Below are 109,160 nucleotides of genomic sequence, written 5' to 3'. Positions count from 1 at the left end.
GTGTTGTCCTTCTCGAACAACACCAGCATTGCAGGCGGCAATGTTTTCGTGCTTGGACCAACTTTCGACAATACAGCCAACCGCCTTGTCAGTTTTGCTGGGTCGCAAGGCAAATCAAACATGGTCATCGTTCACAGCAACGATGCTGCGGGCCAGTTGGGTCAAACCGCCATTGCCAACGCGCTTGCCGGCAGCCGCGTGAACAATGCAGGATCGGTGGGGTATGACCGTTCGCAGCAGGGCGTCATCAACTCGGTTCCCTCAGTCAAAGCAACAGTAGATGCGTCTGGCGCGGATTCGCTGTTCTTAACGGCAACCACAGCCGGCGCGCTGCCGCTTTTCACTCAGCTACTGCCTGAGGCGGGCGTTTCCACAACAAGCACGCAGTTTATCGGACTGACACGCTGGGACATCCCGCCGCAAACACTGGACCTGCCAGGCGTACAAGGTGGCTGGTTTGCGCTCCCGGACCCATCGAAGGCGCAGGCATACCGACAACGGTATAACAATACCTATGGCGAGGCCCCGCACCCGATCAGTGGATTGGCCTATGACGGCATCGCCGCAATCGCCGCACTTGTCAGCCAGGGTAAATCCAACGCTCTGACCGCTTCGGCGCTGACGCAAAACGCCGGTTTCCAGGGGGTTGGCGGTATCTTCCGCCTGCGGCCGAACGGTACGAATGAACGCGGTCTGGCTGTCGCCACGATCCAAAATAAACAGGTAGTAGTGATTGACCCTGCCCCACAAAGCTTCACAGGCGCCGGTTTCTGAGCAAACGGGTTTGAAGCTCACCCCCAGGGGTGAGCTGATCTGCCCGGCGGATGAAATTTTCGACAGCGCCGCCGTCATGGCACAGCTGTCGGAGGCCTTTGACAAGACCTCGGACAACGCAGCGCGGCGCAATGAGACCGTTCGCATCTTGCGTGATGCCCAGAAAGGCGGGCGCCAGGCCATTGCCGATGCCTTTGCCGAACGCCCGTTTGATGCACGGCCGCTGACCCATTCCTACACCTATCTGACCGATGGGCTGGTCTGTACCGCCATGAAGGTATCCAGCGAGGATCTGCACCCTCTGGCCACCCCGACACAGGGGGAAAGGATCGCTGTGCTGGCGGTGGGCGGGTATGGGCGCGGGGAAATGGCACCGTCCTCTGATGTCGACCTGCTGTTCCTGACGCCCTACAAAATCACCGCCTGGGCCGAGAGCGTGATTGAATCCATGCTGTATATCCTGTGGGATTTGCGGCTGAAGGTTGGCCATGCGTCCCGCACGATCAAGGATTGCCTGCGGCTTGGGGCCGAGGATTTCACCATCCGAACCTCGATGCTGGAACAGCGCTATCTGGCGGGGGACAGCAAACTGGCCGCCGAGCTGGACAACCGCCTGAAGGCTGACCTGTTCAAAGGCAGCGAGCGAGAGTTCATCGAAGCCAAATTGCAGGAACGCGATGAGCGTCACCAAAAACAGGGTGAGCGCTATATGGTCGAGCCCAATGTCAAAGAAGGCAAAGGCGGGCTGCGCGATCTGCAATCGCTCTACTGGATCGCGAAATACATCTATGGCGTTCAGGATGTGGCTGAACTGGTGCCTCTGGGCCTGTTTACGCCCGAAGAGTTTAAAACATTCGTAAAGGCCGAGGATTTCCTGTGGGCCGTCCGTTCGCATCTGCATCTGATCACCAGACGCCCGACCGAACAACTGACCTTTGACCTGCAAGTCGAGGTGGCCGACCGGATGGGTTATGAAGACCGGGCCGGGCGCCGCGCGGTCGAAGTGTTCATGCAGCGCTATTTCCGCGAGGCCACTTATGTCGGGGAATTGACGCGTATTTTCCTGACCAAGCTGGAAGCCTCGCATATGAAAGGTGAGGCCCTGCTTGAACGCATCTTCCGTCGCCGACCGCGGGTCAAGGCGGGCTATAGGGTGGTGCATGGTCGTCTGGACGTGGCCGATCCCGAGAAATTCCTTGCCGACAAAGTGAACCTGCTGCGTCTGTTCGAAGAAGGTTTGCGCACCGGCATGCTGATCCACCCAGACGCGATGCGGTTGGTGACCGCGAACCTGGACCTGATCGACGAAGATATGCGCGAAAACCGCGAGGCGCGGCGCATCTTCCTTGATCTGATGCTGAAACACGGCAACCCCGAACGCGCGCTGCGGCGGATGAACGAACTGGGGGTGCTGTCCGCCTTTCTGCCCGAGTTCGAGCCCATCGTGGCGATGATGCAGTTCAACATGTATCACAGCTATACGGTGGACGAGCACACCATCCAATGTATCGTCAACCTCGCCCAGATCGAACGCGGAGAACTAATTGAACCGCTGCCGCTGGTGTCGTCCATTCTGAAAGGCGGTGTGAACCGCAAGGTGCTGTATGTTGCGTTGTTGTTGCATGACATCGCCAAGGGACGACCCGAAGATCACTCGATCCTCGGCGCGCAAATCGCCCGTAAGGTTGCGCCCCGGCTTGGGCTGAACAAGGCGGACTCGGAAACCGTGGAATGGCTGGTGCGGTATCACTTGTTGATGTCGGACATGGCGCAAAAGCGCGACATCTCAGACCCGCGCACTGTGCGCGATTTTGCCAAAGCGGTGAAAACGGTCAAACGGCTGGACCTGCTGACGGTTCTGACAGTCTGCGATATTCGCGGGGTCGGGCCGAACACGTGGAACAACTGGAAAGCCACCCTTTTGCGCGCCCTGCACGCCGAAACCAAGCGCGCGCTTGAAACCGGGATGGAGGACCTCAACCGCGCCAATCGTGGGACCGAGGCCAAAAAAGCCCTGCGTGCCGCGTTGTCGAATTGGTCCAAGGCGGACCTAAAGGTCGAAACCGGGCGGCACTATGCGCCGTACTGGCAGGGCCTGAACCTGCACACCCAAGTCGAGTTTGCCGAGATGCTGCGGGCGCTGGAACACAGCGGTGATCCGGGTGAGGTAGAAATCCGCATGCAACCGGACGAAGACCGGGACGCCACACGGGCCTGTTTCGCAATGGGCGATCACCCCGGTATCTTTGCGCGAATTGCGGGTGCTCTGGCGCTGGTCGGGGCCAACGTGGTGGATGCGCGCAGCTACACCACCAAAGACGGTTATGTAACCGATGCCTTCTGGATTCAGGACACCGAAGGCCACCCGTTCGAGGCCAGCCGCCTGCCACGCCTGGCCCAGATGATCCGAAAGACGCTCAAGGGTGAGGTTGTTGCCCGCGATGCGCTGAAATCGCGCGACAAGATCAAGAAACGCGAACGCGCCTTCAACGTGCCGACCCATATCACCTTTGATAATGATGGGTCCGAGATTTACACTATCATCGAGGTCGATACCCGCGACCGTCCGGGTCTGCTCTATGACCTGACCCGAACGTTGGCCGCGGCCAATGTCTATATCGCCAACGCAGTGATCGCGACCTATGGCGAACAGGTGGTCGACACCTTTTACGTCAAGGATATGTTTGGTCTAAAATACCATGCGGAAGGCAAACAGCGCACGCTTGAAACCAAACTGCGCAAAGCCATCACCGAAGGCGCCGAGCGCGCGGCCTCATGAAGCAGATCCGGTTGTTTTCAGGCCTGTTCACGGTCGGGTTCTGGACGCTGGCCAGCCGGATTCTGGGCTTTTTGCGGGAAATACTGCTGACGGCTTATATCGGTCCAGGTCCGGTGATGGATGCTTTTGTCGCGGCCTTCCGTCTGCCAAACATGTTCCGCCGTTTCTTTGCCGAAGGCGCGTTCAACGCGGCCTTTGTGCCGATGTTTTCCAAGCGGCTGGAAGGAGAGGAAAACGCCCAAGGCTTTGCGCAGGACGCCTTCAATCTGTTGGCCGTGGCGGTGCTGGCGCTGGTCGGGCTGGCAATGGTGTTCATGCCCGCGCTGGTCTGGATCACGGCCGAAGGGTTTCACGGTGATGAACGGTTCGATCTGGCCGTAGCCTATGGATATGTGGTGTTCCCTTATATCCTGTTCATGTCGCTGGCGGCGCTGTTCTCGGGTGTTTTGAACGCCACGGGTCGCTTTGCCGCCGCCGCCGCCGCACCCGTATTGCTGAACATCTTTGCCTGCACGGCCCTGATCGCCGGGGCAGCCGCTGGAGGCGAGGTGATCCGTTGGCTGATCGCCGTCATTCCCGTGGCCGGGGTCGCACAGCTGGCGCTAGTCTGGGTGGCGACCGAGCGTGCAGGCATTCGCATCCGGCCCGGTCTGCCGAAGCTCAGCCCCGAGATGCGCCGCATGGTGCGCATCGCCGTTCCGGCGGCACTGGCAATGGGCGTCACTCAGATCAATCTGGTGGTGGGGCAATTGGTAGCCTCGAAAACCGAAAAGGCGATCAGTTGGCTGTTCGCGGCTGACCGGTTGTATCAACTGCCGCTGGGCGTGGTGGGTATCGCCGTCGGCATCGTGCTACTGCCCGATCTGTCCCGCCGCCTGCGCGCCGGGGACAAGGACGGCGCCCGCAACGCGTTTTCCCGCGCAGGTGAGTTCACGCTGTTGCTGACCATACCGTCGACCGTGGCGTTTGTGATACTGCCAAACCCGATGGTCTCGGTCCTGTTCGAACGTGGCCAATTCAGCGCCGAGGACACCGCCGCCACAGCGCTGGCAGTGGCAATTTACGGATTCGGCCTGCCTGCCTTTATGCTGCAAAAGCTGTTGCAACCGCTGTATTTCGCACGTGAGGATACGCGGTCCCCGTTCCGCTATGCCGTGGTTGCAATGGTCGTGAATGCCGGGCTGGCCTTTGGTCTCTATCCGCTGGTGGGTTGGATCGCACCGGCCATTGCGGCGTCGGCTGCCGGGTGGGCTATGGTCGGTCTGCTGATCCTCGGCGCGCGACGCATGGGTGAAGAGGCGCGGTTCGACGACCGCTTCAAACACCGGGCATGGCGCATCGTGGCCGCGTCGCTGGGGATGGGTGTCGTTCTATACGCCGCCATTCACCTGTTCGGCTGGGCGTTCGAGCTGTCCGGCTGGCGTTATCTGGCGCTGATCATCCTGATCAAGATTGCCGCGGCCACCTATTTCTTCCTAGGCCACCTGTTTGGCGCCTTCGAGGTGTCAGAGTTCCGCAAAGCCTTGCGTCGGTCGTGATCAGTCGCGGCGAATGCGCCGCACGATCCGCGCCCAGCCACCCGGGGCAAGCAGGAACGAAAGGCCAAAGCCTGTGGCAAACCCGCCCAAATCAGCCACCCAGTCGGACGTACCGCCGAACAGCAGGCCGAACACCAGTTGAATCCCCATCAGGGCCGCGATCAAACCAAAGGCGCGGTGCTGGTTTTCGCCAACCAATGACAGTTTGCGCCACAGCAACCACGTGAATGCGCCGATCAGGCCATAGACAGGCGGGAACCCTCCGACCAGCGGGTATTGGGGGTCCAGCAGCAGTGCATAGGCCAGTGCCCCGCCCACGCCAGACAGCACGAAGATCACCAACATCTGAAACCCGCCAAAGACCTCGGCCACCATCTTGCCCATGGCCAACAGGAAGACGCAGACAAAAACGGCCTGCGTGAAAGAGCCCGACACGAAGGGGTAGGTCACGAAACGCATGACATGTTCGAACGGCCAGCGCCCGTTCTCGACCATCCAATCAAAGATATCAGGCGAAAACGAATAGCTCTGCAGCGCATCCAGCCGCCATCCCACCGCCGACGGACCGCCGATCAGCCCGCGTGTTCCCAGGGTAAAGGCCAGTTCCACCCCCATAATGAACAGCACCAAGGCCACCACAACGGGCGGCAAAGGGTTCACGGCGGGTGTATAATTCTCACTGCTCATTGGGCTGGCCTTTCGCGGCGGTTGACGTCCCTTGGCCTCATGGGTAAGCGACGGGGGCTGATTTTTCCAGACGGGAGTTCCCTTCGATGACCGAGACCCAGTTCACACCGCGCGTGTTTTCCGGCATCCAGCCGTCGGGAAACCTGCATCTTGGCAACTATCTGGGTGCGCTCAAGCGGTTTGTGGATATGCAGCAGCCGGACATGGAGACCATCTATTGCATGGTCGATCTGCACGCGATCACCGTCTGGCAGGACCCCAAGGAACTGGCCCATTCGACGCGCGAACTGTGCGCTGGTTTCATCGCTGCCGGTCTCGACCCGGATAAATCGATACTGTTCAACCAAAGCCAGGTGCCTGAGCATGCGCAATTGGCGTGGATCTTCAACTGCGTCGCCCGCATGGGCTGGATGCAGCGGATGACTCAATGGAAAGACAAGGCCGGAAAAAACCAGCAAAACGCCTCGTTGGGTCTGTTCGCCTATCCATCGCTGATGGCCGCCGACATCCTGACCTATCACGCAACACATGTGCCGGTTGGCGACGACCAGAAACAGCATCTTGAGCTGACGCGCGATATCGCGATCAAGTTTAACCATGATTACGGCGTCGATTTCTTTCCGATCACCGAACCTGTGATCGAAGGGGCCGCGACCCGTGTCATGAGCCTGCGCGACGGGTCCAAAAAGATGTCCAAGTCCGACCCCTCGGACATGAGCCGCATCAACATGACGGACGACGCCGACACGATCGCCAAGAAGATTCGCAAAGCCAAGACCGACCCGGATGCGCTGCCATCCGAGATCGATGGTCTGGAAGACCGCCCCGAGGCGCGCAATCTGGTGAACATCTATGCCGCGCTCAGCGATCAGACGGTCGATCAGGTGCTGGCCGATGTTGGCGGTAAACAGTTCGGTGAATTCAAACCGATGCTAGCAGAACTGGCGGTGGAAAAACTGGCACCGATTTCGTCCGAAATGGCCCGCCTGATGGGCGAAGAAGCCGAGATTGACCGGATTCTGGGCAAAGGCGCGGAAAAGGCCCGCGCGATTGCCGCGCCGATCCTGCAGCAGACTTACGAAATTGTGGGCATGGTCAGCTCAAAACAAGGCTGATTGCGCTGGACGTTACCGCAGCGCCTTCCTAGGTTTGCGCAAAGCGTGGGAGGGCGTCATGGCAGTCGGCAAGAACATCCGCACCTATTTCGAAAGTCAATGGCATGACGGGGATGCCCCGATCATGCGCGCGGCCGATCACGGTGCTTGGCTGGGATCGTCAGTCTTCGACGGTGCGCGCTATTTCGACGGCATGGCCCCGGATCTTGAGGCACATTGTGCCCGCGTGAATCGCTCAGCCGAGGCACTGATGCTGACCCCGTTCGTCTCAACCCAACAGATGGTCGAGATCATCCGAGAGGGGTTGGCTTCTTACGGACCGGACTCAGCCGTCTATATTCGCCCGATGTATTGGGGCATCGACGGCGACGCGACCGCGATTGTCCCACAGAAAAACAGCACTGGTTTTGCCATCTGCCTAGAAGAGATCCCGATGGCGCCCGAGACCGCCTCGGTCACGCTGGGTACCACAAAATTCCGCCGTCCGGTTCTGGAATCGTCGGTGGTGAATGCCAAGGCCGGGTGCCTGTACCCCAACAATGCGCGCATGCTGCAGGAGGTTCGCGGCAAGGGGTTCTCGAATGCGCTGGTCGCGGACGCACTGGGCCACGTGGCCGAGACCGCAACCGCCAACATCTTCATGGTCCGTGACGGAGAGGTGTTTACCCCAACCCCCAACGGCACCTTCCTGGCTGGCATCACCCGCGCGCGTCACATTGAAAACCTGCGCGCCGACGGGACGGTCGTTCACGAAGCTATCCTTGGCTTTGACGATTTCCACAAGGCGGATGAGGTCTTTATGACCGGCAACATGAACAAGATCACCCCGGTGACCGCGCTGGAGGACACGCAGTATCAAATCGGCCCCATAGCCCGCCGTGCGCGCGAGCTGTATTGGGACTGGGCACTAAGCACCCGCTAACCAGCCGCTTATTGCCAGCACGCAAATGGTCGGGCATGATCGCCTGAAATATACGAGGACACTTCATGCGCAAATTCTTGGTCGTTCTGGATGACAGTCGCGAATGCCTGAACGCGATGCGTTTTGCCGCTATGCGCGCAGCCCACACCGGCGGTGGCGTTACAATCCTATCGGTCATTCCGCCGGATGAGTTCAACCATTGGATCGGCGTGGCCGAGGTAATGCGCGAGGAAGCACGCGAGCGTATTCACGCCCATTACGAGGTGTTCGCCAAGTGGATGCGCGACAAGCAAAACATCGACCCCGAACTGGCCATCCGCGAAGGTGAGCCGGTCGCCGAGATCATCGAACATGTGCAATCAGACCCCGAGATCGGGGTGCTGGTGCTAGGCGCAGGCGTTGAAAAGAAAGGCCCCGGGCCGCTGGTGACGCAACTGACCAAGAATTCGGGCAACCTGCCAATTCCGATCACCATCGTTCCTGGTGATCTGAGCAAGGAAAAGCTGGAAGAAATCACCTAAAAGGGCACCCATGCAGCGCAGCATCCAGTTCTGGTTCGAATTCGCATCCACATACTCTTACCTAAGTGCGATGCGAATCGAGGATCTGGCTGCGCAGAACGGGGTGTCAGTTGAATGGCATCCCTTTTTGCTTGGTCCGATTTTCGCCGCGCAGGGCTGGGACAATTCCCCGTTCAATATCTATCCCGCCAAAGGGCGCTATATGTGGCGCGATATGGAGAGGTTGTCGGCCCGTCGGGGGTTGCGATTTGCCCGGCCTGACCCCTTTCCCCAAAATGGTCTGAAGGCTGCGCGGCTAGTGATGACGATTGAAACCCACCCTCAACGGGCTGCCTTTGTTCGGGCCGTCTATGCCGCCGAATTCGTTGATGGCCTCAATATCTCGGACGACAAGGTGCTGATCGACTGCCTGTCCCAAGCCAGCCTGCCCCCAGAAACGCTGGCCGGTTGTCAAGACCCGGATATCAAGGCGGCCTTGATCCAACAGACTCAGACCGCGCAGGCCAAGGGGATTTTCGGGGCGCCAAGCTTTCTAGTGGGGGATGAACTGTTCTGGGGCGATGATCGGCTGGATGCGGCGATGCAACTGGCGGCAGAAATTTAGAATGGTTCCAAATCTTGACTTCCCCGGCCCGGACCCGCATATCAAGTACAACTGAAACGGAGCCGTGACATGTTCATCCAGACCGAATCCACGCCGAACCCTGCAACGCTGAAATTCCTGCCCGGTCAGCCGGTGCTGGAAGCGGGCACTGCAGACTTTCCTTCGGCGGAAGCCGGGGAAAAATCGCCCTTGGCGAAACGGATTTTTGCAGTGTCTGGTGTCACCGGCGTGTTCTTTGGCAATGATTTCGTCACCGTGACCAAATCGGATGACGTTCAGTGGGATCACATCAAACCGGCCATTCTGGGCGCTGTGATGGAGCATTTTCAGTCCGGTCAGCCGGTATTGGGTGAAGATGCTGTCGATGGGTCAGGTCACGCAGAACATTTCGGCGAGGATGCCGAAGTGGTCAATCAGATCAAGGACCTGCTGGATACGCGCGTGCGCCCGGCGGTGGCCCAGGATGGGGGTGACATCACGTTCCACGGATTCGACCGGGGCGTTGTTTACCTGCACATGCAAGGCGCTTGCGCGGGCTGCCCGTCCTCGACCCTGACGCTGAAAATGGGAATTGAGAACCTGCTGCGCCACTACATCCCGGAAGTGACCGAGGTTCGCCCCGTTGCCGTCTGACCCGATCATTTTGGCATTTGACACATCGGCCGCGCATTGCGCGGCCGCTTTGCTACATGGCGACACGATTGTCGCTTCGCGCGTTGAGCCCATGTCACGCGGGCAGGCAGAACGGTTGATGCCGCTGTTAGAAGAGATTCTGGCCGAGGCGGATTGCACGTGGCGCGATCTGACCGCCATTGGAGTCGGGATCGGGCCGGGGAATTTTACCGGCATCCGTATCTCGGTTTCGGCTGCGCGGGGATTGGCGTTGGGACTTGGTATCCCGGCTGTTGGAGTTACCGGTTTTGATGCCTTGGCCGAAATCGGGGATGGGATTCCCGCGATCCGCGCACCCCGCGAGCAAGTCTATGTCGCGCTGCCCGGTCAGGACCCCGCACTGATGGCGCAGGAACAGGCAGAATCACTTGGAAACCTGATTCTGAATGATGACGCCGATGTGCTGGTCAACGCCCTTGCCCGGCTGACAGCGCAAAGATGGTCCACCACGACCCAGCCCCCTGCCCCGTTATATGTGCGCCCGGCTGATGCGGCCCCGTCAAAGGACTCACCACCGGTTCTGCTGGACGGATGACCCCGCAAGAATTGGCTCATACCCATACGGCAGCCTTCACGCAGTCGCGCCCTTGGACGGAATCAGAATTTTCTGATCTTCTGACCAATCGGTTCACGCATGTCATTGGTAACGCTTACTGTTTTGCCCTGTTTCAAGTCACTGCAGGTGAAGCTGAACTGCTGACAATCGCCACCCACCCCAATCGTCAGCGCCAAGGTCTTGCCCTGCGCCTTATGCAGGACTGGCACGCAAAAGCCAAAGCGTTGGGCGCAACCCGTGCCTTTCTGGACGTTGCGGCAGACAATCACCCGGCTATCGCGTTGTACCAGCGCTGTGGATACACAACCTGCGGCCTGCGCAAGGGTTACTATCTGCGCGAAAAAGCTGAGAAAATCGACGCCGTTGTCATGGTCAGCGCCCTGACCTGACCGGCGCCTCCTAATTTTTTCGACCATTTGGTCAAGAATCAGTTGACCGCACCGGTTGCAAACGCCCTTAATTCCCGCCATCACAACAGTTATGCTCGCTCACAGTGAGTAATCGGGGCTATCTTGACCCCGACCAACAATAACAAACGGGAGTATGAAATGACCCTGATGAAATCCTTGATGGGCGCTGCCGCCGCCGTCGCGTTGACCGCGGGTGCGGCCCTGGCTGAACCAGCCCTGATCTTCGACCTGGGTGGCAAGTTTGACAAATCGTTCAACGAAGCAGCCCATAATGGGGCATCACGTTGGGCGGAACAGACCGGTAAGACTTATCGCGAAATCGAACTGCAGTCTGAAGCCCAGCGTGAACAAGCCCTGCGTCGTTTTGCCGAAGCTGGCCTGAACCCAATCATCACCATGGGTTTCGCAATGGCTGATCCGCTGGCGGCTGTCGCGGGCGACTATCCCGACACCAAATTCGTTGCAGTTGATGTGAATTGGCTAGATGCTCCAAACGTGCGTCAGATCGGCTTTGCCGAGCATGAGGGTTCCTATCTGGTTGGAATGATGGCTGCGATGGCATCTAAGACCGGAACAGTTGGCTTCATCGGTGGCATGGATATTCCGCTGATCCGTCACTTTGGCTGCGGTTACGCGCAAGGCGCCAAAGCCGTGAACCCCGACATCAATATCGTTGCCAACATGACTGGTACCACCCCATCGGCATGGAACGACCCGGTCAAGGGCTCCGAACTGACCAAGGCACAGATCAGCCAGGGTGCTGACGTCATCTATGCTGCTGCGGGCGGCACCGGTGTGGGCGTTCTGCAGACCGCCGCCGATGAAGGCATCCTTTCGATCGGTGTGGACAGCAACCAGAACCACCTGCATCCGGGCAAGGTTCTGACCTCGATGCTGAAGCGCGTGGACGTGGCCGTTTATGACGCCATGAAGGCTGGCGAGGATCTGCAAACCGGCGTTTTCGCCATGGGTCTGGCCGAAGAGGGTGTGGGCGTCGCCATGGATGAATACAACGCTGAACTAGTTACGGAAGAGATGAGCTCGGCCGTTGCAGATGCACGCAGTGACATCATCAACGGAAACGTCACCGTCGTCAGCTATTACGAGAACGACAGCTGCCCGGCACTGCAGTTCTGATATCGCGTGGGGCGGGGGTTGATCCTCCGCCTCATTCCCACTTGGCCGCAGCGTTCGCGGCCTTTTCGGCAATTGAGGACACGACATGACAGTCCCCGCCATTGAGCTCAAAGGGATTTCCAAAGCCTTTGGGCCGGTTCAGGCCAACAAAGACATTTCCATCAGCGTCGTCCCCGGCACGATCCACGGGATCATCGGTGAAAACGGTGCGGGCAAATCCACGCTGATGAGTATTCTCTACGGTTTCTACAAAGCCGACAAAGGTGAGATTTGGATCAACGGGACCAAGACCGACATCCCCGACAGTCAGGCGGCGATTGCGGCGGGCATCGGGATGGTGTTCCAGCATTTCAAGCTGGTTGAGAATTTCACGGTTCTGGAAAACATCGTTCTGGGCGCCGAAGATGGCGGGCTGCTGGCTCCGTCTTTGTCCAAGGCTCGCAAGGAACTGAAAGAGCTGGAAGAAGAATACGAGCTGTTCGTTGACCCAGACAAGCGCATTGACGAAATCGGCGTGGGGATGCAGCAACGGGTCGAAATCCTCAAAGCCTTGTATCGCAAAGCAGAGATTTTGATTTTGGACGAACCGACCGGCGTTCTGACCCCGGCCGAGGCCGATCAGCTGTTCCGCATTCTCGACCGTCTGCGGGCCGAAGGGAAGACGATCATTGTGATCACCCACAAGCTGCGCGAGATCATGGAAAACACCGATACAGTCTCGGTGATGCGGCGCGGGCAGATGACGGCGACAGTCAAAACCGCCGAGACCAGCCCCGAGGAGCTGGCCGAGCTGATGGTAGGCCGCAAGGTTCTGCTGCAGGTCGACAAGGTTCCTGCAAAACCCGGCAAACCCATTCTTGAGGTCGAAAACCTGCGCGTCTTCGATTCAGCGGGTGTTGAGCGGGTCAAGGGTATCGACTTGACGGTCCGCGCGGGTGAGATCGTCGGCATCGCCGGTGTTGCGGGTAATGGCCAGTCGGAACTGCTTGAGGTTTTGGGCGGGATGCGGCCTGGAAAAGGGTCTATCAAGCTGAATGGTGAACCGCTGGCGCTTAGTGGGCATGGGTCTGACGGTCAGGCGCGGCGTGCGCAGCACATCGCTCACGTCCCCGAGGATCGTCAGCGCGAGGGCCTGATCATGGATTTCCACGCGTGGGAAAACGTGGCGTTCGGCTATCACCGCGACCCTGCCTATAAACGCGGTCTGTTCATGGACAATGCCGCCCTGCGCGCGGATACCGAGCGCAAGATTCAAAAGTTCGATGTGCGCCCGCCCAATGGCTGGCTGACCGCCAAAAGCTTTTCAGGCGGCAACCAGCAGAAAATCGTCGTCGCGCGCGAGATCGAGCGGAACCCCGACCTGTTGCTGGTCGGCCAGCCGACACGCGGTGTGGATATCGGCGCGATCGAATTCATTCACAAACAAATCGTCGCCCTGCGCGATCAGGGGAAGGCAATCCTGCTGGTCTCGGTCGAGCTGGAGGAGATCTTCTCGCTGTCCGATCGGATAGCGGTGATGTTCGACGGACATATTATGGGCGAACGCCTGCCCCATGAGACAGATGAAAAAGAACTGGGCCTGCTGATGGCCGGTGTTGCGGAAGAGGCCGCGTGAAGCATGGATAAAATGCCCAAATGGGCCGATGTCGTTCTGATCCCACTGATCAGTCTGATATTGGCCGCGATCCTTTCGGCGCTGGTTATTCTGGCCATTGGTGAAAACCCGGTTGAAGCGGTGAATCTGATGGTTACCGGCGCGCTGGGGTCGACTTATGGCTGGGGCTATACGCTCTATTACGCGACCAATTTCATGTTCACCGGGCTGGCGGTAGCTGTGGCGTTCCACGCGCGGCTGTTCAACATCGGCGGCGAAGGCCAAGCCATGCTGGGCGGGCTTGGCGTTGCCATAGTGTGTCTGTACATCGACTGGCCGCATTGGAGCATTGCCCTGCTGGCCGCCTGTGCGGCGTCGATGCTGTTTGGGGCGGCATGGGCCGCGATACCGGCCTATCTGCAAGCCAAGCGCGGCAGTCATATCGTCATCACCACGATCATGTTCAACTTTATCGCGGCGGCCTTCCTGAACTATATGCTGGTCAATGTGATGCGCCCGCAGGGCTCGCAAGATCCTGCAACTGCACGCTTCCCCGAGGCCGTGCATCTGCCGACCTTCCAGTCGATGTTCTCGACCGCTGAAAACGCGGTGTTCAAAGGTGCGCCGGCCAATATCTCGTTCTTTGTCGCGATCCTGGCCTGTTTCGTGGTCTGGGCGCTGATCTGGCGGACGCGGCTGGGGTATGAGATTCGCGCCTATGGTCATTCCGAAACCGGCGCTGTTTATGCCGGTATCTCGCCCGTACGCATCACTATCGTCGCCATGCTTATCTCGGGTGCGTTGGCCGGGTTGATGGCGACCAACAACGTGATGGGAGAGGCTGAACGGCTGGTACTCAACTCGACCGAAGGTGCGGGTTTCATCGGGATTGCCGTGGCGCTGATGGGCCGATCGCACCCGTTCGGCGTGTTTGTGGCGGCCCTTTTATTCGGGTTCCTGTACCAGGGCGGTGCCGAATTGGCGCTGTGGACCTCGATCCCGCGTGAGCTGATCGTGGTTATTCAAGCGCTGGTGATCCTGTTTACCGGGGCACTGGACAACATGGTGCGCATGCCGCTTGAGAAACTGTTCCTCGGTCTGCGGAAGGGGGCCGAGTGATGGAGATTTTCGTAACACTCATTCAGGTTTTTGATTCAACGATCCGCCTGGCAACACCGCTTTTACTGGCGTGTCTGGCCGGGTTGTATTCGGAACGCGCGGGTATTTTCGACATCGGGCTGGAAGGCAAGATGTTGATGGCGGCGTTTTTCTCGGCGGCGATTGCGGCAGTGACCGGGTCTGTCTGGTTGGGCCTGCTGGCGGGAATCGGATCCTCGCTGATTTTGTCCGGCTTGCACGGGCTCGCTTCGATAACCTTCAGGGGCAATCAGCTGATCTCGGGCGTTGCCATCAACTTTCTGGCCTCGGGCCTGACCGTTCTGATTGCGCAGAGCTGGTTCAAACAGGGCGGGCGCACGCCTTCTCTCTTTGGCGGTGGACGGTTCGAATCTGCAGAGTTTCCTTATGCAATCGGCCCCGAAGATGCTGAACTGTCGGGGAAACCGGTTTCTGAACTGATGTCTGACACCAATTCGTTTCACATGGTGTATTCCGAACTACTCTCGGGTCATTCGATATTGGTCTATGTGGCGTTTCTGATGGTGCCATTGACATGGTGGATTCTGTATCGCACCCGGTTCGGCTTGCGCCTGCGCGCGGTGGGTGAAAATCCGGCTGCGGTGGATACCGCCGGTGTCTCGGTTGTCGGCCTGAGATTTGCGGCCGTTGCCATCTGCGGCGTGCTGTGTGGGATCGCCGGGGCCTATCTGGCCACTGCCCTGCAGGCCGGGTTCGTCAAAGAAATGACCGCCGGTCGCGGGTTCATCGCTTTGGCCGCGCTGATCTTTGCGAAATGGCGGCCTTGGCATGCGATGTGGGCTTGCCTGCTGTTCGGTCTGTTACAGGCGATTGCGCTGCGTTTCCAGAACATCGACCTGGGCGGCGTGGTTATCCCGGTCCAGGCCATGGACGCCCTGCCATATATCCTGACGGTGGTTATTCTGGCCGGGTTCGTAGGCAAAGCCGTCCCGCCACGCGCCGGTGGCGAACCCTATGTGAAAGAGCGCTGATAAGTCCAGTTTAAGACTCATTTCAGTCCTGTTCGCTGCAGAGCGGCATGCAGAGTTGATTTTGCATGCCGCAACCGCTCTAAGGGGGTATGTGTTTGTTTCCTGTGATAGCCAAGATCGGATTCGTTCCTGTCACGGTGGCAAACGCTCAAAAACGTCTCGGTTCCGGGGTCCGTTTTTCAATTCAGCCAGATCGGCTTGTCGGTCACGCAGCCCGCGCGATCGGCAGGTTGGTATTCGCCATACGGCCGCATTGCGCGCGCAGTATTAAAGCCTCATCCCTGTGGTATGAGACGGGCCGGATCACTTTGTGTGACGCGTCTGACCTCATCCGGTAAATACACATGCAGATCTACCTTCCAATCGCCGAAGTCTCCGTCAACGCCTTTTTGCTGCTGGGGCTGGGTGGGATGGTTGGCATCCTGTCGGGCATGTTCGGTGTAGGCGGCGGGTTTTTGATGACGCCGCTGCTGTTCTTCATCGGCATCCCCCCCGCTGTCGCCGTCGCAACCGAAGCCAATCAGATCGTCGCCTCGTCCTTTTCCGGTGTATTAGCGCATTTTCGACGAAAGACCGTAGATCTGAAAATGGGCACGGTCTTATTGATCGGGGGCTTAATGGGTGCGGCCCTTGGGGTGGTGGTGTTCAACTATCTCAAAAGCCTGGGCCAGGTCGATCTGCTTGTCACGCTATGCTACGTCGTCTTCCTTGGCGTCGTTGGTGGCCTGATGTTCATTGAAAGCTTGCGGGCACTGCGCAAGGCCAAAAAGGGCGGCGGCGCACCAGCAAAACGGCGCCAGCGTGGCTGGGTTCATGCGATGCCGTTCAAAATGCGCTTTCGCACTTCGGGCCTGTATATCTCGGTCATTCCCCCAATTCTGGTCGGGCTTTGCGTCGGTGTACTGGCGGCCATCATGGGCGTCGGCGGCGGCTTTATTATGGTGCCTGCAATGATCTATCTACTGGGCATGCCCACCAAGGTGGTGGTTGGAACATCCTTGTTTCAGATCATCTTCGTGACCGGCTTTACCACCATGTTGCACGCAACCACGAACTATACGGTTGATGTTGTTCTGGCCGTTCTGCTGCTGGTCGGCGGTGTCGTGGGCGCGCAGATTGGCACGGTGATTGGCGCGAAGATGCCCGCCGAGCAGTTGCGCGTTTTGCTGGCAGCCCTGGTTCTGGTGGTCTGCGGCAAGCTGGCACTGGACTTATTGATCGAACCATCCGAGCTGTATTCCATTGGCAGCGAAGGAGGGCACTGATCATGCTGAAACGCTTGATTGCCCTGCTGGTTTTCTGCTGCTCGCCAGCTCTTGCGCAAGAAGAGCAGGTGGTGCTGGGTCTCAGCCAGGACCGGGTCGCCATTACCGCGACATTCGATGGTTCTGAAATCCTGATCTTCGGTGCCGTCAAACGAGAAGCACCGATCCCCGCCGGCCCACCGCTTGAGGTGATCGTGACTGTGGCCGGGCCGTCCAGCCCAGTGACAGTCCGGCGCAAGGAACGCAAACTGGGCATCTGGGTCAACACTGACAGCGTTCTGGTCGACCTTGCGCCAAGTTTCTACGCCGTCGCCACAAGCGGGCCGCTGGATAATATCCTTTTGGACACCGAGGACCTGAGATACCGGATTTCAATCGAACGCGCCATCCGATCGGTCGGGGCGGCCATGCATATCCGAGGCGCGCAGGATTTTGCAGATGCCGTGGTGCGCATTCGCGAGGATGAGGGGCTGTATTCCATTCGCGAAAACACAGTGGCCGTGGATGAGCAAACCCTGTTCCGCACCTCAATTGCAATGCCTGCCGACCTGACCGAAGGCGACTATGCTGCGCGCATCTTCCTGACCCGCGGCAAAGAGGTGATCTCGGAATTTGAGACAACCATCGACGTGCGCAAAGTGGGGCTGGAGCGGTTTTTGTACAACATGTCCCGACAGCAACCTGTGTGGTACGGGCTGATGTCACTGGTCATTGCGATTGCAGCGGGCTGGGGGGCGTCGACTGCGTTCCGATTGCTGCGTGAAAACTAACCTCTAACCGCGCCCGATATAGGGCATCGTTGTTGCCATCACGGTCATGAACTGCACATTCGCCTCGGGCGGCAGGGTCGCCATATGCAGCACCGAGCGTGCTGCATCTTCAACCGCCATGGTCGGGTCGGGCGTCTGACCGGCCTCAACCGCGGCATCCACCAGTCCCTGTACCATCTGCGTGCGCGCGTTGCCGATGTCGATCTGACCGCAAGCAATTCCGAGGTCCCGCCCGTCCAGCGACAGACTGCGGGTCAGACCGGTGATGGCATGTTTCGTGGTCGTGTAATGCACCGAGTTCGGGCGCGGCACATATGCGGCAATCGAGCCGTTGTTGATGATGCGCCCGCCCTGCGGCGACTGGTGGCGCATGATCCGAAAAGCCTCGCGCGCGCATAGGAACATGCCGTTCAGATTGACGTTGACGGTTTGATACCAATCCTCCAGCGCGATCTCGTCGATGGTTCCGCCGGGCGCAAAGATGCCCGCATTGTTGAACAACGCGTCCAACCGGCCAGCCTTTTCCTGAAACGCGCCAAAGGCCGCATGGACCGCATCCGCGTCCGTTACATCCGCAACCAATGGGATCGCGTTTGTGCGATCCTTGGCCATCTCTTGCAACGTATCGGCACTGCGCGCCAACAGGCCCACTGTCCAGCCTTCGTTCAAGAACAATTCCGCCGTGGCCCGCCCAATGCCCGAGCTTGCGCCGGTTACTATGATGGATGTCATGTATCTTCAGCCTCCAATGTCAAGGACGCCGCCGGAACCGCGCGCAGATCATCCACACGCAGCGGATGGGTGGGCTTGGCCAGACGGTTGCGCACAACCCAGATCAACCGCTCTTGCGCGCGGGTGATGGCGACATAGGCCAGCCGCTTCCAAAGCGGCTGCCCGGCCTCGGTTCGGCCCATGCGGGCGGCGGCGTAAATGTCCGGTGCAAAGACCTGTACCGTGTCCCATTGCGAGCCCTGCGCCTTGTGAATGGTTACCGCCGCGCCATGCAGAAAGGTGGCACCCATGCGGGCGGCGAAGGGGATAAAGGGTTCTTCTTCATCTGGTTTTTCGATCTTGACGATCGAGGCCGCACTGACCTGTGGGTCCTCGGCGCCCATCACGTGCAGGCGTGAAAAGCCCGGCTTGCGCCCCGGTCCCAAATAGATGACTTGCGCGCCTTTGATCAGCCCGCGCGCCTCAAGGTCCAAACGTTTCTTGCGGTGTTTCAACGGCAGTTCGATGCCATCACAGATCAGTGGTTCACCTTCCAGCAGCTCGGTCTCCGGCGCGCCGTGAACTTGCCGAAACGCCTGAATCAACCGAATGCGTGTGGCGTTGCGCCAGACCAGAACCGGGCTGCGGGCCATCAGATCAACCTCGACCCGCTGACCCCAGACCACGCGGTCATCCTGACAAGCGGTTTGTTCTATAAGACGTTCGAAATCCTCGAACCCCATCTTGGGGTCCGCCAGCGCGTGGGCCAGATCCAGGATAGGATTGTCCGCCTCTTGCCGGTGGACCCGGTGCAGGATCTGTTTGCGCGGCTCAGGCAAAGCGTCAAACACCATGCTGCCCGATTGATTGACGGGGGCCAGCTGCGCAGGGTCACCAAATAACAACAAGGTCGGAAAAATCTCTTGCAGGTCCTCGAATTGCCGGTCGTCCAGCATCGAGGCCTCATCGACGAACCCGATATCCAAAGGCTCGTCCCGACGTTTCCAGCCGGTGATGAAATCGGACCCGCGCAATCCGGCGGCGGCCAAGGCACCAGGGATCGATTTATTGTTCGCATAAAACGCCGCTGCCCGGTCCAACGCCTCGTCCGTCAGACCTTCAATCTCGGGGCGTTCGTCATTGCCCGCCAGCCATTCGGCGATGCGTTCATATTCCGGGTCATAAACCGGGGTATAAAGAATGCGGTGAATGGTCGTTGCAGGGACCCCGCGCAGGCGCAACACGCTGGCGGCCTTGTTGGTGGGGGCCAGGATCGCAAGGCTACGCTTTTCCTTGGCTTTGCGGCTTTCGAAATCACCAGACACAATCTGAACACCGGTTTCGGCCAAGGCTTTGTACAGCTCGGCCAGCAACAAGGTCTTGCCTGAGCCAGCTTTGCCGATCACCGCCATCACACCGGATTTGCCGTTGCCCGGCAATTTCAGCAGGGCATCATCATCCAGATCAACACCGGCTGATCGCAGCATTTCAGAGATGCTGTCATAGGCGGCGGCTTGGTCGTCAGAGAAGGTCACGGGGGGCAAAGACATGGCGCGACCCTACAGGGCCGCGCCAGCTATCACCAGAGAGGGATTGGGCTTTTCGCCTGATCAGGCCGACAGAGAAAAGCGATGCTGCCGTCCGATCCCGAATGCCGTCTTGAACCACAGCCGCGACAGCTCTCGCGGGATCCCCGCGCGTTCGGCCACGCGGTTGCAATCATCGGCAGAATAGGGCCACAGCCCGACCGAAATCTGATCACGCCCATGCCCTTCGGTCCCCAGAACCACCGGGGACGATCCAATCAGGCGGTAAATCCGAATCATGCGTGCATCAAAGACTCCGGCGATATGGGTCAGGCCGAACCCTTCCATCATCTCACCGCCGCTTAGCATGATGGCGCCCGCGGTGTGCGAGCTGGCCGTGCGCGACAGGCAGAACCTTGTGACCTCCCAAATCAGCGGGCTGCAGACTGGTTTGCCACCGGTCAGATGGCCGAACACCTCGTTCACCATGACCGGGCCGGTGGTCGGCAACACGCGCATTGAGCCTCCATGACTGCCGTCTTCTTCTTCCCAGATGACATAAAGCGGGTTCAGATCGTCATACCGATCCCGCTCTTCCCCTTTTTTGTTAACGTGTACGTCCCAACCCAACCGGGTTTTGAACTGATCCGCGCGATCCCGGAACATCCCTTCGGCCAGATCCGGAAACTTGTGCAGCTCATCCGCATACAAATAGCGCAACATGACTTTTTTCCCCTTGTCGTCCTGTGCAGGAACGAAGGGGGTACAAAGTCATAGTTAATTTCCCGTTCTGAGGGCGCGCGCCTCTTAAACCACTATTAATCCTCGGCTGAGCGCTGTGGCGATGGCGTGAGTGGTGTTCTGCGCCCCAAGCTTCGCCCGGGCGCCTTCGATATAGACCCGTAGCGTATGTTCAGAGATAGACAGCGAATGGGCCACCTGGGCCCGGCTGTACCCCAGTGCCAGCAAGGTCATCGCGTCGACTTCGCGTGGCGACAGACTGCGGGCAGAGTCGGGCTGTCGGTCAACTTCGAATTCCAGCGCTTTGCGGTTGAAATAATGCGCGATCAGGATCAGCTCACGACCATGACGCTCGATGAAACGCTGCCAGGTTTCATCATCACAGGTATGGTTGACCGTAAACAAGGCGAATTGCCCGTTCGGTCCCCGGATCGGGATGGAATAGCCTTGATTGCCGACACCGTGGCTTTGTGCGTCTTGCAGAAATGCCTTGGCCACTTTGCTGGACCAATCCAGCGTTTTCCAATCGACCGGGTGGAACCGCTGAAAGCACCCCAGGATTACCGGATCAATGCGGTGATAACTCTTTTCCAGATACCGCTCTGCCCAGGCATCGGGATAGGTCGTATAGCCGTACTGATCCCCGGCACCATCGACCCAGTGGTATATGAGGTGCTCGACTTTCAGCCGGTCACGCAATCGGATTGCGACGCCACTTAATTCATCAAGCGTGCTGGTGTTTTCCAAGTCCTCCAGGACTTGGCTCATATCGAGTATTTTTCCCATCCGCCGGCGTCCGTACCTCAGCCTTCATGGACGCGATCTCGGCTGCGGCGATCAGCTTGGTGTCGTCCAGCTGTTCGGCCAGCGCGATCATACCATTCTCAACGGCGAAGGCGTTGAGGTCCGACAACACGTCCAGTATCCACTCATTCTGCGCCATCAGGGTCTCTCCGAAACGGTTAACGAAGGGTTAACACAACCATAACATGTGCAGTATTTTTTTGCCTATTCGCTGCTTTCTACTCCCCCAAAACAGTGGGGTTAATACCTATAACCCCTTAAAATAAATAGACTTACCCTTGAAAAAGTGACGCCCGCGAACCGTTAACACGATTCGCGGGCTCCATTACCTGATTTTGGTGCGGCTCAACCGCGGGCGTCCAAAACCTCTTCCAGTGTCCGCATTCCGGTCTGCGGAGCTTGAACCAAGACCGACATGTTGCCCGGTTTATGCTCGTTGCGCATCATCTTCATGTGTGCATCGGGTAGTTCATTCCACGAGAACACCTCGGACATGCATGGGTCCAGGCGACGCTCGACCATCAGCTGGTTCGCAGCAGCTGCTTGTTTCAGATGCGCAAAGTGCGAACCCTGCAGACGCTTCTGGTGCATCCACATATAGCGCACGTCGAAGGTCAGGTTATAGCCGGTGGTGCCGGCGCAGATCACAACCATGCCGCCCTTTTTCACCACGAAGGTCGACACCGGGAAGGTGCTTTCGCCGGGGTGTTCAAACACCATGTCGACATTGTTGCCCTTGCCGGTAATGTCCCAGATGGCCTTTCCGAACTTGCGTGCTTCTTTGAACCAATCGGCATATTCCGGTGTGTTTACTGTGGGCAATTGGCCCCAGCAGTTAAAGTCTTTGCGGTTCAGAACACCCTTAGCACCCAGACCCATTACAAAGTCACGTTTGCTTTCGTCCGAGATCACGCCGATTGCGTTTGCACCCGCAGTGTTGATCAACTGGATTGCATATGAGCCCAGACCACCCGACGCACCCCAAACCAGAACGTTCTGGCCCGGCTTCAGATCGTGTGGTTCGTGACCGAACAGCATCCGGTATGCGGTGGCCAGCGTCAGCGTGTAGCAGGCGCTTTCTTCCCAGGTCAGGTGCTTGGGGCGCGGCATCAGCTGCTGTGCCTGAACATTAGTGAACTGAGCGAACGACCCGTCCGGCGTCTCATAACCCCAGATCCGCTGGCTGTCCGAATACATCGGATCGCCGCCGTTACAGGCTTCGTCGTCACCGTCATCCTGGTTGCAGTGGATTACGACTTCGTCGCCCACTTTCCAGCGCTTGACCTTGTCGCCTACGGCCCAAACGATGCCCGACGCATCCGATCCAGCAATGTGGAACGGCTGTCCGTGACCATCAAACGGGCTGATCGGTTTACCCAACGAAGCCCAGACGCCGTTGTAGTTGACGCCAGCGGCCATCACCAGAACCAGCACCTCGTGGCTGTCCAGCTTGGGGACATCGACCACTTCGAGCTGCATGGCCGTGTCCGGCTCGCCATGGCGTTCCTTGCGGATCGCCCATGCATACATTTGTTTCGGGACAAACCCCATCGGAGGGATTTCACCCATCTCATAGAGGTCTTTTTCCGGTGCCTCGTACGACGCGATGCCGCTATCGGTGTCCAGAGCCATGTTGGCCTCCTTTTCTAAAATCCTTGCCGCAACGCAGAATCGGCGGCTTTACCCGATGAGTATTTTCCATCGAGCAATATTGCAACCCATTTTGAGTTCATTTTGTAATTTTATGACCCAGCGGGTGCAGAAATTTCTTTCGCAGGCGCAGAAATCACCTGTTCCGCATCCAGCGGCGCCGAGGCTGCATAATAGTTCAACAGGTCAACTCTTTGACCCGACGACGATAATTTCCCGCCCTCGCGTTTCAGAATGCGGCGATCCACCAATTGCTGAATACTAGCCTCGATTGCACTGTGCTCCAATGGTGTAGAACTTCCGTTGCGTCGCAGCAGTTGGTCTATCAGCGCCACCGCGTCTGTTTCGGCAATTTCGCCCTTTTCACGCACCAACCAACACGTAGCAGGCCCCGGAACCAGCGGAATCGCTTTACCAATGCCCACCATCAAGTCCCGCGCCAGATCGGTCATCAGGTTGGTATTGTGGTCCGCCCGGAACGACTGCAGCGAAACAGGCTGGCCGTACCGCACCGAAGCCACGCCGAAGCGCTGATAACGACCTACCAACCGTCGGCCGACCTGTTTGATAATCCACCAGGCGATGACCCCGATCCTGGCCCGAAACCTGCGTTCATTTCCCAGCGCCGCTTTGGTCAGGATTGTATCCTCTAGCACGCGGTCATAATTCAGCGCGACGGGTACAAAAACAACGTCCCTACCGTCGGGGGTGGTGGCATCAATGATGTATTTGAGCAGCCCCAGCTTTGGCCGACCCAGTGCGCCGGTCAAGCTAAGACCGCCCTCGGGGAACATAGCTTGTGTCACGCCCGCTTCGGTCGCGTGCCGCACATAGCAAGCCAGCACCTGCCGATAAAGCTCACTGCCCGATTTGCGGCGGATAAAGTAGGCACCCATTGCCCGGATCAAACGGCTAAGCGGCCAAACGCGCGCCCATTCCCCAACCGCATAAGACAGCGCAGATTGTTGCGCCGCCAGATAGGTCACCAACACATAGTCCATATTGCTGCGATGGTTCATGACGAAAACAACCGTCGCCTCTGGGTCAATGTTGCGCAGGGCTTTTTCGTCCATATAGCTAAGACGCACGTTATAAAACGCGTTGCTCAGCATACGAGTCAGGCGGATGGCGATGCTGAAATAGGCTACCGCTGAAAAGGACGGAACGATTTCGCGCGCATAACGACGGGCCGTTTCAAAGGCCACGGCCTCGGGAACACGTTCCTCGCGTGCAAAGTTCTGAACCGCCTGCCCGACCTGCGGGTCATAAATCAGCCGCTGAATCATGTCATGTCGATGCGCCAGCTTGAACGGCTGGATGGGTCGCTGCAGGCGTTTGTTCAGGCGTTTGACTGCCCGCTCAAGCCGGCGGCGAAAAAACCAGCGCACCGAAGGAAACAGAAAATGCGAGGCCAGAGTGACCGCGGCAAACACCACGATCAGCAAAAACAGCCAAAGCGGAAGTTCCACGGTCTGAGTCATGCACGCACCCTGCCACCAAACCAGGCCACCTACAATCTGAAGAACCTGAAATGCCGCGACGCAGCGAATTGACATATCCCGAAAATTGCGCTTTAGAGGCCAGTGACGTAATTTTCTTGCCCACCCGCAACACGAGGCCCAGCTATGACGCAGACGCAGAAAGATCGCCCTTGGCTCATCCGAACCTATGCCGGTCATTCCACCGCCAAGGCCTCAAACGCGCTGTATCGCGGGAATTTGGCGAAGGGACAGACCGGTCTTTCCGTGGCTTTCGACCTGCCGACGCAGACCGGTTACGACAGCGATCACACATTGGCGCGCGGCGAGGTCGGCAAGGTTGGCGTTCCGATCAGCCATCTGGGCGACATGCGGGTATTGTTCGATCAGATTCCGTTGGAACAGATGAACACCTCGATGACGATCAACGCCACCGCCCCTTGGTTGCTGGCGCTTTATATCGCTGTGGCCGAGGAACAAGGCGCGGACGTGTCCAAGCTGCAAGGCACCGTGCAGAACGACCTGATCAAGGAATACCTGAGCCGCGGCACCTATGTTTGCCCGCCAAAACCGTCGCTGAAGATGATCGCGGACGTGGCCGAGTATTGCTATACCAACGTGCCGAAATGGAACCCGATGAATGTGTGTTCCTATCACTTGCAAGAAGCCGGCGCGACACCCGAACAAGAGCTGGCCTATGCACTGGCCACGGCCATCGCCGTATTGGATGAGCTGCGCCCCCGCGTCCCAGCCGAGGATTTCCCGGCGCTTTGCGGTCGCATTTCGTTCTTTGTGAACGCGGGCATCCGCTTTGTCACCGAAATGTGCAAGATGCGGGCTTTCGTGGATCTTTGGGACGAAATTCTGCAACAACGCTATGGCGTCGAGGATTCAAAATACCGTCGGTTCCGCTATGGTGTTCAGGTCAACTCGCTGGGCCTGACCGAGCAGCAGCCCGAAAACAACGTCTATCGCATCCTGATCGAAATGCTTGCCGTGACCTTGTCGAAAAAGGCCCGCGCCCGTGCTGTGCAATTGCCCGCATGGAATGAAGCGTTGGGTTTGCCACGTCCGTGGGATCAGCAATGGTCGATGCGGATGCAGCAAATCCTGGCCTATGAAACCGACTTGCTGGAATATGGTGACCTGTTTGACGGCAACCCCGTCGTGGACGCTAAGGTTGAAGAGCTGAAAGCAGGCGCGCGGGCTGAATTGGGCAACCTCGAATCGATGGGCGGCGCGGTGGCGTCGATCGAATACATGAAATCCCGTCTGGTCGATTCCAACGCCGAACGCCTGAACCGGATCGAACGCAACGAAACCGTCGTGGTCGGGGTGAACAAATGGACACAGGGCGAACCCTCACCACTGGAGACCGAAGATGGCGGTATCATGGTTGTCGACCCTGCCGTTGAGCAAGAGCAGATCAACCGCCTGAATGAATGGCGCGCAGATCGTGACGACGCAGCCGTCAAGGCGGCTTTGGCCGCACTACGTGAGGCGGCGCGATCCGGCACCAACGTGATGGAACCGTCAATCGCCGCCGCCAAGGCAGGTGTCACCACCGGAGAGTGGGCTGAAGAAATGCGCAAGGTCTACGGCACCTACCGCGGCCCAACCGGCGTCTCAGGTTCGGTATCGAACAAGACCGAAGGGCTGGAGGATCTGCGCGCTGCTGTTGATGCGGTCAGTGACAAACTGGGGCGCCGCCTGAAATTCCTGGTGGGTAAGCCGGGATTGGACGGCCATTCAAACGGAGCCGAGCAAATCGCCTTCCGCGCCCGCGATTGCGGCATCGACATCAGCTATGAAGGCATTCGCCTGACGCCCGAGGAAATCGTCACGGCTGCCATTGAAGACAAGGCCCATGTCATCGGTCTGTCGATTCTGTCCGGCAGCCACATCCCATTGGTGCAAGACGTCATGACCCGCCTGCGCGAAGCCGGGCTGAACGATGTCCCTGTCGTGGTTGGAGGGATCATTCCCGATGATGATGCAGCGAAACTCAAGGCAATGGGCGTTGCCAAAATCTATACGCCCAAGAACTTTGAGTTGAATGTAATCATGGGCGATATCGTAACTCTGGTCGATCCGCAAAATATCGCGGCTGAATAGTTCAACCCTTTTTGGGAAATCTCTGTTTCTATTCCCCTTCACGAGGGGATAGATAAATTTCGGATTTGGAATTACGGTGGGCTATTGCGTCCACGTATGACGAAGTGCGGAACGGAGAAAAAAATGGCGATCAGCCTAGATAAAATGTCTCGAAAAGAACTGCTTGAATTGCGCGACAAGGTGGAAATCGCGCTTAAAAATGCGGAAAAGCGTGATCGCAAAGAGGCTTTGAAAGCGGCCGAAAAGGCCGCCGCTGAGTTCGGATTTTCACTTTCAGACCTGTCTGGCAATGGCTCAAAATTACCTAAGAGTTCAAAGGCCAACGCAAAGTACAAAAATCCCTCCAACCCCGAACAAACCTGGTCGGGCCGAGGCCGCAAACCGCAATGGGTTCATGACGCGTTAAAAGCCGGGGCAGATATTTCGGATTTGGAAATCTGACAGGAATTGAGTGAAAAATGACAATTCATATTGGCGCAGAAAAAGGTGAAATTGCTGAAACCGTTTTAATGCCCGGTGATCCCTATCGGGCGAAATGGGCGGCAGAGTCCTTTTTGCAGAATGCCAGGCTGGTCAATAATGTGCGGGGCATGCTGGGTTTCACCGGAACCTGGAAAGGACACCCGGTTTCAATTCAGGGCAGCGGCATGGGGATGCCGTCCTTGTCGATTTACGCCAATGAACTGATCCGCAATTTTGGTGCCAAAACCCTGATCCGCATCGGATCGTGCGGCGGGATGCAGGACAGCGTCAATATCCGCGATGTGATATTGGCGATGACCTCGACCACGCTCAGCACGCCATCACGCGGCATTCTGAAAGAACTTAACTTTGCCCCCTGCGCCGACTGGGGTTTGCTACAGGCGGCGGCTCAGGCGGCGGCTGCGAAAGGGACACCCACGCATATCGGCGGGATTTATTCGTCGGACGTGTTTTATGACGAACGACCTGATTTGAACGAACAGATGGTGCGACACGGCATTCTGGGGGTCGAGATGGAGGCCGCCGAATTGTATATCCTCGCCGCGCGTCACAATTGCCGCGCGCTGGCGGTTCTGACCGTGTCCGATCACCTGCTGACGGGTGAGGCACTGCCGTCGTCCGAACGCGAAAGCAGCTTTGGGGATATGGTGGAAATCGCGCTGCAAGCAGCATTTCCCGACGCGGCATAGCCACAGACAGGGCGAAAGATCGCCCTGCTGTCCTATTTCCCTTTCAGGCAACTGGTCGGTGTATCCGCGCCTTCGTGCTGTGCCCCGCAATAGGCACAAACCCAAACGCCTTCCTTGCGGTGTTGCCGCCATCGGCAATCACGCGTCAACGACGACGTACGTGATCGCCAGATAAAATAGGCGAACACTCCGGCCGCCAGTACTAACAACAGAATGGGCATGCTTATGCATTGCCCAATCCAAGGATAAATTCAAGCGTTAGGCGGCGTTTGCGTATTCGAACAATTCAGGCTCGTGAACCTCAGCCACCGGCGCAGGTTCCGGCGTGTAATAAGCCCAAGCTTGTTCCAACAGTTCCAGAGCTTCAGCAGCGTTCGTTTTTGAGTTTTGGTCGTGCATCGGAGCGATCCCGTTTCGGTTCCATCACTCCTCCCCTGTTGAAAGGTTAAGCAGTCCAACAACTGACTTCATCACATCTTTTTGCAATCTCGGCATGACAAAACTGCATAAAAGGCTGGCACTTGCATCTGCCAGCCTTTCTCGTTTTTCGCCAATTACGCGATCATACAAGCATTCGCTTTAGCGGCTTGTTCTTCGCTGACGCCGTTGCCGGAAACGAACACCTCAGTCTGCTTACCATCCTGAAGGGTGTATTGAGTGGTAAATGCCCCCCCAATTCCGGCCTGTTTTGCACAGTCTACCTGTTTGAATGCTAAGTCCGCCCGGTCGCTGCCCGATCCACCACACGCTGAAAGAATGGTGATGGCAGAAATTGACAAGGCTTTTAGTAGTCTTTGGGTCATTGATGTACTCCGATATTACAATGCCCGCATAACACGAAAAAACCCGGAGTGTTTCCACCCCGGGTTTTGTCTTCTTTTGTGGCTGTGATCAAACGGACCGATCGACCATCATCTTCTTGATCTCGGCAATTGCCTTGGCCGGGTTCAGCCCCTTGGGACAGGTCTTGGCACAGTTCATGATCGTATGGCAGCGATACAGCTTGAAGGGATCTTCCAGCTCGTCCAGACGCTCACCCGTGGCTTCATCGCGGCTGTCGATGATCCAACGATAGGCATGCAGCAACGCGGCGGGCCCAAGGTAGCGATCGCCGTTCCACCAGTAACTCGGGCACGAGGTCGAGCAGCTGGCGCACATCACACATTCATACAAACCATCCAGCTTTTTGCGGTCTTCGATCGACTGCTTCCACTCTTTCGCGGGGCGGTTGGTCTTGGTTTCCAACCACGGCATGATCGAAGCGTGCTGGGCATAGAAATGCGTCAGATCGGGGATCAGGTCCTTAACCACCGGCATATGCGGCAGCGGATAGATTTTCACGTCGCCCTTGATCTCATCCATACCGTAGATACAGGCCAGCGTGTTGATCCCGTCGATATTCATTGCGCAGGAACCGCAGATGCCTTCACGGCACGAGCGGCGGAAGGTCAGGGTCGGATCGATCTCGTTCTTGATCTTGATCAGCGCATCCAGAATCATCGGCCCACAGTTGTCCATATCGACGAAATAGGTGTCGAGCTGGGGGTTTTTGCCGTCATCCGGGTTCCAGCGATAAATCTGGAACTTACGCACATTGGTCGCGCCTTCGGGTTTGGGCCAAGTTTTGCCCGTCGTGATGCGCGAATTCTTTGGGAGGGTCAGTTGTACCATAAGTTCCTCTCCTTAGAACGTCCGCGCCTTCGGCGCGATTTTCTTGAGGCTGATGCCACCTTCTTCTTCAGTGGTCAGCGGATCGGCTATGACCGGGCGATAGCTGAGCTCAACCTTGTTGCCCTCAACCCGCGAAACAGTATGGACACGCCAGTTTTCGTCGTCACGCTCGGTGAAGTCTTCATGCGCATGGGCACCGCGGGATTCCTTGCGTGCCTCGGCACCAACGATGGTAGCCAGCGCGCTTGGCATCAGGTTGGTCAGTTCCAGAGATTCCATCAGATCACTGTTCCACACCAGCGAACGGTCGGAGACCTTCAGGTCGTCCATCTTGGCCGCGATCACCGTCATCTTTTCGACGCCTTCGGCCATGGTTTTGGCGGTCCTGAATACGGCTGCGTCTTCCTGCATGGTCCGCTGCATTTCAAGCCGCAGATCAGCGGTAGGGATTGCGCCGCTGGCATTCCGCACAGCATCAAACCGGTCAAACGCCTTATCAACCGACGCTTGGTTCAGAACCGGGTTCGACGCTTTGGCATCGACAACTTCACCGGCCCGGATCGCGGCCGCCCGGCCAAACACCACAAGGTCAATCAGCGAGTTCGAGCCCAAACGGTTCGCGCCATGGACCGAGGCACAACCCGCTTCACCCACGGCCATCAGGCCCGGTACAACAGCCGTTGGGTTATCGGCTGTGGGGTTCAGAACCTCGCCCCAATAGTTAGTCGGAATGCCACCCATGTTATAGTGCACGGTCGGTAGAACCGGGATCGGTTCCTTGGTCACGTCCACACCTGCAAACACACGCGCCGATTCCGAGATGCCCGGCAGGCGTTCCGCCAGCGCTTCGGCCGGTAGGTGGCTGAGATTCAGGTGGATGTGATCGCCGTTGTCACCATGGCCACGGCCTTCGCGGATCTCCATGGTCATCGAACGCGAAACATAGTCGCGCGGCGCGAGGTCCTTGTATTGGGGCGCGTAACGCTCCATGAACCGTTCACCTTCCGAATTGGTCAGGTAGCCACCCTCGCCCCGTGCGCCTTCGGTGATCAGGCAGCCCGAACCGTAGATGCCGGTCGGGTGGAACTGCACGAATTCCATATCCTGCAGCGCCAGGCCCGCCCGGGCCACCATACCGCCGCCGTCACCAGTACAGGTATGGGCCGACGTGGCGCTGAAATAGGCACGGCCGTAGCCGCCGGTCGCCAGTACCACCATCTTGGCGTTGAAGACGTGCATCGTTCCGTCGTCAAGCTTCCAGCAGACGACACCCTGACACTGCCCGTCCTCGGACATGATCAGATCGATGGCAAAGTATTCAATGTAGAACTCGGCGTTGTTCTTCAGCGACTGACCATACAGCGTGTGCAGGATCGCATGGCCTGTCCGGTCGGCTGCGGCACAGGTGCGCTGCACGGCAGGACCTTCGCCGAATTCGGTTGTGTGGCCACCGAAGGGACGCTGATAAATCTTGCCTTCTTCGGTCCGGCTGAAGGGCACGCCGTAGTGCTCCAGCTCATACACCGCTTTGGGTGCTTCACGGGCCAGATATTCCATCGCGTCGGTGTCACCCAACCAGTCCGAACCCTTGACGGTATCGTACATGTGCCACTGCCAGTGGTCCGGTCCCATGTTAGACAGAGATGCCGCGATGCCGCCCTGCGCCGCAACCGTGTGCGAGCGTGTCGGGAACACTTTGGTGACGCATGCAGTGCGTAGGCCCTGTTCGGCCATGCCCAGCGTCGCCCGCAGACCTGCACCACCTGCGCCTACGACAACGACGTCGTATTCGTGGGTTTCATATTCATATGCTGCTGTCATTGTTCTTGTTCCTTACCGCGCATCACAGGGCGAGCTTGACCAGAGCGAACAGCCCGGCCGCGATCAGCGTGTAGCCCAGGGCCCACATTGCAACGAGCGAGACTTTCTCGAGAACACCATGGACATAATCTTCGATGGTTTCCTGCGCCTCATACATCAGCTGTTGCATGCCCACGACCAAAGTCAGAGCGGTCACAATTGCCGGGAATGGGCGGCTGAAATAGGCGACGACTTCTTCGTATGTGCCGCCGATACCGGCCCCGAAGGTGAAGATGAAGATCGGAACCAGCACGGTCAGGATCATCGCCCGGACCATGGTGCGCCAATGTGTTTGTGTGCCGGATTTCCCTGCGCCCAGACCCTGCGCGCGTTTACGGTCAGTCAGATATCGCATGTGCCGCCCCCTTAAACCGCAATCACAGTGATAATGGTCAGGATGGTCGCACCGACGAACATGCCTAGACCCAGTTTCTCAGAGACCTCAACATCAAGGCAGTAGCCGAAATCCCAAAAGACGTGACGCAGACGACCCAGCGTGTGATACCAAAGCGCCCAGGTGGCCAAGGTCAGGAGGATGTCGCCGAACCAGCTGCGCAGAAAACCGTCGATGGCCAGAAACGCGCTTTCCGATGTCGAAGCGGCCAACAGCCACCAGACGATCAGGATTGCAACGGCAAAGGCGCCCAATCCCGAGAGGCGAACCATGATCGACGACAACGAAGTCATCTGGGGGCGATAGATCATAATGTGTGGCGAGAGCGGGCGGTTGCCCCGATTGACATCGGCCATGTCGGCTCCTCTTTCGTTGGCTACCGGTCGTTTTACTGTTTTTTGCCCTTCTGTCACGTGCTGCATGCGCAAAAATGGGTAAAAAGGGTTCAAAATAGCAGATTTCATCAGTTTGTGATCACGCAAAATAATACTGTGATCACGAAAACCCTTCCAAGCCTTGAATGTTAGCGTTTTCAGGGAACAAGCATTGTGATCACGAATCTGCTACTGCTGCTCCAAAGCCGCTGATTGCTGTGTAACTTCGCGCAACAGCTTCTTTCGAATCCGCTCGGGGTAATCGGCAAACCCCGCTGCCGACACCACAAATGCGCCCTCGCCGACAATGACATTTTCAAAGAAATAGGCGGTCAGGTCCGGTTCGCTTTCCTCGATCGCAATTGCGTTTACCGTCACCCCGCGTGTGCGCAACGCCCTGTGCGTCTCGGTTGGTTCAACACCCTCGTTCGACACCCCATCGCCCGAAATGTCTATCAGATGCCGTTTGCAATCCGCCACCGCATCGAAGCTGGACATGGTCATCTCAAGCGCCTCACCGATTGCGGTTGAAAAGTTGCGCCAAACCCTGGGGTCGTCGGCAACTTGATCGGCAAACCGTTCAAGCGTGTCAAAGCTATCGATCCGGGTCCACGGGATCGTCACCTTTTGACGCGAGGACCCGGTCCACTGCACCAGCATCAACTGTGCCTGCCCCCGCACCAGCGCCTCGGACACCAAGGGGTCGCGCAACCCGGCGGCCAGCCCATCCATCTGTATCCGGTATTCCGTCGTATCGACCGAACCGGATACGTCCACTGCCAAAGCCAACGCCAGATCGCACGCGACAGCGGGCGGCGTCAGAAACAGGAAGGCAGCAAGTGATCGAAGTAAGACCATGATCGCAGCCTAGCATGATTGACACAGGCTGCGATCAAATGAATGTGGGGCGTGCTCAGATTGGCATCAGCGCCCAATAATCAAGGTCCAACAGGACGTTCGGCTGATACCGGCCATCTTCGTTTTTCAGCGCAAACGGCTCTCCACCCTTTGTCGCGACCAGCCGCAGACGGATGGCACCCACGCCCGGCACACCAGTTTCGGCCTTGTCCAGAACCTCGGACCAAGCCTTGATTGTGTCGCCTGCGAAGCAGGGGTTGGCATGGGCGCCGCCGTTCAGGCCGACAATCATCTGCGCATTGGCCAGACCGTTGAACGACAATGTCCGCGCCATCGAAATTACGTGGCCACCATAAATCAAACGACCATCGGGCCGGAAGGTCAGGTCGAAATGCACTTTGGCTGTGTTCTGCCACAGCCGGGTGGCAAGCATATGCTCGGCCTCCTCCACCGTCACGCCGTCGACATGATCAATGGTTTCGCCAATCTCGTAATCACCCCAACGATGCGCCTCGCCCGATTGGGCAAAATCGTAATTCGAGAAATCCAACCCCGTAGGCACCACCAGGTCTTTGGGCTCAAGCACTTTTTTCAGGTCCGGTACAACCGCCTCGGGCGCGGGGGCGTCAAGGTTCGATTTGCGCACCATCACCCAACGGACATATTCGATGACAACCTCATCTCGTTGATTCAGGCCACGCGTGCGTACCCAGACCACGCCAGTCTTGCCGTTCGAATTCTGCTTGACCCCGATTACCTCGGATTCAGAGCGCAGCGTATCGCCCGGATAGACCGGCAACAGCCAGCGTCCCTCAGCATAGCCCAGATTGGCAACCGCGTTCAGCGAGATGTCTGGCACGGTCTTGCCAAACACCACGTGGAAAGCAGCCAGATCGTCAATCGGGCTTTGCTGCAAGCCGCAATTCCGAGCAAATTCATCCGACGAATAAAGCGCGTGCCGCGCCGGGTAGAGCGCATGATACAGCGCCCGCTCTCCGTCAGTTACAGTACGCGGCACGGCGTGATGCAGCACCTGACCAACAGAGTAGTCCTCGAAAAAGCGGCCCGGATTTGTCTTTGCCATTATTGCTGTCCCAGTTTCATATCGGAGGAATAGTCGGCCTCGACCTCTTTGGTCACAGCCTGCGCACACCGCATCATGCGGCTGTTTTCGTCATAGGCGTAAGACGGGTCGCCATACAGCTCCCACCCTTTTGCCAAGGCGTCTGACACTTTGTGGCAGAAGGCGGATGTGTCTTCCTCGGTCAGCAGGCGATAGAGTTTTGCCATGATGTCATTTCCTTAAGATGGGAACGGAGACGGACCAACCAGCCCGTGAATATAGCCGATCACACCCAACAACACGATCGAGGCGACAAAGAACATCGCGTCCTTGCCATAGGTACCGGGTTCACCGGGTGTCCAATCGGGCTCGGACTTGTTGATCACAATGACCTCGACAACAGCCCAGGCCAACAGCCCGCCGAACAGAATGATCGAGGCCAAATCGCCGTTAACCAGCAAATGCGCAAAAGCCCACAGCTTGAACCCGCCCAGCATTGGGTGGCGAAGCTTGTTCAACAGGCGACCCTTTGTGCCTGCGGGACTCATCATATAGATCGCGATCAACACCAACAGATTGTTTATGTGGATCATGAAGGATGGTGGTGCCCAGACGAAAACGGTATCGGTCATGCGATAGCCGAAGATCATCAGCAGGATTGCCACGACCAGCGCCAGCGCAACCGCGCCTTTGCCCGCGCTGCCCATCGCCGCGCGCTGCGCCGGCATGACGCGTTGGAACAGATGAGCGGCCCACCACAGTGCCACCCCAAGGATCAGAAGAACAAAGCCCATTGCTGGCTTACCCCGCTTGCAAAGCTAAAATCGCCTCTGCTTTTGCCAGAATTTCGCGGGCTGTTACAATATGCAGGTTTTCAACGATCTTCCCATCCACGACGGCAACGCCCTGCCCCTGTGCCTCGGTCTCTTCAAACGCTGCAATCTGACGGCGGGCCAAGTCAATCTCGGCCTCTGACGGCGCATAGGCCGCGTTGGTGATGTTGACCTGCGCCGGGTGGATCAGCGTCTTGCCGTCAAAACCCATGTCACGGCCTTGTTCGCATTCTGCGGCCAGACCAACCTCATCCTTGAATGCGTTATAGACACCATCCACGATGATCAGCCCATGGGCCTTGGCGGCCAACACGCACAGGCCCAGCGACGTCATCAACGGCAGACGGTCCGGACGGAACCGGGTTTGCAGATCTTTGGCCAGATCGTTGGTGCCCATGACAAAGCCTGCCATCAACGGATGCGCTGCAATCTCGGCCGCGTTCAACATCCCTTGCGGAGTTTCCATCATCGCCCAGATCGGCATGTCGCCGGTGATCGCGGCCAGCGCGTCCACGTCAGCGGCCGAACCCACCTTGGGCAACAACACGGCATCCGCGTCCATCTCGCGTACGGCTTCGGCGTCGGCACGGCCCCATTCGGTATCCAGCCCGTTGATGCGCACGATCCTGACCCGCTCGCCATACCCGCCAGCAGCCAGCGCCGCCTTGAGCGTTTCGCGCGCATTGGCCTTTTCGTCGGCGGCAACGGCGTCTTCAAGATCAAAGATGATCGCATCCACTGGCAGGGTGCGGGCCTTATCCAGCGCCCGATCGCGCGAGCCGGGGATATAGAGAACGGAACGATAGGGGCGCTGACGGGGGTCCATTGGCCTCTCCCTTTGAAAGAATGTTGCGCGGAATGGGGCATTTTTTGTCGGAAAGTTCAAGAGCAAAATCGCCGCGCTGCAGCATTTACGACGCAACGTGCGGAGCTTTAACCGGATTTCTGCCCGCCGGACGCACTCTGATTGCTATGGAATCGAAAGGGGTGCCTGATGAAAACGACGCTGTTCAAGATGACGATGGGCCTTGGGATCATGGTTCTGGCCGCACAACAAGTACAGGCCCGCACCTGTGCCCCGCGCGAGGACATAGTGAGGCGCCTGACCGAGACCTACGGCGAAACACGCCGCAGTATCGGCGTCGCGCGGCAAGGGACCGTGATGGAGATTTACGCTTCGGATCAAACCGGCAGCTGGACGATCACGGTGACATTGCCGGACGGGATAACTTGCCTGGTCGCCTCGGGCCAGGCCTATGATGATATAGCCGAGGCGCTGCCGCCCAACGTCTAGGTCAACGCGTCCCAGATCAGCTTGCTGCCGGTCAATGTCAGCAGCACATAGGCAATGCCAAAAAACAGGCGCTCGGACAGCATGAAATGCGCCCGGACGCCCAGCCAAGCACCCAGAATAGCAAAGGGCGTCAGCAGCAGGTCAACCCATGCGGTGTGCCAGGTGAACAGACCCAGATAGGCATAAGGCACAAACTTCGCGATATTGATGACCCAGAAAACCAGCACGGTCGACGCCTGAAACTGAGTCTTCGTCAAGCGCTGCGACAGCAGGTAGACCGCGGCCGGGGGCCCTCCGGCGTGGCTGACGAAACTGGTGAACCCGGCGATCAGACCCGCGAACAGCCCGGCAGGCGGTGGCAGGCGGTTGGCAAAACCGCGCACCCAGCCTTTGGTCTGCGAAAAATGCCAAATCACAAATCCGACAGAAATTCCGCCGATAAGCAATCGCAGCAGGTCATCGTTTGTGGCGCGGTACAACCACGCCCCCAGCGCAACCCCCGGCACAGCGCCCAGTATTAACAGCCGTGCATCCGGCCAGCTCCACCGTTTCCAGTATGGGCCAAGGGTGGCCACATCAATCACCATCAGGATCGGCAACATCAGCGCAAGCGCCTGCCCGGGTTCAAGTATCAGGGCCAGAATCGACGAGGACGCAAACGCCACCCCCGACCCGAACCCGCCCTTCGAGATTCCGGCAAAGACCACCGCAGGGATCGCCACGGCAAAAAACATCAAGTTCAATTCGAACATGTGGCGTCCTGCAAATTGGCCTGTCTAAAAGGCCGTTTAGCGCAATCACACGGCCGGGTGCAAATGGTATGCGGTTGCATGCCGCGCCCAAGGGTACTTGCGCGAAACCCATTTAACGACTAGCAAAACCGCGATTTCAAAACCGACCGGAGATAATCCAAATGGCCAGACCCAAGATCGCGCTGATCGGCGCAGGTCAGATCGGCGGCACGCTCGCCCACCTCGCAGCAATGAAAGAACTGGGTGACGTCGTCCTGTTCGACATCGCCGAAGGCACCCCCGAAGGCAAGGCGCTGGACATCGCTGAATCCGGCCCGTCCGAAGGCTTTGACGCCAAGCTGAAAGGCACTCAGTCCTACGAAGATATCGCTGGCGCCGACGTCTGCATCGTGACCGCTGGCGTCCCTCGCAAGCCGGGCATGAGCCGCGACGACCTGTTGGGCATCAACCTGAAGGTCATGAAATCTGTCGGCGAAGGCATTGCGGCCAACGCACCCGACGCGTTCGTCATCTGCATCACCAACCCGCTGGACGCGATGGTCTGGGCGCTGCGTGAATTCTCGGGCCTGTCGCACAACAAGGTCTGCGGTATGGCAGGTGTTCTGGATTCGGGCCGCTTTGCTCATTTCCTGGCCGAAGAGTTCAACGTCTCGATGAAAGACGTCACCGCGTTTGTTCTGGGCGGCCATGGCGACACTATGGTGCCGTCGGTCCGTTACTCGACCGTCGCCGGTATCCCACTGCCCGATCTGGTCGAGATGGGCTGGACCACGCAAGAGAAGCTGGACGCGATCGTGCAGCGCACCCGTGACGGCGGCGCCGAAATTGTTGGCCTGCTGAAAACCGGTTCGGCCTTCTACGCACCGGCCACGTCGGCAATCGAAATGGCCGAAGCCTATCTGAAAGACCAAAAGCGCGTCCTGCCCTGCGCAGCCTATTGCGAAGGTGAGCTGGGCGTCAGCGGCCTGTACGTGGGCGTACCCACCGTGATCGGCGCGGGCGGTATTGAAAGGATCGTCGACATCAACTTGAACGAAGAAGAGCAGGCTGGTTTCGACAATTCGGTCAACGCGGTGAAGGGCCTGATCGAGGCGTGCAAAGGCATCGACAGCTCGCTGGCCTGATCCCTTCTGTGAGAATTCTGAAAGCCGGTCCTTTTCAGGTCCGGCTTTTCTATTGCCCGTTTGCCCAAGTCCGAATGGAGCTACCGAAAATGTTGGCGCAAACGTTTTAAATTATGTTTTTGAATGTGTTTTTGGCAGGTTTGGTTTCAGATTCGAATCAAGTAACTGCCCGAGAATGAATTGTGATCACACCCCAAAAAACTGTGATCACAAATAACAAAAATCTACGCTAAAAAGCTCTTCGCCGTCAAAAAAGCCTTTATATTTGCGCTCTACAGCCCTCTATAACGGTGTAATCGTAGTCAGACGGGACAGTGTTGATGAACATTCACGAATATCAGGCCAAAGCTCTTCTTCGCAGCTATGGCGCTCCGGTCTCCGAGGGACGCGCGGTTCTGCGCGCCGAGGAAGCCAAAACCGCAGCCGGTGAACTGGACGGCCCGCTTTGGGTTGTCAAAGCGCAAATCCACGCAGGTGGACGCGGCAAAGGTAGCTTCAAAGAGGCCGATGCCGGTGAAAAAGGCGGTGTGCGTCTGACCAAATCGGTGGAAGAAGCCGCCGAAGAAGCCAAGAAGATGCTAGGCCGCACGCTGGTTACGCATCAGACCGGCCCGGCGGGCAAACAGGTTAACCGCATTTATATCGAAGCCGGTTCCGGCATCGAGCGTGAACTGTACCTGGCCCTGCTGGTGGATCGCCAGACCAGCCGCATTTCCTTCGTCTGTTCGACCGAAGGCGGCATGGACATCGAAGAAGTGGCCGCAGCCACGCCCGAGAAAATCCTGTCCTTCTCGGTTGACCCTGCAACCGGCTATCAGCCCTATCACGGCCGTCGCATCGCCTTCTCGCTGGGTCTGGAAGGCGCTCAGGTCAAGCAATGCGTCAAGCTGATGGGTCAGCTCTATAACGCTTTCGTCGAGAAGGACATGGAGATGCTGGAGATCAACCCGCTGATCGTGTCCGACAGCGGCGACCTCAAGGTGCTGGACGCCAAGGTCGGATTTGACGGCAACGCGGTCTACCGCCACCCCGACATCGCCGAACTGCGCGACACGACCGAGGAAGACCCCAAGGAACTCGAAGCCTCGAAATACGACCTGAACTACATCGCGTTGGACGGTGAGATTGGCTGCATGGTCAACGGCGCCGGTTTGGCGATGGCGACGATGGACATCATCAAGCTGTATGGCGCTGAGCCTGCCAACTTCCTCGACGTGGGTGGCGGTGCGACCAAAGAGAAAGTGACCGAGGCGTTCAAGATCATCACCTCGGACCCGCAGGTCAAAGGCATTCTGGTCAACATCTTCGGCGGCATCATGCGCTGCGACGTCATTGCCGAGGGCGTTGTCGCCGCGGTGAAAGAGGTCGGCCTGCAGGTTCCGCTGGTCGTGCGTCTGGAAGGCACGAATGTCGAGAAAGGCAAAGAGATCATCAACACCTCGGGCCTGGACGTGATCGCGGCGGACAACCTGAAAGACGGTGCCGAGAAGATCGTGAAGGCGGTTAAGGGGTAATCGCCACAGCTCATCGAACCTTAAACCAAACGGAGAACCGCTATGCGCAGTGGTTTGAGAGACACTTTTGAAACGCTGAGCTGGTCCGGACGCCGCAACGGACCGCGCTCGGGGCATGGGTCGACCCTTGCGGCGACCCGACCGCTGCGTGATGCGCTTCCGCGTATTTTTGACGAGTACAATGTCAAAACGTTTCTTGACGCGCCATGTGGTGATTGGACTTGGATGCAACATGTGGACCTGACCGGCATTCAATATGTCGGCGGGGACATTTCGCTGGAGGTTCTGGAAGAGGTCAAACAGCAGCATGCTGCTCCGGGACGCGAGTTCATGCACCTCGACATCACATCAGACACTCTGCCAAAGGCGGATATGATGATGTGCCGCGACTGTCTTTTTCATCTAAAATGGTGGTTGCGGTGGGCCTTTTTTGAAAACTTCGTCGCCAGCGGAATCCCGTATTTGCTGACGACGCGGCATTACATCCCCCAAAACCCCAGACTGCCAAGAAACGGAGGTTTCAAACGGTTCAACCCGTGCGTTGCACCCTTTAACTTTTCAGAACCGATCGAGACCGTCAGTGAAACGGGCGAAATCAACCTGGACCCCGAGTTTATGCTGACGCGAGAAGGTCAGAAACAACGGTCTTTGGGGATTTGGTCCCGAGACCAGGTCATCGACGCCGTGGCACGACGCGGTTCTGATCCCGACCAAAACGAGACTCGCAGCGCTGGTGATCAAAACATCTAGCGCGCTAACATTAATCACTATGGAGGCCACGAAATGGCAGTCCTCATCGATGAAAATACCAAAGTGATCTGTCAGGGCTTTACCGGCTCGCAGGGCACATTTCACAGCGAACAGGCCATCGCCTATGGCACCAAGATGGTCGGCGGCGTGACCCCTGGAAAAGGTGGGATGACCCATCTCGACCTGCCCGTGTTCAACTCGGTCCACGAAGCCAAGCACGTGACCGAAGCCAACGCCTCGGTGATTTACGTTCCGCCTCCATTTGCGGCTGACTCGATCCTCGAAGCGATTGATGCCGAGATGGAGGTGATCGTCTGCATTACCGAAGGCATCCCGGTTCTGGACATGATGAAGGTGAAACGCGCGCTGGAAGGCTCAAGCTCGCGCCTGATCGGTCCGAACTGTCCTGGCGTGATTACGCCGGATGCCTGCAAGATCGGCATCATGCCCGGTCACATCCACAAGCGCGGTTCGGTCGGCGTTGTGTCCCGTTCGGGCACCCTGACCTATGAGGCCGTCAAGCAGACCACCGATGTGGGTCTGGGCCAGTCCACCTGCGTGGGCATCGGCGGCGACCCGATCAAAGGCACCGAGCATATCGACGTGCTGGAATGGTTCCTGGCCGATGACGAAACCGAGTCGATCATTATGATCGGTGAGATCGGTGGCTCAGCCGAGGAAGAAGCCGCGCAGTTCCTGGCGGATGAGGCCAAGAAGGGCCGCAAAAAGCCAACCGCAGGTTTCATCGCAGGCCGTACGGCCCCTCCGGGCCGCCGCATGGGCCACGCGGGCGCAATCGTCGCCGGCGGCAAAGGTGGAGCTGAGGACAAGATCGAAGCCATGCGCTCGGCCGGTATCGTCGTGGCCGAAAGCCCGGCGCAACTGGGTGAGGCGGTGCTGGAAGCGATTGGGTAAACTGTGAACTGGGGTACAAGAACCCTTATTGGCCTTGTGGCTGCCGTCTCGGCAGCCACAACTGCCCCAGCTGTCGCCGACAGCTCAAAATTCGCTTCGGAAACCGTGGCGGCTTGTCAATCCGCCATTGATCTGGTGACGGTAACGGATAACCTGATCAAGATTGGTTGGACTCACGCTGTTCCAGCAGAACTTGATGACCGCGCAATAAAGTCTTTTGCCGCATCGTTGCTTTCAGAACAGTTTGGTTATGGGGACGTTGCTGATCCGCGCATAGTAAGAACATGGGAACTTGCGTTAAAAAATGCCGCCGGTACACGCAATCTAGTAACTTTCGAAGGCACAGAACAAAAAGACCGTTGGTTTGTAAAATTGCAAACTGGGAGTGTTTTACGCATCAGCACTGATGAGTATAACACCTACAGTCAATTACGTTGCCTGATTGCACTCAAGGATGAAGACTCGCCAGTGACATTTGAGCGTTTGCTTGGGGGTTCAGGACGCGACCCTGCGACTTTGCCTCCGGTGTACCGTCTCAGATCTCAATCTTATGAAAGCAATGGCCTAAAACGGGTTCTGAACAGTGCAGTACTGAACACCGAGCGCATTTCAACCGTTTCGGACATTGGGATAGATGTGTCCTCCATTTTCTCAACCTATGTCACGAAACAGGCAGAGAACTCAAAATGACCTTCTCCGACGCCATCCGCACCTGTTTCTCGAAATTCTTCACCTTCTCGGGTCGTGCCTCGCGGTCTGAATATTGGTTCTTTTTCCTGTTCATCGTGATCTGGAGTATCATCGCCGGGATCATTGATGCACAGTTCTTCACTCAGGTTGCTGTGACTGAAACTGAAACATCCAAATCTGTCACCGCCACGTCTTCGGCACCCGTGCAAAGCATCGTTAGCCTGATCGTTTTCTTCCCGCATCTGGCGGTCGCTTGGCGGCGGATGCATGATACAGGGCGCAACGGGCTATACGCATTGCTGCCGATCCTGCTGATCCTCGGGGCCTTTGCGGTTCTGATCTTTGGTATCGGTCTTGCGTCGCATTTTCAGCACGGCGGCAGTCTGGACATCCTGTTCACCCGCGCCACGCTGCTGATCGTAGTTCCGACGTTGATCGTTCTGTTTGTGTCTCCTCTTCTGGTGTTGTGGTGGCTAACCCGCCCAAGTCAGCCAGGTGTCAATAAATACGGCCCCAATCCAATTGAGGTGCCCCAGTGAACGGACTTGGTATGCAAAAAAGGTCGCGGCCATCTTCTTCCGGAAAGGACCGTTGAAATGGTTCTTGTGTGCCACAAGCATAAATTCATCTACCTCAAGACTACAAAGACGGCTGGCACGTCGACGGAAAAGGTCCTTCAGCCGCTTTGCGAAAAGCCGGGTCTGGGGGAACTGGAAAACGGCAAGGTCAGGATCTCAAAATACGGGATCGTCGGGGCACGGGGGCCTGGGCGGCTTGAACCGCATCCGGATTGGCAGTTCTGGCGCAAGCACAAATACCCATGGCGCAACCACATGCCGGCCTGGGAAGTCAAAGAGAACCTTGGGGCCGAAACATTCGACGAATACACCAAAATCGCAAATGTCCGCGATCCTTTTGACCGAGCGGTGTCTCAGTTTCATTTCATGAAATACCAGCAGAACCTGCCCTCGGAAGATCCGAAAACGGAATTTGAGCAGTTCAAATCGTTCATCTTGTCGGGAACCTGGTCCATCGATTGGAAGATTGTCTCGATCGACAACATTTTGATCGTGGATCGCTTTATTCGAAAGGAACATCTGGTTGCCGACCTGAACGGTATTTTCGCTGATTTTGGCCTGCCGGAAAACAGTTTTAACCTGGGGCATGACAAATCGATGAAGGAACGACGAAAAGGAATACCTGTGCCAGAGTATTATGACACCGAAACGATCGATACTGTCCGACGAAACATGGCCTGGGTGTTTGACAAGCTGGGCTACCCCGACAGCCCGCAGCACTGAGACCAAAACCGAAACCGCCAGCCCATTCGAGGTTCGCACATGACCGAACATACGCCCAATTCCGCATTTCACGCCTCTAGCTTTATGCAGGGGCACAATGCCGAGTATCTGGAACAGCTTTATGCCCAGTACACCAAGAATCCCGGCGCGGTGGATGCCGCCTGGGCCGAGTTCTTCAAGGCCATGGGTGACGCTACGCCGGACGTGCAGCGTGAGGCCGAGGGGCCATCCTGGGCGCGCACCGACTGGCCGCCGATGCCAGCCGATGACCTAACCGGCGCGCTAACCGGCGAATGGGCCGAGATCGACGCCAAGGCAGCGGGCCAAAAGATCAAGGAAAAGGCTGCGGACAAGGGCGTTGCCGTCAGCGACGATCAGATCAAGCGCGCGGTGCTGGACAGCCTGCGGGCGCTGATGCTGATCCGGGCCTACCGTATCCGGGGCCATCTGGCCGCCAATCTGGACCCGCTGGGCATGCGCACGGCCAGTACACACCCCGAGCTGGACCCCAAAACCTATGGCTTCACCGAGGCCGACATGGACCGTCCGATCTTTATCGACAACGTGCTTGGCCTGCAGATGGCAAGCATGCGCCAGATCGTTGAGATCGTGAAACGCACCTATTGCGGCACCTTCGCGCTGCAATACATGCATATCTCTGATCCCGAACAGGCCGCGTGGCTGAAGGAACGGATCGAAGGCTATGGCAAGGAAATCGCCTTCACCAAGGAGGGCCGCAAGGCGATCCTGAACAAGATGGTCGAGGCCGAAGGTTTTGAGAAATTCCTGCACGTCAAATACATGGGCACCAAGCGCTTTGGTCTGGACGGCGGCGAGGCCCTGATCCCGGCGATGGAGCAGATCATCAAACGCGGTGGCGCCCTGGGCGTTCGGGACATCGTGATCGGCATGCCGCACCGGGGCCGCCTGAACATTCTGGCCAACGTGATGCGCAAGCCCTATCGCGCGATCTTCAACGAATTCCAGGGGGGCAGCTTCAAGCCCGAAGACGTGGATGGTTCGGGCGACGTGAAATATCACCTCGGCGCCTCCAGCGACCGTGAGTTTGATGGCAACTCGGTCCACCTGTCACTGACCGCGAACCCATCGCACCTTGAGGCGGTGAACCCGGTGGTGCTGGGCAAGGTCCGCGCCAAGCAAGACCAGTTGAAAGACGATGACCGCACGACAGTGATGGGCATCCTGCTGCATGGCGACGCGGCATTTGCCGGTCAGGGTGTTGTGGCCGAAGGCTTTGGCTTGTCGGGTCTGCGCGGGCACAAGACCGGCGGCACCATGCACATCGTGGTCAATAACCAAATCGGTTTCACCACAGCTCCGCACTTCTCACGCTCCAGCCCATATCCCACGGATATCGCGCTGATGGTCGAAGCACCAATCTTCCACGTGAACGGTGACGACCCCGAGGCCGTCGTACACGCCGCCAAGGTCGCAACCGAGTTCCGCCAGAAGTTCCACAAAGACGTCGTGATCGACATCTTCTGCTATCGCCGGTTTGGTCACAATGAGGGCGACGAGCCCATGTTCACCAATCCGATCATGTATAAGAAGATCAAAACCCATAAGACCACACTGTCGCTGTACACCGAGCGTTTGGTCAAGGACGGCCTGATCCCCGAGGGTGAGATCGAGGATATGAAAGCCGCCTTTCAGGCCCATCTGAACGATGAGTTCGACGCGGGCAAAGACTACAAACCCAACAAGGCTGACTGGCTGGACGGGCGCTGGTCACATCTGGACAAGAACAAAGAGGAGTATGTGCGCGGCGAAACCGCGATCACGCCAGACACTCTGGTCGAGATCGGCAAGGCCCTGACGCATGCACCCGCCGACGTTGCCCTGCACAAGACCGTCGGGCGGTTGCTGGATCACAAGAAGAACATGTTCGACAGCGGCAAGGGCTTTGACTGGGCCACGGGCGAGGCGCTGGCCTTTGGCTCGTTGCTGACCGAAGGGTTCCCGGTGCGCCTGTCCGGTCAGGACGCAACACGCGGCACCTTTAGTCAACGTCACTCGGGCTTTGTGCATCAGGAAAGCGAAGAGCGGTACTACCCGCTGAACAACATCCGTGCAGGCCAGTCGAAATACGAAGTGATCGACTCGATGCTCAGCGAATACGCTGTACTGGGTTTCGAATACGGGTTTTCATTGGCCGAACCGAACGCACTTACCCTGTGGGAAGCGCAGTTCGGAGACTTTGCCAACGGTGCGCAGATCATGTTCGATCAGTTCATCAGCTCGGGCGAAAGCAAATGGCTGCGCATGTCCGGTCTGGTCTGCCTGCTGCCGCACGGGTTTGAAGGGCAAGGGCCCGAACACTCATCCGCACGGCTTGAGCGGTTCCTGCAGATGTGCGGCCAGGATAACTGGATCGTGGCGAATTGTACGACGCCTGCGAACTACTTCCACATCCTGCGCCGTCAGCTGCACCGCACCTTCCGCAAACCGCTGATCCTGGTGACGCCTAAATCGCTGCTGCGCCACAAGCTGGCGGTCAGCACTGCCGACGAATTCACCACAGGCTCAAGCTTCCACCGGGTGCTGTGGGATGATGCACAACACGGCAATTCGGACACCAAGCTGGTCAAGGATGACAAGATCAAGCGGGTCGTGATGTGTTCGGGCAAGGTCTACTATGACCTGCTGGAAGAACGCGACGCCCGCGGGATCGACGACGTCTATCTGATGCGGATCGAGCAGTTCTACCCCTTCCCCGCCCACTCGCTGATCAATGAGCTTGAGCGTTTCAAAGGGGCCGAGATGGTCTGGTGTCAAGAAGAACCCAAGAACCAGGGCGCCTGGACCTTTATCGAACCCAATATCGAATGGGTGCTGACCCGCATCGGCGCCAAACACACAAGGCCGATTTATGTCGGCCGCGCAACCTCGGCTTCGCCCGCGACGGGTCTGGCCAGCCAACACAAAGCTCAACAAGAGGCGCTTGTGAACGAAGCGCTGAGCCTCGAAGGAAAGTAAACGATGACCATTGAAGTTCGTGTACCTACGCTAGGCGAATCCGTCACCGAAGCTACGGTTGCCACCTGGTTCAAGAAACCTGGTGACGCTGTGGCCGTGGATGAGATGCTCTGTGAGCTTGAAACCGACAAGGTAACGGTCGAGGTTCCAGCCCCCGCTGCCGGTGTGATGGGCGAAATCGTCGCTGCCGAAGGTGAAACCGTAGGCGTTGACGCATTGCTGGCCACCATCACCGCAGGCGAAGGTGCTGCTCCGGCACCCGCCGCTGCCCCGGCCCCTGCTGCCGCGCCTGCAGCGGCCGCTGGTGGCGGCAGCGTCGATGTGATGGTGCCCACTTTGGGTGAATCCGTTACCGAGGCTACCGTTTCGACCTGGTTCAAACAGGTTGGCGATGCCGTGGCGCAAGACGAAATGTTGTGCGAATTGGAAACCGATAAGGTCTCGGTTGAGGTTCCGGCACCGGCTGCTGGTGTTCTGGCGGAAATCGTAGCGCCCGAAGGCACCACCGTGGACGCCTCGGCCAAGCTGGCCGTGATTTCGGGTTCGGGTGCTGGAGCCGCCCCGGCCGCAGCCCCAGCCGCCGCAGCAGCGCCTGCAGCAGCCACCGCTGGTAAAGACGTGGCCAATGCACCCTCGGCTGAGAAAGCGATGGCCGAGGCTGGTTTGTCCGCCGATCAGGTTACAGGTACTGGCCGCGATGGCCGCATCATGAAAGAGGACGTGGCCCGCGCCGCATCGGCCCCCGCAGCCGCTGCTGCGGCCCCAGCGCCTGCGCCTGCACCTGCACCGCGCGCACCGGTCGCAGCAGGTGATGCCGCGCGCGAGGAACGGGTCAAGATGACCCGCCTGCGCCAGACCATCGCCAAGCGTCTGAAAGACAGTCAGAACACCGCCGCCATGCTGACCACTTATAACGAGGTGGACATGACCGAGGTGATGGCCCTGCGTAACCAGTACAAAGACCAGTTCGAAAAGAAGCACGGCGTGCGTCTGGGCTTTATGTCTTTCTTCACCAAGGCCTGCTGCCACGCGCTGAAAGAAGTGCCTGAAGTGAATGCGGAAATCGACGGCACCGACATCGTCTACAAGAACTTTGTCCATATGGGCGTTGCCGCCGGAACGCCGACCGGTCTTGTGGTTCCGGTTATCCGCGACGCGGATTCGATGTCCTTTGCCCAGATCGAAAAAGCCATCGCCGAAAAAGGCAAGCGCGCCCGTGATGGCAAGCTGTCAATGGAGGAGATGCAGGGCGGCACCTTCACCATCTCGAATGGCGGTGTCTATGGCTCGCTAATGTCCTCGCCGATCTTGAACCCCCCGCAATCGGGGATCCTGGGCATGCACAAGATTCAGGACCGTCCGATGGCAATCAACGGTCAGGTCGTGATCCGTCCGATGATGTATCTGGCCCTGTCCTATGACCACCGGATCGTTGACGGCAAAGGCGCCGTGACCTTCCTTGTCCGTGTAAAAGAGGCGCTGGAAGATCCGCGCCGCCTGCTGATGGATCTGTAATTATGGCAACGCATGTATTGTGGCAGGCCGATGTGGCCGATTTCGATGCCTGGCTGAAAGTGTTTCGTGAGGATACGCCAATGCGCAAGGCTGCGGGTATCCGCGACCTGCACGTCTGGCGTGACCCGGATCAGGCCGACCATGCCATCGCCATGTTCGAAGTCACGGATCTGGAAAAGGCGCGGGCATTTTTCGGCTCGGAGGAGCTGGCGATGCACCACGAGCGGGGCGGCATCGCCCATATCACGATCAAGCTGCTGGAACCGGTTTGAAGTAAGCACAGCATGATCCAACCACTTTGGATCATGCGGCCACCGGCCAATCCGGTCGACTTAGGAGAGTAAAATGGCAAATTATGATGTCATCGTAATCGGCGCTGGCCCCGGCGGCTATGTCTGCGCCATCCGTTGCGCCCAGCTGGGCCTGAAAACCGCCGTTGTCGAAGGGCGTGAAACGCTGGGAGGCACCTGTCTGAACGTGGGTTGTATCCCGTCAAAGGCGCTGCTGCACGCTTCACATCAATTGCATGAGGCCGAGCATAACTTTGCCAAAATGGGCCTCAAGGGCAAAAGCCCCTCAGTCGACTGGAAACAGATGCAGGCCTACAAGGAAGAAACCATTGAGGGCAACACCAAAGGCATCGAGTTCCTGTTCAAAAAGAACAAGATCGACTGGCTGAAAGGTTGGGGCTCGATCCCTGCTGCTGGTCAGGTCAAGGTGGGGGATGAGGTTCACTCGGCCAAGAACATTATCATCGCCTCGGGGTCTGAACCGTCCTCGCTGCCTGGTGTAGACGTTGACGAAAAGGTTGTCGTGACCTCGACTGGTGCGCTGTCACTTGGCAAGATTCCCAAGAAGATGGTCGTGATTGGTGCCGGTGTGATCGGGTTGGAACTTGGCTCGGTTTATCAGCGATTGGGGGCCGAAGTGACGGTGATTGAGTTCCTCAAGGAAATCACACCGGGCATGGACCCCGAGGTTCAGAAGACTTTCCAGCGCATTCTCAAGAAACAGGGCTTGAAGTTTGTGATGGGCGCAGCGGTGCAAAAGACCGAAGCGACCAAAACCAAGGCCAAGGTCACCTATAAACTTCTGAAAGACGACAGCGAGCATGTGATCGACGCGGATACCGTGTTGGTCGCCACCGGGCGCAAGCCGTTCTCTGACGGGTTGGGACTGGAGGCTCTGGGGGTCGAAATGACACCGCGCGGTCAGATCAAAGTTGGCAGCGACTGGCAGACAAACGTACCGGGAGTCTACGCCATCGGCGACGTGACCGAAGGCCCGATGCTGGCCCACAAGGCCGAGGATGAGGGCATGGCCGCTGCTGAACAGGTCGCGGGTAAACATGGACATGTAAATTACGGTGTTATCCCCGGCGTGATCTACACATGGCCCGAGGTCGCCAATGTTGGTGAAACAGAAGCAACGCTCAAGGAACAAGGTCGTTCATACAAGGTCGGCAAATTCATGTTCATGGGCAACGGTCGCGCCAAGGCGAACTTTGCCGCCGATGGCTTTGTCAAAATTCTGGCCGACAAGGACACGGACCGCATTCTGGGCGCGCACATCATCGGCCCGGCAGCGGGCGATCTGATCCACGAGGTCTGCGTGGCTATGGAATTTGGCGCCTCAGCCGAAGACCTGGCCCTGACCTGCCACGCCCACCCGACCTATTCGGAAGCTGTGCGCGAGGCTGCGCTGGCTTGTGGTGACGGTCCGATCCACTCGTAGGACAGCACTGACTCAACCGGAGTTAGCGAGGCTCTGCCTCGCGCTCCGAGATATTTTGGCAAGATGAAAAGGCGGATTCCTCGTTCATCTGGCCATTAAATACCTCGGGGGAGTTGCGGCTTACCGCAGCGGGGGCAGAGCCCCCATTTACCACATCGTTTTTGCAGCGCGTGCGCCCCATTCTGAATCGTAGCGTTCACCGCCCTCCTCACCCTGACTTGCCTCGGCCAAAATCTCACCAATACTGGGCAACTCAGCGGAATTGTCACCCGAGGTCCAAATTTCAGCACGCATCAAGGCACGGGCGCATTGCGTGTAGATCTCGGTGATTTCGATAACGATGACCGTGGCTGGCTGTTTGCCGTGTTTCTCAAACCGGGTGCGCAGGTCTGCATCCGCGGTCAGTCGGGCCGTTCCATTTACACGCACCACGTTGTTGGAGCCCGATACCATAAACATCAAGGCCACACGCGGATCACGCACAATATTGCGCAGGGAATCCAATCGATTATTGCCGCGCCAGTCCGGAAGGGCCAGCGTATTTGGATTAAGCTCTAACACCGCCGGGCCATCATCTCCGCGGGGGCTGCCATCCACACCTTCGGGACCCACGGTACTGAGGATACAAAGCCGCGAGGTCATGATCCATTTGCGATAAAGTGGCGTCAGGCTGTGTACCACTTTTCGAAAAGAGGCCGCGCCGGGCGGTCTGTTGTAGATCTCTTCAAGCGATTCGATGTCCTTAATGAACTCCATCCGGATCAAACCCCACTTCTTTCATCAATGCATTGGATCGCGTCTCAATCACGTCTTCCAATCGACCAAGAAACGAATTGCGCGCAACCCCCGGCTCGATCGGATCAAGAAAGTCCACAATCGCCAAACCCGGTTTGCGCAGAACACCTGTGCGCGGCCAGAATACTCCGGCATTTGTCGCCACCGGGACACAGGGAAATCCCAACCCCTCATACAGAACCGCTGTGCCCACTTTGTAAGGTTTCTGCACCCCTGGCGCAACGCGTGTGCCCTGCGGGTAGATCACCAATTGACCGGGCTCAGTGAATTCTTTGGCGACGTCTTTGACCATCTTGGCAACGGCAGCGCCTTTTTTACCGCGATCGACTGGGATACAGCCGAGACGCCGCGCATACATGCCGATGACTGGGGTCCACAGCAGCTCTTTCTTCATTATGAATTTGCCGTGGGGGATGGCGTCGAAAATTATGATGATGTCGAGAAAGGACTGGTGCTTGGCGCCAATCACCACCTCGTCCACCGGCACTGTGCCGCGTACTTCGGATCGAATGCCAACCATCCAGCGCGCCAGCCACAGGGTTGTGCGGGCATAGGTCTTACACGCCCGCAACGCACCACGCTTGTTGAACAGGGCAAAGGGGGCAAACACGATGCCCAGGATCAGCATCCAGACATAGATCACGATCATGAAGATCAAAGAGCGCACCCATTGAAACGCTGTGGCCATCACGAAAGCTCCTTCAATTTGCGGCTGGCGGCGGTCCACGTGGCCAGGAAGGCAACAGTTGCGCCCAATACAGGGATCAGTGCAGGCAGCAACCAGCCTGCCCCCTGAAAGCCCAGACCGGTCAAAAACCCGCCCTCGTCCGAGGCTTCGGGCAGCAAAAGCACCCCAGTCATACCCAGCAATACCCCGACAACCGCGCCAAAGAATGCCCGGTAGGTAAAGCGCCGGACAAAGGCGCGGGCGATAAAGCGATCCCGGGCACCAACCAGACGCAGCACCTCGATGATCTGCGCGTTGGCCGCAAGCGAGGCATTAGCCGCAAGCGTAATCATGGCTGCGGTCGCGCCACCGATCAGCAGGATCGAGACCCAACCGAGCCGGCGCAGTGACATGGCCGCATCGACCAGAGGTTCGCGCCAGCGGGTGTGGTCGTCCAGCACAGCGCCCGGCACCTCGGCCCCCAACCGCAACCGCAGTCCGGTTGCATCCAGACCCGGATCGCCTTCGATGATCTCGATCAGTTGCGGAACGGGCAATGTGTCCAGCGGCAGGTCAGAACCAAACCATGGCGACAACAGCGCGGCCTGCTCCTCGGTCGTCAGCGCCCGGGCCGACGCGACGCCGGGGGTTTGGGCCAGCACGGTCAACGCAGCCTCGGTCTGGGCGGCCAGCTGGTCGGCGGGGGCATTGATCCGTAAGGTGGCCGCCCCGGCCAGTTCGGTTGCCCAACGGTCGGCCAATCGCCCGGACGCCAGCGACAGGGCCAGCGCAAACACGGTCAGAAAAGCCATCGCGCCCGATACGAACAAGGTCAGATGCGCGGTGTAACCGGTGGGGGGCACCACCCGATCGGCGCGCGCATCCCGTTTCAGCAAGTTTCGGATCATCCCCTTGCTCATAGGTCTGCCCCTGCAAGTTGGACCTGCCGTTGCGAAATACGCAGCACGCGTGCCTGCACCTGGCTTTTGGCAGCTCGGATCAAGCTCAGATCATGGGTGGCGATCAGCACGGTTTTGCCCATCTTGTTCAGCTCGATCAATAGGCGCAGCAAGCGTTGCGACATCTCCCAGTCCACATTGCCAGTGGGCTCATCTGCCAGAACAACATCGGGCGACAGGATCACCGCCCGGGCCAGCGCGGCGCGCTGACGTTCACCACCCGACAGTTCGGGCGGAAGCGCGCCCAGCCGGGTGCCAAGACCCACCCAGTTCAGCAATTCAGTCAGATCATCCCGCAACGCAGATTCCGAACGCCCCGACACCATCAGCGGCAGCGAGACATTTTCGACTACCGTCATATGATCCAGAAACCGACAATCCTGGTGCACAACGCCAACCCGGCGGCGCAGCAGGGCCATCTGATCGCGATCCAGCTGGGCCACGTCCTGTTCAAACGCGCTCAACCGTCCGGACGTGGGCAGCAATGCGCCGTAGCACAGTTTAAGCAAAGTGGTCTTGCCCGCGCCCGAAGGGCCGGTCAGAAAGTGGAACGAACCCGGCTGCAGTCGCAGGGACACGTTGCTCAGCAATTCACCTCCACCATAGGTGTAGCTGACATTTTCCAGCTCGATCACAGGGGCCCCCGTTCTAATTGCTGCTCTTCTTGCCCGAGCGTGGTTGTGGTTTCAATGCCTGCACCGGGGCGAATTGGTGACATTTATGCTGCCAAACCGAAAACACCCTTTGCGGTCAGGTCTTAACGGAATAACATCCCTAAAAAAACTATTATCAGGTCGAGGTCCCGACCAGGAGGCAGCATGCGTCTTACGTGTCCGAATTGCGGTGCCCAATATGAGGTGCCAGACGAAGTCATCCCGGAAGAGGGCCGCGACGTTCAGTGTTCAAATTGCGAGAACACCTGGTTCCAGGCCAAATACCCGGACCAACCCGCGCCCGCAGCGGTCACGCCCATTTCAGAAGAGCCTGCAGCCGAGGAAGCCGCGACAGACCCGACCCCCACACCGGTGGATGAAGCGTTTGCCGCGGAACCGCAGGCTGAGCCTAGATCTGAACCTGCGACGGAACCCGAAACAACACCCGCACCAGAACCTGAAGCAGCCCCCGAGCCGGAAAAACCCGAAACAACCGGAAATATCGACCCCGCTGTTGCCGGCATCCTGCAAGAGGAAGCCGCCCGAGAGGCTGAGCTGCGTGCCCAGGAAGGCGGCAGCATAGAAACTCAGCCCGATTTGGCACTGGACACTCCTCCGGAACCTGACCCCGAACACGCCATCAAGGAACTGACGGCCACGGAAACCGCAGAAGACGCGGGCCAGAAAGATGACCTGCCCGATGTCGAAGCGATCAATTCCAGCTTGCGCAGCGACGACATCATGGGCGCAGAAGACGAGCCCGCGCCGCGTAAATCTGGCGGATTTGTGCGCGGATTTGCATTGATCCTGATTGTTGGCATCATTCTGTTGCTGGTCTATGGCAACGCCCAAAAAATCAGCGAAGCTGTGCCGCAGGCCGAACCGATCCTGACCCCATATGTGTCGCTGGTGGATCAGGCGCGTCTGTGGCTCGAAGCACAGACTTCGGGGACAGCACAGAACTGACCTGATTGAAAGACGGACCTAGAACCGCTCTAACAGCCGCTTGAGGTATTCCAACTCGATCTGAGGACGATCCGTTTCGCCGGTGCGGCGACGGATTTCGTCCAGCAATTCGCGGGCGCGACGATAGACATCCTCGCCCTGCAACAGGCTGTCGTCAGTTGAGATCGAGCCATTCGAACCCGGGTTGCGGCCCAGCGGATCACGGCTGTTGGCCTGCATATCACCTTCTTGCGATCCCTGACCCGGTTGGTTCTGCTGGTTCTGGGCCAAGGCTTCACCCAGTGACCGCATGCCTTCGCGCAGGGCTTCCATCGCCTCGGACTGGTTGTCGATTGCATCAGCCAGATCATCATTGCGCAGCGCGTTTTCGGCCTCGTCCATAGCCCGCCCTGCGCGGCCCAGCGCATCGCGCGCGGCATCGCCCTCGGGCGTGCCCGCACCGGGTAGATTCTGTTGCTGACGACCCAATTCATCGCGCAAAGCCTGTTGGCGATCAGCCAGCGATCCTTGCCCCTGCTGGCCGTCGCCCTGTTGATCTGCGCCGCGACCACCCTGACCTTCGTGGCTTTGCCCCCGACCCTGACCGCCATTGCGGCCTTCGTTGCCCTGGCTTTCACCAGCCTGCGCGCCAGGGTTGAACTGTTCCTGCAGATCGCGGAAAGCCTGATCGCTGAGGCCTTGCTGTTCGCGCAGGGTTTCAGCCAACCCTTCCATCGCCTGCTGGCCTTCGGATTGCTGGCCCTGCCCCTGGCCCTGAGTGACACGCATGTTTTCCATCATCCGCTGGAACTCTTCCAGCGCCTGCTGAGCCTCAGCCATGCGGCCCTGTTCCATCAGTTCCTGAATACGGTCCATCATCCGCTGCAGATCGTCCTGCGTCATCTGCAGGGATTCGCCATTCTCGCCTTGTTGGTTTTCGTCAAACTCACCGTTTTCCTGTGCCAGACGCTGCAGTTGGCGCATGTAATCCTGCGTTGCCTCGCGCAGCTCTTGCATCAGCTCAGCGATTTCCTCATCGGTGGCGCCGTTCTTCATCGCCTCGGTCAGGCGTTCCTGTGCCCGGCGCATCCGTTCCAGCGCATCGGCCAGCGTTCCGTCTTCGATGATGATCGCCAGATCCCATAGGGCCTGGGCGATCTCTTCCTGTTGTTCCAGTGTCAGCCCGTAGTCATCGAACATTTCCAATCGCCGCAGGGTCACACGAAGACGCAGATACGCGGTGTCGGATCGAAAGAACCCTTCGGGCAGATGCGAGACCGCGCGCAAAATCTGAGACACCCGGGTCGCGTTATCCCTGGCCCACAGCAAATCACGCCGCTGTTCGATCACTGCAGCGGCCAGTGGATCAAAGAAACGCCGCGCAGGCAATGTGGTCTGATACGGATCAGAGTGGCCTTCCTGATCGGCCGCATCCCGTGCCGTCAATGTAATCTTGACCGGCAAATGCGCCCAAGGGTGCTGCGAGAAATCCTCGATCAGGTCTTCGGTAAAATCGATCCGGTCGCCGGTAATCGGCATCGGAAGTTCCACGGTGATCACTTCGCGCGGTTCAGGTACAGCGGCCAGGCCATAGCTCCGGCTGACTTCAGCCAGATCCAGCGCGATCACGGCTGATCCAGAGACTACGCCATAATCGTCCACAGCAGTGAACGGCAGTTTCATGCGTCCGCCAGCCTCGGTCTCGGCCTCGTCGGCGATCGCAATCTTCGGCGATGTATCAGCAATGATGTTTACGGCCCAGTTCCGCCCTGCCGGACCATCAATCGTCAACTGGCCTGAACGGGTGGCAAGAAAATCCTGTTCCACCTCAGATGCGTCTTCGGCACCCAGGGGCGATGTTGTCTCGGTCAAGCTATGGCCGCCGACTTCGCCATAAAAACGTAGGGTGATGCGGCTACCTTGCGGAACAGATAGTGTCGGGTCTGATTGATCCGCCAAGTAAAGCGTCGGCAAGCCGGTATAGCGTGGCGGCTCCACCCAGCCTTCCCAGCTGGGCCCCTGCCCAGCCGTGGCCGCGCCCGGCGTCATCTCGGCCACTGAACCAATGCGCCAGAACGATCCGAACAAAACCGCAATCACCAGCGCCAGCAAGGCAGAGTAACGCAACGCATAAGGATCGCGATCAGCCAGCCGCAAATCTGGTTTGACCGGCTCAGCCTGCGCCGCCCGTTGCGCCATACGCGTCTGGTGCGCCTGCCACAGCGCGACTGAATCGGCATCCATCGCCCCAATGGCCTGATCGTCCATAAGCGCCTGAATCGGACGCCCCGGCAGTGACGCATCCACCCGCATCAGCGCTTCGGCCCGTCTGGGCAGATGGAATCGCCTGATACCCCAAACCAGCGCCACCAGCAGGCCAATCACTGCGACAACACCCACTGCCCAGACCACCTCGACCCGGACGTGATCCTGCAACCCCAGCATCAACGCAGCCAGAATCGCCATGAAAATCGAGAAAAATGGCCAGAATGCACGCAAAACCTGCTCGGCCAGCATCCCTGCGTGCGTCAGCCACAGGGAAAGTCTTGGAATCGGCAGGTTATGTCTTGCGTTCAAGGCAGGCCTCCTGAGCGGGCCCGCACGGTCATCGCGTCAAAGCCACTCAGGTATGGTATCGCGGTTTATGATTTCGTCAAAGCTTGGCCGTTCACGAATAACTGCAAATTGATCCCCATGTACCAGAACCTCAGGGATCAGGGGGCGCGTGTTATATTCGCTTGCCATCACCGCCCCATAGGCTCCGGCGCTGCGAAAGGCCACCAGATCACCCGGCGCCAGTGGTGGCATGTTGCGTTGTTTGGCAAAGGTATCACCGGTCTCACAGACCGGACCGACAATATCATAGGGTTGTTGTTCTAGGCCCGGCGCCGGTTCTTGCACGGCAACGATATCGTGATGCGCCTCGTACATGGCGGGGCGGATCAGGTCGTTCATGGCCCCGTCGAGGATCAGAAAATCGCGCCCCTCACCGGATTTCACATAAATCACCTTGCTGATCATCAAACCGGCATTGCCCGCGATCAGACGACCAGGTTCGATCTCGATCTCGCAATCCAGATGGCCCAGCGTTTTCTTGATCAACGCACCGTATTCTACGGGCAGCGGTGGTGCGTCATTGGCACGGGTATAGGGAATGCCCAAACCTCCGCCCAGATCGAGACGGCGGATATTGTGACCTTCGGCACGCAGCTGCTCAGTCAACTCTGCGACTTTGGTATAGGCCAGCTCGAACGGCTCCAGCTCGGTCAGTTGCGAGCCGATATGGACGTCGATGCCAATCACCTCAAGCCCGGGCAGGGACGCGGCGTGGGCATAGACCTCTGACGCGCGGGCGATGGGAATACCGAACTTGTTCTCGGACTTTCCTGTAGCGATCTTGGCGTGGGTTTTGGCATCAACATCCGGGTTAACCCGCACAGTGATAGGCGCAACCACACCCAATTCCAGCGCTACAGCGTTAATCACTTCCATCTCGGGCTCGGATTCGACGTTGAACTGACGGATGCCCCCGGTCAGCGCGGTGCGGATCTCATCCACAGTTTTGCCAACGCCTGAGAACACGATTTTATCGCCGGACACACCCGCCGCCTTGGCGCGCAGGTATTCCCCGCCCGAGACCACATCCATCCCCGCGCCCGCCTGCGCCAGCGTTTTCAGAATCGCCTGATTGCTGGCGGCTTTCATCGCGTAGCAGACAAGATGCTCGGTCCCTTCCAGCGCGTCATCGAACAGCTGGAAATGGCGCAGTAAAGTCGCGGTGGAATAGACGTAAAACGGGGTCCCGACCGCGGCAGCGATTTCGGAGATTGGGACATCCTCGGCGTAAAGCGCGCCGTCGCGGTAGAGAAAGTGATCCATGACAGCGCGCTTAGACCAAAACCGCCCGGTGGATCAATGGATTCCGCACATCCGGCGGTATTCGGTCAGTTGGTGACAGAAACGCCAACCCGACCATAGCCCGAAATCGAAACACCAGAGCTGCCGGAATTCGCCTCGGGTTCGGGGCGGGAGTTGTGCGAAGGCTCGCAGGCCGCAAGTACGGCAATAGTCAGGATCAGGCCGAAAATCTTCATGATGTCATCTTAGCTCAGGAAATTCGGCACCAGGCCGATCATACGTGGAACATGGGCGCCGCGTGGACAAAATGCAATTACCTCAGAGGATTAAACCCCAAGAAAAACACCCAATCCACCGCGCCGAAAGCCAACACCACCACCAACATAGGTGCCGCTGCTTCCGACGCCTACATTGGCGCTCATCGTGGGTTGGATCGGCTCGCCATCTGCGCCACAGGCGGCCAGGGCAAACCCAGCCGCAATCAGCAGGACAACACGGAGAATTTGCATCATACCAACGCCTTCCATCGCTTGATCTGGGCCCGCACCTGATCCGGTGCGGTGCCGCCAAAAGACTGGCGCGAGTTTACCGAATTTTGGACGGTAAGGACAGAATAGACGTCATCGGTGATATCTGCGTGGACCGATTGCATGTCCTCCAGCGTCAGGTCAGGCAAGTCGCAGCCTTTGCTTTCAGCCATGGCCACCAGCGATCCGGTCACATGGTGGGCGTCGCGGAATGGCAGGCCCAATACACGAACCAGCCAGTCGGCAAGGTCGGTAGCGGTCGAGAACCCAGAGCCCGCTGCCGCCGCAAGGCTCTCGCGGTTGGCAGTCATGTCCTTAACCATACCTTCCATCGCAGCCAGCGCCAGCATCCAACTGTCGGCGGCATCAAAGACCTGCTCCTTGTCTTCTTGCATGTCTTTGGAATAGGCCAGCGGCAGGCCCTTCATCACCATCATCAATGCGGTATTTGCACCGTAAATGCGGCCCACTTTGGCACGGATTAACTCTGCAGCATCCGGGTTCTTCTTCTGCGGCATGATCGACGAACCAGTCGAAAACCGATCAGACAGGGTGACAAATCGGAACTGGGCCGAAGACCAGATCACCAGCTCTTCAGCAAAGCGCGACAGGTGCATGGCGCAGATCGAGGCGGTCGACAGGAACTCTAGCGCGAAATCGCGGTCGCTGACTGCGTCCAGCGAGTTGGCGGCAGGCCGGTCAAAGCCCAGCGCCTCGGCCGTCATCTGGCGGTCGATGGGAAAAGACGTCCCAGCCAAGGCCGCCGCCCCCAAGGGGGATTCGTTCATCCGGGCTCGCGCATCGCGGACGCGGCTCAGGTCACGGCCAAACATTTCGACATAGGCCATCATGTGGTGGCCCCACGTCACCGGCTGTGCGGTTTGCAGATGGGTAAAGCCTGGCATGACCCAATCGGCCCCGGCCTCGGCCTGCGCCAAAAGCGCGCGGATCAGGGCCAGCAGGCCGCTCTCTGCCGCGTCCAGTTGATCACGCACCCACAGTTTGAAATCGGTCGCAACCTGGTCATTCCGGCTGCGGCCCGTGTGCAAACGACCTGCAGGCTCGCCAATAACCTCTTTCAGACGCGCTTCGACATTCATGTGAATGTCTTCCAGCGCGGTCGAGAACTGAAATTCCCCGTTCTGAATTTCTGACAAAACGGTGAGCAGCCCTTCCCGAATTGCCTGCGCATCACTATCAGTTATTACGCCTGTGGCAGCCAACATGGCGGCATGGGCGCGCGAGCCTGCGATGTCCTGGGCTGCCATCCGCTGATCGAACCCGATCGAGGCATTGATTGCCTCCATGATCGCGTCTGGACCGGCGGCAAAGCGGCCGCCCCACATCTGGTTCGAAGATTGATCGGTCATGTAAGAAAACCCGGAGTTGATATGCGCCTATTTCGTCTGATCCCCCTTTATATGGCCCTTGCGCTGGGTGCAAACGCCGCTTTGGCGACAGATGCCGAAACGCTTGGCCCGCTGCGTGATGGGACACTGAAACGCCTGATCCTGCACAAAGAACCCAAGCCCGCAAAAACAATCGAATTCCAGCTGGAAGATGAGGGCGGAGTTGGAACGCTTGAGGACTATGCCGGCAAGTATGTTCTGGTGAACTTCTGGGCCACGTGGTGTGCGCCTTGCCGCAAAGAGATGCCGCAGATTGCCGAGCTGCAAGAAGAGTTCGGCGGTGACAAGTTTGAGGTTCTTACACTTGCCACCGGGCGCAACTCACCCGCCGGGATCAAGAAGTTCTTCGAGGAAAACGGCATTAATAACCTGCCGCGCCATCAGGACCCCGGTTCAGCCGCCGCGCGCGAGTTTGGCGTTGTTGCGTTGCCAATCACCGTTATTCTGGATCCTGAGGGTCAGGAAATTGCCCGGCTGATCGGCGATGCGGAATGGAATTCAGAAAGTGCCAAGGCGATTATCGCGACGCTTGTCGGCGCTGAAAGCTAAGCAAAACACATAAGAAAATTGCGAATCGTGTTATTCTCCCAACTATTAGTTTGGGGGGAATAGCTGTGAATTCTATTGCCATCTTGGCCGCGGCAGCCAGTGTCCTGTGCATTTCGGCGGCTGCCGCAGACGCCAAAGACATCAAAAAGAAGCAGCAATTCATGGATGCTGTCATCGGCAAGAAACTTGTGCGCAATAGGTACTGGTTCATCGTCGCGGCAGACGGCACGATTTACGGGGATACCGCCCAAAAAGGTAAAATCAAAGGTGCCTGGGTCTGGAACAAAAGGTACTACTGCCGAAATCTCTTTATCGGGACCACGCAACTTCCTGTGGATTGTCAGAAAGTCGCAATCGACGGAGACCAAGTAGTTTTTACGCGTAAGAAGGGAAAAGGTAAGGCCGTGCCTATGACCATTTCCGACTAGGCAGAAAACACTGCATTCATATGTGCTAGAATAGAAATGGTCTTTTTGGGCCGGATTTTCTAATTGCTACCAGTGAAAAGGAGGCAACAATGAAACCAGTGGTTCTGTTGATCGGTCGCTTGCCGAATGTCATCGGCGACGTGGCGCGGCGTCTGGATCACATGCCTATCCAATGGCTGGGCGCGCATGATCAGGATGAGGTCCGGCGGCAACTGGATGCCGAACCCCGGATCGTCTGTGCGGTCATGGGCGCGGGCTTGGATGACAAGATCCGCGGCGAGATGGTCGGCATCATCGCAGCACGCAGGCCAGACATCTGCATACACCTGAAAGACAGGGCCTCGGGGCCTGATGGGCTGGTGCCCTTTGTCGAACGCGTGGTGCAGCACGAAGTCCTAGACACGTTCGAAGCTGGCTGACGTAACGCTACCTTTGACAGCGTCATTGCCGCTCTGCAATCTGTCGGGCGGGAGGAAAGAATGCCGCTTGAAATACTTCTGGTTCTGGTGGTCGGAGGCATCGTCGGCATCACCGTTCTGCTGCACCTGTCAGGGCGGTCACGCGTGCGCGAACTGACCCCCCAGACCGCGCGTTCGGAATGGCTGCGCCATGCGCCGGACGACGTAATAATTGATATAAAAATCGCACATGACAAGCGGTCCGCCCTGATCCGTACCGAGACGGGAAACGGGCTGTTGTGGTCCTTTGGTGCCGATACGGTGGCGCGCCACCTTCTGGATTTCGACTGGATCGATCACCCCGAGGGTTTCGAAATTCAATTTCATGACTTCGGCACGCCCAAAGCCCTGATCCGCCTTGACGATTTCGAACGCCCCCACTGGCAAAACCTGATGGACCCCGCATGACCGACCGAGTGAGCTTTCCCGACGCCGTGCAATGGGCGGTGCCGTTCTTCATCGCCGCCATTCTGGCCGAGTTCCTGTGGATCGCTTTCAAAGGCAGGGGCGGACGGTATGAGACGCGCGATGCCGTCACCTCGCTGATCATGGGGGCGGGAAATATCGCCTCGGGGTTGCTGCTTGGGTTCATCGCATATGGCTTTTTCATGTGGCTGTGGCAGATCACGCCGCTGAACCTGGGCACCTCGATTCCGGTGATCATCCTGTGCTTTGTGCTGGATGATTTACGCTATTACTGGGTGCATCGGTTCGGTCACCGCATCCGCTGGGTCTGGGCCAGTCACGTGAACCACCACAGTTCTCAACACTACAATCTGACCACGGCGCTGCGTCAGACATGGACCTATACGTTTACCTTCATGATGGTAGTACGTGCGCCGCTGATTCTGCTGGGCTTCCACCCGGCGATGGTGCTGTTCTGCGGCGGTTTGAACCTGATCTATCAGTTCTGGATTCACACCGAGGCGATTGGGAAAATGCCCCGCTGGTTCGAGGCGGTGATGAACACCCCTAGCCACCACCGCGCCCATCATGGACGGAACGCGCGTTATCTGGATTGCAACTATGCCGGGGTTTTCATCATCTGGGACAAACTGTTTGGCACGTTTGTGCCCGAACAAAAGGACGACCGCGTCGATTACGGGCTGGTCCACAATATTGGCACGTTCAACCCGCTGCGCGTGGCCTTTCACGAATGGGTCAGTATCTGGCGCGACGCAACCCAGCCGGGGCTGACGTTGCGCGAACGTCTGGCCTATTGCTTTGCTCCACCGGGTTACAGCCATGATGGCAGCCGCGAAAGCTCGGAACAGATCAAAGCCCGGCATCTGGCGCGCCATCCCGAAGATCACGGAACGCCCGGTTTTGAACAACTTGAGGCCCAGACGCCCAATACACAGGCAAAACAGGCTTAAATCCGCCTGTTCGACTCTCTGCTTTCTTGAAAACGGGATTTCACATTCCATATTCAGCGGATGTGACCCGTAGCCAGTAACCCGGAGGCCGCCATGACCCGTTTGATGACAGTATCGACCACACTTGGTTTGATCGGTCTAGCTTTGGCCATGTTGACGGCACTGACGGGTGGCCCCTCAACCATCGTTGCATTGGGCTTTGTCATGCTTGCACTGGGCTTCATGGGAGCCGTGGCCGGCGCCGCCGCTGTACTTGGGCGGGTTTGGGAATCCGCGCGCTGACACCTGGCAAATTCGCCCCTCTTAACCGCAGATTCATACCTTTGCCTTGAAATAGGGCCCTGACCGGTGACGTTAAGGGGCTTGGCAAGGACATGCGGGACAGGAAACAGGCAGATGCGCCCGAGGGTGCCGAAAGCCCGCTAAACGCAGCCGTCGCATCCCGTGACGAATCCTCGGTTCAGATGGCGACCGAAGCGGTAAAGCACAAACAATGCAAACTGGCCTTTCAGCCGGTCATGCAGGCGCATCAACCATTCGGTGTAGCGTTCTACGAAGGGTTCATTCGGGTGCTGGACGAAACCGGGCGGGTTATTCCTGCACGGGATTTCATGCCGCAATTGGAAAACACCCCGATCGGGCGCGATCTGGATTGTGTCGCATTGGAAATGGGGTTGAGGACACTGATCAATAACCCCGAAATCCGCCTGTCCATCAACATGTCCGCACGTTCGATCGGCTATGCGCGGTATTCTCGGGTTTTAGATCGGTTTCTCAAGAAAGACGCCAATTTGGGCGAACGGCTGATTCTGGAAATTTCGGAAAGTTCGGCCATGACTGTGCCCGAGTTGGTGATCGATTTCATGGACCGGCTGCAACCCCGCGGCGTTGCGTTTGCGCTGGACGATTTCGGTGCCAGCAATTTCAGTTTCCGCCACTTTCGCGAGTTTTTGTTTGATGCCGCCAAGATCGACGGTCAGTTCGTCCGCGGAATTTCCGAAAACCCGGACAATCAAGCGTTGGTCCGGGCACTGGTCGCTGTGGCCCAGGAATTTGAAATTCTAGTAACCGCCGAATCGGTCGAAACCAGGGGCGATGCCGAATTCCTTGTGGCCAATGGCGTGGACTGCTTGCAGGGGTTTTTGTTCGGCGCACCCACTGTGTCGGGCCCTTGGAAAGACAAAAAACTCAAGAAAACCGGTAGTTAAAGATTTAGAATCTATTTCCAATTTACCTGAGACAAGCTGACCGTTGCTGCAATTACAGCGTTACGCTATTCCATGGGCAGTTGGAGCGGGGGATCATGAGGCGCTCTGGATCTTAGAGGCCGGACCTCTGCGATCTGCGTCATCACGGTTCCCACAGGACCTTGATGGTAAAGGATTGTCTATATGACTAACGTAGTAATCGCATCTGCAGCCCGTACCGGTGTCGGCAGTTTTGGCGGCTCGTTTGCAAACACACCCGCACATGATCTGGGCACTGCCGTACTCGAAGCAGTTGTAGAACGTGCCGGAGTTGACAAGGGTGAAGTCAGCGAAACCATCATGGGTCAGGTACTGACGGCTGCACAGGGCCAGAACCCGGCGCGTCAGGCCCATATCAATGCGGGTCTGCCGCAAGAAAGCGCGGCTTGGGGCATCAACCAGGTGTGTGGCTCGGGTCTGCGCGCGGTTGCGTTGGGCGCACAGCACATCCAGCTGGGCGATGCCGAAATCGTGGCCGCCGGTGGTCAGGAAAATATGACCCTTTCGCCCCATGCCGCCGCGCTGCGCGCCGGTCACAAGATGGGCGACATGAAATATATCGACACGATGATCCGCGATGGTCTGTGGGATGCCTTCAACGGCTATCACATGGGTCAAACCGCTGAAAACGTTGCTGAAAAATGGCAGATCAGCCGTGACATGCAGGACGAATTCGCCGTTGCCTCGCAGAACAAGGCCGAAGCGGCGCAAAAGGCTGGTAAATTCGCCGACGAAATCACGCCCTTCACCATCAAGACCCGCAAGGGCGACATCGTTATGGACAAGGATGAATACATCCGCCACGGCGCAACCATGGAAGCCATGGGCAAGCTGCGCCCGGCCTTCACCAAGGATGGCTCGGTCACCGCAGCCAATGCCTCGGGCCTGAACGACGGTGCCGCCGCAACCCTGCTGATGTCAGCCGAAAACGCCGAAAAGCGCGGGATCGAGCCTCTGGCCCGCATTGCCTCTTACGCCACGGCGGGTCTGGACCCGGCGATCATGGGCGTTGGTCCGATCTATGCCTCGCGCAAAGCGCTGGAAAAAGCGGGCTGGTCGGTTGACGACCTGGATCTGGTTGAAGCCAACGAAGCCTTTGCTGCGCAGGCTTGTGCCGTGAACAAGGACATGGGTTGGGACCCATCCATCGTGAACGTCAACGGTGGCGCAATCGCCATCGGTCACCCGATCGGCGCATCGGGCTGCCGCGTTCTGAACACCCTGCTGTTCGAAATGAAGCGCCGCGACGCGAAAAAGGGTCTGGCGACCCTTTGCATCGGCGGCGGCATGGGTGTCGCCCTGTGTGTGGAGCGCGACTAAGTGCTTTGACAACTAAATGGAAAAGGGCGTCTACTGGGCGCCCTTTTTTGTTACATTCCGGCCCTATCCCTTAGATGCGACAATATCGCCGAACAGAAAGATCAAAACGAAGACGAAACGATATTGCGCAGCAATCTCTCTCAGAGTAACAGAATTACCAAGTCAGACTTAATTGGAGGATTCCTCAATGGCACGTACAGCACTCGTCACCGGCGGTTCCCGCGGCATCGGCGCATCAATTTCCAAGGCGCTCAAGGCCGAAGGCTACAATGTTGCAGCCACCTATGCCGGCAATGACGAAGCCGCCGCAAAATTCACCGAGGAAACCGGCATCGCCACCTACAAGTGGAACGTGGCCGACTATGATGAATCAAAAGCGGGCATTGAAAAGGTCGAAGCCGAAGTTGGCCCAATCGACATCGTGGTCGCCAATGCAGGCATCACCCGCGATGCCCCGTTCCACAAAATGACCCCTGAGCAGTGGCATCAGGTGATCGACACCAACCTGACCGGCGTTTTCAACACCGTCCACCCGGTATGGTCCGGCATGCGCGAGCGCAAGTTTGGCCGTGTGATCGTCATCAGTTCGATCAATGGTCAGAAAGGCCAGTTCGCGCAGGTGAACTATGCCGCGACCAAAGCGGGTGATCTCGGTATTGTGAAATCCCTCGCGCAAGAAGGGGCCCGTGCTGGTATCACCGCGAACGCCATCTGCCCCGGCTACATCGCAACCGAGATGGTGATGGCGGTTCCCGAGAAGGTTCGTGAATCCATCATCGGTCAAATCCCGGCTGGTCGACTGGGCGAGCCCGAGGAAATCGCGCGCTGCGTGGCGTTCCTGGCGTCGGACGATTCTCAGTTCATCAATGGCTCGACAATTTCGGCCAACGGTGCGCAATTCTTCGTCTGATCTGCAGACCCACGAACAATTCAGGCCGGTCCTTTTGGATCGGCCTTTTTCGTTCTGAAAACAACAGTTAAAGAATTGCACGTCTTCCCGGTGGCTGTATCCTTTCAAAGCAGATCGGTGAAAAAGGTCACGGCCCTATGACAAAAACTCAGGCAACAGCGATTGGGTTTGTGGCTGTGCTGCTGTGGTCTTTACTGGCGCTGTTCACAGTCGGCTCGACCCCAACCCCACCGCTTTTGCTGAACGCCATCTGTTTTTCTATCGGCGGCACGCTGGGCCTGATCTGGACATGGGCCAACGGCGGTTTGCCCCAATTACAGGCGGTGCCCTGGACAACGTATCTGTTCGGTGCCGCGGGCCTGTTCGGCTATCACGCCTTGTATTTTTCGGCCCTGCGCATGGCTCCAGCAGCTGAGGCTGGGTTGATCGCCTATCTCTGGCCCCTGCTGATCGTGCTGTTTTCCGGGCTATTGCCGGGCGAGCATCTGCGTATCGGTCATCTGTTTGGGGCCTGTCTGGGCTTTGCCGGAGCTGCGATCATCATCGCAGGAGGCGGTAGCGCAGGGGTTCAGACCGCTCATCTACCGGGGTATGGGCTGGCGCTGCTATGCGCGCTGACATGGTCGGGGTATTCGGTCCTGTCGCGCCGTTTGGGGGACACTCCGACCAGTTCGGTCGCCGTGTTCTGCATCGCGGCGGCGATTGCCTCGGGCGCGCTGCATCTGGCTGTTGAAGAAACCATCTGGCCCGACAGCGCCTTTGGCTGGGCTTCGGTCGTGGCACTGGGTCTGGGGCCGGTGGGTCTAGCGTTTTATGTGTGGGATATCGGAGTAAAGCAGGGTGACATACAAATCCTCGGCACTGCTTCTTACGCGGCACCGCTGTTGTCTACGCTGGCTTTGGTTGGGGCCGGGATCGCCGCCCCGTCCTGGGGTCTGGCGATCGCGGCCGTGTTGATCACTGGCGGCGCGGCCATTGCCGCGCGGGCGAGCTTGCGTCGCTAGGCTGACAGGCGCTCGATCTCTTCTTTTAGCTTAAGCTTCTGCTTTTTGAGTTGTGCAATATGGAGATCGTCGATGCCAGGCGAGCGTTGGGCTTGTTCAACTTCAAGACCGAGTGTTTCGTGCTTTTTCTTCAGTTCGGTCAGGTGTGCGCTCACGCTCATGGCGATACTCCTCTGTTGGTGTCTGAGTTTCACGTAAGAAGTTGATCACATCGTTTCCACCCTGTCACGCTGCATACGCACAGATTCTGTAATAAATCCGACAAATTCGGCTGGTTACTGCCTATTGGCCGGACAACCCCGGCAGGGCGGCCGCATCGCGCAGCACCGCCGAAACCTGCGGTGTGTAGCTTTCACCGTCTTTTTCGTGGCGCGCGCCTGCATGCAAAATCAACGGCGCATGCAACCGAAACGCGGCCTTTCCGCCCTTTTTGGCGCGTAAAATCACTAATTCGGCAGCCCGACCCGCGCGTGCCGCCAAAGGCAACACCTCGACTGAGCCCAGGCGCCCCGTGCAGCCCGCAAGCATATCTGGCAAACGGTCGGCCTTTTGGATCATGTGCAAATAGCCGCGCGGTGCGAGACGTTTGGCCGCAGTGTCGAACCAAACACCCAGTGGTGTGCCCTCACCCAGCGCGATTGCCCGTCCGTCATCCGCAGCGGCACTGTGCGCTCCGGCGCGGTAATAGGGCGGGTTGGCGATGACATGGTCAAACTGGCGCTGTTTCAGATCGGCAGGCAGGGCGGCAAGATCGGCCTCGACCACCTCGAACGACGCGGCGTTCTCGACGGCGTTGCGACGGGCCAGCGCGGCATAGCTGGCCTGCAATTCCACCCCGACCCCTTGCAATCCCGGCACACGCGCCAGAAGGCACAGGATCGCGGCGCCTGCCCCGCAGCCCAGTTCCAGCACGGTGTGACCACGTGTCGCCGGAACCGAGGCAGCCAGCAAGACCGGGTCCACGCCCGCACGATATCCCGAACGCGGTTGCCACAGGCGCACACGGCCGTTCAAAAAATCGTTACAGGTCAGATCATTATCCGGCAAATGGCTCATCGACCCAGCGGAATCTCATTATCGCGCATCACCCGTTCAGCCCGCGTCAGGTCATCAGCCCGCACCATCAGACGACGGGGGAAGATTCCGATGCCGCCTTCGAGGATGCTCATATTTACGTCCATCTGAAAGCAGTCTATATCCTCACCCTCAAGAAGGGCCGAAGCAAAGGCCAGGATCGTCGGATCGGTGCTGCGCAAAAGTTCTTTCATAGGGATGGATGTAAGGGCAAGGTAAGTCGAAAGTCGAGCCTTGTATCAGGAGTGTGATGGAAATCGACGCGATCACAAAACCGCATGAGCGGCTGGCTGACCTTCTGACCAGCGAAATGGCTGCGGTGAATGAGCTGATCCGCACGCGCATGGCCTCTGATCACGCGCCGCGCATCCCCGAAGTAACAGCACATCTGGTTGAGGCCGGTGGCAAACGTCTGCGCCCGATGCTGACCCTGGCGGCCGCACGTCTGTTCGGTTACGCGGGCGACCACCATGTGCGGCTGGCCGCGACGGTTGAGTTCATCCACACGGCGACCCTACTGCATGACGATGTGGTAGACGAAAGCGCCCAGCGGCGTGGCCGCCCAACGGCGAACCTGCTGTGGGACAACAAATCCAGCGTTCTGGTGGGCGATTACCTGTTCTCCCGCAGTTTCCAGTTGATGGTTGAGACCGGGTCACTGCGTGTCCTGGATATTCTGGCCAATGCCTCGGCCACCATTGCCGAAGGTGAAGTGCTGCAGATGACTGCGGCCACCGATCTGGGCACGGATGAGGCGATTTACCTGCAGGTTGTACGCGGCAAGACCGCCGCCCTGTTCTCTGCCGCGACCGAGGTTGGCGGTGTAATCGCCGGAGCGTCCGAGGAACAGATCAAGGCGCTGTATGACTATGGCGATGCTTTGGGTGTTGCCTTCCAGATCGCTGATGATCTGCTGGATTATCAAGGTGATAGCAAGGCCACCGGCAAAAATGTCGGCGACGATTTCCGCGAACGCAAGTTGACCCTGCCGGTGATCAAGGCCGTGGCGCAAGCCACCCCTGATGAACATGCCTTTTGGGAGCGCACGATTGGCCGGGGTCGTCAGGAAGAGGGTGACCTGGACCACGCGCTGAGCCTGATGGGAAAATACGGCACGCTCGACGCCACCCGGTCAGATGCGTTCGACTGGGCCGCCAAGGCCAAGGATGCGCTGGCGCCCCTGCCCGATCATGAGATTCGCACGCTGCTGCGTGATCTGGCCGATTATGTGGTTTCGCGCCTCAATTAAGCTGCACCGCACGGCACCACCAATCGGGATGGGCCGCGCCGATCTCGTACGCTGCGAAATGCGCGTCTTTCATTGTGGGATAGAGCGCGAAACAGGTCGAACCTGACCCCGACATGCGGGCCAACAGCGCGCGCGTAGTCAATCGCAGTGTATCCAGCGCAAACTCAATTTCGCGGGCGATGCCCATTGCGGGGATTTCCAGATCATTCCGCTGGTCACGCAACCATTCGGCGCAGGCCCTGGCATTCTCGAATTCCGGGATATCAGTCGGCATGGGCAGGTTGTCCCGCCGGGCCAACGCCTGGAACACCGAAGATGTGGGCACCGGAATACCCGGGTTGACCAGAACTGCGGGCAAATTCGGAAGGGACACGGACGTTAGCCTATCGCCAATTCCCTGCATTCGTGTCGCTTGGGCGGCCATGCAAACAGGTACATCAGCACCCAGAGAAACAGGCAGGTCCTCTGGTATGTTGACCCCCTGACCAGACAACGCCCAAAGGGTCGCGGCGGCGTCAGACGAACCGCCGCCAATCCCGCCACCATGCGGCAGCACCTTGTTCAGATCGATATGGCCCGTCCACCCGGCGGCTTGGGCCGCTTTCCAGACCAGATTGCGACTGTCCGCAGGCACGCCTGCCGCGTGTTCTCCGGTGACTGAGATCGACAATTCAGGGTCTGGTGTAAACTGCAACCTGTCGCCCACATCAGCAAATACGACCAGCGAATCCAACAGGTGATATCCATCAACCCGCTGGCCGGTCACATGCAGAGTCAGGTTGATCTTGGCGGGCGCGAAGGCCTTAGTTGCCATTGGCGACCTTCAACGGTTCCGCCCCTTCTTCGGCCAGAACCTCGTCGAGGCCAATCTCCAGCTTGCGACGGATACGGTCGGGATCAGCCTCGGCATCCGTGTCTTCAGGATCAATGAAGGACAGGGCGCGTTTCCACTGGAACTCAGCCTCGCGCGCGCGGCCCACAGCCCAATAAACATCACCCAGATGATCGTTCACCACTGGATCAACCGCCATCAGCTCGACCGCGCGCTCCATATGTTCGACCGCTTCATCATAGCGGCCCAGACGAAAAAGGACCCAGCCCAGACTGTCGACGATATAACCGCTGTCGGGGCGCGCCGCGACAGCGCGTTCGATCATGTTCAGCGCCTCGTCCAGTTTTTCGCGCCGTTCGACCAGAGAATATCCCAAATAGTTCAGCACCTGCGGCTGATCTGGGTTCAACTCTAGCGCGCGGCGGAAATCGGCCTCGGCCTGATCCCATTGTTTGAGCCGTTCGTGCGAGATGCCACGGGCATAGTGCAAAAACCAGTTCCCACCCTCGGTCAGTTCGATGGCACGATCATAAGACGCGACAGCGCTGGTGTATTCTTCTTGCTGGCGTTGCAGATCGGCCAGAGCTACATGAACGCTGGGCAGGTTTGGGTTCTGGCTGGCCAGGGTCTGCAACACCTCGGCAGCAGCATCCTTTTTGTTCGACCGGCTAAGCACCTCGGCCCGGCCTAGTTCAGCCGCGTGATAATCACTGCTGCTGGCGGGTACTTGACGATAGGCTTCCACGGCCAGATCATATTGCTCCAGCACGTCCAGCAATTCGGCACTCAGCAAGATCGCATCCACATGTCCGGGACGCAGGAACGCAGCCGTGCGCACATAAAGCAGGACATAGTTCTGCGCCGCCTCATTGCTCAGCGCTGCGCCAACGGAAAAGAAAACCTCGGCCATGCCATCTTGCGCCGATCGAACATGGGTGAACGGCAGGGTATCACCATCGGACAGGCGCGCCACATAACCTTCGATCGACGGGTCGCTGCCGGCCGCAAATACCTCACCCAGAAATTGCTGTGCCTCTTCATTGCGGTCCAGTTGCGACAAAACCTCGGCCCGGGCCAAAGCGGCCCGTCGCGAAAAGCGGGCAACCGCACCGTTATGGGCCGTGAATACTTCTTCGGCCCCTTCAAAATCGCCAACCGAGGCCAGCGCCAGCGCCTTGTGGTACAGTGCAAAGTCGCGCAAGCCATCCTGCGTTGCGACCTCGTCAAACTGCTCCATCGCGCGGGTCATGGCCCCTTGGCCAATGTATGCCCATCCCTGTACCAAACCGTCGACCAAAGGCCCCACGCCTTGCGTTTCGGGATCACGGGCCAGCAATTCATCCAGTTTGCCGTCGGCCACCAGATTGGCGGTGATCACCATCCTTGCTGCCTGACTGGGCAAACCGGCATCCTCAATCATCTGCGCAACAGGCAGCGCGCGTACCACATCGCCCAGCGCCAGCCGTGCGACAACCACGCTTTCCAACAATGCTGCATTTTCAGGATCGGCTTTCAGGGCCTGCGCATAGTATTTTTCAGCGGCTGAATAGTCGTTCTGATAGATGGCCTGACGGCCAGCCAAATACGCACCGGACCCCGAATCCGCTACAGCTGGAAGCACAATCGACGAGGTGAAGAGCGCAGCCATTGCGGCGCGACGAACCAGAGAAATCACCAAAATCCTGCCTTGCTATTCTTGTCTGCGCAATAAGCTAGGGCTTTGGCTGGCAAGAGGCAATGGCAGAGCCTTCACGACCCTGCCAGTGCCCGGTTTTTTGCTTACATATTTGGATAGTTTGGCCCGTCGCCACCCTGCGGCGTGGTCCAAGTGATGTTCTTGCTCGGGTCCTTGATGTCGCAGGTCTTGCAGTGGACGCAGTTCTGGAAGTTGATCACGAAGCGCGGATTGCCTTCATCCTCGACCATCTCATACACACCCGCCGGGCAATAGCGCTGCGCCGGTTCGTCGTATTTGGGCAGGTTGACTTTGACCGGGATGTCCGGGTCCGCCAGTTTCAGGTGGCAGGGCTGGCTTTCCTCGTGATTGGTCATCGCAAACGAGACGTTGGTTAGGCGGTCAAACGACAGCGTGCCATCGGGTTTGGGATAATCGATAGGCTTGTGTTTGCTGGCCTCTTCGGTCGAATCCGCGTCGTTCTTGCCATGGCCCACTGTGCCCAACAGCGAAAAGCCCAGCGTGTTGGTCCACATATCCAGACCGCCCAGCATCAGGCTGGCGGTCAGACCCCATTTCGACCAGATCGGCTTGACGTTTCGCACCTTTTTCAGATCGCTGCCGATCGGGCCATTGCGCACATCGGTCTCGTAATCGGTCAGCTCATCGCCCGAGCGTTCTGCCTTGATGGCGTCAAAGGCGGCTTCAGCCGCGGCTTTGCCCGACAGCATCGCGTTGTGATTGCCCTTGATGCGCGGCACGTTGACCATGCCCGCCGAACAGCCCAACAGCGCCACGCCCGGCGCTACCAGTTTCGGCATCGACTGATAGCCGCCTTCGGTGATCGCACGGGCACCGTAGGCCACGCGCTTGCCGCCCTTCAGCAGCTCGGCCACCATCGGATGATGCTTGAAGCGCTGAAACTCCATATACGGGTACAGGTGCGGGTTTTTATAGTTCAGGTGGACCACAAACCCGACATAGACCTGATTGTTTTCAAGGTGATAGATAAAGGATCCGCCGCCCGCGTTGCTGCCCAGCGGCCAGCCCATCGTATGCGTGACGGTGCCTTCCTTGTGCTTGGCGGGGTCGATCTCCCAGATCTCTTTCATGCCGACGCCGTATTTTTGCACCTCTTTGCCAGCCTGCAGGTCGTATTTGGCGATGACCTCTTTAGACAGCGAACCGCGCACGCCTTCGGACAGGAAAACGTACTTGCCGTGCAGTTCCATGCCGGGCTCAGTACCGGGGCCATACGAACCGTCGGGCTCAAGGCCAAACACACCGGCCACGACGCCTTTGACCTCGCCGTTGTCGCCGTAAACCAGCTCTGAACACGCCATGCCGGGGAAGATTTCCACGCCCAGTTCTTCGGCCTGTTCAGCCATCCAGCGGCAGACATTGCCCATCGAGACGATGTAGTTGCCGTGGTTGTTCATCAGTGGCGGCATCGGGAAGTTGGGAATACGGATCTTACCCGCCTCGCCCAGCATGTAGAAATTGTCTTCGGTCACCGGCGTGTTCAACGGCGCGCCTTTTTCCTTCCAGTCGGGGATCAGCGCATCCAGACCACAGGGGTCCAAAACCGCGCCCGACAGGATATGCGCGCCCACTTCCGAGCCTTTTTCCAGAACAACGACGTTCAGGTCCGCGTCCAGCTGTTTCAGACGGATGGCTGCCGAAAGGCCCGCCGGGCCTGCGCCCACGATAACCACATCGTATTCCATCGCTTCGCGTTCAATCTCGGCCATCGCGGGCTCCTTAGCTAACTTTCCGAATTGGCGCTTTCTACATGCTGTCGGCGCAATATTGTTTCACGGCTGATTACATGGTTGCTAAGACCTTGGTCAATCAAAACACGGCGTAACATTGCTGCAATGCGGCAGTTATGTATCGGGAGAGTCCCCCATAAGGTACCTGGGACCGCTACCATGGCATTTGGCGCGGTCGTCCGGGTTGTAAAGGGCGCATTTCGGAAGGCTCAGGCAGCCACAGCCGATGCACCCATCCAGATTGTCGCGCAACCGCGTCAAGGTAGCGATTCGCTGATCCAGACGGTCACGCAGCCCGACACTGATTTTCTGCCAATCCTTTGGCGTTGGTGTGCGGTTGCCAGGCAAGTCGGACAAAACATCCTTGATCTCGGGCAACGTCAGGCCAAACTGCTGGGCGATCATGATGAAACTCAACCGCCGAATATCAGCGCGCTGATACCGCCGCTGCCCACCCGCATTGCGCCAGGGCGCGATCAGCCCCTGCGCCTCGTAGTACCGGATGGCCGACACAGCCAACCCCGTGCGCCGGGCCAATGCGCCAATTGCCAGCCCTTCGGAAACTGCCATTATCCTCATTTAATTCCTTGACCTAAAGTTAGGTTTAGAAATTACAGTGAGTCGTGACAAGCCTCAATTCGCAAAGGAGACCCCATGATGGCGACGCTTGAACACACCAACTTCACCGTTCGCGACCCGCAGGCTTCGGCCGCGTGGATGCACAAGGTGTTTGGTTGGAAAACCCGCTGGGAAGGCCCGGCCATTGCGGGCGGCTATACCGTGCATGTGGGCAGCGCGCATACCTATCTGGCGCTTTATGCGCCCAGCGATCCGCAGCAATCCAGCGAAAGCAGTTACGACATCATTGGAGGGCTGAACCACGTGGGTGTTTTGGTCGAAGATATCGACGCCACCGAGCAGCAAGTGATCAAAGCCGGCTTCACGCCCAAGTCACATGCGGATTATGAGCCCGGAAAACGGTTCTACTTTGACGACGACAATGGCATCGAATTCGAAGTGATTAGTTACAACTAGGGCGTTCCGGGAAACATCTTACAAACTCGTTATCGCCAATATCCCGAGAGCGCGAAGTGCGGCAGGGTATTGGCGATTCAAACTTTTCCCGAACATCATAGGCCGTAATCCGCCCGCTGCGGGGCCAAGACCTCTTGCAATTCACGCCTCATTTAGGTCAGGTATTTGCCAACCCATCAATTCGCCCCGACGCTGGTTCCATGCGGCGGGGCGCATCAATTTATGCGTGGACGACAAGACCATGGAAAAAATTCCGATGACGCCTACGGGCAATGCCGCGCTTGCGGCAGAGCTGAAAAACCTGAAATCCGTTGAGCGCCCAGCTATCATCGAGGCCATTGCTACGGCCCGTGAATTGGGTGACCTGAAGGAAAACGCCGAATATCACTCGGCCCGCGAAAAACAGGGCTTTATCGAAGGCCGTATCAAAGAGCTGGAAGGCATCCTATCGCTGGCCGATGTGATCGACCCCGCCAAGTTGTCCGGTGCGATCAAATTCGGCGCCAAGGTCACGCTGGTCGATGAGGACACTGACGAGGAAAAGACCTGGCAGATCGTGGGTGAGTATGAGGCCAATATCGAAAACGGGCTGCTCAACATCAAATCCCCCATCGCCCGCGCCCTGATCGGCAAGGACGAAGGTGACAGTGTCGAAGTCCGCACCCCCGGCGGTGTGCGGTCTTACGAAGTCCTGAGTATCGAGTACGCCTGACCGGAGCGTCCTTCATGTCCGAGCCCACGCCAGAGCAGGAAGCCGAGCGGCCAACGTCGTTGGGTATTTACGACAAGCCCTCACGGCCGTCCGTGACCGAGATCGAGATTGCAGCCATCGTGCTTAGTGTGATCTGGCTGGTGGTTTCGGTGGTGTTTCTGGTGCTGCCCGACGACGTCGAGGGCGGTGGGTTCGTGGTGACCTTGCTGGCGGTGTTCATGCCGGTAGCAATGATCTGGGTCGCGGCCACGGCGATGCGCGCCAGCCGCGTCATGCGCGAAGAAAGCGAGCGTCTGCAGACTGCGATTGATGCGATCCGGCAGACCTATGTCCTCCAGCAACAGCGGGCCGCCATATCCCACGAACCGGCCGTCAGCAAGAAGTTGGACGAAATCGCTGAATCCGCAAAAAAGACCGAAAGTACACTGGCCACGTTTTCGACCAAACGTAGCGAACCTGCGCGGGCGGCAGCGTCAAACGGAACCGGCGACCAAACCTCGTTGGAGCTGGGTACGCAGGCCGAGGACATCGCGCCGCCACTCAGCACCGATATTTTCATCCGAGCGCTGAATTTCCCCGAAACGCAGGATGACGCCGAAGGGTTCGACGCCTTGCGTCTGGCGTTGAAGGACCGCAAGACCGCCCAACTGGTGCAGGCTTCGCAGGACGTTTTGACGCTGCTCAGCCAGGAAGGCATCTATATGGATGACCTGCGCCCCGACATGTCCCGCCCCGAGATCTGGCGGCAATTCGCGCAGGGTGCCCGTGGTCGCTCGGTGGCGGCTTTGGGCGGCATTCGGGATCGGTCGTCGCTTGCGCTGACGGCGGCGCGGATGAAGCAGGACCCGATCTTTCGCGACGCCGCACATCATTTTCTGCGCCGCTTTGACCACATGATCGTGGCTTTTGAACCTGAGGCCAGCGATGCCGACCTGACCGCATTGGGTGAGACCCGAACGGCGCGAGCCTTCATGTTACTGGGGCGTGTGGCCGGAACCTTTGACTAAAGGCCGAAACTGCCGTAGGGGATAAATCGGACTAGATCGCCCGGTTTGATATGGCGCGCGCCGTCTTCGATTTCGACCAGTCCTTCGGCCCAGCTGAGCCCGCTGATCCGGCCCGATCCTTCAGAGGCAAACACCTCGACCCGGCCATCGCGCACTCGGGCGCGCAGATATTCGCGGCGGCCCGGTTTCTTGCGTTTTTCAAAGGCGGCGGGCAGATCGAACCCCTGTGGGTCCTGCCAGCCGTCACCCGCCATCAGACCCAAAGCCGGGCGCGCAAAGATCAGGGTGCAGACCTTAGCCGCAACCGGATTACCGGGCAGGCCAAAGACCGGTGTGCCTTCCCACAATCCCAGAGCCAGCGGCCGCCCCGGTTTGAGCGCAATCCTCCATTCCTGCATCGCCCCCGCCTGCCGCAACAGGGCCGATACGTGATCCTCATCCCCGGCTGACGCGCCACCGCTGGTCAGGATTACATCCGCCTGTTCCGCCGCCGCATTCAGGCGATCGCGCAAATCTTCCCGGTCATCAGAAACCCGCCCCATATCCACCGGCTGAAACCCCATGCGGTCGATCAGTGACAACAGCATCGGGCGGTTGGCATCGAATATCTGGCCTGGCCCGGCCTTGTCTCCGGGTTCGATCAGTTCATCACCGGTCGACAGCACCGCCACACGCAGCGTCTTGCGCACTGGAACTTTTGCAATTCCGGTAGCCGACAACAACGCCAGATCGGCGGGCGTCAACCTACGCCCGGCAGACAGAACCAGATCGCCCGCGGTCACGTCCTCACCTGCACGGCGGGTGTTTGCACCCTGTTTCAGGGGGCCGCGAAAAGCGATGTGGCCATCTTGTACGGTCACGTCCTCTTCTAGAATGACGGTATCCACACCCGCAGGCAACGCCGCGCCGGTCAACACCCGCAGCGCATGGCCATGCGGCACCGTGCCATCAAACGGGATACCTGCAGCCGCGCGGCCCGGATGCAATGGCATCACCTGCGCACCCTCGGGCATCGCACCCGCAAATCCATAGCCGTCAACGGCCGTATTCGGCTGCGGCGGGTTCGAGCGTTTAGCGATGATATCCTCTGCCAGAATGCGCCCCATAGCCTGCGGGAGCGCAATTGTTTCAACAGGCACAACTACCGTCAGCCGCTGGCGCAGCAGGGCCAGCGCGTCATCCACCGGCGTCCAGCTCACCCCGGCAGGCAAAGCAAAGCAATCGTTGCGCAGGGGCGGTGGGGCAATATCCGGCTTGCGTTGTGACACTCCCAAAATCCAGCCTTCCTCTGCTGCGTTGACGTTCAGATGGTTCGCTAATTCCTCGGGTCGCATCCCGGCCAGTGACAGCGCGACCTGTTCCACCTGCCAGGCGTCCTTGATCTGGTCTTTCGGCCCGGCCCCCAGGGTAAGCGAGGGCCAGATTTCCACAAAGGCGACCGGGGTGTCCAGCGGCTCGAACGGCCAGACCGAGATTTGTCCGGTAAATGCGCGGCGCAGACGGGCCAGAACCGGCAGGCCAGTCATGACCTGACCACCCACAGCACCGGCCCCGCCCATTTGCCAACACGTAAAGCTGCCCTTGGTTTCGGTGTTCAGTTCGACGCAACGGCGTTCGGGAAATGGGTTGTGATAGTCCGCCTTGTTTTTGGGCAGACCGTCGATGCCACGTCGCAGGCCATTGAACCAGAACGGACCCTTGCCGCCAAAACGGCGGTTAATCTCTCCGGCCAGATCAAACCGGTTGTTGGCTTTTGGCGAATCCTCGATCCGGCTCTCGAACCAGTCCCACAACCGCAACGGATCATCCGATCCGGTCAGCGCACGGGCGAACCCTTTGGGATAGCCAAAGGGGAAATCGAACCCCAGACACAGCCGCCGTCCTGAGGCAATCTCATCCGCAATCAGGTCGTGCAGCCATTGCTCGGCAATCTTGCGGTTTCTAAGGTATGTCGGTTCTTCCGCCCTGCCCTTACGCACCACACAGGCCCAGATGGCATCCTTGCGTTCGGAAAGGCCGGTGTCATTGCCACCGGACCAATCGACCATGGCAAAACTATCGAAACCGGTCACAAACCAACCTCTTGCAGAATGAAATCGGCGATGACTGCGGTGTCATTCAGGTCAAAGACCGGCACAGCCACATCGAGCGGCGTATCACTTGCGACGGCGCGGATCGTCGCGTTCTCAGGCGCCATCAACGGGTTCGCGGCCACGGCCCGATAGGCTTCGACCTTGGGGTGGGCCTCGCTTTTAAACCCCTCGATCAACACTAGATCGACTGGCGACAGTCGCTCTAGTAACTCATTCAATGGAGGCTCGGGCACGCCGCGCAGCTCTTGCATGATCGCGACGCGTTGACCCGAGGCCAGCAGAACCTCGGACGCGCCCGCAACGCGGTGACGATAGCTGTCAGTGCCCGGCTGATCGACATCGACATTGTGATGGGCGTGTTTCAGGGTCGAGACGGTAAAGCCGCGCCCGGTGATCTCAGTCACCAGCCGCTCCATCAACCCAGTCTTGCCCGCGTTTTTCCAGCCGGTGACGCCGTAAACCTTCATGCCTGCTCCAGCAGTTGTTCCGCCCGCGCCAGATCGTCGGGTGTGTTGACGTTGAAGAACGGATCAAAGGGATCGGCCGGGAACAGCGCCTCGCGCCCGTCATGTTTATCGGTCCACAGCACGACCTTGCGCAGGCCGTCATTCAGCGCATCCCGCAGATCGTCGCGTAATGCCACGGGCCAGAGACCAAAGGTCGGGTGCCGATTGACCCGTTTTCCACCACCAGATTTCAACGCCTCATCCCCGGTGCGTGGCGTGGTAGCCAGCACCAGCGGAAGTGTTTGCCCCTGGGCAGCGTCGCTCAGCCGCATCACCAGATCGCGCGGTAAAAACGGAGTATCGGCGGCAGCGGTGACAATGCAGTCAGCCCCTTGCGTGGCCGCCCAGTCGAGCCCTGCCAGAACACCCGCCAGAGGGCCAGCGAACCCTTCGATCGTGTCGGGCAGAATAGGCAGGTTCAGATCAGCGAACCGTTCGGGATCACCATTGGCGTTTAGCGCAAGGCCATCCACTTGCGAGGAAAGCCGGTCGATCACATGAGATAGCAGGCTTTGCCCGCCGATCTGCAACAGACCCTTGTCTCCGCCACCCATTCGGGTGGCGAGACCACCTGCGAGGATGATGCCAAGTGGGCGGATCATGCGGTGCCCTCGATCTCGGGCCACTTCTTGAATTTCGTGAACGGCTGCGCCGACGCAAGGCAGATGCCAGCCAAAAGAAGCAGTATCCAAATGCGCGGAGATGTTGACGTGGTTTCACCCAACCGAACACCAAGATTTACCGCGCCCAGAAAATAACCGAGAATCAAGGTAGGAAGCACGCCACACCAAAACAACAAGCGATAGCGTCGCGCAGCTTTTTGTACCGATGGCATCAATTCAAGCGACTGCGGAAGCCCATGCATCGCAATACGCTGAAGCGATGTGTTCTGAAGTCGGTAGTCAAGGCTGTTTTGCTGCCATCCAGGTCCCCAGAAAACCACCAAATCCAGCACCCCAACATATTTCCGGGCGCTCCAGCCCAACTTACCCAGCACATTTTTACTATGCGCACAAATGCCTTCAACGACGGCTCGTTTGCTGCGGAAGTAGGTTACCAGCACCAAAACATAGAGTGGCAGAATGCTGACTGCTAAAACAAAAGTGACGAAAATCCAAAGTGTCTCTGATATCATCCCGCACTCTTCCTACGATGTTTTTTATCCTCAACCGCCACGCTTGCCGGATCCACATCACGCAGCAACCGGTCCTCGCCCGACAGACACACAAACCGCTGACCTCGCATGCGGCCGATCAGGGTCAGGCCGACTTCGCGGGCGATCTCGACACCCCAGGCGGTGAAACCGGATCGGGACGCCAGCACCGGTATACCCATCATCGCCGTCTTGATCACCATTTCGGATGTCAGACGGCCAGTGGTGTAGAGGATCTTGTCGTCCGCCGCCTCACCCTCGGACAGCATCCAGCCCGCGATCTTGTCGACAGCGTTGTGGCGGCCGACATCCTCCATGTAGACCAGAGGGCGGTTTTCAAGGCACAGAACCGTTCCGTGGATCGCCCCGGCTTCAAGATACAGCGACGGGGTTCGGTTGATCTTGGCCGCCAGCTCATACAGCCATGATGTCCGCACTTGAACTTGCGGCAGGCGCACATCCTCGAGCCCCTCCATCATGTCGCCGAACACGGTGCCGACTGCGCAACCACTGGTGCGGGTCTTTTTCTTCAGCTTGTCCTCGTAGGACGTCTCGCGCGCGGTGCGGACGATCACGGTTTCCAGATCGTCGTCATAATCGACCCGCGTGATCTGATCATCATCCAGCAACATGCCCTGATTGCGCAGGAACCCCAGCGCCAGATATTCCGGATAGTCGCCTATGGTCATCGCGGTCACGATTTCCTGGGAATTCAGGAAAATCGTCAAAGGGCGCTCTTCGACAACCGAGATCTGGCTGACCTCTCCATTCTGGTCCACGCCCTCGACCGCGCGGGTCAGGCGGGCCGCGCCGGGATCGGGGGCGATGATGTAGTCCGAGACATCCAGTTCCTTGGCCAATTGCAACCCTTTCCCAAGACCGCTACTGCTGCGGCTATCACCATAGGATTTAGCCATGGCAGACACCACATCCAAGTCATACTATTGGAAGGGTTTTCGCGACGGGACCCCGTTCATTTTCGTCGCCATCCCTTTCGGCACCTTGTTCGGGGTATTCGCCACCGAAACCGGGCTGACCATCATTCAGACGATGGCGTTCACGGCAACGGTTTTCGCCGGGGCCGCGCAATTCGCGGCCTTGCAACTGCTGCAAGACAATGCGCCAACCCTGATTATCCTGGCTTCGGCGCTGGCTGTGAACCTGCGGATGGCGATGTATTCAGCCTCGCTGACGCCGTATCTGGGGGCCGCGCCACTATGGCAACGCGCCATTGGCGCATATCTGGTCGTGGACCAGTCCTACGCCAGCTGCATGGTCCGGTTCGAAAAAGAGCCCAACATGACCGTACCTCAACGCATGGCCTATTTCTTTGGCTCGGTCTCACCGATCACACCCTTGTGGATACTGTCCACTTATCTGGGGGCAGTCTTGGGCACGCGAATACCCGAAAGCTGGGCGCTGGATTTCGCCTTGCCGATTACCTTTCTGGCTATGATCGGACCGATGTTGCGCACACTGCCGCATGTTGTGGCGGCTTTAGTTGCCATAACGGTCTCGCTGCTGACGGTTGCTGTGCCCTATAATCTGGGTCTGCTGGTGGCCGGATGCATCGGTATGATGGCCGGGGCGCAGGCGGAATTGTGGCTAGAACGCAGAAAGGTCACGTCATGAACGCGGTCGATCCGGTCACCATGTGGATCATCATCGTCGGGCTGGCTTTGGGCAGCTACGGCCTGCGGTTCGTGTTCCTCGGACTGGTCGGCGATCGCCCGATGCCCCCCTGGCTGCTGCGCCATTTACGCTATACCGCCGTGGCGATCCTGCCTGCCCTGATCGCGCCGCTGGTGGTATGGCCGACCGCAACCGGCGGCCAGCCGGACATCCCGCGCATGGCGGCAGCCGCTGTCGCGCTGATGGCCGGGTTGATTACGAAAAACGTGCTTGCCGCGATCTTTTCCGGGGCCGCGACCCTTTACGCGCTGCTGTACCTATTGGGCTAGCGCACCGCTCTGCTGGTTCAGCAGGGCATTGTTCGCCGCCAGACCCTTTTGCAGATCGGCATCGTCATTTTCGCGATACTCGGTGGTGGACACCCCCGGTATCTGGCCGAATTGCTCGGACAGTTTGACCGGATAAAACGTGGTTCCGATCTGTTCGAACCCTGGCACCTGCTGCAACAATCGAGAGGTAGAGTTGGCGCAGTATGCACTGGATACCGGCCCCATCTGCTTGGCCAGCTGCAGGGCAATTTCCGCCTGTTGTGGGGTGACCTCGATGGTTTGGATACGCGCAAAATGCGTTTCGCGCGCGTGGCTGCTGCGATAGGCGCGCTCGACATTCGGAGTGATGCCGTACAGCACGTCGTTCTTGATCGGCACAACATCCGCGCGGAATGAACCTGCGGGGTCAAAAATCACCCGCTCACTACCACTGATCATCAACGAGGTATGCGCCCCCGAACCGGTTCGGGTGCTGATCATTGTATAAAGCGTCAGCGTCGACGGACCCGGATCACGGTAAGACCGTGCCACGACTTCTGACTGATCTGCCTGAGGGCGCTGCGACCCGGTGCAGCCTGCAACAGTTGCCGCCAGAAGGCAGGCAAACAAAATCCTGATCACGGTCGACCCCGGTTTGGATTACGCGGCGAAGACCGCCAGGAACAGGCAAAGGAAGGCAATCGCAACCACGCACCATGTGGTGGCCTTGATGAAACCGTTGAAGGTTTTGGTTTGGACGGTGATGTCCATTTCGCCGTGCTTGTATTCAGCCATGACTCAGAGATTCCTAATTCGCGTGTTTGAGATGTTGGATAATCGAAAAATCGAGGCCTGTCACCACGTCATTCGCGCGCAGGGGTCACGGATTGAAACACGGAACATCCCGGATAACCAAACCCCCACCGCCAGGGCAGGCCGGAACAGGGCCCGCCGCCCAAACGCACGGCGGTATACATCGCCTCTGCCGTAAAGAAGTGTGCCGTACGAATCTGGTCGGGGGTCATGTCATAGCGTTGGGCATAATCCTCGGCATGGTCATCGCCGTGCTGTTTGACGCAGGCGCGCAGCGTGTCATCCGCCGACTGGCGCGCGTCAAAGCTTTGCTCGGCGTTCGATGCGCCACCAGCGTTGTGGTAGGCGCGGTCATGGGTCACGCAGCAATATTCCCACGGCGGGTGCGCCTCGTATAGCGCGCTGAATTTGGGGAAGGTTTCAGCCACAAAGCGCCAACTGGCCGACAAACCGCCGGAACAGCCATCTGTTTCAAAGGGAATGGGCTCGGCATCCCCACGTTGCGCGATCAGCGCGCGGTGGGCTGGCATTTCGATGTTTCGCATGAATTCCTGTGCCGTTGCCGGGGCGGCCATTACTGCTAGCAAGGTCGCTAGCTTATGGGCTTTCATCGCGCATCGCCTCTGTGTCGATGGACATGCCAAAGGTGGTCGCCATCCATAAAAGCAACCGCTCGGCCGGGCCCATTTCGGCCCGCACCCGCAGTACCTCGTTGGCCATTGCAGGACGGTCGGTAATCAGCCCATCCACCCCCATCGAGGCCATGGCCGACATCTGCAACGGATCATTCACTGTCCAGACATAAATATCCTTGCCCGCCTCATGGACCGAGCGCACCAGACCCGGCGTCGCCATCGCGGCGTTGACGGCAAGGAAATCGCCCTCAAGCCCTGTCAGGTCACCCACCGCCGTTGCCGCCAGAACGCCAGCCCGCCAATCGGGGCGGATGGACTTCATCTTTTGCACGGCGGGGTATTTCAGCGACATGGTGGCAATGTCGTCCTGCATCCCCAACTCTTCGACAAGGGCCACCACGCGGTTTTCCAGATCGACATCATGGCCGTAATATTTCAGCTCGATGATGACCTTGGCTTTACCTTTTGCGGCCTCAAGCACCTCACGCAGAGTCGGGGTGCGTTCATCGGCGTATTCGGGACCAAACCAGCTGCCGATGTCGATCTGGGCGACATCCTCCATCGTCGCATCCCAGACCTTAAGGTTCACGCCCGCAAGTTTCATGAAATCGCTATCATGGGCGACGATCACCACGTCATCCGCCGTTTCCTGCACATCGATTTCAACCCAGTCCGCACCGTCTTCGATGGCCTTGAGCACTGCGGCCATGGTGTTTTCCGGGCGCACCGCCGCCGCGCCGCGATGACCGATGACCTCGGCACGGTCGGGAGCTTGCACACGTTCCAGCAAATGCTGACCAAACCACAACCCGATCAACACAGCCACCACGGCTGCGCCGACGGTTGCCAACAGCGGTATACGCAGACTGCCGGGTTCAGGATGCAATGGCTCGTCTGTCTTGATCTCAAAAAAACCATCCAGCAACACTGCCAGCGCGCCCAACGCAGTCGCCGCCAGCACCAATCCGGCCAATGACCAAACTCCTGCCACCAACAGGCTGGAAAGCAAGGCCAGACGCAGATGGCTGGCGCCCTGCAGGGGAACGATGGCGAACAGGATACCCGCGACCCAGGCAATCAGCGCGGCGATGATCAGACGCAGGATCAGCCATATCGCCAACTCGATCTTGAGGCGTCCACGTTTGCCCTCCATCCGATTGGCGCTGATGTTAAATGCATGCCCAGGGTGGACATTTTCAAACAGGACCAGATGCAGCGACAGCGCCCAAGCCGAGAGCCTGCGGATCAACACCCAGGCCATGACCAGAACTACCGCTCCGATCAATACCACCGCGACCCAGAACGAGGGCGGATGGAAGGTCAGGTAATAGTTGATGTCATATTCGGTCAGCGTCCACCACGCGATCAGTGCTGCAACCACAGCAAAAGGCAGCACCAGCAGCAGAACGCGCAGCACGAAGCGCACGGCAAATCCAAATAGTGCCGGAAGGCGCGATAGGATCAGGCCGATGGCGGAACTGCCCGCACGCCATGGATCGGCTTCGCCCATCCGCAACGATGCGGCCATGACCGAGAAAACAAACACTTCGGCCAGAAGAAACAGGCTCAGCACAGCAACAGCAGCGATGAAACCGGCGGGTGACAGGATAAAGGCGGCGATGGCCTGATCCGTCAGCGCTGTTTGATTCGACAGCGACACGGCAAGGTTTACGGTGATCGCCACGCCCGGTGCAATCAATGCCACCAGAAGCAGGCGCACGGCGATGTAGATCGGCACGAACACGCGACGGCGCGCCCAAGCGCGCCTGTAGGCAGTTGTAACGTCTGAGGAACTGGTCACGTGGCCCCCTTGAAAGTTGCACTCATTCAAGGCTGCGCAGACGTGAATTGCAAGTCAGGTGATCAGCTTTCTTCCAGATCCTTGGCCAACCGGAATCCAATGCGATTGGCGGGCTTGTCCTCGACCGACTTGGGCAGGGCCCGCAGCATCACATTCAGTTGGCTGACATGCTGCACCAGCTGGGTTCGCGCACCGGTCGCGTCCGAGCCGTAAAAAGTGATGATATCGGGATCGAAATAGCCCATGCCTTCGATCCGCATCACACCCGCATCGCCACCGGTAAAGCCCATGGCAACCTCTTGATCGCCGGTCAGCGTCTGTTCGAAATTCTGGATGTACAGGATCAGCCGCTCATACGCCCATTGCGCCGGGCTTTTGGTCTCGACCGGTTTTTGCAGCTGTCCGGGCAGATCCTTGGCACCGGATTTCGCGTCCGGGTTGGCGTGGACCTCATAGCAACGGGGCAAAGCTGCCGCTTCTGCTGCCTCGGCTGATGTTTCGATCTGGTCCTGCATGGCTTTACCCTTTGCGCTGAAACTCCCACGCCCCGTCAGCGCGGCGCGTCCGGTTGACAGTTCCAATGTGGTAAAGATGGTTCAGATGTGCAACCGCTTCGACCAAAGCCAGCCCGTACTCGCCTTCTTTGATCTGGCGCTTGAATAGAGGCATGAAACAATCGGCCGCGGTTTTGGGTTGGTCAAGATAGTCCTGCAACCGGTCCAGCGCGCCGTGGTGGTTGTCGATCAATTGCTTCATGCGCAGCGGCAAGCCGGTAAAAGGCAGCTTGTGCCCACCCAGCGCCAGATGATCAGGCCGCGCCAAGCCTTGCAGACGCTCACATGCCTCCAGCCACTCGGCCACGGGATCAGCCAAAGGTTCGGTGACATAGACGCCCAGATTGGGACTGATCGAGCTGAGGATCTGATCCCCGGTGATCACCAGATTGTCATCGCGGCTCCAGAACGTGGCGTGTTCAGGGGCGTGGCCGTTGCCCATATGGACGTCCCAGTCACGGCCACCCATTCGGATGACGCTATCCTGCTTGATCCGGGTAAAGCCCAAAGGCATCGGGTACACTGTATCGCAATAGTTGAACGGACGCTCGGTCATCCGTTTGGCCAGAACACCCGCGTCCATGCCCGCGCTGCGGTAATAATCCAGCGTTTCCTGCGGCCAGCTTTCCTGCACATCCAACTGCAGCATGCGCGAGAAAAGCCATGCGGTACGCGAGGCCACTAGTTCCACGCCGTGTTCCGATTGAAACCAGCCTGCATTGCCCACGTGGTCGGGATGGTGATGGGTCACTACCACCCGGTTGATCGGCTTGCCGCCCAGCGGACCCCCCATTAGGGTTTCCCAGATGCGACGGGTCTTGTTCGAAGACATGCCCGTGTCGATCACTGTCCATCCATCGCCATCGTCCAGCGCATAGATGTTGACGTGATCCAGCGCCATGGGCAGCGGCAGGCGCATCCACAGCACCCCTTCAGCAACCTCGATCGCCTCGCCCTGCGCCGGAGGCTCAGGCCAAGGATAGCGGATTGCCAAAGGTGTATCCCCGTCCATTACACCGCCAGCTCCTCAGGGGTGAGCGCATAGATGTCCTCGGCCCCGTTCTGCGCCTGCGTCAGCAGACCGGCATATTCCGGCAGCAATGCGTTGATGTAGTACCGCGCCAGTTTCAGGCGCGGACCTTCGGGGTCAGCCAGCGCCGCCTTCAGGTGGTAATGCGCGCCCAAAACGCGGGCGAAGGCGTGCAGATAAGGCACAGCACCGGCAAACCGAGCGTTCATGTTCGATTGCGCCACGATCCACTCGGTGGCTTCGCGCAGGCTTTCGGTCGCCTCCCATACGGGACCCGCCAGACCCGGCAGGCTGGCGCGGGCCTGTTCGGCGTGATCCTCGATCTCGTCCAACAAGCGCGAGGCTGCTTCGCCCCCATCCATCATCTTGCGCGCCACAAGGTCCATGGCCTGAATGCCGTTGGTGCCCTCATAAATCGCGGTGACGCGGACGTCGCGGTAATATTGGGCTGCGCCCGTTTCCTCGATGAACCCCATACCGCCGTGAACCTGCACACCGGTTTCCGAGACGCGCATGCCTGTTTCAGTTCCGAAGGCCTTGCAGATCGGGGTCAGCAGCGCGGCGCGTGCGGACCATTCGGCGTCACAGGTGGCCGTGGCCATATCGATAGCAGCCGCATTGGCCAGCATGATGGCGCGCGCGGCAAAGGTATCGGCGCGCATGCTCATCAGCATCCGGCGCACGTCCGCATGGTCGATGATGGTGCCCGAGGGCGTCTTGCCCTGCTTGCGGTCCAGCGCATAGGCCAGCGCGTGCTGGTAGGCACCCTCGGCAGCCCCAACACCCTGACCACCAACACCCAGGCGGGCATTGTTCATCATGGTGAACATCGCAGCCATGCCGCCATGTTCCTTACCAACAAGCCAGCCCTTGGCCCCGTCATATTGCATCACACAGGTCGGTGAGCCGTGCAGGCCCATCTTATGTTCCAGCGACACCACTTTCAGATCGTTGGCCACACCGGGATTGCCGTTTTCATCGGGCAGGTACTTGGGCACCAAAAACAGAGAAATCCCCTTGGTTCCAGGCACACCATCCGGCAGACGCGCCAGCACCAGATGGCATACATTCTCGGTAAAGTCGTTGTCACCCCAAGAGATAAAGATCTTCTGACCCGAAACCGAATAGGTCCCGTCGCCGTTGGGCACTGCCTTGGAAGACAAAGCCCCCACATCCGATCCGGCCTGCGCTTCGGTCAGGTTCATGGTGCCCGACCATTCGCCCGTCATCATCTTTGGCAGGTACAGCGATTTCAGCTCGTCACTGGCGTGATGTTCCAGCGCTTCGATCTGGCCTTGCGTCATCAACGGTGCCAGTTGCAGCGACAAGCACGCGGCCGACATCATCTCATTTACAGCGGTGGTCAGGGCCATCGGCAGGCCCATACCACCGAACTCTGGATCGCCGCTCATCCCGATCCAACCGCCTTCGGCAATCGCCTTCCACCCATCTACGTAACCGGGCGATGTACGCAACACGCCATTTTCCAACCGCGATGGCTCCAGATCACCGGGGCGTTGCAGCGGGGCCATTACCTCTTCGCACATCTTGCCGGCCTCAGACAGGATCGCACCGACCACATCTTCGCTGGCTTCCGAAAACTTCTCGGTCGCCGCGATTTGATCGAATCCGACGACGTGGCGGAACAACAATTCATAGTCGGAAATGGGCGCGCGGTATGGCATGTCTTCCCCCGGGTCTGTTTGGGTCGGTTTTTGGCGGGTGGGGTTGGAAATTGCAATGCCCACCTTTATGCATCCTTGATTGGTCGGAAACGTAACTGGCCTTGTTCTGCAAGCAATCAAAACGCGGCGTCACATGAAATGAACCCTAACGGCACTTTGGATTTAGCCGCCGATCCGGTCGGAATCGCACAGGCAGCTGACCTGCTGCGGCAGGGCCTGCTGGTCGCCTTCGCCACTGAAACTGTCTATGGACTGGGCGGTGACGCCCGCAATACCGAAGCCGTGGCCAGCATTTATGCCGCCAAGGGACGACCCAGCTTTAACCCGTTGATTGCGCATGTGGCCTCTGCCGAGGAAGCGCAGCGATATGTCGAATGGTCCGAGCGGGCCGAGACACTGGCTGCCGCATTCTGGCCCGGTCCCCTGACAATGGTTCTTCCTCTGCGTCAGGGGCACGGGATTTCACCGCTGGTCACAGCCGGGCTAGAGACGCTGGCGGTTCGGGTCCCAGCACATGGTACGGCCCGGGCGTTGCTGTCAGCCTTTGACGGGCCGGTGGCAGCGCCATCGGCCAACCCCTCCGGTCAGATCAGCCCTACGACTGCCGATCACGTGCGCGCGGGTCTGAATGGGCGTATCGCGGCCATACTGGATGACGGCCCCTGCGGTGTTGGTCTGGAATCCACCATCGTTGGACTGGCCGGAGAGCCCGCATTGCTGCGCCCCGGCGGTGTGGCGCTGGAACAGATCGAAACCGTTTTGAATACACAACTGCACCTGCATCAGGCCTCGGATGTACTGACCGCGCCGGGCCAGTTGCAATCGCACTACGCCCCCGACGCACCCGTACGCCTGAATGCGGCCGGCCCGCAGGGTGACGAGGTTTTGCTGGGGTTTGGCGCTGTTCCGTGTGATCTGAACCTGTCAGATAGCGGTGATCTGACCGAAGCCGCCGCAAACCTGTTCTCGGCCCTGCACAGGTTGAACACCACAGGCCGCCCGATTGCGGTGTCACCGATCCCCGATCATGGATTGGGCGCGGCTATCAATGACCGCCTGCGCCGCGCCGCCGCGCCGCGCGACAGCTGATCAGGCGCGCCCGGCGCTGGCCGACAAGGTCAGTGGATCAACCCCCAGCGTCGCCAGCGCAGCCTCCCACTTTTCATCATCGGGAACGTCGAACACCAGTTTCGAGGTCGCCTCGGTGGTCAGCCAACCGTTCATGGCAATCTCATCCTCTAGCTGGTCGGGACCCCATCCGGAATAGCCCAGCGCCAGCATCGAATTCAAAGGCCCCCGCCCCGAGGCCAGATCCTCGAGCACATCCAATGTCGCGGTCATGCTGAAATCATCCGAGATTTGCATGGAATGCAGGTTGGCATCGTAATCCGCGCTGTGCAGGACAAATCCGCGCGACATCTCAACCGGGCCGCCAAAATGAACCAGACGTTCGCCCACGACAGGGATGCTGCAGGCGATGTTCAACTGGCTGAGCAGGGTTTTGATCCGCAAATCCGACGGTTTGTTGACAATCAGGCCCATTGCCCCGTCCTCGCCATGGCTGCAGATATACACCACCGAGTGATCGAAACGTGGATCACCCATTCCAGGCATCGCGATCAACAGTTTTCCGGTCAGATCCATGGATTTAAAACTCTTGCTTCGTCTTCCTTCAACAATGGCCCCGGCACGTGGGGGTTGGCAAGGGATCAGGTCACATTTCGCCAGATTTCATCACGGTGACCCGAACGTGACTTGGAATCACCGGCAAGACCACGCATCTATGGGGTATGACGCGTTATCTTAAATCAACCGCGGCCGCTCTGACCGCTTGTTTCGCCCTGACCGCCCCCGTCCATGCGCAGGTTGAGGGCGATGTTGTGCAACTGGATGTGCTTGATGGTGGGCGTACGGCCAATGGCACCTATCTGGGGGCGCTGCGGCTGACGCTGAAGGACGGCTGGAAAACCTATTGGCGCGCACCCGGTGACGCTGGTATCCCGCCGCAGTTTGATTGGAACCGCTCGCAAAATGTGGGTGATGTGGCGATCACCTGGCCTGCGCCCCACGTATTTGTACAAAATGGCCTGCAATCGCTGGGCTATGCCGATCAACTGGTGCTGCCTGTTGAAATTACTCCAAGCGACCCCGCCAAACCCGTGCGGTTGCGTGGGGAAATGGATTTGGGCGTCTGCAAGGATGTCTGCATCCCCGAGACGTTGGATTTCGACCATACGCTGGACGCTGACGCCGGGCGCAACCCAGCCATTGCCGCAGCACTGGCCCAACGCCCCTATTCCGCGAAAGAGGCTCAGGTGACTGCCGCCAGCTGCCATCTGACCCCCACATCAGACGGTATGCGGATCGAAGCCCGCGTAACCATGCCCTCGGCCGGAGGGCGCGAGGTTGCGGTGATCGAACCGGGAAACCCCACGCTTTGGGCCTCGGAACCCGAAACGACACGGCAGGGCGGGACCCTGGTGGCCACATCCGAGGTGATCAGCGCCTCGGGCGGACCATTTGCGCTGGACCGGTCCGACATACGGATCACGGTGCTGGGCGCCAATCATGCCGTCGACATTCAGGGATGCAGCGCGGGCTGAGAGATGGGGAATACTCCTAAGATCGGCGCGCTGGCCGTTGTGGTGCATGAAACCCGCGTGCTGCTGGTGCAGCGCAGCAAACAGCCAGATGCGGGGCTCTGGGGGTTTCCCGGTGGGCATGTGGAATGGGGCGAAACGGTGATGCAAGCCGCGCAAAGGGAGTTGCGCGAGGAAACCTCGGTCATCGCGGAACCGCTGTGTTATCTTGACAATCTGGACCTTCTGCGCCGCGACGAACAGGGCGCTGTGCAGTCGCATTACCTGCTGGTCGGGGTCGCTTGTGAATATCGTTCAGGTTCTCCCGTCGCAGGGGACGATGCGCTGGACGCCCGTTGGTTTTCGATAGATCAGATCAGACAAGGTGACCTGCCCATGAGTGATCGAGTCGTCGATCTGCTGGAAACCGCGCTGCAGGCGCGTCAAGCCGCCCGTCCCTTGAGCCGCACGTAAAGCAAGCCGGACAACACGACGCTTAGCATCAGAATTGGTAGCGCACCGGCAAGGAACGCTCCCAGCCCCATATGCAGCGCCGCGATGCCCTCATCCCCCGGGTAGAGCCCTGACAACAAACCAACTGGCGCGCCAGTCATCGCGGGCCAAATCATCGTCATGCCAAACCACAGCAGCAACACAAGCCCGGTGGCCATCACCGTGCCCTGCACCACTCGATCCGGTGCCCGCATCGCCCGGCGCAACGCAGTCATCGGGCGTGACAGGTCGTTTAGAATAGCCAGCAGCGCCGGCACCAGTAACAACACTAGGAACATTCCGAAACCCAGCCCGTACACCAGCGTGATCACCGAAGGTTTGAGGAACTGCGCCTGTTGCGAGCCTTCATACAGCAACGGTGTCAGCCCCAAAACCGTCGTCAGCGTCGTCAGCATCACGGGTCTGAGTCGATCCGCCGTGCCTTCGACAATCGACGGCACCAACCCCCGCTCTCGCTGATAGGCGTCGATGGTCGTGACCAGAACGATCGAGTCGTTGATGATGATCCCAGTCATCCCCAGCAGGCCGATCACGGTAAACATGCTCAGCGGTACATCCCATATATAGTGCCCCCAGATCGCGCCCACCAATCCAAACGGAATGATCGCCATCACCACCAAAGGTCGCGTCCAGCTGGCAAAAACCCAGGCCAGCACAAGGTAGATCCCGGTCAGGCACAGGATCAGGCCGGTGCGCGCCTCGGTCAGGAATTCATCTTCTTGCTCGCTCAGGCCCGTCAACCGCCATTCGACCTGCCGTTCGGCGGCGATATTGGGCAGGATCTCGTCATTCAGCGCCCGGGCAATTTCTGCCGCACGGGCCGGATCATCCTCGGAGATGTCACCCCCCACCGTAATCACTCGCAGGCCGTTATTGCGCCGCACCGTCGAAAAGCCCGACTTGCGCTCGACCGAGACGATATCGGCCAGCGGCACATAGACGCCATCCGGCGTGCGCATAAGGGTGCGTTCCAGAAAATCGGCGGTCAGTTCACCTTCGGGCAATTCGACACGGATTTCGGCGCTGCGCGGACCATCGGGGAAAGTCGCGGCCTCGATCCCGTTCAGACGATCCCGCAACACACGGCTCAGCGTTTCCATACGAAAACCCAGCGCCTGCCCTATGGGTGTCAAATCCAGAATGAAATCTTCCTTGTCATAGGCCAGGTCGTCCTGCAGCGCCGAAACCTCGGGGTATTTCGCCAATTCGGCCCGCAGATCTTCGGAAGCTGCTTTGAGCGTGTTCACGTCGGCGCCATAGAACTGCACCTCGATTGAATCACCGCCGGGCCCGGACCGCCAGCCGCGGAAGGTCAGCATCTCGACCTTGGGATGGCGCGGTACAAAATCCTGTAACTCACCCACGAACTCAAAGCTGGAATAGGGGCGCAGGTCGGCGTCGATCAGCTCGATTGAAATCCCGCCCAGCAAGTCCTGATCCTTGCCTTCTGCGGCGGGCGGGTTGAACCATCCGGCATTTCCACCCACCTCGGCCAACACATAATCGATAGGATTGCGGCCATGGCGTTCTTCGTAAATCTGTCCCAGTTCTTCGGCAGCGCGCTGAATCTCGCGCATCATCGCCAGCGTATCTTCGCGGGTCGCACCTTCGGCCATGATAAAGTTGCCAGTGACCGAGCCGCGTTCGGGCGCGTTGAAAAAGCGCCAGTTCACGTCACCTTTGATAAATAGCGCAATCTGGCTGGCCAGGATCACCACCATCACGGCCACAACCACATAGCGGGCCCAAACCACCCAGGCGATCAGCGGGCGGAACAGGTGATCGCGCACCCAGCGAAACCCGCGATTGACAACGCGGTTAGGCAAGTCATACCAATGCTCTTTCGCCGAATGCGCGATAGCGTGGGCCATGTGGTTGGGCAGAATCAGGAAACATTCGATCAACGAGGCGATCAGCACCGCAATCACAGTGAACGGGATGTCATAGATCAATTCCCCAAACCGGCCGCCGATGGCAGTCAGACCAAAAAAGGCGATCACGGTGGTCAGGGTGGCGGCGAATACCGGCATCGCCATGCGCCGCGCAGCACGTTCGGCGGCCACGATCGGAGCCTCGCCCAGCCGGCGCGCACGGAAATCGGCGTGTTCACCAACAACAATGGCGTCATCCACCACGATGCCCAGCGTGATGATCAGCCCGAACAGCGAAATCATGTTGATCGACAGCCCGCCGATATACATGAACGCAATCGCCGCTGACATTGCCACCGGGATACCCGCCGCAACCCAAAAGGCGATACGCGCATTCAGGAACAAAAACAGCAGGCACACCACAAGGCCCAACCCCATCAGACCGTTGTCCACCAGAATATCCAAGCGGTCAGTGATCGCCTGCGCACGTGTGCGGATCAGCTCGATCGTCACTCCTTCGGGCAGGCTGGCCTGCAGTTCGGCCACCACATCCTCGACCGAGTGCTGAATCTGAATCGCATCTCCCAGGTTCGAACGGTCGATGCGCACCGACATGGCGGGGTTTTCGCCAACAAAGTAACTGCGATTGCGATTGACGCCTTTCACCCGAATATCCGCAACATCCCCGATAAAAAGTTTTGAGCCATCGGCAAAATTGCGCAGCGCAATGCCCTCAATCTCTTCGGGGGTGCGCTTTTCGGTGCCGGTACGGATGCGCGCATTGGCGCCCGTGACATCACCTGCGGGGCTGGCCATCGCTTCAGCGGCTATAGCCTGCGCAATCTCGGACAGGGTGATGTCATTGGCGATCAATTGCGCCGTTGGCACTTCGACCACCACGCGCGGCGCGGCAAGGCCGCGAATCGTGGTGCGGGTCACGCCAGCGGCGAACAGGCGGTTGATCATCTCGTCGGTGAACTTGGCCAGTTGATCCGGGTCAACGGGGCCGGTCACGACCACATCCGTCACACGATCCCGCCACGCACCACGCCGGATCGAGGGTTCTTCGGCGTCATCAGGCAGGTTGGTCACACTGTCGACGGCGGTTCTGACCTCATCTACGGCGCGCGACATGTCCCAGTTCGGCTCAAACTCCAGCCGGATATTGGCGCGTCCCTCGCGCGAGGTCGAAATCGCGCTGGCAACCCCTTCGACCGCCAGCAGAGCGGGTTCCAGCAGCTGGACGATGCCATTGTCCACATCCTCGGGGCCCGCACCTTCCCATTCGACGTTGACATCGACACGTTCAAGGATGACGTCCGGGAAGAATTGCGCCCGCATCGACGGGATCGCCGCCGCGCCCAGCACCAGCATCACCAACAACAGCAGGTTGGCCACCGTCCGGTGGCGGGTGAAGTAGCTGAGGATACCGCCCGCCGCGCCGGGGATGTCGCGCATCATAGCGCTTACCCTCCTGCCCGGGTCTCGATGCTGCGCACCAGTGAGGCCGGGACACGGCTCTCGCTTAATTGTCCCAGAACACGAGCCTTGACGTCGTTCGGCATCTGATCGCTGGCCTCGACCCGCGCCACCAGTTGGGCGCGTTGTTCATCCGACAATTCAACCATGTCCGGTTCCGCCCCGGCATTGGCCTCGATCCGCAGTGGCCGCACCCGAACCCCGCCACCCAACAGCGGCGTCCGGCCAACAACAACCTCGCGCCCGACCAGACCATCACCGCGCAACAACACCTCATCGCCCTGGCGACGGATCAGTTGCACAGGCAGCGCCTCGAGCCTGTCATCGGGGCCCAGCACCAGCACCGTGCCCGCCGCATCAAGAACCGATGATGGCAAACGCACCACATTGTCCAGCTGTTGTTCCTGTACTGTGACCGTTACGAAATCGCCAGGCTTGAAACCGGGCGCGTCGTCCAGACGGGCATAGATCAGACGGCCAGTCTGCCCCTCACCCGCTGATCCGCTGTCGCGGCTGATGCGCCCCGTGGCGATCAGATCGGTTCCTGTTACCTCAAGCGATACGGTCACCGGCGCCTCGATCAGATTACCCTGGGCATCCAATAGGCGCACAAACTGCGCAGTCGAGACACGGAACGCGACCTCAAGCGCGTTGGGATCCACTAATTCCGCCAGTTTTTCATTCGCCGCAACCAACCGGCCCTCGACCAGGGTCACATCCGTCAGCGTCCCGGCAAACCGCGCGCGGACGGTCATGTCGTCCAGATCGCGTTCAGCGGCCTCAAGCGCGATACGGGCACGGGCCAACAACGTGGTTGCCTGATCGACGCGCGATTCCGCCTGCGCCAGTGCGATACGGCGCGCCAGAACCGCCTGCTGTGCGGCCGCTTCGGCCAGTTCGGCCTCTTCTGCGGCGGCAGGCGTGCCCACCCCGCGGCTTTGCAAATCCTTCTGACGCTGCATGGCACGTCCACGCAAGGCCGCCTGCGCCTCGGCCGAGTTCAACTCATCCTGCGCCAAAAGCAGTGAGCGTTCGGCATCGCGTTCCTCGAACTGAGCGTCCAGCAGGTCGGACTTGGCGCGGTCCAGGGCCGATTGTGCGTCAGCCGGGTCCAGTTCGACCAGAACCTCGCCGGTGGTGACGACGCCGCCATCCTCAAAATCCTCAGCCAACGAGATCACGCGCCCGCCCAATGCGGCGCGCAGCTCCAGGCGGCGGCGGCTTTGCACCTCGCCAAAGGCTTCGAGATAGGGGGTTACCGTCTCTAACTCGGCCGGTTGCACGCTGACGGCAAAAATGCGTTCGCGGCCCTCGGGTGGCTCACTGTCGCGGTTCAGGGCCTCTTGCACCGCGCTGACAATCAGCTGTACCGCGACAAATACCAAGGCCAGCGTTAGAAACGCCAGAAAGACACCAACAAGGCTTTGCCTCAAAAATCGCATCTATCACTTACCCCGGTCGCATCAGGCTACCATATGCAAAACGTAGCCGGGCACGGAAAAATGCCAAGCCACAAAGCGGTTACAATCAGTTATACGTGCAACCAGTCTACTTCCGTCGGAGATGTTCGTCCAATCTTGGCATTATTTCCACGAAATTGCAGGGACGATGCCGGTAATCGAACTGTTTTTCTAATATACCGTCCCAGGCGTCCTTGCAGGCACCGGGGCTGCCGGGCAGTGCAAACAGATAAGTGCCCTCGGCCACGCCACCCGTGGCGCGGGATTGCACCGCTGAAGTGCCGATCTTTTCCATCGAAATGAGGGTGAAAACAGTGCCGAATGCCTCAATTTCCTTTTCATAGACGTCCCGGTGCGCCTCAACCGTCACATCGCGGCCGGTCAAACCGGTGCCACCGGTCGAGATCACCACGTCAATGTCCGGGTCACCGGCCCACAGCCGCAACTGCGCCGCGATCTCACCGCGCTCATCGCGGATGATCTTGCGGTCGGCCACCGAATGACCCGCGCGTTCGATCCGGTCGACCAATGTCTGACCTGAGCGGTCATCTTCTAGCGATCGCGTATCCGAGACGGTCAGAACTGCGATCCGAACCGGAATGAATTCCATGCTTTCGTCGATGCGTGACATGTGGTGTCAGGCCCTTTCCATGATGGCAAGCCGGATGGCGAGGGCAGCGAAAATTCCCCCGGTCACCCAGCCCATAATACGTGAGGCGCGCGGGTTCGAGATCAGAATCTTCCCCGCGCCCCCGGCAAATACGCCCACCAGCCCATTCACCACAAACCCGCCCAGCGCGATGATGACGCCCAAAATCAGGAATTGGGGCAGGATCGGACCTATGGCGGGATTCACGAATTGCGGGATAAAGGCCAAAACGAACAGGATGACCTTGGGATTGGTCAGGTTCACCACCAACCCGTCGCGAAAGGCGTGGCTTGTGGGCTTTGCAGGCGCATCGGCGGACACCGCCCCGTTCCGGATCGCGCCCCATGCCAAATACAGCAGATAAGCCACCCCCATCCAGCGGATTACATCGAACAGCCATGGCATCGTAGCTACGGCGGCCCCCAACCCAAGCCCCGCTACAAAAACATGAACCATCGATCCGAGGGAAATTCCCGCGCTTGCAGCGAAAGCCGGTTTGGCACCTGACCGCAAACCTTGCCCAAAGCAAAACAACATGTCTGCGCCGGGGGTGAAATTCAGTGCCAAAGCTGCCGGAATAAACGCCAGCAGCGTGACCATTTCTATCATAAGGTGACCTCGAACCAATTTACCTTGGGGCCCAGATTGGCGATCTGCGTGCGGCCTAGGCTGCCGCGATAGCCCCAGCTGTCATGGATGTGTCCACACAGCGCAAGTTGCGGCTGCAGGCGTTCCACTGCGTCGCGCACGGCCACGGACCCCACCGCATCGCCCTGCGACGTGACATCGCCGTACCCCTTGGGCGGTGAATGCGCGATCAGAATATCCGCCGCGTCACAACGGTCCAGCAATTCAGTGGCCTCAGCCTCGGTCAGGTCACAGGACCAGTCGCCAAAAGGTGTAACCGGCACGCCATACCCCAGCCCGAACAGCCGCAGGCCGTCCAATGTCATGCCGGCGCCGTGCAGCACATGGTCACCTTCCGGCGCGGCCTTGACCAGTTCCTGCGCGCTTTCGGCATTGCCGGGCACCATCACGAACGGTGCGGTGATGCCGGACAGCATCGCCATCGCCTGGTCCAACCCCTGTCGCGCATTGCAGAAATCCCCAGCCCCGATCACCAGATCGGCCTCGGCGCTGGCCGCGACGACCTCGGCCGCGCGGTTGCGTGCCATATGCAGATCGGAAAAGGCCAGAATGCGCATCACTTGCCCTCCAGCCGGGCTTTCAGCTCTAGCAGATCAGCCCAGGCCTGCCGCTTCATCTGTGGTTGGCGCAGCAGGTAAGCGGGGTGGAACATCGGGATGACCGGTAGGTTCAGCGCCTGTGCCCATTGCCCGCGCAACCGAGTGATACCGCGCTTGCCCAGCACCGCCTGACAGCTGATATTGCCCATAATCACCAGAACCTCGGGCTTGGCCAGCGCCACATGCCGTTCCAGAAACGGTTTCATCATCCCGATCTCTTCGGGTTTCGGGTCGCGATTCTGCGGCGGGCGCCAGGGCAGGACGTTGGTGATATAGGCATTCTGGGTGCGATCCAGATCAATCGCCACCAGCATCCGGTCCAGCAATTGCCCGGCGCGACCGACAAAGGGCTTGCCTTCACGGTCCTCTTCTCGGCCTGGCGCTTCGCCGATGATCATGACCCGTGCGCCCGGCGTGCCATCTGCAAAGACCAACTGCCGCGCGCCACGCTTCAGCTCGCAATGCTCAAACGTATCCATCGCCGAACGCAATTGGTCCAGCGACCCAGCACCTTGGGCTGCCGCTTTCGCGACGGCAACTGGATCTACTTTCTTGGGTTTGCCCGGGGCAGCCTGGGCCACGGCGGGCTTTTTAGTCTTGGGCGCAGTGTCAGGCAAAGCAAAACGGTCAACCGGCGCATCGCCGATTGCGTCCGTTGCACCCAGTTCGATCTGCCACTCCAGCAGAGCCCGTGCCGTATGATAGTCCAAAGCCGATTCCATACTCTTCAATCTAACCAGCTTTTGAACGAGGGAAAGCGAATAGGCCTTGATCGGGCGGTCCGTCGCACCGACCATGAGAGTATTCATGATGGTTCTATTGCGATTCCTTATGATTACTTTGCTGCTGACCACCCTCAGCGGCCCTGCTTTTGCGCAGCTTTTCGACCGCAACGGCCAATGCCGCCCCGGCCAGTTCCAATGCGGCCCAAGGTGCTGTTCGGGCGGACAGAGATGCAGCTTTGATGGCCATTGCATTCCTCTGGGTGGCACCTATTGCGGGGGCGGGCGCACCTGCGGCCCGTTTGAGCGCTGCGTTGCGGGGGGCACGCGATGCGCGCCTGCGGGGGCGAACAGTTGTACTTCGCGCGCGGATTGCCCGGGCGGCTCGATCTGCAATGCGCGCCGCGAATGTGAACGCATCACGCCCAATTTTGACCCCAACACAGCAATCGAAGGCCTACCCACCGTCTGCGATGATGGCCTGACTTGCGGTGCGGGATCGTCCTGTCTGCCGGGCGGCGGATGCTCGCGCCCCGGATGGTTTTTGTGCGAGGAAACCGGCTCGCAATGCCGCCCCGGGTTCAAGTGTTCCGAACATCAGGGATGCGTGCCGATCAAGGCCATCGACTGCGGCTATGGCAAATGGTGCAAACCCGGCGAACAATGCCTGCCCGAGGGTGGATGCGAGAAACTGCCAGAAGGAACCGATCCTTAGGTTGCCTAGGCGCGCGGACCTTCCTATAAGCGGCCCGATTGTCAGACAGGAGCCCGCCCATGCGTTTCGCCCATCGTCACCTTCTTGGCATCGAGCATCTGTCGCAATCCGATATCACCGCTATTCTTGATCTGGCCGAGACATATGTCGACCTGAACCGGCAATCGACCAAGCATTCCGACGTTTTGTCGGGGCTGACGCAGATCAACATGTTCTTCGAAAACTCGACCCGCACGCAGGCCAGCTTTGAACTGGCGGGCAAGCGGCTGGGCGCGGATGTAATGAACATGGCGATGCAGGCCAGTTCGATCAAAAAGGGCGAGACCCTGATCGACACCGCCATGACGCTGAACGCGATGCATCCCGATCTGCTGGTGGTGCGGCATCCGCATTCCGGCGCCGTCGATCTGCTGGCGCAAAAAGTCAACTGTGCGGTGTTGAATGCGGGCGATGGCAAGCATGAACACCCGACACAGGCCTTGCTGGACGCGTTGACGATCCGTCGCGCCAAGGGCCGTCTGCACCGGCTGAACATCGCCATTTGCGGCGATGTCGCCCATTCCCGCGTGGCACGGTCGAACCTGATCCTGCTGGGCAAGATGGAAAACCGCATCCGTCTGATCGGCCCGCCCACTTTGGTGCCCGACCACTTTGCCGAATTTGGTGCCGAGATCTATGACGACATGAATGAGGGCCTTAGGGAAGTTGATGTTGTCATGATGCTGCGCCTTCAAAAGGAACGGATGGATGGCGGCTTTATTCCGTCCGAGCGTGAGTATTACCACCGCTATGGGCTGGACGCCGCCAAGCTGGCGCTGGCCAAGTCCGACGCCATCGTCATGCATCCCGGTCCGATGAACCGCGGGGTCGAGATTGACGGGACCCTGGCCGACGACATCAACCGCTCGGTCATTCAGGAACAGGTTGAAATGGGGGTCGCCGTCCGCATGGCTGCGATGGAACTTTTGGCCCACAACCTGCGCGAGGTGGCATGAGCGATCTGACCGTTGCCCCCCATGAACGCGGCGTGATCCGCCTGTTCACGCTGAACATGCGCCCGGAAGAAGCCAAATTTCTGCGTGAACCCGGTGCCGCCGATCAAATTCTGGGCGTCGCGGGGCTGGACCCTGAACAGATCGACGTCTTTGCGGTCTCAGACCTCGAGGACCTGGGGCTCTATGGCTATCTGAACGAGGGCTGCGGCGTGTCCGCCGATCAGTTGGATCGCACAGCGCTTGAAGCCATAACGGGTTGGGTCATGGTGGTCCGCAGCGCTGCCTTTGGCGGTCGCGCAGCCACTCTGATCCCGGACAAACGGCTGCGCCTGATCGGGCTGTTCACCGAAGAGGCTACCAATTGGACCGGCGGTCCGATCGAAACCGAAAGCGCAAAACCGTTCTCGGCCCCTCAACCCGCATCCCAAAACGACCAACCCCGCCGCATCGGTTCTGCCGTTCTGGCATTAGTGATCCTTTTGGCCGTCGGAGGCATCCTGTGGCTGATCCTGTGACCTTCTCGCCCGACAGAGGCACTTATATTCGCACCAACGCATGGCTGGCCGCCGTGGCCATGGCGGGTGCGATGATTGTGCTTTGGCTGATTGGAAACCCCTATCCCTGGACCGGTGCGCCTGCCGGTCTGGCCGCCGTCGGCATCCGGGCATGGTACATGGCCTCGGAAGAACTGGTCGCCACCTGGACGATGACGGACACCACCCTCACCGGCCCCGGCCCGCGCAAGGTGGCCCTGAACCAGATCAAGGCGGTCAATATCATGGGCAGTTTTGTCCAGATCGTCACCAAGGGCGGCGACAAGCACCTGATCAAATATCAGGCGGATTCCGCCGCCACCAAAGCCGCAATCGAAAGGGCACTGGCATGAGCAACCTGACCTTCACCAACGCCCGCCTGATCGACCCGGAAACCGGCACGGACAGCCTTGGCTGGCTGCAGGTGGGCAACGGCCAGATTACCGCGCGCGGTGACGGCGACGCACCGTCCACGGATACGCCAATCATCGATTGCAGCGGGCACTGCCTTGCCCCTGGCATCGTCGATATCGGCGTCAAAGTCTGCGAACCGGGCGAGCGGCACAAGGAAAGCTATAAATCCGCCGGTCTGGCAGCAGCAGCCGGCGGTGTGACCACCATCGTTACCCGCCCCGATACCAGCCCGGCCATCGATACGCCCGAAAGCCTTGAATTTGTCACCCGCCGCGCGCAGGCGGATACGCCGGTCAACGTCTTGCCCATGGCCGCCCTGACCAAAGGACGCGACGGGCGTGAGATGACCGAGATCGGTTTTCTGCAAGATGCGGGCGCGGTGGCGTTCACCGATTGCGATCACGTTGTCACCAACACCAAGGTATTCTCGCGCGCTCTGACCTATGCGCGGTCTTGCGACGCGCTGGTTATCGCGCACCCACAGGAACCTGTCCTGAGCGCCGGGGCCGCCGCGACCAGCGGCAAGTTTGCAACCTTGCGCGGATTGCCCGCCGTCGCGCCCATGGCCGAACGCATGGGGCTGGACCGTGATATTGCCCTGCTGGAAATGACTGGCGCTGCCTATCACGCCGATCAGATCACCACCGCCCGCGCTCTGCCCGCGCTAGAGCGCGCCAAGCGCAACGGGCTGGACATCACCGCGGGCACTTCGATCCACCATCTGACGCTGAACGAGCTGGACGTGGCCGACTATCGGACTTTCTTCAAGGTCAAGCCGCCGCTGCGGTCCGAAGATGACCGTCAGGCGGTTATCGAGGCCGTGCGCAGCGGCTTGATCGACATCATCAGCTCGATGCACACACCGCAGGACGAGGAAAGCAAACGCCTGCCGTTTGAAGAGGCCGCCTCGGGCGCCGTTGCGTTGGAAACGCTGCTGCCCGCAGCCCTGCGCCTGTATCATTCGGAACAGTTGGACCTGCCGACGCTGTTCCGGGCCATGGCGCTGAACCCGGCAAAACGGCTGGGGCTGGACAGCGGTCGCCTGTCCGAGGGCGCGCCCGCCGATCTGGTGCTGTTTGACCTGGATGTGCCCTTTGTGCTGGACCGGTTCTCGCTGAAATCAAAATCGCAGAACACACCGTTTGACGACCAGCGGATGCAAGGTAAGGTCACCGCAACTTACGTGGCTGGACAAGAAGTTTACCGGAGACCCTGATGCCGCCATTTGACAGTTCGATGACGCAGCTGATCCTCTGGGCTGTGCTTGGTTATCTGATGGGGTCTGTTCCCTTTGGCATGATCGTCGCCAAGGTCATGGGGCTGGGCAACCTGCGCAATATCGGGTCAGGCAATATCGGAGCAACCAATGTGCTGCGCACCGGCAACAAGGCAGCCGCGGCGCTGACGCTGATCTTTGACGCCGCCAAGGGCGCGGTGGCCGTTCTGTTGGCGCGGGCACTGGCCGGGGAAGACGCCGCCCAGACCGCAGCGCTGGCCGCATTTTTGGGCCACTGCTTTCCTGTCTGGCTGGGCTTTAACGGCGGCAAGGGCGTGGCCACCTTTCTGGGCCTGTGGCTGGCGCTGGATTGGCGCGTAGGTGTGGCCTGCTGTCTGACATGGCTGGTGGCTGCAGCGATCTGGCGGATTTCATCACTGGGCGCGCTGGTGGCGGCGGCCATGTCGGTTGTCTGGGTGATTGTGCTGACGGACAGTTCAGCCTTTGCGTTGAGCATCATCCTAACCCTACTGGTCTACTGGCGCCACAGCGCCAATCTGGCGCGGATCAAGGCGGGAACCGAGCCGAAAATCGGCAAATCGTGATTGCGCCAACCGGTTTTCTGAACGCCTTTTTCGCGCTGCCCGAGGGTACGTTTACCGGTTACGCCAATGGGCGGCGCTATGTGGTCAGCCGTTCGGTTTATGGCGCTGGAAGATCTCTCAAACTGGTGGCCCGTCAGCTTGGCGGCCCGGACTATATCAGCATGAACCTTTATTTGACGCGACAAAGTGGTGCCCTGCTGCGCCCTTGTGAAATGCCTGCCGATAAGGTCGTTTCATTCGTCACCGCTCTGATCCCGGATACGTAGCCTGCATCACCAAAATTTGTGTTACCGGACCTTCACAATTGATTGTCTTGAACGTGATCGGGGCGCTGCCCAATTGAGGTTCTGTGACGGCCAATTACCGGCGTCGCAAAACAAAATCCGGTTTGCCCGGGCAAAATTCAGGTGCTCTAGAGCAAGCCTATTCACGAAAGGTGAAACCATGAACAAGTTCAAATCCATTCTGGGCGGCGTTGCGCTGTCCGTTGCAATCGCAAGCTCGGCGCTGGCCGCTGGTGTTGAGATCAACGCAAGCTCGACCGGTCTGGCAATGCAGGGCTATGACCCGGTTGCATACTTCACCGTAGGCGAGCCGACCAAAGGCGATTACCGCATCTCGACCCTGCACAACGACGCTCTGTACCGTTTTGCTTCGGAAGAAAACAAAGCTGCCTTTGAAGAAAACCCAGAAGCCTACCTGCCCGCATATGGCGGTTACTGCGCATTCGGCACCGCGATGGGCTTCAAGTTCGACGGCGACCCGAACTACTGGAAAATCGTTGACAACAAACTGTACCTGAACCTGTCGAAAGACATTCAGGAGCGCTGGGAAGGCGACGTTCCGGGCTTTATCGAAAAAGCCGGTGTGAACTGGGAAAACATTGCTGACAAAGATCCGGCTGAGCTGCAGCAATAATTTGCTGACATCTGAAAGTCTTTCGGCGGCGAGGTCACTCGCCGCCGTTTTTGTTTGTTCCCGCTGGCGACAGGCCCTGTGACATTTGCTTAGGACTTGATGAGTTTTACAATTCCAGCACCGTGCTGCCAGTGGTTTGCCGTGTCTCAAGCGCACGATGCGCATCGTCCACCCGATCCAGCGGAAAGCGCTGATCGATATGGATCTTGACCTCACCGCCCTCAACCTTGCCGAACAGACGTCGGGCCATCGCCTGACAGACCGCGTGATCGGCAATATGGGTAAACAAAGTCGGGCGGGTGATCTTGAGCGAGCCCTTCTTCGCCAGCATCCCAATATCTATCAGCGGCACAGACCCTGACGCATTGCCGAAGGAAATCATCATCCCCAACGGCTTGAGACAGTCCAGCGATCCGGTGAACGTATCCGCCCCGATGGAATCCATCACCACATCCACTCCCTTGCCGCCGGTGATTTCGGCTACGCGCTCGACAAAGTTTTCGGTGCGATAATTGATGCAATGCGCGGCGCCGTTGAATTGGGCAAGGCTGCATTTTTCGTCGGTCCCGGCGGTTCCGATCAGAGTAATCCCCTCGGATTTGGCCCATTGGCATGCGATCAGCCCTACGCCACCAGCGGCCGCGTGAAACAAAACAGTATCGCCACGTTTCAACGGCGTCGTTCGGTGAAACAAATATTCGACCGTCAATCCCTTTAGCATCATCGCCGCCGCCGCATCATACGGAATCCCGTCAGGTAGTGGACAAACCTGCGCTGCGGGCATCACCCGGGCTTCGGAATAGGCGCCTGCCGGTGCCGCCGCATAAGCTGCACGTTGGCCAGGCTCAAGATGGGTCACACCTTCGCCTACGGCTTCGATCACGCCTGCGGCCTCCATACCCAAGGCGTGCGGCAGGTCCATCGGGTACAGCCCGATCCGCTGGTAGATGTCGATAAAATTCAATCCGCAGGCATGATGGCGGATGCGCACCTCCCCAGGGCCCGGGTCCCCGACGGGGCAGTCTTCGATCCTCAGAACTTCGGGGCCGCCGTGTTCGTGAATGACGACGGTTCTTGCCGTTTGCTGCATGCTGACCTCCTGTTGCCTGCGACCAAGCTAACACGCCTGAAAATCAGGGCAATCGGCACATTTCCGCGTCACGCAACCGTAACGTGAAAAAATGTGCTATACTGCTATCTGGGCGTTGCCGGCTGGTCCGGCCTCAGGCAATCGATGCCGGATCCACCCTGCTGCGCGATACGCAAAGGGAGGGGAAATCAATGGCTAAAACGATTGGAAATCCGATTAGCTGGGCCGCCCAGAATATCGGTGCGACCGGTGATCACATAGCTGAAAGCGTCAACCATATCGGCAGCGCGGATACGCGGCATCTGCCGGTGGTGCAAAATTTAACGATGCAAGACCTGCGGGCTTGTCTACAGGCAGGGTACAATGACTTTCTGGAAACCAGAGCAGATGCCATATTCATCGTGCTGATCTACCCGATCGCAGGATTGTTGATGTTCGGGTTCGGGCTGAACCGCAACATGGTGCCGCTGCTGGCACCGCTGATCATGGGGTTTGCTCTGATCGGCCCAATAGCCGCAGTGGGTCTGTACGAGATCAGCCGCAAACGTGAACAAGGGGGAGAAGTGCATTGGCTGGATGCGTTCGGCGTGTTCCGATCGCCATCTTTCGGTGCCATTTTGATGTTGGGTTTCTATCTGGTCATGCTTTTGCTTGTCTGGCTGATGGTAGCGCAGAGCATCTATGTCCACACGCTGGGCCCTGATCTGCCCACATCCTTAGGCGCCTTTGTCACGCAGGTGTTCACCACCGGTGCGGGCTGGACAATGATCATCTTTGGCAACGCGGTAGGATTCCTGTTTGCTCTGGTCGCACTAGCCATCAGCGTGGTCAGCTTTCCGTTATTACTGGACCGCAAAGTGGGTCTACCAGTGGCGGTTGTGACCTCGGTCCGGGTGCTGCGGCAAAACCCCGGAGTGATCCTGACATGGGGCTTCATTGTCGCCGCCTTGCTGGTGATTGGCGCAATCCCGATGCTGCTGGGGTTGATTGTGGTGATGCCCGTGCTGGGCCACGCCACATGGCACCTGTACCGCCGGGCCGTCGCCTAAAGCGCGCGGCCTGAACCGCGCGCTGGTCAGCAGCTTATCCGGCGACGTTCAAAACGATCTTGCCGATGTGATTTGAACTTTCCATACGCGCATGTGCAGCGGCGGCATCGGCCAGCGCGAACTCGCTGTCCATCACGGGCGCCACCCTTCCGGCGTCCAGCAATGGCCAGACCGCCTCGCGCAGATCCTGCGCAATCTTTGCCTTGGCCAGATCACTTTGTGGGCGTAGGGTGCTGCCGGTCAGGGTCAACCGTTTGACCATCATCAGGGCGAAGTTCAGTTCGACCTTCGGGCCCTGCAAAAAGGCGATCTGCACCAAGCGCCCGTCTTCAGCCAGGGTCTTGACGTTGCGCGGGATATAATCGCCCCCAACCATGTCGAGGATCAGGTTCGCCCCACCTTCGGCGCGCAGGACACCCACGAAATCCTCATCGCGGTAATTGATCGCCTTTTCGGCCCCCAGTTTGACGCAAGCCTCGCATTTATCGGCCGACCCGGCGGTTGCAAAGACCCGTGCGCCAAGCGCATTGGCCAGTTGGATGGCCGTCGTGCCAATACCGCTGGAGCCGCCATGGACCAGAAAACGCTCACCCGCTTTCAACCCACCGCGCATGAAGACGTTGGACCAGACGGTAAAGAAGGTCTCGGGCAGGCAGGCGGCCTCTTTCATTTCCATACCTGTGGGAACCGGTAGGCAATGTGCAGCGGGCGTGGCGACATATTCGGCATAGCCACCGCCGGGCAACAACGCACAGACCTTGTCACCAACCGACAGGCCATCGACACCCGCACCGATCGCCACGACCTCGCCCGACGCCTCCAGGCCTGGCAAATCGCTGGCACCCGGCGGGGGATCATAAGCCCCAGCGCGCTGCAACGCGTCCGGGCGGTTTACCCCGGCATATGCCACTTTGAGAATCACCTGACCGGCTTGGGGTTCCGGTACGGGACGGTCGGTCAGTTGCAAAACCTCCGGTCCGCCGGGTTTGGTGATTTCAACGGCGCGCATTGTCTGGGTCATGGGCAAATCTCCTTTGCCCAATGCCTAGCAGGCAATTTCTGGAAGGCCCAGATGCTTACTTGCGCGGATTCAGCATCCCGGGCAGGTCGACCCGCATTTTCACGGGCGGTTTCACCTGGCTGGCAAACCAGTTCGGCACCGCCAGAAACGGTTTGAACAGCGGATTACCATTCACCTGCGCCTTGAGCTTTTCGAATTGCATGACATTGTCGATGCGACGGTCCAGAAACTCCCACGTTTTCTGGTGGTCCGGCGAATCATCCCCCAACCAGAACAACAGGGTCGAGGAATAGACCCCAGACAAGGTCGCGCGCTTGGTGTACCAGTTCACGTCGTCCGAGGTATCGCCCAGCGTGTCCCAGATCAGATCGCAGGTCTGCCACAGCGCTTTGGCCCCATCCGCCGCATGGGTCGGCAGCGAAAACAGCGTCATGCCCCGGCGCACCAATTCCTTGTCAGGCACAGCCTCAAGCCGGAACCGAACGGCAGCGGCCACACGCTCGCGGAATTTCAGCTCGCTCAGGTCGGTGGATTTCAGACGCTTTACCATGACCGCATCCCCGCGCGCATGAAAAGCCAGCGCCAGATCAACCGCGCCTCGGGGGCAGATTGCGCGCGCCAAACCGTCATCCAGATCGCAATCAATGATCGCGGCACGAAAGCTGGTTTCAGACCAACCGTCAAAGGGCACGTGGGTCAGCATCGCGTCCAAAAGCTGTTGTTTTGCATCTTCATAGGTAACGGTCATGGCGGGTCTCCGGTTCTCGGGGCCAGTACTAGACAAGATAGACCGGCTTTGCTATACGGCCAACTCCTGCAATTTCCTTGCAACTCTATCTAGAAAGGTGGTGACAACCACATGCAGGTTAGTGTTCGCGACAATAACGTCGATCAGGCGCTTCGTGCCCTGAAGAAAAAGCTGCAGCGCGAAGGCGTGTTCCGTGAAATGAAGCTGAAGCAACATTTCGAGAAACCGTCCGAGAAAAAAGCGCGAGAGAAGGCTGAAGCGATCCGTCGTGCCCGTAAACTGGCACGTAAGAAAGCACAGCGCGAAGGTTTGCTCTAAGCACCTCGCTCGTCCAGCTTTGGATGACACTATTTGACGACCCCCGAGGCATCGCCCGGGGGTTTGTCGTTTCTATCACCGGTTGCATTCCGCCGAGTCCACCTCTGCCTTAGGCGACAAGCTGCTAAATCGGGCCAAGCAACATTTTGCCCGGCATTTTGCAGCGCAGCGAATCCCGTATCGGTAGCACGCCCCTGCTGAAATTCGCCTGAAATCTAAACCGCTCTGTCCGTCCGTTCGACGCCCCCTGTAACTGGCCTCGTCTACTCAGACGACCATTCAAAACGGAGGCTACTATGTCGACTGCAAGTACATTCGAGCAAGAAATGCTGGCGTTAATCAATGATGAGCGCACATCCCGCGGGCTATCCCCGCTGCAACTGGAAACCCGCCTGAACGCATCGGCTGAAGATCACAGCACCTGGATGCTGAACGCCGATATATTCAGCCACACCGGTTCGGGCGGTTCTAGCGCGACTGAGCGCATGGAAGATGCCGGGTTCGACTTTACCGGCAGCTGGCGGTCAGGTGAAAACATCGCCTGGCAATCGGAACGCGGTGCCGCAGGCATCAGCGACGATGTCGAGCAACTGCACCAGAGCCTGATGAACAGCCCTGGCCACCGCGCCAACATCCTGAACCCTGACTACGAATTTATCGGAATTGGGATTGAAGAAGGCGACTACAATGGGTGGGATGCCGTCATGGTGACCCAGAACTTTGCCACTACCGACGCTGCAGTGGTGCTGGACAACGGTGCGGCACCAACGCCGCCCACGGACGACGTGGCAATGCCGGAAGACCCTGTCACCGAAGACCCGGTCGAAGAAACGCCTGACACCGACGTCACCGAAACCGAGGACCCGAGCGAGGAAACACCGGACACCGATGTCACCGAGACCGACGACCCGGTTGAGAAAACGCCTAACACCGACGTCACCGAGACCGACGACCCAGTCGAAGAAACGCCTGACACCGATGTCACCGAGACCGACGAACCGGTTGAGGAAACGCCAGACACCGATGTCACCGAGACCG

The 109,160-nt window shown here is 58.8% G+C and carries 119 protein-coding genes and 1 pseudogene (1 of these 120 running past the window's edge); 62 read left to right on the top strand and 58 right to left on the bottom strand.

What is annotated here, in order from left to right:
- The 3 genes in view from ACR0AJ_RS15455 to murJ are tightly spaced (each overlapping or abutting the next) and all read left to right on the top strand, a layout consistent with a single transcriptional unit that may run on beyond the window.
- Positions 1-774 carry the 3' portion of a penicillin-binding protein activator gene (locus ACR0AJ_RS15455; protein WP_170350581.1) on the top strand. The gene continues 399 nt to the left of window position 1, outside the view, so the window shows 774 of its 1,173 coding nt (coding positions 400-1,173); its start codon lies beyond the left edge, outside the window; the stop codon is at positions 772-774.
- Complete coding sequence (locus tag ACR0AJ_RS15450; protein WP_170350582.1) at positions 734-3,553, top strand: [protein-PII] uridylyltransferase; 2,820 nt, start codon at positions 734-736, stop codon at positions 3,551-3,553. Before ACR0AJ_RS15455 ends, ACR0AJ_RS15450 begins: the two co-directional genes overlap by 41 nt.
- Complete coding sequence (murJ, locus tag ACR0AJ_RS15445) at positions 3,550-5,091, top strand: murein biosynthesis integral membrane protein MurJ (RefSeq protein WP_480648170.1); 1,542 nt, start codon at positions 3,550-3,552, stop codon at positions 5,089-5,091. The genes ACR0AJ_RS15450 and murJ overlap by 4 nt, the downstream gene beginning before the upstream one ends.
- On the opposite strand, the gene ACR0AJ_RS15440 is transcribed toward murJ, so the two are convergent.
- Positions 5,092-5,778 (bottom strand): rhomboid family intramembrane serine protease, encoded by a 687-nt coding sequence (locus ACR0AJ_RS15440; protein ID WP_170350584.1) that lies wholly within the window; start codon positions 5,776-5,778, stop codon positions 5,092-5,094.
- 86 nt (positions 5,779-5,864) lie between these two features.
- Here ACR0AJ_RS15440 and trpS point away from each other — a divergent pair, with 86 nt between their 5' ends.
- The 13 genes from trpS to ACR0AJ_RS15375 all read left to right on the top strand — a co-directional run bounded on the left by trpS (position 5,865) and on the right by ACR0AJ_RS15375 (position 17,473).
- A complete protein-coding gene (gene trpS / locus ACR0AJ_RS15435) occupies positions 5,865-6,893 on the top strand; it encodes a tryptophan--tRNA ligase (RefSeq protein WP_170361433.1) in 1,029 nt (342 codons plus the stop codon).
- A 58-nt stretch (positions 6,894-6,951) separates the two neighbouring features.
- Positions 6,952-7,815: a branched-chain amino acid aminotransferase gene (locus tag ACR0AJ_RS15430; protein ID WP_480741270.1), complete on the top strand. Its 864-nt coding sequence runs from the start codon at positions 6,952-6,954 to the stop codon at positions 7,813-7,815.
- A 65-nt stretch (positions 7,816-7,880) separates the two neighbouring features.
- Positions 7,881-8,336: a universal stress protein gene (locus ACR0AJ_RS15425; protein WP_170350587.1), complete on the top strand. Its 456-nt coding sequence runs from the start codon at positions 7,881-7,883 to the stop codon at positions 8,334-8,336.
- Between the two features lie 10 nt (positions 8,337-8,346).
- Positions 8,347-8,940 carry a 2-hydroxychromene-2-carboxylate isomerase gene (locus ACR0AJ_RS15420; protein WP_170350588.1) on the top strand — a complete coding sequence of 198 codons (594 nt, stop codon included), beginning with the start codon at positions 8,347-8,349 and terminating at the stop codon, positions 8,938-8,940.
- A gap of 69 nt (positions 8,941-9,009) precedes the next feature.
- On the top strand, positions 9,010-9,573 hold the full coding sequence (locus tag ACR0AJ_RS15415) for a NifU family protein (protein ID WP_170350589.1): 564 nt from the start codon (positions 9,010-9,012) through the stop codon (positions 9,571-9,573).
- Entirely contained in the window at positions 9,563-10,147 is a 585-nt protein-coding gene (gene tsaB / locus ACR0AJ_RS15410; RefSeq protein ID WP_425081664.1) for a tRNA (adenosine(37)-N6)-threonylcarbamoyltransferase complex dimerization subunit type 1 TsaB, read from the top strand. Before ACR0AJ_RS15415 ends, tsaB begins: the two co-directional genes overlap by 11 nt.
- Complete coding sequence (locus tag ACR0AJ_RS15405) at positions 10,144-10,557, top strand: GNAT family N-acetyltransferase (protein WP_480741266.1); 414 nt, start codon at positions 10,144-10,146, stop codon at positions 10,555-10,557. The genes tsaB and ACR0AJ_RS15405 overlap by 4 nt, the downstream gene beginning before the upstream one ends.
- Before the next feature lie 159 nt (positions 10,558-10,716).
- Entirely contained in the window at positions 10,717-11,715 is a 999-nt protein-coding gene (locus ACR0AJ_RS15400; protein ID WP_058281934.1) for a BMP family lipoprotein, read from the top strand.
- An 85-nt stretch (positions 11,716-11,800) separates the two neighbouring features.
- Positions 11,801-13,330 (top strand): ABC transporter ATP-binding protein, encoded by a 1,530-nt coding sequence (locus tag ACR0AJ_RS15395; RefSeq protein ID WP_480663340.1) that lies wholly within the window; start codon positions 11,801-11,803, stop codon positions 13,328-13,330.
- Positions 13,331-13,333: 3 nt separating this feature from the next.
- Positions 13,334-14,428: an ABC transporter permease gene (locus tag ACR0AJ_RS15390; RefSeq protein ID WP_170350593.1), complete on the top strand. Its 1,095-nt coding sequence runs from the start codon at positions 13,334-13,336 to the stop codon at positions 14,426-14,428.
- Entirely contained in the window at positions 14,428-15,438 is a 1,011-nt protein-coding gene (locus ACR0AJ_RS15385; RefSeq protein ID WP_170350594.1) for an ABC transporter permease, read from the top strand. The genes ACR0AJ_RS15390 and ACR0AJ_RS15385 overlap by 1 nt, the downstream gene beginning before the upstream one ends.
- A gap of 344 nt (positions 15,439-15,782) precedes the next feature.
- Complete coding sequence (locus ACR0AJ_RS15380; protein WP_170350595.1) at positions 15,783-16,703, top strand: sulfite exporter TauE/SafE family protein; 921 nt, start codon at positions 15,783-15,785, stop codon at positions 16,701-16,703.
- Between the two features lie 2 nt (positions 16,704-16,705).
- Complete coding sequence (locus ACR0AJ_RS15375) at positions 16,706-17,473, top strand: TIGR02186 family protein (protein WP_170350596.1); 768 nt, start codon at positions 16,706-16,708, stop codon at positions 17,471-17,473.
- Between the two features lie 3 nt (positions 17,474-17,476).
- Here the strand turns inward: ACR0AJ_RS15375 and ACR0AJ_RS15370 are convergent, their stop codons facing one another.
- The 7 genes from ACR0AJ_RS15370 to ACR0AJ_RS15340 form a co-directional block, all read right to left on the bottom strand.
- Entirely contained in the window at positions 17,477-18,205 is a 729-nt protein-coding gene (locus tag ACR0AJ_RS15370; protein WP_480741264.1) for an SDR family oxidoreductase, read from the bottom strand.
- Positions 18,202-19,734, bottom strand: a complete 1,533-nt coding sequence (locus ACR0AJ_RS15365) for an ATP-dependent DNA helicase (RefSeq protein ID WP_480741263.1) — start codon at positions 19,732-19,734, stop codon at positions 18,202-18,204. Before ACR0AJ_RS15365 ends, ACR0AJ_RS15370 begins: the two co-directional genes overlap by 4 nt.
- 60 nt (positions 19,735-19,794) lie before the next feature.
- The gene (locus tag ACR0AJ_RS15360) at positions 19,795-20,433 is read right to left on the bottom strand and encodes an acyl-homoserine-lactone synthase (protein WP_480741261.1); all 639 of its coding nucleotides are present in this window, start codon (positions 20,431-20,433) and stop codon (positions 19,795-19,797) included.
- Between the two features lie 84 nt (positions 20,434-20,517).
- Positions 20,518-21,237, bottom strand: a complete 720-nt coding sequence (locus tag ACR0AJ_RS15355; RefSeq protein ID WP_170361413.1) for a helix-turn-helix transcriptional regulator — start codon at positions 21,235-21,237, stop codon at positions 20,518-20,520.
- Positions 21,176-21,394, bottom strand: coding sequence for a hypothetical protein (locus tag ACR0AJ_RS15350; RefSeq protein WP_170350439.1), 219 nt, complete (start codon positions 21,392-21,394; stop codon positions 21,176-21,178). The genes ACR0AJ_RS15355 and ACR0AJ_RS15350 overlap by 62 nt, the downstream gene beginning before the upstream one ends.
- A 206-nt stretch (positions 21,395-21,600) precedes the next feature.
- Complete coding sequence (gene ccrA / locus ACR0AJ_RS15345; RefSeq protein WP_170377733.1) at positions 21,601-22,887, bottom strand: crotonyl-CoA carboxylase/reductase; 1,287 nt, start codon at positions 22,885-22,887, stop codon at positions 21,601-21,603.
- Between the two features lie 110 nt (positions 22,888-22,997).
- Positions 22,998-24,386, bottom strand: coding sequence for a 1-acyl-sn-glycerol-3-phosphate acyltransferase (locus ACR0AJ_RS15340; RefSeq protein ID WP_480741258.1), 1,389 nt, complete (start codon positions 24,384-24,386; stop codon positions 22,998-23,000).
- 135 nt (positions 24,387-24,521) lie between these two features.
- On the opposite strand from ACR0AJ_RS15340, the pseudogene ACR0AJ_RS15335 reads away from it, so the two are divergent.
- From ACR0AJ_RS15335 to deoD, 3 genes and pseudogenes are all read left to right on the top strand, one after another.
- Positions 24,522-26,498 (top strand): annotated as a pseudogene (locus ACR0AJ_RS15335) (methylmalonyl-CoA mutase family protein); the annotation flags it as partial.
- Positions 26,499-26,621: 123 nt separating this feature from the next.
- Entirely contained in the window at positions 26,622-26,939 is a 318-nt protein-coding gene (locus ACR0AJ_RS15330; RefSeq protein WP_170361622.1) for an H-NS histone family protein, read from the top strand.
- A gap of 17 nt (positions 26,940-26,956) precedes the next feature.
- Complete coding sequence (gene deoD, locus ACR0AJ_RS15325; RefSeq protein ID WP_170350604.1) at positions 26,957-27,670, top strand: purine-nucleoside phosphorylase; 714 nt, start codon at positions 26,957-26,959, stop codon at positions 27,668-27,670.
- 258 nt (positions 27,671-27,928) lie between these two features.
- On the opposite strand, the gene ACR0AJ_RS15320 is transcribed toward deoD, so the two are convergent.
- From ACR0AJ_RS15320 to ACR0AJ_RS15270, 11 genes are all read right to left on the bottom strand, one after another.
- Positions 27,929-28,069 carry a hypothetical protein gene (locus ACR0AJ_RS15320; RefSeq protein ID WP_170350605.1) on the bottom strand — a complete coding sequence of 47 codons (141 nt, stop codon included), beginning with the start codon at positions 28,067-28,069 and terminating at the stop codon, positions 27,929-27,931.
- A gap of 155 nt (positions 28,070-28,224) precedes the next feature.
- The gene (locus ACR0AJ_RS15315; protein WP_170412722.1) at positions 28,225-28,473 is read right to left on the bottom strand and encodes a hypothetical protein; all 249 of its coding nucleotides are present in this window, start codon (positions 28,471-28,473) and stop codon (positions 28,225-28,227) included.
- Positions 28,474-28,561: 88 nt separating this feature from the next.
- Entirely contained in the window at positions 28,562-29,341 is a 780-nt protein-coding gene (locus ACR0AJ_RS15310; protein ID WP_170361401.1) for a succinate dehydrogenase iron-sulfur subunit, read from the bottom strand.
- A gap of 12 nt (positions 29,342-29,353) precedes the next feature.
- Positions 29,354-31,162, bottom strand: a complete 1,809-nt coding sequence (sdhA, locus tag ACR0AJ_RS15305; protein ID WP_170377745.1) for a succinate dehydrogenase flavoprotein subunit — start codon at positions 31,160-31,162, stop codon at positions 29,354-29,356.
- A gap of 22 nt (positions 31,163-31,184) precedes the next feature.
- Positions 31,185-31,556, bottom strand: a complete 372-nt coding sequence (locus ACR0AJ_RS15300) for a succinate dehydrogenase, hydrophobic membrane anchor protein (protein ID WP_170350608.1) — start codon at positions 31,554-31,556, stop codon at positions 31,185-31,187.
- 11 nt (positions 31,557-31,567) lie between these two features.
- On the bottom strand, positions 31,568-31,951 hold the full coding sequence (gene sdhC, locus ACR0AJ_RS15295; protein ID WP_170350610.1) for a succinate dehydrogenase, cytochrome b556 subunit: 384 nt from the start codon (positions 31,949-31,951) through the stop codon (positions 31,568-31,570).
- 207 nt (positions 31,952-32,158) lie between these two features.
- Positions 32,159-32,827 (bottom strand): DUF1194 domain-containing protein, encoded by a 669-nt coding sequence (locus tag ACR0AJ_RS15290; protein ID WP_170551612.1) that lies wholly within the window; start codon positions 32,825-32,827, stop codon positions 32,159-32,161.
- 55 nt (positions 32,828-32,882) lie between these two features.
- The gene (locus tag ACR0AJ_RS15285) at positions 32,883-33,911 is read right to left on the bottom strand and encodes a MaoC family dehydratase (RefSeq protein ID WP_480648155.1); all 1,029 of its coding nucleotides are present in this window, start codon (positions 33,909-33,911) and stop codon (positions 32,883-32,885) included.
- The gene (locus ACR0AJ_RS15280; protein WP_170350615.1) at positions 33,911-34,117 is read right to left on the bottom strand and encodes a DUF1737 domain-containing protein; all 207 of its coding nucleotides are present in this window, start codon (positions 34,115-34,117) and stop codon (positions 33,911-33,913) included. The genes ACR0AJ_RS15285 and ACR0AJ_RS15280 overlap by 1 nt, the downstream gene beginning before the upstream one ends.
- 12 nt (positions 34,118-34,129) lie before the next feature.
- Positions 34,130-34,684: an NnrU family protein gene (locus tag ACR0AJ_RS15275; protein WP_170397171.1), complete on the bottom strand. Its 555-nt coding sequence runs from the start codon at positions 34,682-34,684 to the stop codon at positions 34,130-34,132.
- 7 nt (positions 34,685-34,691) lie between these two features.
- Positions 34,692-35,549, bottom strand: a complete 858-nt coding sequence (locus ACR0AJ_RS15270) for an HpcH/HpaI aldolase/citrate lyase family protein (protein ID WP_480741255.1) — start codon at positions 35,547-35,549, stop codon at positions 34,692-34,694.
- Positions 35,550-35,717: 168 nt separating this feature from the next.
- On the opposite strand from ACR0AJ_RS15270, the gene ACR0AJ_RS15265 reads away from it, so the two are divergent.
- The gene (locus ACR0AJ_RS15265) at positions 35,718-36,017 is read left to right on the top strand and encodes a hypothetical protein (protein ID WP_480741254.1); all 300 of its coding nucleotides are present in this window, start codon (positions 35,718-35,720) and stop codon (positions 36,015-36,017) included.
- Here ACR0AJ_RS15265 and ACR0AJ_RS15260 read toward each other — a convergent pair.
- A complete protein-coding gene (locus tag ACR0AJ_RS15260; RefSeq protein ID WP_480741253.1) occupies positions 36,014-36,769 on the bottom strand; it encodes a sulfite exporter TauE/SafE family protein in 756 nt (251 codons plus the stop codon). The genes ACR0AJ_RS15265 and ACR0AJ_RS15260 overlap by 4 nt on opposite strands.
- A 161-nt stretch (positions 36,770-36,930) precedes the next feature.
- Here ACR0AJ_RS15260 and mdh point away from each other — a divergent pair, with 161 nt between their 5' ends.
- The 11 genes from mdh to lpdA all read left to right on the top strand — a co-directional run bounded on the left by mdh (position 36,931) and on the right by lpdA (position 49,309).
- A complete protein-coding gene (mdh, locus tag ACR0AJ_RS15255; protein ID WP_480741252.1) occupies positions 36,931-37,893 on the top strand; it encodes a malate dehydrogenase in 963 nt (320 codons plus the stop codon).
- A 320-nt stretch (positions 37,894-38,213) separates the two neighbouring features.
- Positions 38,214-39,407, top strand: a complete 1,194-nt coding sequence (gene sucC, locus ACR0AJ_RS15250) for an ADP-forming succinate--CoA ligase subunit beta (RefSeq protein WP_170350625.1) — start codon at positions 38,214-38,216, stop codon at positions 39,405-39,407.
- A gap of 42 nt (positions 39,408-39,449) precedes the next feature.
- Positions 39,450-40,157: a class I SAM-dependent methyltransferase gene (locus ACR0AJ_RS15245; RefSeq protein ID WP_170377761.1), complete on the top strand. Its 708-nt coding sequence runs from the start codon at positions 39,450-39,452 to the stop codon at positions 40,155-40,157.
- 33 nt (positions 40,158-40,190) lie between these two features.
- Complete coding sequence (gene sucD, locus ACR0AJ_RS15240) at positions 40,191-41,072, top strand: succinate--CoA ligase subunit alpha (protein WP_170350627.1); 882 nt, start codon at positions 40,191-40,193, stop codon at positions 41,070-41,072.
- A 3-nt stretch (positions 41,073-41,075) separates the two neighbouring features.
- The gene (locus ACR0AJ_RS15235; RefSeq protein WP_170350629.1) at positions 41,076-41,762 is read left to right on the top strand and encodes a hypothetical protein; all 687 of its coding nucleotides are present in this window, start codon (positions 41,076-41,078) and stop codon (positions 41,760-41,762) included.
- Complete coding sequence (locus ACR0AJ_RS15230; RefSeq protein ID WP_170350630.1) at positions 41,759-42,301, top strand: DUF805 domain-containing protein; 543 nt, start codon at positions 41,759-41,761, stop codon at positions 42,299-42,301. The genes ACR0AJ_RS15235 and ACR0AJ_RS15230 overlap by 4 nt, the downstream gene beginning before the upstream one ends.
- 57 nt (positions 42,302-42,358) lie before the next feature.
- Positions 42,359-43,063, top strand: coding sequence for a sulfotransferase family 2 domain-containing protein (locus ACR0AJ_RS15225; protein WP_170350632.1), 705 nt, complete (start codon positions 42,359-42,361; stop codon positions 43,061-43,063).
- A 39-nt stretch (positions 43,064-43,102) separates the two neighbouring features.
- Complete coding sequence (locus ACR0AJ_RS15220; RefSeq protein ID WP_170350633.1) at positions 43,103-46,060, top strand: 2-oxoglutarate dehydrogenase E1 component; 2,958 nt, start codon at positions 43,103-43,105, stop codon at positions 46,058-46,060.
- A gap of 3 nt (positions 46,061-46,063) precedes the next feature.
- Entirely contained in the window at positions 46,064-47,575 is a 1,512-nt protein-coding gene (gene odhB / locus ACR0AJ_RS15215; protein WP_170377768.1) for a 2-oxoglutarate dehydrogenase complex dihydrolipoyllysine-residue succinyltransferase, read from the top strand.
- A 2-nt stretch (positions 47,576-47,577) separates the two neighbouring features.
- Positions 47,578-47,847, top strand: a complete 270-nt coding sequence (locus ACR0AJ_RS15210; protein ID WP_480711457.1) for a hypothetical protein — start codon at positions 47,578-47,580, stop codon at positions 47,845-47,847.
- A 73-nt stretch (positions 47,848-47,920) separates the two neighbouring features.
- Positions 47,921-49,309 carry a dihydrolipoyl dehydrogenase gene (lpdA, locus tag ACR0AJ_RS15205; protein ID WP_480648140.1) on the top strand — a complete coding sequence of 463 codons (1,389 nt, stop codon included), beginning with the start codon at positions 47,921-47,923 and terminating at the stop codon, positions 49,307-49,309.
- A 147-nt stretch (positions 49,310-49,456) separates the two neighbouring features.
- Here lpdA and ACR0AJ_RS15200 read toward each other — a convergent pair whose 3' ends face one another.
- Genes ACR0AJ_RS15200 through ACR0AJ_RS15185 form a run of 4 tightly spaced genes read right to left on the bottom strand, consistent with a single transcriptional unit; the run spans position 49,457 to position 52,365 of the window.
- Positions 49,457-50,065 carry a pyridoxamine 5'-phosphate oxidase family protein gene (locus ACR0AJ_RS15200; protein WP_480741250.1) on the bottom strand — a complete coding sequence of 203 codons (609 nt, stop codon included), beginning with the start codon at positions 50,063-50,065 and terminating at the stop codon, positions 49,457-49,459.
- Positions 50,052-50,792, bottom strand: a complete 741-nt coding sequence (locus ACR0AJ_RS15195) for a lysophospholipid acyltransferase family protein (protein ID WP_170350640.1) — start codon at positions 50,790-50,792, stop codon at positions 50,052-50,054. Before ACR0AJ_RS15195 ends, ACR0AJ_RS15200 begins: the two co-directional genes overlap by 14 nt.
- Positions 50,792-51,691 carry a cell division protein FtsX gene (locus ACR0AJ_RS15190; RefSeq protein WP_170361370.1) on the bottom strand — a complete coding sequence of 300 codons (900 nt, stop codon included), beginning with the start codon at positions 51,689-51,691 and terminating at the stop codon, positions 50,792-50,794. Before ACR0AJ_RS15190 ends, ACR0AJ_RS15195 begins: the two co-directional genes overlap by 1 nt.
- Positions 51,688-52,365: a cell division ATP-binding protein FtsE gene (locus ACR0AJ_RS15185; protein WP_480644619.1), complete on the bottom strand. Its 678-nt coding sequence runs from the start codon at positions 52,363-52,365 to the stop codon at positions 51,688-51,690. The genes ACR0AJ_RS15190 and ACR0AJ_RS15185 overlap by 4 nt, the downstream gene beginning before the upstream one ends.
- Positions 52,366-52,548: 183 nt before the next feature.
- Between ACR0AJ_RS15185 and ACR0AJ_RS15180 the strand changes: the two genes are divergently transcribed.
- Positions 52,549-53,349, top strand: a complete 801-nt coding sequence (locus tag ACR0AJ_RS15180; protein WP_480648137.1) for a zinc-ribbon domain-containing protein — start codon at positions 52,549-52,551, stop codon at positions 53,347-53,349.
- A gap of 18 nt (positions 53,350-53,367) precedes the next feature.
- Here ACR0AJ_RS15180 and ACR0AJ_RS15175 read toward each other — a convergent pair whose 3' ends face one another.
- From ACR0AJ_RS15175 to argH, 5 genes are all read right to left on the bottom strand, one after another.
- On the bottom strand, positions 53,368-55,905 hold the full coding sequence (locus tag ACR0AJ_RS15175; protein WP_480741248.1) for a TIGR02302 family protein: 2,538 nt from the start codon (positions 55,903-55,905) through the stop codon (positions 53,368-53,370).
- A 36-nt stretch (positions 55,906-55,941) separates the two neighbouring features.
- Positions 55,942-57,207, bottom strand: a complete 1,266-nt coding sequence (gene lysA, locus ACR0AJ_RS15170; protein ID WP_170377778.1) for a diaminopimelate decarboxylase — start codon at positions 57,205-57,207, stop codon at positions 55,942-55,944.
- Between the two features lie 65 nt (positions 57,208-57,272).
- Positions 57,273-57,422 (bottom strand): hypothetical protein, encoded by a 150-nt coding sequence (locus tag ACR0AJ_RS15165; protein ID WP_170350645.1) that lies wholly within the window; start codon positions 57,420-57,422, stop codon positions 57,273-57,275.
- A 90-nt stretch (positions 57,423-57,512) separates the two neighbouring features.
- Entirely contained in the window at positions 57,513-57,698 is a 186-nt protein-coding gene (locus ACR0AJ_RS15160; RefSeq protein WP_413247489.1) for an argininosuccinate lyase, read from the bottom strand.
- Complete coding sequence (argH, locus tag ACR0AJ_RS15155; protein ID WP_480741246.1) at positions 57,695-59,083, bottom strand: argininosuccinate lyase; 1,389 nt, start codon at positions 59,081-59,083, stop codon at positions 57,695-57,697. The genes ACR0AJ_RS15160 and argH overlap by 4 nt, the downstream gene beginning before the upstream one ends.
- A 21-nt stretch (positions 59,084-59,104) precedes the next feature.
- Here argH and ACR0AJ_RS15150 point away from each other — a divergent pair, with 21 nt between their 5' ends.
- The 10 genes from ACR0AJ_RS15150 (at position 59,105) to yddG (ending at position 66,414) form a co-directional block, all read left to right on the top strand.
- The gene (locus ACR0AJ_RS15150; RefSeq protein ID WP_170361358.1) at positions 59,105-59,671 is read left to right on the top strand and encodes a TlpA disulfide reductase family protein; all 567 of its coding nucleotides are present in this window, start codon (positions 59,105-59,107) and stop codon (positions 59,669-59,671) included.
- A gap of 65 nt (positions 59,672-59,736) precedes the next feature.
- Positions 59,737-60,099, top strand: a complete 363-nt coding sequence (locus ACR0AJ_RS15145; protein ID WP_170350649.1) for a hypothetical protein — start codon at positions 59,737-59,739, stop codon at positions 60,097-60,099.
- Positions 60,100-60,188: 89 nt separating this feature from the next.
- Entirely contained in the window at positions 60,189-60,518 is a 330-nt protein-coding gene (locus ACR0AJ_RS15140) for a hypothetical protein (RefSeq protein WP_170350651.1), read from the top strand.
- A gap of 60 nt (positions 60,519-60,578) precedes the next feature.
- Entirely contained in the window at positions 60,579-60,965 is a 387-nt protein-coding gene (locus ACR0AJ_RS15135; RefSeq protein ID WP_480741244.1) for a hypothetical protein, read from the top strand.
- Positions 60,962-61,933: a sterol desaturase family protein gene (locus ACR0AJ_RS15130; protein WP_480741243.1), complete on the top strand. Its 972-nt coding sequence runs from the start codon at positions 60,962-60,964 to the stop codon at positions 61,931-61,933. Before ACR0AJ_RS15135 ends, ACR0AJ_RS15130 begins: the two co-directional genes overlap by 4 nt.
- 93 nt (positions 61,934-62,026) lie before the next feature.
- Positions 62,027-62,215 carry a GlsB/YeaQ/YmgE family stress response membrane protein gene (locus ACR0AJ_RS15125; RefSeq protein WP_226689314.1) on the top strand — a complete coding sequence of 63 codons (189 nt, stop codon included), beginning with the start codon at positions 62,027-62,029 and terminating at the stop codon, positions 62,213-62,215.
- Between the two features lie 92 nt (positions 62,216-62,307).
- Positions 62,308-63,141: an EAL domain-containing protein gene (locus ACR0AJ_RS15120; RefSeq protein WP_480741241.1), complete on the top strand. Its 834-nt coding sequence runs from the start codon at positions 62,308-62,310 to the stop codon at positions 63,139-63,141.
- A 183-nt stretch (positions 63,142-63,324) separates the two neighbouring features.
- Complete coding sequence (locus ACR0AJ_RS15115; protein ID WP_170350658.1) at positions 63,325-64,500, top strand: acetyl-CoA C-acetyltransferase; 1,176 nt, start codon at positions 63,325-63,327, stop codon at positions 64,498-64,500.
- A 187-nt stretch (positions 64,501-64,687) separates the two neighbouring features.
- A complete protein-coding gene (gene phbB / locus ACR0AJ_RS15110) occupies positions 64,688-65,410 on the top strand; it encodes an acetoacetyl-CoA reductase (protein WP_170350661.1) in 723 nt (240 codons plus the stop codon).
- A 137-nt stretch (positions 65,411-65,547) separates the two neighbouring features.
- A complete protein-coding gene (yddG, locus tag ACR0AJ_RS15105; RefSeq protein ID WP_480741240.1) occupies positions 65,548-66,414 on the top strand; it encodes an aromatic amino acid exporter YddG in 867 nt (288 codons plus the stop codon).
- Here yddG and ACR0AJ_RS15100 read toward each other — a convergent pair.
- From ACR0AJ_RS15100 to ACR0AJ_RS15090, 3 genes are all read right to left on the bottom strand, one after another.
- On the bottom strand, positions 66,411-66,575 hold the full coding sequence (locus ACR0AJ_RS15100) for a YdcH family protein (protein ID WP_170350663.1): 165 nt from the start codon (positions 66,573-66,575) through the stop codon (positions 66,411-66,413). The two genes, yddG and ACR0AJ_RS15100, sit on opposite strands and share 4 nt — an antisense overlap.
- A 121-nt stretch (positions 66,576-66,696) precedes the next feature.
- Positions 66,697-67,470, bottom strand: coding sequence for a tRNA1(Val) (adenine(37)-N6)-methyltransferase (locus ACR0AJ_RS15095; RefSeq protein WP_170551666.1), 774 nt, complete (start codon positions 67,468-67,470; stop codon positions 66,697-66,699).
- Positions 67,467-67,682 carry a putative signal transducing protein gene (locus tag ACR0AJ_RS15090; RefSeq protein WP_037316655.1) on the bottom strand — a complete coding sequence of 72 codons (216 nt, stop codon included), beginning with the start codon at positions 67,680-67,682 and terminating at the stop codon, positions 67,467-67,469. Before ACR0AJ_RS15090 ends, ACR0AJ_RS15095 begins: the two co-directional genes overlap by 4 nt.
- Before the next feature lie 56 nt (positions 67,683-67,738).
- Here ACR0AJ_RS15090 and ACR0AJ_RS15085 point away from each other — a divergent pair, with 56 nt between their 5' ends.
- Entirely contained in the window at positions 67,739-68,737 is a 999-nt protein-coding gene (locus ACR0AJ_RS15085) for a polyprenyl synthetase family protein (protein ID WP_170361350.1), read from the top strand.
- On the opposite strand, the gene ACR0AJ_RS15080 is transcribed toward ACR0AJ_RS15085, so the two are convergent.
- The 4 genes from ACR0AJ_RS15080 to soxR all read right to left on the bottom strand — a co-directional run bounded on the left by ACR0AJ_RS15080 (position 68,730) and on the right by soxR (position 73,586).
- Entirely contained in the window at positions 68,730-69,551 is an 822-nt protein-coding gene (locus ACR0AJ_RS15080) for a 4-(cytidine 5'-diphospho)-2-C-methyl-D-erythritol kinase (RefSeq protein ID WP_480741238.1), read from the bottom strand. The genes ACR0AJ_RS15085 and ACR0AJ_RS15080 overlap by 8 nt on opposite strands.
- Positions 69,541-71,217, bottom strand: a complete 1,677-nt coding sequence (locus ACR0AJ_RS15075; protein WP_480741322.1) for a tetratricopeptide repeat protein — start codon at positions 71,215-71,217, stop codon at positions 69,541-69,543. Before ACR0AJ_RS15075 ends, ACR0AJ_RS15080 begins: the two co-directional genes overlap by 11 nt.
- 131 nt (positions 71,218-71,348) lie before the next feature.
- Positions 71,349-72,995: an electron transfer flavoprotein-ubiquinone oxidoreductase gene (locus ACR0AJ_RS15070; RefSeq protein ID WP_480741236.1), complete on the bottom strand. Its 1,647-nt coding sequence runs from the start codon at positions 72,993-72,995 to the stop codon at positions 71,349-71,351.
- Between the two features lie 135 nt (positions 72,996-73,130).
- On the bottom strand, positions 73,131-73,586 hold the full coding sequence (gene soxR / locus ACR0AJ_RS15065; RefSeq protein ID WP_170350673.1) for a redox-sensitive transcriptional activator SoxR: 456 nt from the start codon (positions 73,584-73,586) through the stop codon (positions 73,131-73,133).
- A gap of 84 nt (positions 73,587-73,670) precedes the next feature.
- Here soxR and ACR0AJ_RS15060 point away from each other — a divergent pair, with 84 nt between their 5' ends.
- From ACR0AJ_RS15060 to ACR0AJ_RS15050, 3 genes are all read left to right on the top strand, one after another.
- Positions 73,671-74,051: a VOC family protein gene (locus ACR0AJ_RS15060; protein WP_480741235.1), complete on the top strand. Its 381-nt coding sequence runs from the start codon at positions 73,671-73,673 to the stop codon at positions 74,049-74,051.
- Between the two features lie 241 nt (positions 74,052-74,292).
- The gene (gene greA, locus ACR0AJ_RS15055; RefSeq protein ID WP_058282071.1) at positions 74,293-74,763 is read left to right on the top strand and encodes a transcription elongation factor GreA; all 471 of its coding nucleotides are present in this window, start codon (positions 74,293-74,295) and stop codon (positions 74,761-74,763) included.
- Positions 74,764-74,777: 14 nt separating this feature from the next.
- Positions 74,778-75,770, top strand: a complete 993-nt coding sequence (locus ACR0AJ_RS15050) for a hypothetical protein (RefSeq protein ID WP_170350677.1) — start codon at positions 74,778-74,780, stop codon at positions 75,768-75,770.
- On the opposite strand, the gene ACR0AJ_RS15045 is transcribed toward ACR0AJ_RS15050, so the two are convergent.
- Genes ACR0AJ_RS15045 through ACR0AJ_RS15025 form a run of 5 tightly spaced genes read right to left on the bottom strand, consistent with a single transcriptional unit; the run spans position 75,767 to position 80,388 of the window.
- Positions 75,767-77,842: a molybdenum cofactor synthesis domain-containing protein gene (locus ACR0AJ_RS15045; protein WP_480741233.1), complete on the bottom strand. Its 2,076-nt coding sequence runs from the start codon at positions 77,840-77,842 to the stop codon at positions 75,767-75,769. The two genes, ACR0AJ_RS15050 and ACR0AJ_RS15045, sit on opposite strands and share 4 nt — an antisense overlap.
- A complete protein-coding gene (gene mobB / locus ACR0AJ_RS15040; protein WP_425081697.1) occupies positions 77,839-78,330 on the bottom strand; it encodes a molybdopterin-guanine dinucleotide biosynthesis protein B in 492 nt (163 codons plus the stop codon). Before mobB ends, ACR0AJ_RS15045 begins: the two co-directional genes overlap by 4 nt.
- Entirely contained in the window at positions 78,327-78,971 is a 645-nt protein-coding gene (gene mobA / locus ACR0AJ_RS15035; protein WP_170350680.1) for a molybdenum cofactor guanylyltransferase MobA, read from the bottom strand. Before mobA ends, mobB begins: the two co-directional genes overlap by 4 nt.
- Entirely contained in the window at positions 78,968-79,504 is a 537-nt protein-coding gene (locus tag ACR0AJ_RS15030) for a hypothetical protein (RefSeq protein WP_170551678.1), read from the bottom strand. The genes mobA and ACR0AJ_RS15030 overlap by 4 nt, the downstream gene beginning before the upstream one ends.
- The gene (locus ACR0AJ_RS15025) at positions 79,501-80,388 is read right to left on the bottom strand and encodes a formate dehydrogenase accessory sulfurtransferase FdhD (RefSeq protein WP_170350768.1); all 888 of its coding nucleotides are present in this window, start codon (positions 80,386-80,388) and stop codon (positions 79,501-79,503) included. Before ACR0AJ_RS15025 ends, ACR0AJ_RS15030 begins: the two co-directional genes overlap by 4 nt.
- 49 nt (positions 80,389-80,437) lie before the next feature.
- Here ACR0AJ_RS15025 and ACR0AJ_RS15020 point away from each other — a divergent pair, with 49 nt between their 5' ends.
- Both ACR0AJ_RS15020 and ACR0AJ_RS15015 read left to right on the top strand, forming a co-directional pair.
- Positions 80,438-81,154, top strand: coding sequence for an AzlC family ABC transporter permease (locus tag ACR0AJ_RS15020; RefSeq protein WP_170350683.1), 717 nt, complete (start codon positions 80,438-80,440; stop codon positions 81,152-81,154).
- The gene (locus ACR0AJ_RS15015) at positions 81,151-81,483 is read left to right on the top strand and encodes an AzlD domain-containing protein (RefSeq protein WP_170350769.1); all 333 of its coding nucleotides are present in this window, start codon (positions 81,151-81,153) and stop codon (positions 81,481-81,483) included. The genes ACR0AJ_RS15020 and ACR0AJ_RS15015 overlap by 4 nt, the downstream gene beginning before the upstream one ends.
- On the opposite strand, the gene ACR0AJ_RS15010 is transcribed toward ACR0AJ_RS15015, so the two are convergent.
- From ACR0AJ_RS15010 to ACR0AJ_RS14980, 7 genes are all read right to left on the bottom strand, one after another.
- A complete protein-coding gene (locus ACR0AJ_RS15010; protein WP_170350684.1) occupies positions 81,472-82,104 on the bottom strand; it encodes a hypothetical protein in 633 nt (210 codons plus the stop codon). The two genes, ACR0AJ_RS15015 and ACR0AJ_RS15010, sit on opposite strands and share 12 nt — an antisense overlap.
- 18 nt (positions 82,105-82,122) lie before the next feature.
- Positions 82,123-82,257: an aa3-type cytochrome c oxidase subunit IV gene (locus ACR0AJ_RS15005; protein ID WP_058281864.1), complete on the bottom strand. Its 135-nt coding sequence runs from the start codon at positions 82,255-82,257 to the stop codon at positions 82,123-82,125.
- Positions 82,258-82,325: 68 nt separating this feature from the next.
- Complete coding sequence (locus ACR0AJ_RS15000) at positions 82,326-82,886, bottom strand: hypothetical protein (protein WP_480648102.1); 561 nt, start codon at positions 82,884-82,886, stop codon at positions 82,326-82,328.
- Positions 82,873-84,711, bottom strand: a complete 1,839-nt coding sequence (locus ACR0AJ_RS14995; RefSeq protein WP_480741230.1) for a glycerophosphodiester phosphodiesterase — start codon at positions 84,709-84,711, stop codon at positions 82,873-82,875. Before ACR0AJ_RS14995 ends, ACR0AJ_RS15000 begins: the two co-directional genes overlap by 14 nt.
- Before the next feature lie 62 nt (positions 84,712-84,773).
- Positions 84,774-85,226, bottom strand: a complete 453-nt coding sequence (locus ACR0AJ_RS14990; RefSeq protein WP_170350687.1) for a DUF6173 family protein — start codon at positions 85,224-85,226, stop codon at positions 84,774-84,776.
- Positions 85,227-85,230: 4 nt separating this feature from the next.
- On the bottom strand, positions 85,231-86,277 hold the full coding sequence (locus ACR0AJ_RS14985; protein WP_480663301.1) for an MBL fold metallo-hydrolase: 1,047 nt from the start codon (positions 86,275-86,277) through the stop codon (positions 85,231-85,233).
- Positions 86,277-87,980: an acyl-CoA dehydrogenase family protein gene (locus ACR0AJ_RS14980; protein ID WP_480741228.1), complete on the bottom strand. Its 1,704-nt coding sequence runs from the start codon at positions 87,978-87,980 to the stop codon at positions 86,277-86,279. Before ACR0AJ_RS14980 ends, ACR0AJ_RS14985 begins: the two co-directional genes overlap by 1 nt.
- A gap of 138 nt (positions 87,981-88,118) precedes the next feature.
- On the opposite strand from ACR0AJ_RS14980, the gene ACR0AJ_RS14975 reads away from it, so the two are divergent.
- Complete coding sequence (locus ACR0AJ_RS14975) at positions 88,119-89,069, top strand: L-threonylcarbamoyladenylate synthase (protein ID WP_480741227.1); 951 nt, start codon at positions 88,119-88,121, stop codon at positions 89,067-89,069.
- On the opposite strand, the gene ACR0AJ_RS14970 is transcribed toward ACR0AJ_RS14975, so the two are convergent.
- Positions 89,070-89,624: a YqgE/AlgH family protein gene (locus ACR0AJ_RS14970; protein ID WP_170350691.1), complete on the bottom strand. Its 555-nt coding sequence runs from the start codon at positions 89,622-89,624 to the stop codon at positions 89,070-89,072.
- Positions 89,625-89,770: 146 nt separating this feature from the next.
- Here ACR0AJ_RS14970 and ACR0AJ_RS14965 point away from each other — a divergent pair, with 146 nt between their 5' ends.
- The gene (locus ACR0AJ_RS14965) at positions 89,771-90,583 is read left to right on the top strand and encodes a protein-disulfide reductase DsbD domain-containing protein (protein WP_170350693.1); all 813 of its coding nucleotides are present in this window, start codon (positions 89,771-89,773) and stop codon (positions 90,581-90,583) included.
- Between the two features lie 3 nt (positions 90,584-90,586).
- On the top strand, positions 90,587-91,033 hold the full coding sequence (locus ACR0AJ_RS14960) for an NUDIX hydrolase (RefSeq protein ID WP_170350694.1): 447 nt from the start codon (positions 90,587-90,589) through the stop codon (positions 91,031-91,033).
- On the opposite strand, the gene ACR0AJ_RS14955 is transcribed toward ACR0AJ_RS14960, so the two are convergent.
- From ACR0AJ_RS14955 to ACR0AJ_RS14930, 6 genes are all read right to left on the bottom strand, one after another.
- Positions 91,003-94,404 (bottom strand): efflux RND transporter permease subunit, encoded by a 3,402-nt coding sequence (locus ACR0AJ_RS14955; protein WP_480741225.1) that lies wholly within the window; start codon positions 94,402-94,404, stop codon positions 91,003-91,005. The genes ACR0AJ_RS14960 and ACR0AJ_RS14955 overlap by 31 nt on opposite strands.
- Before the next feature lie 5 nt (positions 94,405-94,409).
- On the bottom strand, positions 94,410-95,864 hold the full coding sequence (locus ACR0AJ_RS14950; RefSeq protein WP_226689303.1) for an efflux RND transporter periplasmic adaptor subunit: 1,455 nt from the start codon (positions 95,862-95,864) through the stop codon (positions 94,410-94,412).
- Between the two features lie 106 nt (positions 95,865-95,970).
- Positions 95,971-96,513, bottom strand: a complete 543-nt coding sequence (moaB, locus tag ACR0AJ_RS14945; RefSeq protein ID WP_480648094.1) for a molybdenum cofactor biosynthesis protein B — start codon at positions 96,511-96,513, stop codon at positions 95,971-95,973.
- Between the two features lie 6 nt (positions 96,514-96,519).
- Positions 96,520-97,140 carry a LysE family translocator gene (locus ACR0AJ_RS14940; RefSeq protein WP_480638690.1) on the bottom strand — a complete coding sequence of 207 codons (621 nt, stop codon included), beginning with the start codon at positions 97,138-97,140 and terminating at the stop codon, positions 96,520-96,522.
- A complete protein-coding gene (locus ACR0AJ_RS14935) occupies positions 97,137-97,736 on the bottom strand; it encodes a metallophosphoesterase family protein (protein ID WP_170350703.1) in 600 nt (199 codons plus the stop codon). Before ACR0AJ_RS14935 ends, ACR0AJ_RS14940 begins: the two co-directional genes overlap by 4 nt.
- Positions 97,736-98,500 carry a uracil-DNA glycosylase gene (locus ACR0AJ_RS14930; RefSeq protein ID WP_480639040.1) on the bottom strand — a complete coding sequence of 255 codons (765 nt, stop codon included), beginning with the start codon at positions 98,498-98,500 and terminating at the stop codon, positions 97,736-97,738. Before ACR0AJ_RS14930 ends, ACR0AJ_RS14935 begins: the two co-directional genes overlap by 1 nt.
- 85 nt (positions 98,501-98,585) lie before the next feature.
- On the opposite strand from ACR0AJ_RS14930, the gene ACR0AJ_RS14925 reads away from it, so the two are divergent.
- From ACR0AJ_RS14925 to ACR0AJ_RS14890, 8 genes are all read left to right on the top strand, one after another.
- A complete protein-coding gene (locus ACR0AJ_RS14925) occupies positions 98,586-99,215 on the top strand; it encodes a scavenger receptor class F, member 2 (protein WP_480741224.1) in 630 nt (209 codons plus the stop codon).
- 59 nt (positions 99,216-99,274) lie between these two features.
- Positions 99,275-100,210, top strand: a complete 936-nt coding sequence (locus tag ACR0AJ_RS14920) for an aspartate carbamoyltransferase catalytic subunit (protein WP_170412619.1) — start codon at positions 99,275-99,277, stop codon at positions 100,208-100,210.
- A complete protein-coding gene (locus tag ACR0AJ_RS14915) occupies positions 100,207-100,725 on the top strand; it encodes a hypothetical protein (RefSeq protein WP_170377824.1) in 519 nt (172 codons plus the stop codon). The genes ACR0AJ_RS14920 and ACR0AJ_RS14915 overlap by 4 nt, the downstream gene beginning before the upstream one ends.
- Positions 100,710-101,096 carry a hypothetical protein gene (locus tag ACR0AJ_RS14910; protein ID WP_226689300.1) on the top strand — a complete coding sequence of 129 codons (387 nt, stop codon included), beginning with the start codon at positions 100,710-100,712 and terminating at the stop codon, positions 101,094-101,096. The genes ACR0AJ_RS14915 and ACR0AJ_RS14910 overlap by 16 nt, the downstream gene beginning before the upstream one ends.
- Entirely contained in the window at positions 101,093-102,373 is a 1,281-nt protein-coding gene (gene pyrC / locus ACR0AJ_RS14905; RefSeq protein ID WP_480741222.1) for a dihydroorotase, read from the top strand. Before ACR0AJ_RS14910 ends, pyrC begins: the two co-directional genes overlap by 4 nt.
- The gene (gene plsY / locus ACR0AJ_RS14900; protein ID WP_170551720.1) at positions 102,373-102,978 is read left to right on the top strand and encodes a glycerol-3-phosphate 1-O-acyltransferase PlsY; all 606 of its coding nucleotides are present in this window, start codon (positions 102,373-102,375) and stop codon (positions 102,976-102,978) included. Before pyrC ends, plsY begins: the two co-directional genes overlap by 1 nt.
- The gene (locus tag ACR0AJ_RS14895; protein WP_480741221.1) at positions 102,975-103,244 is read left to right on the top strand and encodes a hypothetical protein; all 270 of its coding nucleotides are present in this window, start codon (positions 102,975-102,977) and stop codon (positions 103,242-103,244) included. The genes plsY and ACR0AJ_RS14895 overlap by 4 nt, the downstream gene beginning before the upstream one ends.
- A 178-nt stretch (positions 103,245-103,422) precedes the next feature.
- Positions 103,423-103,896, top strand: a complete 474-nt coding sequence (locus ACR0AJ_RS14890; protein WP_170350710.1) for a YHS domain-containing (seleno)protein — start codon at positions 103,423-103,425, stop codon at positions 103,894-103,896.
- A gap of 106 nt (positions 103,897-104,002) precedes the next feature.
- Here the strand turns inward: ACR0AJ_RS14890 and ACR0AJ_RS14885 are convergent, their stop codons facing one another.
- The gene (locus ACR0AJ_RS14885) at positions 104,003-104,986 is read right to left on the bottom strand and encodes a quinone oxidoreductase family protein (protein ID WP_480741220.1); all 984 of its coding nucleotides are present in this window, start codon (positions 104,984-104,986) and stop codon (positions 104,003-104,005) included.
- Between the two features lie 191 nt (positions 104,987-105,177).
- Between ACR0AJ_RS14885 and ACR0AJ_RS14880 the strand changes: the two genes are divergently transcribed.
- On the top strand, positions 105,178-106,035 hold the full coding sequence (locus ACR0AJ_RS14880) for a DUF2189 domain-containing protein (protein WP_170350712.1): 858 nt from the start codon (positions 105,178-105,180) through the stop codon (positions 106,033-106,035).
- 34 nt (positions 106,036-106,069) lie between these two features.
- Here the strand turns inward: ACR0AJ_RS14880 and ACR0AJ_RS14875 are convergent, their stop codons facing one another.
- Both ACR0AJ_RS14875 and ACR0AJ_RS14870 read right to left on the bottom strand, forming a co-directional pair.
- Entirely contained in the window at positions 106,070-107,056 is a 987-nt protein-coding gene (locus ACR0AJ_RS14875) for an NAD(P)H-quinone oxidoreductase (protein WP_480741218.1), read from the bottom strand.
- Positions 107,057-107,111: 55 nt separating this feature from the next.
- Positions 107,112-107,804 (bottom strand): COQ9 family protein, encoded by a 693-nt coding sequence (locus ACR0AJ_RS14870; RefSeq protein ID WP_480741217.1) that lies wholly within the window; start codon positions 107,802-107,804, stop codon positions 107,112-107,114.
- A gap of 111 nt (positions 107,805-107,915) precedes the next feature.
- On the opposite strand from ACR0AJ_RS14870, the gene rpsU reads away from it, so the two are divergent.
- On the top strand, positions 107,916-108,122 hold the full coding sequence (rpsU, locus tag ACR0AJ_RS14865; protein ID WP_005614280.1) for a 30S ribosomal protein S21: 207 nt from the start codon (positions 107,916-107,918) through the stop codon (positions 108,120-108,122).
- Between the two features lie 296 nt (positions 108,123-108,418).
- Positions 108,419-109,160, top strand: a 742-nt coding sequence (locus ACR0AJ_RS14860) for a CAP domain-containing protein (RefSeq protein WP_480741215.1), incomplete at its 3' end; no start/stop codon positions are given.

This window comes from Ruegeria sp. CJ9, from assembly GCF_056536625.1.
This window is presented reverse-complemented; position numbering and strand designations above follow the sequence as displayed.

What these genes read in the sequence shown, in the direction of transcription:
- murJ (WP_480648170.1), top strand. Translation starts at nt 3,550, where the DNA reads ATGAAGCAGATCCGGTTGTTTTCAGGCCTGTTCACGGTCGGGTTCTGG.
- ACR0AJ_RS15440 (WP_170350584.1), bottom strand. Translation starts at nt 5,778, where the DNA reads ATGAGCAGTGAGAATTATACACCCGCCGTGAACCCTTTGCCGCCCGTT.
- trpS (WP_170361433.1), top strand. Translation starts at nt 5,865, where the DNA reads ATGACCGAGACCCAGTTCACACCGCGCGTGTTTTCCGGCATCCAGCCG.
- ACR0AJ_RS15430 (WP_480741270.1), top strand. Translation starts at nt 6,952, where the DNA reads ATGGCAGTCGGCAAGAACATCCGCACCTATTTCGAAAGTCAATGGCAT.
- ACR0AJ_RS15425 (WP_170350587.1), top strand. Translation starts at nt 7,881, where the DNA reads ATGCGCAAATTCTTGGTCGTTCTGGATGACAGTCGCGAATGCCTGAAC.
- ACR0AJ_RS15420 (WP_170350588.1), top strand. Translation starts at nt 8,347, where the DNA reads ATGCAGCGCAGCATCCAGTTCTGGTTCGAATTCGCATCCACATACTCT.
- ACR0AJ_RS15415 (WP_170350589.1), top strand. Translation starts at nt 9,010, where the DNA reads ATGTTCATCCAGACCGAATCCACGCCGAACCCTGCAACGCTGAAATTC.
- ACR0AJ_RS15405 (WP_480741266.1), top strand. Translation starts at nt 10,144, where the DNA reads ATGACCCCGCAAGAATTGGCTCATACCCATACGGCAGCCTTCACGCAG.
- ACR0AJ_RS15400 (WP_058281934.1), top strand. Translation starts at nt 10,717, where the DNA reads ATGACCCTGATGAAATCCTTGATGGGCGCTGCCGCCGCCGTCGCGTTG.
- ACR0AJ_RS15395 (WP_480663340.1), top strand. Translation starts at nt 11,801, where the DNA reads ATGACAGTCCCCGCCATTGAGCTCAAAGGGATTTCCAAAGCCTTTGGG.
- ACR0AJ_RS15390 (WP_170350593.1), top strand. Translation starts at nt 13,334, where the DNA reads ATGGATAAAATGCCCAAATGGGCCGATGTCGTTCTGATCCCACTGATC.
- ACR0AJ_RS15385 (WP_170350594.1), top strand. Translation starts at nt 14,428, where the DNA reads ATGGAGATTTTCGTAACACTCATTCAGGTTTTTGATTCAACGATCCGC.
- ACR0AJ_RS15380 (WP_170350595.1), top strand. Translation starts at nt 15,783, where the DNA reads ATGCAGATCTACCTTCCAATCGCCGAAGTCTCCGTCAACGCCTTTTTG.
- ACR0AJ_RS15375 (WP_170350596.1), top strand. Translation starts at nt 16,706, where the DNA reads ATGCTGAAACGCTTGATTGCCCTGCTGGTTTTCTGCTGCTCGCCAGCT.
- ACR0AJ_RS15370 (WP_480741264.1), bottom strand. Translation starts at nt 18,205, where the DNA reads ATGACATCCATCATAGTAACCGGCGCAAGCTCGGGCATTGGGCGGGCC.
- ACR0AJ_RS15365 (WP_480741263.1), bottom strand. Translation starts at nt 19,734, where the DNA reads ATGTCTTTGCCCCCCGTGACCTTCTCTGACGACCAAGCCGCCGCCTAT.
- ACR0AJ_RS15360 (WP_480741261.1), bottom strand. Translation starts at nt 20,433, where the DNA reads ATGTTGCGCTATTTGTATGCGGATGAGCTGCACAAGTTTCCGGATCTG.
- ACR0AJ_RS15355 (WP_170361413.1), bottom strand. Translation starts at nt 21,237, where the DNA reads ATGGGAAAAATACTCGATATGAGCCAAGTCCTGGAGGACTTGGAAAAC.
- ACR0AJ_RS15350 (WP_170350439.1), bottom strand. Translation starts at nt 21,394, where the DNA reads ATGGCGCAGAATGAGTGGATACTGGACGTGTTGTCGGACCTCAACGCC.
- ccrA (WP_170377733.1), bottom strand. Translation starts at nt 22,887, where the DNA reads ATGGCTCTGGACACCGATAGCGGCATCGCGTCGTACGAGGCACCGGAA.
- ACR0AJ_RS15340 (WP_480741258.1), bottom strand. Translation starts at nt 24,386, where the DNA reads ATGACTCAGACCGTGGAACTTCCGCTTTGGCTGTTTTTGCTGATCGTG.
- ACR0AJ_RS15330 (WP_170361622.1), top strand. Translation starts at nt 26,622, where the DNA reads ATGGCGATCAGCCTAGATAAAATGTCTCGAAAAGAACTGCTTGAATTG.
- deoD (WP_170350604.1), top strand. Translation starts at nt 26,957, where the DNA reads ATGACAATTCATATTGGCGCAGAAAAAGGTGAAATTGCTGAAACCGTT.
- ACR0AJ_RS15320 (WP_170350605.1), bottom strand. Translation starts at nt 28,069, where the DNA reads ATGCACGACCAAAACTCAAAAACGAACGCTGCTGAAGCTCTGGAACTG.
- ACR0AJ_RS15315 (WP_170412722.1), bottom strand. Translation starts at nt 28,473, where the DNA reads ATGACCCAAAGACTACTAAAAGCCTTGTCAATTTCTGCCATCACCATT.
- ACR0AJ_RS15310 (WP_170361401.1), bottom strand. Translation starts at nt 29,341, where the DNA reads ATGGTACAACTGACCCTCCCAAAGAATTCGCGCATCACGACGGGCAAA.
- sdhA (WP_170377745.1), bottom strand. Translation starts at nt 31,162, where the DNA reads ATGACAGCAGCATATGAATATGAAACCCACGAATACGACGTCGTTGTC.
- ACR0AJ_RS15300 (WP_170350608.1), bottom strand. Translation starts at nt 31,556, where the DNA reads ATGCGATATCTGACTGACCGTAAACGCGCGCAGGGTCTGGGCGCAGGG.
- sdhC (WP_170350610.1), bottom strand. Translation starts at nt 31,951, where the DNA reads ATGGCCGATGTCAATCGGGGCAACCGCCCGCTCTCGCCACACATTATG.
- ACR0AJ_RS15290 (WP_170551612.1), bottom strand. Translation starts at nt 32,827, where the DNA reads ATGGTCTTACTTCGATCACTTGCTGCCTTCCTGTTTCTGACGCCGCCC.
- ACR0AJ_RS15285 (WP_480648155.1), bottom strand. Translation starts at nt 33,911, where the DNA reads ATGGCAAAGACAAATCCGGGCCGCTTTTTCGAGGACTACTCTGTTGGT.
- ACR0AJ_RS15280 (WP_170350615.1), bottom strand. Translation starts at nt 34,117, where the DNA reads ATGGCAAAACTCTATCGCCTGCTGACCGAGGAAGACACATCCGCCTTC.
- ACR0AJ_RS15275 (WP_170397171.1), bottom strand. Translation starts at nt 34,684, where the DNA reads ATGGGCTTTGTTCTTCTGATCCTTGGGGTGGCACTGTGGTGGGCCGCT.
- ACR0AJ_RS15270 (WP_480741255.1), bottom strand. Translation starts at nt 35,549, where the DNA reads ATGGACCCCCGTCAGCGCCCCTATCGTTCCGTTCTCTATATCCCCGGC.
- ACR0AJ_RS15265 (WP_480741254.1), top strand. Translation starts at nt 35,718, where the DNA reads ATGAAAACGACGCTGTTCAAGATGACGATGGGCCTTGGGATCATGGTT.
- ACR0AJ_RS15260 (WP_480741253.1), bottom strand. Translation starts at nt 36,769, where the DNA reads ATGTTCGAATTGAACTTGATGTTTTTTGCCGTGGCGATCCCTGCGGTG.
- mdh (WP_480741252.1), top strand. Translation starts at nt 36,931, where the DNA reads ATGGCCAGACCCAAGATCGCGCTGATCGGCGCAGGTCAGATCGGCGGC.
- sucC (WP_170350625.1), top strand. Translation starts at nt 38,214, where the DNA reads ATGAACATTCACGAATATCAGGCCAAAGCTCTTCTTCGCAGCTATGGC.
- ACR0AJ_RS15245 (WP_170377761.1), top strand. Translation starts at nt 39,450, where the DNA reads ATGCGCAGTGGTTTGAGAGACACTTTTGAAACGCTGAGCTGGTCCGGA.
- sucD (WP_170350627.1), top strand. Translation starts at nt 40,191, where the DNA reads ATGGCAGTCCTCATCGATGAAAATACCAAAGTGATCTGTCAGGGCTTT.
- ACR0AJ_RS15230 (WP_170350630.1), top strand. Translation starts at nt 41,759, where the DNA reads ATGACCTTCTCCGACGCCATCCGCACCTGTTTCTCGAAATTCTTCACC.
- ACR0AJ_RS15225 (WP_170350632.1), top strand. Translation starts at nt 42,359, where the DNA reads ATGGTTCTTGTGTGCCACAAGCATAAATTCATCTACCTCAAGACTACA.
- ACR0AJ_RS15220 (WP_170350633.1), top strand. Translation starts at nt 43,103, where the DNA reads ATGACCGAACATACGCCCAATTCCGCATTTCACGCCTCTAGCTTTATG.
- odhB (WP_170377768.1), top strand. Translation starts at nt 46,064, where the DNA reads ATGACCATTGAAGTTCGTGTACCTACGCTAGGCGAATCCGTCACCGAA.
- ACR0AJ_RS15210 (WP_480711457.1), top strand. Translation starts at nt 47,578, where the DNA reads ATGGCAACGCATGTATTGTGGCAGGCCGATGTGGCCGATTTCGATGCC.
- lpdA (WP_480648140.1), top strand. Translation starts at nt 47,921, where the DNA reads ATGGCAAATTATGATGTCATCGTAATCGGCGCTGGCCCCGGCGGCTAT.
- ACR0AJ_RS15200 (WP_480741250.1), bottom strand. Translation starts at nt 50,065, where the DNA reads ATGGAGTTCATTAAGGACATCGAATCGCTTGAAGAGATCTACAACAGA.
- ACR0AJ_RS15195 (WP_170350640.1), bottom strand. Translation starts at nt 50,792, where the DNA reads ATGGCCACAGCGTTTCAATGGGTGCGCTCTTTGATCTTCATGATCGTG.
- ACR0AJ_RS15190 (WP_170361370.1), bottom strand. Translation starts at nt 51,691, where the DNA reads ATGAGCAAGGGGATGATCCGAAACTTGCTGAAACGGGATGCGCGCGCC.
- ACR0AJ_RS15180 (WP_480648137.1), top strand. Translation starts at nt 52,549, where the DNA reads ATGCGTCTTACGTGTCCGAATTGCGGTGCCCAATATGAGGTGCCAGAC.
- lysA (WP_170377778.1), bottom strand. Translation starts at nt 57,207, where the DNA reads ATGGATCACTTTCTCTACCGCGACGGCGCGCTTTACGCCGAGGATGTC.
- ACR0AJ_RS15165 (WP_170350645.1), bottom strand. Translation starts at nt 57,422, where the DNA reads ATGAAGATTTTCGGCCTGATCCTGACTATTGCCGTACTTGCGGCCTGC.
- ACR0AJ_RS15160 (WP_413247489.1), bottom strand. Translation starts at nt 57,698, where the DNA reads ATGATGCAAATTCTCCGTGTTGTCCTGCTGATTGCGGCTGGGTTTGCC.
- argH (WP_480741246.1), bottom strand. Translation starts at nt 59,083, where the DNA reads ATGACCGATCAATCTTCGAACCAGATGTGGGGCGGCCGCTTTGCCGCC.
- ACR0AJ_RS15150 (WP_170361358.1), top strand. Translation starts at nt 59,105, where the DNA reads ATGCGCCTATTTCGTCTGATCCCCCTTTATATGGCCCTTGCGCTGGGT.
- ACR0AJ_RS15140 (WP_170350651.1), top strand. Translation starts at nt 60,189, where the DNA reads ATGAAACCAGTGGTTCTGTTGATCGGTCGCTTGCCGAATGTCATCGGC.
- ACR0AJ_RS15135 (WP_480741244.1), top strand. Translation starts at nt 60,579, where the DNA reads ATGCCGCTTGAAATACTTCTGGTTCTGGTGGTCGGAGGCATCGTCGGC.
- ACR0AJ_RS15130 (WP_480741243.1), top strand. Translation starts at nt 60,962, where the DNA reads ATGACCGACCGAGTGAGCTTTCCCGACGCCGTGCAATGGGCGGTGCCG.
- ACR0AJ_RS15125 (WP_226689314.1), top strand. Translation starts at nt 62,027, where the DNA reads ATGACCCGTTTGATGACAGTATCGACCACACTTGGTTTGATCGGTCTA.
- ACR0AJ_RS15120 (WP_480741241.1), top strand. Translation starts at nt 62,308, where the DNA reads ATGCGGGACAGGAAACAGGCAGATGCGCCCGAGGGTGCCGAAAGCCCG.
- ACR0AJ_RS15115 (WP_170350658.1), top strand. Translation starts at nt 63,325, where the DNA reads ATGACTAACGTAGTAATCGCATCTGCAGCCCGTACCGGTGTCGGCAGT.
- phbB (WP_170350661.1), top strand. Translation starts at nt 64,688, where the DNA reads ATGGCACGTACAGCACTCGTCACCGGCGGTTCCCGCGGCATCGGCGCA.
- yddG (WP_480741240.1), top strand. Translation starts at nt 65,548, where the DNA reads ATGACAAAAACTCAGGCAACAGCGATTGGGTTTGTGGCTGTGCTGCTG.
- ACR0AJ_RS15100 (WP_170350663.1), bottom strand. Translation starts at nt 66,575, where the DNA reads ATGAGCGTGAGCGCACACCTGACCGAACTGAAGAAAAAGCACGAAACA.
- ACR0AJ_RS15095 (WP_170551666.1), bottom strand. Translation starts at nt 67,470, where the DNA reads ATGAGCCATTTGCCGGATAATGATCTGACCTGTAACGATTTTTTGAAC.
- ACR0AJ_RS15090 (WP_037316655.1), bottom strand. Translation starts at nt 67,682, where the DNA reads ATGAAAGAACTTTTGCGCAGCACCGATCCGACGATCCTGGCCTTTGCT.
- ACR0AJ_RS15085 (WP_170361350.1), top strand. Translation starts at nt 67,739, where the DNA reads ATGGAAATCGACGCGATCACAAAACCGCATGAGCGGCTGGCTGACCTT.
- ACR0AJ_RS15080 (WP_480741238.1), bottom strand. Translation starts at nt 69,551, where the DNA reads ATGGCAACTAAGGCCTTCGCGCCCGCCAAGATCAACCTGACTCTGCAT.
- ACR0AJ_RS15075 (WP_480741322.1), bottom strand. Translation starts at nt 71,217, where the DNA reads ATGGCTGCGCTCTTCACCTCGTCGATTGTGCTTCCAGCTGTAGCGGAT.
- ACR0AJ_RS15070 (WP_480741236.1), bottom strand. Translation starts at nt 72,995, where the DNA reads ATGGCCGAGATTGAACGCGAAGCGATGGAATACGATGTGGTTATCGTG.
- soxR (WP_170350673.1), bottom strand. Translation starts at nt 73,586, where the DNA reads ATGGCAGTTTCCGAAGGGCTGGCAATTGGCGCATTGGCCCGGCGCACG.
- ACR0AJ_RS15060 (WP_480741235.1), top strand. Translation starts at nt 73,671, where the DNA reads ATGATGGCGACGCTTGAACACACCAACTTCACCGTTCGCGACCCGCAG.
- greA (WP_058282071.1), top strand. Translation starts at nt 74,293, where the DNA reads ATGGAAAAAATTCCGATGACGCCTACGGGCAATGCCGCGCTTGCGGCA.
- ACR0AJ_RS15050 (WP_170350677.1), top strand. Translation starts at nt 74,778, where the DNA reads ATGTCCGAGCCCACGCCAGAGCAGGAAGCCGAGCGGCCAACGTCGTTG.
- mobB (WP_425081697.1), bottom strand. Translation starts at nt 78,330, where the DNA reads ATGAAGGTTTACGGCGTCACCGGCTGGAAAAACGCGGGCAAGACTGGG.
- mobA (WP_170350680.1), bottom strand. Translation starts at nt 78,971, where the DNA reads ATGATCCGCCCACTTGGCATCATCCTCGCAGGTGGTCTCGCCACCCGA.
- ACR0AJ_RS15030 (WP_170551678.1), bottom strand. Translation starts at nt 79,504, where the DNA reads ATGATATCAGAGACACTTTGGATTTTCGTCACTTTTGTTTTAGCAGTC.
- ACR0AJ_RS15020 (WP_170350683.1), top strand. Translation starts at nt 80,438, where the DNA reads ATGGCAGACACCACATCCAAGTCATACTATTGGAAGGGTTTTCGCGAC.
- ACR0AJ_RS15015 (WP_170350769.1), top strand. Translation starts at nt 81,151, where the DNA reads ATGAACGCGGTCGATCCGGTCACCATGTGGATCATCATCGTCGGGCTG.
- ACR0AJ_RS15005 (WP_058281864.1), bottom strand. Translation starts at nt 82,257, where the DNA reads ATGGCTGAATACAAGCACGGCGAAATGGACATCACCGTCCAAACCAAA.
- ACR0AJ_RS15000 (WP_480648102.1), bottom strand. Translation starts at nt 82,886, where the DNA reads ATGAAAGCCCATAAGCTAGCGACCTTGCTAGCAGTAATGGCCGCCCCG.
- ACR0AJ_RS14990 (WP_170350687.1), bottom strand. Translation starts at nt 85,226, where the DNA reads ATGCAGGACCAGATCGAAACATCAGCCGAGGCAGCAGAAGCGGCAGCT.
- ACR0AJ_RS14985 (WP_480663301.1), bottom strand. Translation starts at nt 86,277, where the DNA reads ATGGACGGGGATACACCTTTGGCAATCCGCTATCCTTGGCCTGAGCCT.
- ACR0AJ_RS14980 (WP_480741228.1), bottom strand. Translation starts at nt 87,980, where the DNA reads ATGCCATACCGCGCGCCCATTTCCGACTATGAATTGTTGTTCCGCCAC.
- ACR0AJ_RS14975 (WP_480741227.1), top strand. Translation starts at nt 88,119, where the DNA reads ATGAACCCTAACGGCACTTTGGATTTAGCCGCCGATCCGGTCGGAATC.
- ACR0AJ_RS14970 (WP_170350691.1), bottom strand. Translation starts at nt 89,624, where the DNA reads ATGGATCTGACCGGAAAACTGTTGATCGCGATGCCTGGAATGGGTGAT.
- ACR0AJ_RS14965 (WP_170350693.1), top strand. Translation starts at nt 89,771, where the DNA reads ATGACGCGTTATCTTAAATCAACCGCGGCCGCTCTGACCGCTTGTTTC.
- ACR0AJ_RS14960 (WP_170350694.1), top strand. Translation starts at nt 90,587, where the DNA reads ATGGGGAATACTCCTAAGATCGGCGCGCTGGCCGTTGTGGTGCATGAA.
- ACR0AJ_RS14955 (WP_480741225.1), bottom strand. Translation starts at nt 94,404, where the DNA reads ATGATGCGCGACATCCCCGGCGCGGCGGGCGGTATCCTCAGCTACTTC.
- ACR0AJ_RS14950 (WP_226689303.1), bottom strand. Translation starts at nt 95,864, where the DNA reads ATGCGATTTTTGAGGCAAAGCCTTGTTGGTGTCTTTCTGGCGTTTCTA.
- moaB (WP_480648094.1), bottom strand. Translation starts at nt 96,513, where the DNA reads ATGTCACGCATCGACGAAAGCATGGAATTCATTCCGGTTCGGATCGCA.
- ACR0AJ_RS14940 (WP_480638690.1), bottom strand. Translation starts at nt 97,140, where the DNA reads ATGATAGAAATGGTCACGCTGCTGGCGTTTATTCCGGCAGCTTTGGCA.
- ACR0AJ_RS14935 (WP_170350703.1), bottom strand. Translation starts at nt 97,736, where the DNA reads ATGCGCATTCTGGCCTTTTCCGATCTGCATATGGCACGCAACCGCGCG.
- ACR0AJ_RS14930 (WP_480639040.1), bottom strand. Translation starts at nt 98,500, where the DNA reads ATGGAATCGGCTTTGGACTATCATACGGCACGGGCTCTGCTGGAGTGG.
- ACR0AJ_RS14925 (WP_480741224.1), top strand. Translation starts at nt 98,586, where the DNA reads ATGATGGTTCTATTGCGATTCCTTATGATTACTTTGCTGCTGACCACC.
- ACR0AJ_RS14920 (WP_170412619.1), top strand. Translation starts at nt 99,275, where the DNA reads ATGCGTTTCGCCCATCGTCACCTTCTTGGCATCGAGCATCTGTCGCAA.
- ACR0AJ_RS14915 (WP_170377824.1), top strand. Translation starts at nt 100,207, where the DNA reads ATGAGCGATCTGACCGTTGCCCCCCATGAACGCGGCGTGATCCGCCTG.
- pyrC (WP_480741222.1), top strand. Translation starts at nt 101,093, where the DNA reads ATGAGCAACCTGACCTTCACCAACGCCCGCCTGATCGACCCGGAAACC.
- plsY (WP_170551720.1), top strand. Translation starts at nt 102,373, where the DNA reads ATGCCGCCATTTGACAGTTCGATGACGCAGCTGATCCTCTGGGCTGTG.
- ACR0AJ_RS14890 (WP_170350710.1), top strand. Translation starts at nt 103,423, where the DNA reads ATGAACAAGTTCAAATCCATTCTGGGCGGCGTTGCGCTGTCCGTTGCA.
- ACR0AJ_RS14885 (WP_480741220.1), bottom strand. Translation starts at nt 104,986, where the DNA reads ATGCAGCAAACGGCAAGAACCGTCGTCATTCACGAACACGGCGGCCCC.
- ACR0AJ_RS14880 (WP_170350712.1), top strand. Translation starts at nt 105,178, where the DNA reads ATGGCTAAAACGATTGGAAATCCGATTAGCTGGGCCGCCCAGAATATC.
- ACR0AJ_RS14875 (WP_480741218.1), bottom strand. Translation starts at nt 107,056, where the DNA reads ATGACCCAGACAATGCGCGCCGTTGAAATCACCAAACCCGGCGGACCG.
- ACR0AJ_RS14870 (WP_480741217.1), bottom strand. Translation starts at nt 107,804, where the DNA reads ATGACCGTTACCTATGAAGATGCAAAACAACAGCTTTTGGACGCGATG.
- rpsU (WP_005614280.1), top strand. Translation starts at nt 107,916, where the DNA reads ATGCAGGTTAGTGTTCGCGACAATAACGTCGATCAGGCGCTTCGTGCC.